At 68.7% G+C, this 112,540-nt stretch carries 107 protein-coding genes, 3 tRNA genes and 1 pseudogene (2 of these 111 only partly in view); 61 read left to right on the top strand and 50 right to left on the bottom strand.

From position 1 onward, the window contains the following. The 3 genes from murJ to trxA (WFJ97_RS10300) all read left to right on the top strand — a co-directional run. Nucleotides 1–1,334, top strand: the 3' portion of a protein-coding gene (gene murJ / locus WFJ97_RS10310) for a murein biosynthesis integral membrane protein MurJ (protein ID WP_336641414.1). Its footprint begins 283 nt before the window's first position; 1,334 of the gene's 1,617 nt are visible here — the last part of the coding sequence; the start codon falls outside the window, past its left edge; its stop codon occupies nucleotides 1,332–1,334. A gap of 93 nt (nucleotides 1,335–1,427) precedes the next feature. Beyond that, nucleotides 1,428–2,402: a thioredoxin-disulfide reductase gene (trxB, locus tag WFJ97_RS10305; protein WP_247633425.1), complete on the top strand. Its 975-nt coding sequence runs from the start codon at nucleotides 1,428–1,430 to the stop codon at nucleotides 2,400–2,402. 66 nt (nucleotides 2,403–2,468) lie between these two features. Beyond that, complete coding sequence (trxA, locus tag WFJ97_RS10300) at nucleotides 2,469–2,792, top strand: thioredoxin (RefSeq protein WP_247957253.1); 324 nt, start codon at nucleotides 2,469–2,471, stop codon at nucleotides 2,790–2,792. 193 nt (nucleotides 2,793–2,985) lie between these two features. Here the strand turns inward: trxA (WFJ97_RS10300) and WFJ97_RS10295 are convergent, their stop codons facing one another. The 12 genes from WFJ97_RS10295 to rpmH all read right to left on the bottom strand — a co-directional run bounded on the left by WFJ97_RS10295 (nucleotide 2,986) and on the right by rpmH (nucleotide 13,148). Further along, nucleotides 2,986–3,504 carry a GrpB family protein gene (locus WFJ97_RS10295; RefSeq protein ID WP_336641413.1) on the bottom strand — a complete coding sequence of 173 codons (519 nt, stop codon included), beginning with the start codon at nucleotides 3,502–3,504 and terminating at the stop codon, nucleotides 2,986–2,988. An 11-nt stretch (nucleotides 3,505–3,515) separates the two neighbouring features. Next, the gene (locus WFJ97_RS10290) at nucleotides 3,516–3,851 is read right to left on the bottom strand and encodes a tryptophan synthase subunit alpha (RefSeq protein WP_247633423.1); all 336 of its coding nucleotides are present in this window, start codon (nucleotides 3,849–3,851) and stop codon (nucleotides 3,516–3,518) included. A 10-nt stretch (nucleotides 3,852–3,861) separates the two neighbouring features. After that, on the bottom strand, nucleotides 3,862–5,310 hold the full coding sequence (locus tag WFJ97_RS10285) for a sugar porter family MFS transporter (RefSeq protein WP_336641412.1): 1,449 nt from the start codon (nucleotides 5,308–5,310) through the stop codon (nucleotides 3,862–3,864). 146 nt (nucleotides 5,311–5,456) lie between these two features. Then, nucleotides 5,457–6,434, bottom strand: a complete 978-nt coding sequence (locus WFJ97_RS10280) for a ParB/RepB/Spo0J family partition protein (RefSeq protein WP_336641411.1) — start codon at nucleotides 6,432–6,434, stop codon at nucleotides 5,457–5,459. Further along, nucleotides 6,434–7,357 (bottom strand): ParA family protein, encoded by a 924-nt coding sequence (locus tag WFJ97_RS10275; protein WP_442928408.1) that lies wholly within the window; start codon nucleotides 7,355–7,357, stop codon nucleotides 6,434–6,436. Before WFJ97_RS10275 ends, WFJ97_RS10280 begins: the two co-directional genes overlap by 1 nt. A gap of 2,162 nt (nucleotides 7,358–9,519) precedes the next feature. Next, nucleotides 9,520–9,918, bottom strand: coding sequence for a GNAT family N-acetyltransferase (locus WFJ97_RS10270; protein ID WP_336641409.1), 399 nt, complete (start codon nucleotides 9,916–9,918; stop codon nucleotides 9,520–9,522). Between the two features lie 174 nt (nucleotides 9,919–10,092). Beyond that, a complete protein-coding gene (rsmG, locus tag WFJ97_RS10265) occupies nucleotides 10,093–10,719 on the bottom strand; it encodes a 16S rRNA (guanine(527)-N(7))-methyltransferase RsmG (RefSeq protein WP_336641872.1) in 627 nt (208 codons plus the stop codon). A gap of 31 nt (nucleotides 10,720–10,750) precedes the next feature. Beyond that, the gene (locus tag WFJ97_RS10260; RefSeq protein ID WP_247624057.1) at nucleotides 10,751–11,242 is read right to left on the bottom strand and encodes a Jag family protein; all 492 of its coding nucleotides are present in this window, start codon (nucleotides 11,240–11,242) and stop codon (nucleotides 10,751–10,753) included. Next, the gene (yidC, locus tag WFJ97_RS10255) at nucleotides 11,242–12,306 is read right to left on the bottom strand and encodes a membrane protein insertase YidC (RefSeq protein WP_336641408.1); all 1,065 of its coding nucleotides are present in this window, start codon (nucleotides 12,304–12,306) and stop codon (nucleotides 11,242–11,244) included. The genes WFJ97_RS10260 and yidC overlap by 1 nt, the downstream gene beginning before the upstream one ends. Nucleotides 12,307–12,309: 3 nt before the next feature. After that, nucleotides 12,310–12,660: a membrane protein insertion efficiency factor YidD gene (gene yidD / locus WFJ97_RS10250; protein ID WP_247624055.1), complete on the bottom strand. Its 351-nt coding sequence runs from the start codon at nucleotides 12,658–12,660 to the stop codon at nucleotides 12,310–12,312. Then, nucleotides 12,657–13,004, bottom strand: a complete 348-nt coding sequence (gene rnpA / locus WFJ97_RS10245; RefSeq protein ID WP_247624054.1) for a ribonuclease P protein component — start codon at nucleotides 13,002–13,004, stop codon at nucleotides 12,657–12,659. The genes yidD and rnpA overlap by 4 nt, the downstream gene beginning before the upstream one ends. A 6-nt stretch (nucleotides 13,005–13,010) precedes the next feature. Next, entirely contained in the window at nucleotides 13,011–13,148 is a 138-nt protein-coding gene (gene rpmH / locus WFJ97_RS10240; RefSeq protein ID WP_013584598.1) for a 50S ribosomal protein L34, read from the bottom strand. Nucleotides 13,149–13,585: 437 nt separating this feature from the next. Between rpmH and dnaA the strand changes: the two are divergent. The 14 genes and pseudogenes from dnaA to WFJ97_RS10170 all read left to right on the top strand — a co-directional run. Beyond that, nucleotides 13,586–14,860 (top strand): annotated as a pseudogene (dnaA, locus tag WFJ97_RS10235) (chromosomal replication initiator protein DnaA); the annotation flags it as partial. A gap of 515 nt (nucleotides 14,861–15,375) precedes the next feature. Further along, complete coding sequence (gene dnaN, locus WFJ97_RS10230) at nucleotides 15,376–16,521, top strand: DNA polymerase III subunit beta (protein ID WP_247633416.1); 1,146 nt, start codon at nucleotides 15,376–15,378, stop codon at nucleotides 16,519–16,521. 160 nt (nucleotides 16,522–16,681) lie between these two features. Next, a complete protein-coding gene (locus WFJ97_RS10225; protein WP_336641407.1) occupies nucleotides 16,682–17,452 on the top strand; it encodes a cohesin domain-containing protein in 771 nt (256 codons plus the stop codon). A 50-nt stretch (nucleotides 17,453–17,502) separates the two neighbouring features. Then, nucleotides 17,503–19,311, top strand: coding sequence for an amidase family protein (locus WFJ97_RS10220; RefSeq protein ID WP_336641406.1), 1,809 nt, complete (start codon nucleotides 17,503–17,505; stop codon nucleotides 19,309–19,311). Nucleotides 19,312–19,401: 90 nt separating this feature from the next. After that, nucleotides 19,402–20,580, top strand: a complete 1,179-nt coding sequence (gene recF, locus WFJ97_RS10215) for a DNA replication/repair protein RecF (RefSeq protein WP_336641405.1) — start codon at nucleotides 19,402–19,404, stop codon at nucleotides 20,578–20,580. Then, nucleotides 20,577–21,104 (top strand): DUF721 domain-containing protein, encoded by a 528-nt coding sequence (locus WFJ97_RS10210; RefSeq protein WP_336641404.1) that lies wholly within the window; start codon nucleotides 20,577–20,579, stop codon nucleotides 21,102–21,104. Before recF ends, WFJ97_RS10210 begins: the two co-directional genes overlap by 4 nt. Before the next feature lie 118 nt (nucleotides 21,105–21,222). Next, complete coding sequence (gene gyrB / locus WFJ97_RS10205; protein WP_336641403.1) at nucleotides 21,223–23,307, top strand: DNA topoisomerase (ATP-hydrolyzing) subunit B; 2,085 nt, start codon at nucleotides 21,223–21,225, stop codon at nucleotides 23,305–23,307. Nucleotides 23,308–23,384: 77 nt separating this feature from the next. Next, nucleotides 23,385–25,943 carry a DNA gyrase subunit A gene (gene gyrA / locus WFJ97_RS10200; protein ID WP_247633410.1) on the top strand — a complete coding sequence of 853 codons (2,559 nt, stop codon included), beginning with the start codon at nucleotides 23,385–23,387 and terminating at the stop codon, nucleotides 25,941–25,943. Continuing rightward, entirely contained in the window at nucleotides 25,940–26,344 is a 405-nt protein-coding gene (locus tag WFJ97_RS10195) for a DUF3566 domain-containing protein (RefSeq protein WP_247624045.1), read from the top strand. Before gyrA ends, WFJ97_RS10195 begins: the two co-directional genes overlap by 4 nt. A 128-nt stretch (nucleotides 26,345–26,472) precedes the next feature. Then, nucleotides 26,473–27,741, top strand: coding sequence for a sensor histidine kinase (locus WFJ97_RS10190; protein WP_336641402.1), 1,269 nt, complete (start codon nucleotides 26,473–26,475; stop codon nucleotides 27,739–27,741). Continuing rightward, nucleotides 27,729–28,418: a LuxR C-terminal-related transcriptional regulator gene (locus WFJ97_RS10185; protein WP_247624043.1), complete on the top strand. Its 690-nt coding sequence runs from the start codon at nucleotides 27,729–27,731 to the stop codon at nucleotides 28,416–28,418. Before WFJ97_RS10190 ends, WFJ97_RS10185 begins: the two co-directional genes overlap by 13 nt. Beyond that, the gene (locus WFJ97_RS10180) at nucleotides 28,415–29,365 is read left to right on the top strand and encodes a hypothetical protein (protein ID WP_336641401.1); all 951 of its coding nucleotides are present in this window, start codon (nucleotides 28,415–28,417) and stop codon (nucleotides 29,363–29,365) included. The genes WFJ97_RS10185 and WFJ97_RS10180 overlap by 4 nt, the downstream gene beginning before the upstream one ends. Nucleotides 29,366–29,450: 85 nt before the next feature. Then, nucleotides 29,451–29,524, top strand: a tRNA-Ile gene (locus tag WFJ97_RS10175). Nucleotides 29,525–29,549: 25 nt separating this feature from the next. Continuing rightward, a tRNA-Ala gene (locus tag WFJ97_RS10170) sits at nucleotides 29,550–29,622 on the top strand. Nucleotides 29,623–29,721: 99 nt separating this feature from the next. On the opposite strand, the gene WFJ97_RS10165 is transcribed toward WFJ97_RS10170, so the two are convergent. After that, nucleotides 29,722–30,000 carry a hypothetical protein gene (locus WFJ97_RS10165; RefSeq protein WP_336641400.1) on the bottom strand — a complete coding sequence of 93 codons (279 nt, stop codon included), beginning with the start codon at nucleotides 29,998–30,000 and terminating at the stop codon, nucleotides 29,722–29,724. Nucleotides 30,001–30,289: 289 nt separating this feature from the next. Here WFJ97_RS10165 and yiaA point away from each other — a divergent pair, with 289 nt between their 5' ends. Further along, nucleotides 30,290–30,760 carry an inner membrane protein YiaA gene (gene yiaA / locus WFJ97_RS10160; protein WP_247633406.1) on the top strand — a complete coding sequence of 157 codons (471 nt, stop codon included), beginning with the start codon at nucleotides 30,290–30,292 and terminating at the stop codon, nucleotides 30,758–30,760. 82 nt (nucleotides 30,761–30,842) lie between these two features. Continuing rightward, on the top strand, nucleotides 30,843–31,376 hold the full coding sequence (locus WFJ97_RS10155) for a hypothetical protein (RefSeq protein WP_336641399.1): 534 nt from the start codon (nucleotides 30,843–30,845) through the stop codon (nucleotides 31,374–31,376). Between the two features lie 16 nt (nucleotides 31,377–31,392). Here the strand turns inward: WFJ97_RS10155 and WFJ97_RS10150 are convergent, their stop codons facing one another. Beyond that, on the bottom strand, nucleotides 31,393–31,890 hold the full coding sequence (locus WFJ97_RS10150; protein WP_247624040.1) for a DUF3253 domain-containing protein: 498 nt from the start codon (nucleotides 31,888–31,890) through the stop codon (nucleotides 31,393–31,395). Nucleotides 31,891–32,060: 170 nt separating this feature from the next. Here WFJ97_RS10150 and WFJ97_RS10145 point away from each other — a divergent pair, with 170 nt between their 5' ends. Next, nucleotides 32,061–32,330: a hypothetical protein gene (locus tag WFJ97_RS10145; RefSeq protein WP_336641398.1), complete on the top strand. Its 270-nt coding sequence runs from the start codon at nucleotides 32,061–32,063 to the stop codon at nucleotides 32,328–32,330. A 72-nt stretch (nucleotides 32,331–32,402) separates the two neighbouring features. On the opposite strand, the gene WFJ97_RS10140 is transcribed toward WFJ97_RS10145, so the two are convergent. After that, the gene (locus WFJ97_RS10140; protein ID WP_247624746.1) at nucleotides 32,403–33,227 is read right to left on the bottom strand and encodes a helix-turn-helix transcriptional regulator; all 825 of its coding nucleotides are present in this window, start codon (nucleotides 33,225–33,227) and stop codon (nucleotides 32,403–32,405) included. A gap of 82 nt (nucleotides 33,228–33,309) precedes the next feature. Between WFJ97_RS10140 and ilvD the strand changes: the two genes are divergently transcribed. Next, nucleotides 33,310–35,214 (top strand): dihydroxy-acid dehydratase, encoded by a 1,905-nt coding sequence (gene ilvD, locus WFJ97_RS10135; protein WP_336641397.1) that lies wholly within the window; start codon nucleotides 33,310–33,312, stop codon nucleotides 35,212–35,214. Between the two features lie 63 nt (nucleotides 35,215–35,277). On the opposite strand, the gene WFJ97_RS10130 is transcribed toward ilvD, so the two are convergent. After that, nucleotides 35,278–35,853 carry a helix-turn-helix domain-containing protein gene (locus WFJ97_RS10130; RefSeq protein ID WP_336641396.1) on the bottom strand — a complete coding sequence of 192 codons (576 nt, stop codon included), beginning with the start codon at nucleotides 35,851–35,853 and terminating at the stop codon, nucleotides 35,278–35,280. 120 nt (nucleotides 35,854–35,973) lie between these two features. Here WFJ97_RS10130 and WFJ97_RS10125 point away from each other — a divergent pair, with 120 nt between their 5' ends. Beyond that, nucleotides 35,974–36,900 carry an NAD-dependent epimerase/dehydratase family protein gene (locus WFJ97_RS10125; protein WP_336641395.1) on the top strand — a complete coding sequence of 309 codons (927 nt, stop codon included), beginning with the start codon at nucleotides 35,974–35,976 and terminating at the stop codon, nucleotides 36,898–36,900. 58 nt (nucleotides 36,901–36,958) lie between these two features. Here WFJ97_RS10125 and WFJ97_RS10120 read toward each other — a convergent pair whose 3' ends face one another. Continuing rightward, nucleotides 36,959–37,969, bottom strand: a complete 1,011-nt coding sequence (locus WFJ97_RS10120) for a LacI family DNA-binding transcriptional regulator (protein ID WP_336641394.1) — start codon at nucleotides 37,967–37,969, stop codon at nucleotides 36,959–36,961. Between the two features lie 191 nt (nucleotides 37,970–38,160). On the opposite strand from WFJ97_RS10120, the gene WFJ97_RS10115 reads away from it, so the two are divergent. Both WFJ97_RS10115 and WFJ97_RS10110 read left to right on the top strand, forming a co-directional pair. Next, nucleotides 38,161–44,205, top strand: a complete 6,045-nt coding sequence (locus tag WFJ97_RS10115) for a GH92 family glycosyl hydrolase (RefSeq protein ID WP_336641393.1) — start codon at nucleotides 38,161–38,163, stop codon at nucleotides 44,203–44,205. 230 nt (nucleotides 44,206–44,435) lie between these two features. Then, nucleotides 44,436–44,885, top strand: a complete 450-nt coding sequence (locus WFJ97_RS10110) for an NUDIX hydrolase (protein WP_336641392.1) — start codon at nucleotides 44,436–44,438, stop codon at nucleotides 44,883–44,885. Between the two features lie 37 nt (nucleotides 44,886–44,922). Here the strand turns inward: WFJ97_RS10110 and WFJ97_RS10105 are convergent, their stop codons facing one another. Both WFJ97_RS10105 and WFJ97_RS10100 read right to left on the bottom strand, forming a co-directional pair. Further along, a complete protein-coding gene (locus WFJ97_RS10105; RefSeq protein ID WP_336641391.1) occupies nucleotides 44,923–46,053 on the bottom strand; it encodes a M24 family metallopeptidase in 1,131 nt (376 codons plus the stop codon). Between the two features lie 27 nt (nucleotides 46,054–46,080). After that, nucleotides 46,081–46,542 carry a hypothetical protein gene (locus WFJ97_RS10100; protein ID WP_336641390.1) on the bottom strand — a complete coding sequence of 154 codons (462 nt, stop codon included), beginning with the start codon at nucleotides 46,540–46,542 and terminating at the stop codon, nucleotides 46,081–46,083. Between the two features lie 135 nt (nucleotides 46,543–46,677). On the opposite strand from WFJ97_RS10100, the gene WFJ97_RS10095 reads away from it, so the two are divergent. Then, nucleotides 46,678–47,100, top strand: a complete 423-nt coding sequence (locus WFJ97_RS10095; protein ID WP_247624032.1) for an NUDIX hydrolase — start codon at nucleotides 46,678–46,680, stop codon at nucleotides 47,098–47,100. A gap of 38 nt (nucleotides 47,101–47,138) precedes the next feature. Here the strand turns inward: WFJ97_RS10095 and WFJ97_RS10090 are convergent, their stop codons facing one another. Beyond that, nucleotides 47,139–47,567 (bottom strand): aminoacyl-tRNA deacylase, encoded by a 429-nt coding sequence (locus tag WFJ97_RS10090; protein WP_336641871.1) that lies wholly within the window; start codon nucleotides 47,565–47,567, stop codon nucleotides 47,139–47,141. 65 nt (nucleotides 47,568–47,632) lie between these two features. Then, entirely contained in the window at nucleotides 47,633–48,157 is a 525-nt protein-coding gene (locus WFJ97_RS10085) for a DNA helicase (protein ID WP_247624031.1), read from the bottom strand. A gap of 146 nt (nucleotides 48,158–48,303) precedes the next feature. Here WFJ97_RS10085 and WFJ97_RS10080 point away from each other — a divergent pair, with 146 nt between their 5' ends. Both WFJ97_RS10080 and WFJ97_RS10075 read left to right on the top strand, forming a co-directional pair. Then, entirely contained in the window at nucleotides 48,304–48,861 is a 558-nt protein-coding gene (locus tag WFJ97_RS10080; protein ID WP_247633396.1) for a peptidylprolyl isomerase, read from the top strand. Nucleotides 48,862–48,882: 21 nt separating this feature from the next. After that, complete coding sequence (locus WFJ97_RS10075; protein ID WP_336641389.1) at nucleotides 48,883–49,788, top strand: rhomboid family intramembrane serine protease; 906 nt, start codon at nucleotides 48,883–48,885, stop codon at nucleotides 49,786–49,788. 180 nt (nucleotides 49,789–49,968) lie between these two features. Here WFJ97_RS10075 and WFJ97_RS10070 read toward each other — a convergent pair whose 3' ends face one another. Further along, nucleotides 49,969–50,208 carry a cell division protein CrgA gene (locus WFJ97_RS10070; protein WP_247624028.1) on the bottom strand — a complete coding sequence of 80 codons (240 nt, stop codon included), beginning with the start codon at nucleotides 50,206–50,208 and terminating at the stop codon, nucleotides 49,969–49,971. 102 nt (nucleotides 50,209–50,310) lie between these two features. Here WFJ97_RS10070 and WFJ97_RS10065 point away from each other — a divergent pair, with 102 nt between their 5' ends. Genes WFJ97_RS10065 through WFJ97_RS10055 form a run of 3 tightly spaced genes read left to right on the top strand, consistent with a single transcriptional unit; the run spans nucleotide 50,311 to nucleotide 51,903 of the window. Further along, nucleotides 50,311–51,105, top strand: a complete 795-nt coding sequence (locus tag WFJ97_RS10065; RefSeq protein ID WP_336641388.1) for a class E sortase — start codon at nucleotides 50,311–50,313, stop codon at nucleotides 51,103–51,105. A 16-nt stretch (nucleotides 51,106–51,121) separates the two neighbouring features. Further along, nucleotides 51,122–51,277, top strand: a complete 156-nt coding sequence (locus WFJ97_RS10060; RefSeq protein WP_247633394.1) for a hypothetical protein — start codon at nucleotides 51,122–51,124, stop codon at nucleotides 51,275–51,277. Further along, nucleotides 51,274–51,903 (top strand): anthranilate synthase component II, encoded by a 630-nt coding sequence (locus WFJ97_RS10055; protein ID WP_247633393.1) that lies wholly within the window; start codon nucleotides 51,274–51,276, stop codon nucleotides 51,901–51,903. Before WFJ97_RS10060 ends, WFJ97_RS10055 begins: the two co-directional genes overlap by 4 nt. 22 nt (nucleotides 51,904–51,925) lie before the next feature. On the opposite strand, the gene pknB is transcribed toward WFJ97_RS10055, so the two are convergent. Genes pknB through WFJ97_RS10020 form a run of 7 tightly spaced genes read right to left on the bottom strand, consistent with a single transcriptional unit; the run spans nucleotide 51,926 to nucleotide 60,843 of the window. Next, the gene (gene pknB, locus WFJ97_RS10050; protein WP_308209919.1) at nucleotides 51,926–53,620 is read right to left on the bottom strand and encodes a Stk1 family PASTA domain-containing Ser/Thr kinase; all 1,695 of its coding nucleotides are present in this window, start codon (nucleotides 53,618–53,620) and stop codon (nucleotides 51,926–51,928) included. A 54-nt stretch (nucleotides 53,621–53,674) separates the two neighbouring features. Then, complete coding sequence (locus WFJ97_RS10045; RefSeq protein ID WP_336641387.1) at nucleotides 53,675–55,453, bottom strand: protein kinase domain-containing protein; 1,779 nt, start codon at nucleotides 55,451–55,453, stop codon at nucleotides 53,675–53,677. Continuing rightward, nucleotides 55,450–56,904: a penicillin-binding transpeptidase domain-containing protein gene (locus WFJ97_RS10040; RefSeq protein ID WP_247624023.1), complete on the bottom strand. Its 1,455-nt coding sequence runs from the start codon at nucleotides 56,902–56,904 to the stop codon at nucleotides 55,450–55,452. The genes WFJ97_RS10045 and WFJ97_RS10040 overlap by 4 nt, the downstream gene beginning before the upstream one ends. After that, nucleotides 56,901–58,286: an FtsW/RodA/SpoVE family cell cycle protein gene (locus WFJ97_RS10035; RefSeq protein WP_247624022.1), complete on the bottom strand. Its 1,386-nt coding sequence runs from the start codon at nucleotides 58,284–58,286 to the stop codon at nucleotides 56,901–56,903. The genes WFJ97_RS10040 and WFJ97_RS10035 overlap by 4 nt, the downstream gene beginning before the upstream one ends. Next, nucleotides 58,283–59,590: a PP2C family protein-serine/threonine phosphatase gene (locus WFJ97_RS10030; protein WP_247633389.1), complete on the bottom strand. Its 1,308-nt coding sequence runs from the start codon at nucleotides 59,588–59,590 to the stop codon at nucleotides 58,283–58,285. The genes WFJ97_RS10035 and WFJ97_RS10030 overlap by 4 nt, the downstream gene beginning before the upstream one ends. Nucleotides 59,591–59,597: 7 nt before the next feature. Next, complete coding sequence (locus WFJ97_RS10025) at nucleotides 59,598–60,134, bottom strand: FHA domain-containing protein FhaB/FipA (RefSeq protein ID WP_336641386.1); 537 nt, start codon at nucleotides 60,132–60,134, stop codon at nucleotides 59,598–59,600. Next, complete coding sequence (locus tag WFJ97_RS10020; protein ID WP_336641385.1) at nucleotides 60,127–60,843, bottom strand: DUF3662 and FHA domain-containing protein; 717 nt, start codon at nucleotides 60,841–60,843, stop codon at nucleotides 60,127–60,129. The genes WFJ97_RS10025 and WFJ97_RS10020 overlap by 8 nt, the downstream gene beginning before the upstream one ends. 178 nt (nucleotides 60,844–61,021) lie before the next feature. On the opposite strand from WFJ97_RS10020, the gene WFJ97_RS10015 reads away from it, so the two are divergent. Then, nucleotides 61,022–61,104 (top strand) — tRNA-Leu (locus WFJ97_RS10015). Nucleotides 61,105–61,231: 127 nt separating this feature from the next. On the opposite strand, the gene WFJ97_RS10010 is transcribed toward WFJ97_RS10015, so the two are convergent. After that, complete coding sequence (locus WFJ97_RS10010) at nucleotides 61,232–61,543, bottom strand: hypothetical protein (protein WP_336641384.1); 312 nt, start codon at nucleotides 61,541–61,543, stop codon at nucleotides 61,232–61,234. 554 nt (nucleotides 61,544–62,097) lie between these two features. Continuing rightward, nucleotides 62,098–62,583 carry a MarR family winged helix-turn-helix transcriptional regulator gene (locus WFJ97_RS10005; RefSeq protein WP_336641383.1) on the bottom strand — a complete coding sequence of 162 codons (486 nt, stop codon included), beginning with the start codon at nucleotides 62,581–62,583 and terminating at the stop codon, nucleotides 62,098–62,100. 85 nt (nucleotides 62,584–62,668) lie between these two features. On the opposite strand from WFJ97_RS10005, the gene WFJ97_RS10000 reads away from it, so the two are divergent. Further along, the gene (locus WFJ97_RS10000; RefSeq protein WP_336641382.1) at nucleotides 62,669–63,460 is read left to right on the top strand and encodes an SDR family NAD(P)-dependent oxidoreductase; all 792 of its coding nucleotides are present in this window, start codon (nucleotides 62,669–62,671) and stop codon (nucleotides 63,458–63,460) included. Nucleotides 63,461–63,501: 41 nt separating this feature from the next. On the opposite strand, the gene WFJ97_RS09995 is transcribed toward WFJ97_RS10000, so the two are convergent. After that, nucleotides 63,502–64,023 carry a hypothetical protein gene (locus WFJ97_RS09995; RefSeq protein ID WP_336641381.1) on the bottom strand — a complete coding sequence of 174 codons (522 nt, stop codon included), beginning with the start codon at nucleotides 64,021–64,023 and terminating at the stop codon, nucleotides 63,502–63,504. Nucleotides 64,024–64,103: 80 nt separating this feature from the next. On the opposite strand from WFJ97_RS09995, the gene WFJ97_RS09990 reads away from it, so the two are divergent. The 5 genes from WFJ97_RS09990 (at nucleotide 64,104) to WFJ97_RS09970 (ending at nucleotide 68,204) form a co-directional block, all read left to right on the top strand. Next, a complete protein-coding gene (locus WFJ97_RS09990; protein ID WP_336641380.1) occupies nucleotides 64,104–64,901 on the top strand; it encodes a siderophore-interacting protein in 798 nt (265 codons plus the stop codon). A 44-nt stretch (nucleotides 64,902–64,945) separates the two neighbouring features. Beyond that, entirely contained in the window at nucleotides 64,946–65,935 is a 990-nt protein-coding gene (locus WFJ97_RS09985) for an aldo/keto reductase (protein ID WP_336641379.1), read from the top strand. Between the two features lie 97 nt (nucleotides 65,936–66,032). After that, complete coding sequence (locus tag WFJ97_RS09980; protein WP_336641378.1) at nucleotides 66,033–66,680, top strand: hypothetical protein; 648 nt, start codon at nucleotides 66,033–66,035, stop codon at nucleotides 66,678–66,680. Then, nucleotides 66,677–67,471, top strand: a complete 795-nt coding sequence (locus WFJ97_RS09975; RefSeq protein ID WP_336641377.1) for a hypothetical protein — start codon at nucleotides 66,677–66,679, stop codon at nucleotides 67,469–67,471. The genes WFJ97_RS09980 and WFJ97_RS09975 overlap by 4 nt, the downstream gene beginning before the upstream one ends. Nucleotides 67,472–67,625: 154 nt before the next feature. Beyond that, nucleotides 67,626–68,204: a DUF4291 domain-containing protein gene (locus tag WFJ97_RS09970; RefSeq protein ID WP_336641376.1), complete on the top strand. Its 579-nt coding sequence runs from the start codon at nucleotides 67,626–67,628 to the stop codon at nucleotides 68,202–68,204. A 24-nt stretch (nucleotides 68,205–68,228) separates the two neighbouring features. On the opposite strand, the gene WFJ97_RS09965 is transcribed toward WFJ97_RS09970, so the two are convergent. The 4 genes from WFJ97_RS09965 to WFJ97_RS09950 form a co-directional block, all read right to left on the bottom strand. Next, nucleotides 68,229–69,848, bottom strand: coding sequence for a hypothetical protein (locus tag WFJ97_RS09965; RefSeq protein WP_336641375.1), 1,620 nt, complete (start codon nucleotides 69,846–69,848; stop codon nucleotides 68,229–68,231). Between the two features lie 38 nt (nucleotides 69,849–69,886). Beyond that, nucleotides 69,887–70,873, bottom strand: a complete 987-nt coding sequence (locus tag WFJ97_RS09960) for a hypothetical protein (protein WP_336641374.1) — start codon at nucleotides 70,871–70,873, stop codon at nucleotides 69,887–69,889. Continuing rightward, on the bottom strand, nucleotides 70,870–71,517 hold the full coding sequence (locus tag WFJ97_RS09955) for an RNA polymerase sigma factor (protein ID WP_336641373.1): 648 nt from the start codon (nucleotides 71,515–71,517) through the stop codon (nucleotides 70,870–70,872). Before WFJ97_RS09955 ends, WFJ97_RS09960 begins: the two co-directional genes overlap by 4 nt. Before the next feature lie 188 nt (nucleotides 71,518–71,705). Beyond that, nucleotides 71,706–71,918, bottom strand: a complete 213-nt coding sequence (locus WFJ97_RS09950) for a hypothetical protein (protein ID WP_247624006.1) — start codon at nucleotides 71,916–71,918, stop codon at nucleotides 71,706–71,708. 285 nt (nucleotides 71,919–72,203) lie between these two features. On the opposite strand from WFJ97_RS09950, the gene WFJ97_RS09945 reads away from it, so the two are divergent. Genes WFJ97_RS09945 through WFJ97_RS09930 form a run of 4 tightly spaced genes read left to right on the top strand, consistent with a single transcriptional unit; the run spans nucleotide 72,204 to nucleotide 75,955 of the window. After that, nucleotides 72,204–73,115 carry an ABC transporter ATP-binding protein gene (locus tag WFJ97_RS09945; RefSeq protein WP_247633376.1) on the top strand — a complete coding sequence of 304 codons (912 nt, stop codon included), beginning with the start codon at nucleotides 72,204–72,206 and terminating at the stop codon, nucleotides 73,113–73,115. Beyond that, on the top strand, nucleotides 73,112–73,930 hold the full coding sequence (locus WFJ97_RS09940; RefSeq protein ID WP_336641372.1) for an ABC transporter permease: 819 nt from the start codon (nucleotides 73,112–73,114) through the stop codon (nucleotides 73,928–73,930). The genes WFJ97_RS09945 and WFJ97_RS09940 overlap by 4 nt, the downstream gene beginning before the upstream one ends. Before the next feature lie 10 nt (nucleotides 73,931–73,940). Continuing rightward, nucleotides 73,941–75,218: a sensor histidine kinase gene (locus WFJ97_RS09935; RefSeq protein WP_336641371.1), complete on the top strand. Its 1,278-nt coding sequence runs from the start codon at nucleotides 73,941–73,943 to the stop codon at nucleotides 75,216–75,218. Next, nucleotides 75,215–75,955, top strand: coding sequence for a response regulator transcription factor (locus tag WFJ97_RS09930; protein WP_336641370.1), 741 nt, complete (start codon nucleotides 75,215–75,217; stop codon nucleotides 75,953–75,955). The genes WFJ97_RS09935 and WFJ97_RS09930 overlap by 4 nt, the downstream gene beginning before the upstream one ends. A 173-nt stretch (nucleotides 75,956–76,128) precedes the next feature. Here WFJ97_RS09930 and WFJ97_RS09925 read toward each other — a convergent pair whose 3' ends face one another. Beyond that, a complete protein-coding gene (locus tag WFJ97_RS09925) occupies nucleotides 76,129–77,562 on the bottom strand; it encodes an HNH endonuclease signature motif containing protein (protein WP_336641369.1) in 1,434 nt (477 codons plus the stop codon). 89 nt (nucleotides 77,563–77,651) lie between these two features. Here WFJ97_RS09925 and WFJ97_RS09920 point away from each other — a divergent pair, with 89 nt between their 5' ends. The 3 genes from WFJ97_RS09920 to trxA (WFJ97_RS09910) all read left to right on the top strand — a co-directional run bounded on the left by WFJ97_RS09920 (nucleotide 77,652) and on the right by trxA (WFJ97_RS09910) (nucleotide 79,605). Next, on the top strand, nucleotides 77,652–77,828 hold the full coding sequence (locus WFJ97_RS09920; protein ID WP_336641368.1) for a hypothetical protein: 177 nt from the start codon (nucleotides 77,652–77,654) through the stop codon (nucleotides 77,826–77,828). A 62-nt stretch (nucleotides 77,829–77,890) separates the two neighbouring features. Next, nucleotides 77,891–79,198 (top strand): Na+/H+ antiporter NhaA, encoded by a 1,308-nt coding sequence (nhaA, locus tag WFJ97_RS09915; protein WP_336641367.1) that lies wholly within the window; start codon nucleotides 77,891–77,893, stop codon nucleotides 79,196–79,198. Between the two features lie 35 nt (nucleotides 79,199–79,233). Next, a complete protein-coding gene (gene trxA / locus WFJ97_RS09910) occupies nucleotides 79,234–79,605 on the top strand; it encodes a thioredoxin (protein WP_336641366.1) in 372 nt (123 codons plus the stop codon). A 20-nt stretch (nucleotides 79,606–79,625) separates the two neighbouring features. On the opposite strand, the gene WFJ97_RS09905 is transcribed toward trxA (WFJ97_RS09910), so the two are convergent. Next, on the bottom strand, nucleotides 79,626–79,946 hold the full coding sequence (locus tag WFJ97_RS09905; RefSeq protein ID WP_247633369.1) for a DUF952 domain-containing protein: 321 nt from the start codon (nucleotides 79,944–79,946) through the stop codon (nucleotides 79,626–79,628). 51 nt (nucleotides 79,947–79,997) lie between these two features. On the opposite strand from WFJ97_RS09905, the gene WFJ97_RS09900 reads away from it, so the two are divergent. Next, the gene (locus WFJ97_RS09900) at nucleotides 79,998–80,558 is read left to right on the top strand and encodes a TetR/AcrR family transcriptional regulator (protein WP_336641365.1); all 561 of its coding nucleotides are present in this window, start codon (nucleotides 79,998–80,000) and stop codon (nucleotides 80,556–80,558) included. Between the two features lie 52 nt (nucleotides 80,559–80,610). Here the strand turns inward: WFJ97_RS09900 and WFJ97_RS09895 are convergent, their stop codons facing one another. After that, nucleotides 80,611–80,961, bottom strand: coding sequence for a nuclear transport factor 2 family protein (locus WFJ97_RS09895; RefSeq protein ID WP_336641364.1), 351 nt, complete (start codon nucleotides 80,959–80,961; stop codon nucleotides 80,611–80,613). Between the two features lie 174 nt (nucleotides 80,962–81,135). On the opposite strand from WFJ97_RS09895, the gene WFJ97_RS09890 reads away from it, so the two are divergent. The 6 genes from WFJ97_RS09890 (at nucleotide 81,136) to WFJ97_RS09865 (ending at nucleotide 93,950) form a co-directional block, all read left to right on the top strand. Continuing rightward, nucleotides 81,136–81,462, top strand: a complete 327-nt coding sequence (locus WFJ97_RS09890; RefSeq protein ID WP_336641363.1) for a hypothetical protein — start codon at nucleotides 81,136–81,138, stop codon at nucleotides 81,460–81,462. Nucleotides 81,463–81,561: 99 nt separating this feature from the next. Further along, complete coding sequence (locus WFJ97_RS09885) at nucleotides 81,562–81,687, top strand: hypothetical protein (protein WP_336641362.1); 126 nt, start codon at nucleotides 81,562–81,564, stop codon at nucleotides 81,685–81,687. Beyond that, the gene (locus WFJ97_RS09880; RefSeq protein WP_336641361.1) at nucleotides 81,688–82,899 is read left to right on the top strand and encodes a DUF7507 domain-containing protein; all 1,212 of its coding nucleotides are present in this window, start codon (nucleotides 81,688–81,690) and stop codon (nucleotides 82,897–82,899) included. A 163-nt stretch (nucleotides 82,900–83,062) separates the two neighbouring features. Further along, nucleotides 83,063–86,551 (top strand): SdrD B-like domain-containing protein, encoded by a 3,489-nt coding sequence (locus tag WFJ97_RS09875; RefSeq protein WP_336641360.1) that lies wholly within the window; start codon nucleotides 83,063–83,065, stop codon nucleotides 86,549–86,551. Between the two features lie 185 nt (nucleotides 86,552–86,736). Further along, nucleotides 86,737–92,277: a DUF7507 domain-containing protein gene (locus WFJ97_RS09870; protein ID WP_336641359.1), complete on the top strand. Its 5,541-nt coding sequence runs from the start codon at nucleotides 86,737–86,739 to the stop codon at nucleotides 92,275–92,277. A 95-nt stretch (nucleotides 92,278–92,372) separates the two neighbouring features. Continuing rightward, complete coding sequence (locus WFJ97_RS09865) at nucleotides 92,373–93,950, top strand: LuxR C-terminal-related transcriptional regulator (protein ID WP_336641358.1); 1,578 nt, start codon at nucleotides 92,373–92,375, stop codon at nucleotides 93,948–93,950. Here WFJ97_RS09865 and WFJ97_RS09860 read toward each other — a convergent pair. Beyond that, nucleotides 93,929–94,510 (bottom strand): hypothetical protein, encoded by a 582-nt coding sequence (locus WFJ97_RS09860; RefSeq protein WP_336641357.1) that lies wholly within the window; start codon nucleotides 94,508–94,510, stop codon nucleotides 93,929–93,931. The genes WFJ97_RS09865 and WFJ97_RS09860 overlap by 22 nt on opposite strands. A 110-nt stretch (nucleotides 94,511–94,620) precedes the next feature. Between WFJ97_RS09860 and WFJ97_RS09855 the strand changes: the two genes are divergently transcribed. From WFJ97_RS09855 to WFJ97_RS09845, 3 genes are all read left to right on the top strand, one after another. Next, nucleotides 94,621–96,174: a LuxR C-terminal-related transcriptional regulator gene (locus WFJ97_RS09855; protein ID WP_336641356.1), complete on the top strand. Its 1,554-nt coding sequence runs from the start codon at nucleotides 94,621–94,623 to the stop codon at nucleotides 96,172–96,174. A gap of 169 nt (nucleotides 96,175–96,343) precedes the next feature. Continuing rightward, on the top strand, nucleotides 96,344–96,580 hold the full coding sequence (locus WFJ97_RS09850) for a hypothetical protein (protein WP_247623973.1): 237 nt from the start codon (nucleotides 96,344–96,346) through the stop codon (nucleotides 96,578–96,580). Next, the gene (locus tag WFJ97_RS09845) at nucleotides 96,577–96,831 is read left to right on the top strand and encodes a hypothetical protein (protein ID WP_247623972.1); all 255 of its coding nucleotides are present in this window, start codon (nucleotides 96,577–96,579) and stop codon (nucleotides 96,829–96,831) included. Before WFJ97_RS09850 ends, WFJ97_RS09845 begins: the two co-directional genes overlap by 4 nt. Nucleotides 96,832–96,871: 40 nt before the next feature. On the opposite strand, the gene WFJ97_RS09840 is transcribed toward WFJ97_RS09845, so the two are convergent. Further along, nucleotides 96,872–98,056 carry an alcohol dehydrogenase catalytic domain-containing protein gene (locus tag WFJ97_RS09840; RefSeq protein ID WP_336641355.1) on the bottom strand — a complete coding sequence of 395 codons (1,185 nt, stop codon included), beginning with the start codon at nucleotides 98,054–98,056 and terminating at the stop codon, nucleotides 96,872–96,874. Between the two features lie 116 nt (nucleotides 98,057–98,172). Here WFJ97_RS09840 and WFJ97_RS09835 point away from each other — a divergent pair, with 116 nt between their 5' ends. Further along, nucleotides 98,173–99,060: a dihydrodipicolinate synthase family protein gene (locus WFJ97_RS09835; RefSeq protein ID WP_336641354.1), complete on the top strand. Its 888-nt coding sequence runs from the start codon at nucleotides 98,173–98,175 to the stop codon at nucleotides 99,058–99,060. A 346-nt stretch (nucleotides 99,061–99,406) separates the two neighbouring features. Here WFJ97_RS09835 and WFJ97_RS09830 read toward each other — a convergent pair whose 3' ends face one another. Beyond that, a complete protein-coding gene (locus WFJ97_RS09830) occupies nucleotides 99,407–99,769 on the bottom strand; it encodes a winged helix-turn-helix transcriptional regulator (protein ID WP_336641353.1) in 363 nt (120 codons plus the stop codon). Between the two features lie 70 nt (nucleotides 99,770–99,839). Here WFJ97_RS09830 and WFJ97_RS09825 point away from each other — a divergent pair, with 70 nt between their 5' ends. Then, entirely contained in the window at nucleotides 99,840–100,883 is a 1,044-nt protein-coding gene (locus tag WFJ97_RS09825) for a zinc-binding alcohol dehydrogenase family protein (protein WP_336641352.1), read from the top strand. 4 nt (nucleotides 100,884–100,887) lie between these two features. Here the strand turns inward: WFJ97_RS09825 and WFJ97_RS09820 are convergent, their stop codons facing one another. Continuing rightward, entirely contained in the window at nucleotides 100,888–101,580 is a 693-nt protein-coding gene (locus WFJ97_RS09820; protein WP_336641351.1) for an aspartate/glutamate racemase family protein, read from the bottom strand. Between the two features lie 158 nt (nucleotides 101,581–101,738). Beyond that, complete coding sequence (locus tag WFJ97_RS09815; RefSeq protein ID WP_247623965.1) at nucleotides 101,739–102,188, bottom strand: MarR family winged helix-turn-helix transcriptional regulator; 450 nt, start codon at nucleotides 102,186–102,188, stop codon at nucleotides 101,739–101,741. Nucleotides 102,189–102,302: 114 nt separating this feature from the next. On the opposite strand from WFJ97_RS09815, the gene WFJ97_RS09810 reads away from it, so the two are divergent. After that, nucleotides 102,303–103,493, top strand: coding sequence for an MFS transporter (locus tag WFJ97_RS09810; protein ID WP_336641350.1), 1,191 nt, complete (start codon nucleotides 102,303–102,305; stop codon nucleotides 103,491–103,493). 151 nt (nucleotides 103,494–103,644) lie between these two features. On the opposite strand, the gene WFJ97_RS09805 is transcribed toward WFJ97_RS09810, so the two are convergent. Continuing rightward, nucleotides 103,645–104,463, bottom strand: a complete 819-nt coding sequence (locus WFJ97_RS09805; protein ID WP_336641349.1) for a shikimate 5-dehydrogenase — start codon at nucleotides 104,461–104,463, stop codon at nucleotides 103,645–103,647. Nucleotides 104,464–105,109: 646 nt separating this feature from the next. Between WFJ97_RS09805 and WFJ97_RS09800 the strand changes: the two genes are divergently transcribed. After that, the gene (locus tag WFJ97_RS09800; protein WP_247623963.1) at nucleotides 105,110–105,316 is read left to right on the top strand and encodes a cold-shock protein; all 207 of its coding nucleotides are present in this window, start codon (nucleotides 105,110–105,112) and stop codon (nucleotides 105,314–105,316) included. Nucleotides 105,317–105,525: 209 nt separating this feature from the next. On the opposite strand, the gene WFJ97_RS09795 is transcribed toward WFJ97_RS09800, so the two are convergent. Further along, nucleotides 105,526–106,194: an HAD hydrolase-like protein gene (locus WFJ97_RS09795; RefSeq protein ID WP_247633349.1), complete on the bottom strand. Its 669-nt coding sequence runs from the start codon at nucleotides 106,192–106,194 to the stop codon at nucleotides 105,526–105,528. A gap of 168 nt (nucleotides 106,195–106,362) precedes the next feature. After that, nucleotides 106,363–107,058, bottom strand: a complete 696-nt coding sequence (gene nucS / locus WFJ97_RS09790; protein ID WP_247623961.1) for an endonuclease NucS — start codon at nucleotides 107,056–107,058, stop codon at nucleotides 106,363–106,365. Between the two features lie 289 nt (nucleotides 107,059–107,347). On the opposite strand from nucS, the gene WFJ97_RS09785 reads away from it, so the two are divergent. After that, a complete protein-coding gene (locus WFJ97_RS09785) occupies nucleotides 107,348–107,530 on the top strand; it encodes a hypothetical protein (protein ID WP_336641348.1) in 183 nt (60 codons plus the stop codon). A gap of 11 nt (nucleotides 107,531–107,541) precedes the next feature. Here WFJ97_RS09785 and WFJ97_RS09780 read toward each other — a convergent pair whose 3' ends face one another. After that, nucleotides 107,542–107,805, bottom strand: a complete 264-nt coding sequence (locus WFJ97_RS09780; protein WP_336641347.1) for a ribbon-helix-helix protein, CopG family — start codon at nucleotides 107,803–107,805, stop codon at nucleotides 107,542–107,544. Nucleotides 107,806–107,979: 174 nt separating this feature from the next. Continuing rightward, the gene (locus WFJ97_RS09775; protein WP_247957319.1) at nucleotides 107,980–109,206 is read right to left on the bottom strand and encodes an MFS transporter; all 1,227 of its coding nucleotides are present in this window, start codon (nucleotides 109,204–109,206) and stop codon (nucleotides 107,980–107,982) included. Between the two features lie 60 nt (nucleotides 109,207–109,266). Between WFJ97_RS09775 and WFJ97_RS09770 the strand changes: the two genes are divergently transcribed. Further along, nucleotides 109,267–110,331 (top strand): LacI family DNA-binding transcriptional regulator, encoded by a 1,065-nt coding sequence (locus WFJ97_RS09770; protein WP_336641346.1) that lies wholly within the window; start codon nucleotides 109,267–109,269, stop codon nucleotides 110,329–110,331. Nucleotides 110,332–110,425: 94 nt separating this feature from the next. Here WFJ97_RS09770 and WFJ97_RS09765 read toward each other — a convergent pair whose 3' ends face one another. Then, entirely contained in the window at nucleotides 110,426–111,919 is a 1,494-nt protein-coding gene (locus WFJ97_RS09765; RefSeq protein WP_336641870.1) for a hypothetical protein, read from the bottom strand. 422 nt (nucleotides 111,920–112,341) lie between these two features. Between WFJ97_RS09765 and WFJ97_RS09760 the strand changes: the two genes are divergently transcribed. Continuing rightward, nucleotides 112,342–112,540 carry the 5' portion of a hypothetical protein gene (locus tag WFJ97_RS09760; RefSeq protein ID WP_336641345.1) on the top strand. The gene runs 32 nt beyond the window's last position, so only the first 199 of its 231 coding nucleotides appear in the window; it begins with the start codon at nucleotides 112,342–112,344; the stop codon falls past the right edge of the window.

Genomic DNA, 112,540 nt, shown 5'->3' with positions numbered 1-112,540 from the left:
TGCTCGTGGTCGTGACCGCGATCGCGACCGCGGCCGCGCCCTGGCTCGTGCACCTCGTGGCCGGCAAGGCGAGCGATGATGCGCTGGCGCTGGCCACCGCTCTCGCCTACTGGTGCCTGCCGCAGATCCTGCTCTACGGCCTGTACGCGATGCTGGGCGAGGCGCTCAACGCGCGCAAGATCTTCGGTCCCTTCACGTGGGCCCCCGTCGTCAACAACATCGTCTCGATCGCCGGCTTCCTCGCGCTCGGCGCCCTCTTCGGCCCGGTCTCCACCCGGGCCGCCGACTGGACGCCCGAGATGATCACCGTGCTCGGCGGCACCGCCACGCTCGGCATCGCGCTGCAGGCCCTCGTGCTGCTCGTGTTCTGGCGCCGCACGGGACTCGCCCTCAAGCCCGACTTCCGCTGGCGCGGTGTCGGTCTCGGCAACGTCGGCCGGCTCGCCGGATGGACGTTCCTCATGGCGTTCGCGAGCCTCGCGGCCGGCATGTACCAGGGCTATCTCGTGAGCGAGGTGTCGGGCCTCGGGGCCTCGGCCACCGTGACCGCCAACGCCTGGCTCATCTTCATGCTCCCCTACTCGGTGATCGTGCTCTCGATCGGCACCCCGTACTTCACGCAGATCAGCGCGCACGCGGCGGCCGGACGAGACGACGAGGTGCGCGCGGACATCGCGCAGAGCATCCGCACCCTGCTGTTCTTCATCGTCGCCGCCACCGCCGCCGTCGCCGCGGCCGCGATCCCCGCGTCCCGCGTCTTCACCGACAACGCCGACGACGCCCAGGCGGCCGCCCTCGTGCTGATCGCCTACCTGTTCGGCCTCATCCCGCTCACGATCCTGTTCATCGTGCAGCGCACCTTCTACGCCTACGACGACACGCGCACGCCGTTCTGGTTCACGATCTTCCAGTGCGTGCTCATCGTCGGCACGGCCCTCGGGGCTCTCGGCCTGCGTGAGGCGGGCATCATCCCGCTCACCTCGCTCGCCGCCGCCGTCGCCCTCGGCCAGTCGATCGCCAGCATCGTGCAGACGATCGTCGCCACCTGGCTGCTGCACCGCAAGATCGGCGGCCTGCAGATCCGCTCCTGGATGGCCGCGATCGGCCGCTTCGCCCTCGCCGGCATCCCCGCGGGCTTCGCCGGATGGGGCGCCTTCGTGCTGCTGGGCGGTGTCGACGGCTGGATGATGGCCGACAAGTTCCAGGGCGCCCTCGGTACCGCGATCGTCGGACTCGTCGTCGTGGTCGTCTACTTCGGCATCCTCGCCCTGCTCCGCGCTCCCGAACTGAAGGCCGCCGGAGCCCTCGCCCGGCGCTTCCTGCCCGGTCGCTGAGCGTCTCCCGTCGCGGGAATGCCGCGCGGTTACCATGGGTTGAAGCTGTCGGACATCATTCGATGGCATTGCAGTTCTCACAGGGAGCATTTCATGCGTCAGGTCGTCATCATCGGCTCCGGCCCCGCCGGTTTCACCGCCGCCATCTACGCGGCGCGCGCGAACCTCGAGCCGCTGCTCATCGCGAGCTCGGTCGAGGTCGGCGGTGAGCTGATGAACACCACAGAGGTCGAGAACTACCCCGGCTTCCCCGATGGCATCCAGGGCCCCGAACTCATGGCCAAGTTCCAGGAGCAGGCCGAGAAGTTCGGCACCGAGGTCGTCTACGACGACGTCGCGTCGCTCGAGCTCGACGGACCGGTCAAGAAGGTCACCCTCGGCAGCGGCACGGTGCACGAGACCCAGACCCTCATCTACGCGACGGGCTCGGCGTACCGCAAGCTCGGCATCGAGGGCGAAGAGCGCCTCTCCGGCTACGGCGTCTCGTGGTGCGCCACCTGCGACGGCTTCTTCTTCCGCGAGAAGACGATCGCGGTCGTCGGTGGCGGCGACTCGGCGATGGAAGAGGCCACGTTCCTCACCCGCTTCGCCGACAAGGTCTACGTGATCCACCGCAAGGACACCCTCCGCGCGTCGAAGATCATGCAGGAGCGCGCCTTCGCGAACGAGAAGATCGAGTTCATCTGGAACAGCGAAGTCGCCGAGATCCTCGGTAAGGACTCGGTCGAGGGCGTGCAGCTGCGCTCCACCGAAGACGGCACGCTGCGCGACCTGCCCCTCGACGGTCTCTTCGTCGCGATCGGCAACGACCCGCGCACGCACCTCGTGCACGACAAGCTGAAGCTCACCGCCGAGGGCACGATCTGGGTCGACGGCCGTTCCTCGGTCACCTCGGTTCCCGGCGTCTTCGCCGCCGGCGACGTGATCGACCCCACGTACCGTCAGGCCATCACGGCCGCCGGTTCCGGAACGGTCGCCGCCCTCGACGCCGAGCACTTCCTCGCCGACCTCGAAGACGCCTCCGTCGAGTTCCCGGCCGCCGAAGCGGCCGAGATCATCACCGCCTGACCCGCGGGAACACTTTTCCCCGGTCGGCTGTTGTATCCGACGAACCTCGAACAAGGAGAAACTCTGATGAGTGCACAGGCTACGAGCCAGGCGACCTGGGAGCAGGACGTACTGCAGGCCGAAGGTCCCGTTCTCGTGGACTTCTGGGCCGAATGGTGCGGACCGTGTCGTATGGTCGCCCCGGTCCTGGACCAGATCCAGGCCGACAACCCCGACAAGATCACCATCCTCAAGCTCAACGTCGACGAGAACCCCGAGCTGGCGATGAAGTACCAGATCACGTCGATCCCGGCGATGAAGGTGTTCCAGGGCGGTGAGGTCAAGACGACCATCATCGGCGCGAAGCCGAAGCCGGCCCTCGAGAAGGACCTCGCGGCCTTCATCGGCTGAGTCTGAGAAGTTTCGGGCCGTCACTCTCTTCGGAGGGTGGCGGCCTTTCTCGTTCTTGCCGTTGTTCTACGGATGCTTTCGGTGACGGGCTCCGGGATGTTCCCCTCTCTCGCAGAACGGGCACCCTCCCGCTTCGCGGGCCCCTCCCGACAGAAGCTGGGTCCCTGGGCTTGTGCAAGGCCCCACCCCGCGGCTACTTGTCCGACACCTCGACCCGCGGCAATCCACGGGCTGTGCGCGCGCGATCCACGATCTCCTGGATCACCGGGGTCTTCGCGGCGCTGTAGCTCGAGGTGCCACGGGCAGCGGCGGCCACGGCGTCGCACTTCGCGTGCCGGTAGCGATCGGCATCGGCGGGGTGCTCGAGCAGCCAGTCCCGCAGGATCCTCTGGTTCACGGCATCCCAGTCCGCCGCGGTGAAGAAGTGCGCGATATGCGTACGCACGCCGTCCCTCTCACGGAGCATCACCGGGTGACTGCGCACCGCGCTCCCCCGCCGCCAGCCCGACATCTCGAGCGCACTCCGGTGCTTCTCGAAGTCCGCGGCATCCGCTACCCGCACCGCGAGGTCGATGATGGGCTTCGCGCGCATGCCGGGGATCGCGGTCGAGCCGATGTGCTCGATGACCCAGTCCGGGTCGCCGTGCGAACGCAGCTGAGCGGCGGCAGCTGCGAACTGCTCGGGCCACGAGGGGTCGTAGGCGACGAGCATCCGTGGCATCGTCAGGAGGCGTCCGCGACCGTCGGGTCCCACCGGCGGTAGCGCTGCTTGTCGTCGAGCAGGCCCCACACGGCCGGCGTCAGCTCGGGGTACTCGAGGGCGATCTGCCGCAGCACCCGGTAGTGCCGGGCTTCGTTCGGCCGCACCCCGTCGTTCGCGCTGATGTTGTCGGCGCGCAGCAGGTAGACGACGAGCTCGTCGATGCTGGGGAGCTCCTCCATGAACTCCCACGGGTCCTCCCCGCCCAGCAACCGCTCCTGCACGATCACGGCGAGTTCGTCGGATGCCTCGGCACGCAGTACTTCCAGGCTGGCGCGACGGGGGACGGACTCGCTCATGCCTTCCAGCCTACGCGCGTGTGCGACGCGGTCGGCGCTCGACCTTCACATCCTCGCTCATGTCCTCGAGCTCCTTGCCCTTGGTCTCGGCGACCTTGAAGTACACGAAGAAGAACGACAGCAGTGCGAAGAACGCGTAGAAACCGTAGGCGAACGGCAGGCCGATGTTGGCGAACGCGGGGAACGTCGTCGAGATGAAGAAGTTCGCCGCCCACTGCGCCGCCGCCGCGACCGCGAGGGCGCCCGCGCGGATCGAGTTCGGGAACATCTCGCCCAGCAGCACCCACACGAGCGGACCCCAGGTGGCACCGAAGAACACGACGAACGCGTTGGCGCAGATCAGCGCCACGGTCGACCAGGGCTCGGGCAGCGTGACGGCACCGGCGGAATCGAGGGTTCCGAACGAGAACGCGAGAGCCATGAGGCCGAGCGAGATCGTCATGCCCACCGATCCGACGAGCAGCATGATGCGGCGGCCGACCTTGTCGACGAGCAGGATCGCGACGATCGTCACCACGATGTTCGTGACGGAGGTGATCACTGTGATCAGCAGCGCCTCGGATTCACCGAAGCCGACCGACTGCCACAGCGTCGTCGAGTAGTAGAAGATGACGTTGATGCCGACGAACTGCTGGAAGACCGACAGCAGGATGCCGACCCAGACGATCGGCTTGAGGCCGAAGCGGTTGCCGCGCAGGTCGCGCAGGGATTCCTTCTTCTCCGTGTCGATCGTGCCGGTGATCTCGGAGATCTTGGCCTTCACATCGACCGTGCCCGTGACGGTCGTGAGCACCTCGGATGCCTTCTCGATGTCGCCCTTGCGCACGAGATAGCGCGGGGATTCGGGCAGTTTCAGCGCCATGATGCCGTAGACGATCGCCGGGATCGCCTCCGCGATGAACATCCATCGCCAGGCGTACAGACCCCAGAGCGACTCCGCAGCTCCGCCGGCGACCTCGGCGAGCAGGGCGTCGGACAACAGGGCGACGAAGATACCGCTCACGATCGCGAGCTGCTGCAGCGAGCCGAGTCGACCGCGCATGCTGGCGGGAGAGACCTCGGCGATGTACGCCGGCGCGATGACGGATGCCGCGCCGACACCGAGGCCACCGACGATGCGCCAGATGATCAGGTCGACGACGCTGAAGGCCAGACCGGAACCGATCGACGACACCAGGAAGAGGACCGCGGCCGCGACCATGATGGGGATGCGTCCGTATCGGTTCGCCAGCGGACCGGCGAACCACGCGCCGACCGCACAACCGATGAGGGCCGACGAGACGGCGAAGCCCTTGAGGCCGGCGCCGAGGTCGAAGCCCGACTGGTTGCCGGCGAGAGCATCCACCGCGCCGTTGATGACCGCTGTGTCGAATCCGAAGAGGAATCCGCCGAGGGCCGCGGCGATGCTGATCGCGATCACCTTCCCCTTGATGCCGGATCCGGATGCTGTCGCTGACATGTTGCCCTCCCATGGGTCGTCCTCAGCGAGTCTAGAACTCCGGAGAATCTCGCGGGGGTGCTTGACATCGAGGGCCGTCAACGAGAAAAGCGCCCGACTCCCCGAGATTCAGGGGGTCCGACGCGATTCTCTGCGGTGGCTCCGGCTCAGTTGCCGTAGCTCTCCTCGCCGAGCTCACTGAGGATGCGGTTGAGATCCTGGATCGAAGCGAAATCGATCGTGACCTGGCCTTTGCGCGATCCGAGGGAGATCTTGACCCGCGTATTGAGGCGATCCCCGAGCTTGCCGGCGACCTCGTCGAGGTAGGCGCGGCGCGCTCCCGGCGTCGCCTTCGTCGTCTTGGTGCCACTGCTCCACTGCGTCTTCGCGGCCTCCTCGGTCGCGCGCACCGAGAGGTCTTCGTTCACGACCTTGTCGGCGAGGCGCTGCATCGATTCGGGCGTCTCGAGGCTGAGGATCGCGCGGGCGTGGCCCGCGGTCAGCACGCCGGCCGCGACACGCTGCTGCACGGGCACCGGCAGCTTGAGCAGACGGATCGTGTTGCTGATCTGAGGACGGGAACGACCGATGCGCGTCGCGAGTTCCTCCTGCGTGATGCCGAAGTCCTCGAGCAGCTGCTGGTAGGCGGATGCCTCTTCCAGAGGGTTGAGCTCGGAACGGTGGAGGTTCTCGAGCAGCGCGTCGCGCAGCAGATCCTCATCGGCGGTCTCGCGCACGATCGCGGGGATGGCGGTGAGGCCGGCCTCCCGAGCGGCGCGCGTGCGCCGCTCCCCCATGATCAGCTCGTAGTCGCCCTCGGAGTTGGTGCGCACGACGACGGGCTGCAGCACGCCGAACTCCCGCACGCTGTGCACCAGCTCGGCGAGATCATCGGCGTCGAAGTGGGTGCGCGGCTGGCGCGGGTTGGCGACGATCTTGTTCGGGTCGACCTGCACGAGGTGGATTCCCGGCACGACGGTGAGGTCCGCAGCATCCGCGCCCTCAGCCGGTGCCTCGGTCGTGGTCGTCGACTCCGACGGACGGATGCTCGCGCCGGGGAAGAACACGTCGACCGGACGCTCCGTCTGATCGGCCGTGGGGATGAGTGCGCCGATTCCGCGGCCCAGACCAGTGCGCTTCGCCATCATTTCTCCTTGCTCTGCGCCACACGCGACGCGATTTCGACAGCGGCCTCACGGTACGCGATCGCGCCGGCGGACTGACCGTCGTAGGCGATCACCGTCTGGCCGAAACTCGGGGCTTCCGATACGCGCACCGACCGCGGGATCATCGTCTCGAGCACCTGCTCGGGGAAATGACCGCGCACCTCTTCAGCCACCTGCTGCGCCAGGCGGGTACGCCCGTCGTACATCGTCAACAGGATCGTCGAGAGGTGCAGACCCGGGTTCAGGTGCTTCTGGATCATCTGGATGCTGCCGAGCAGTTGGCTCAGACCCTCCAGCGCGTAGTACTCGCACTGAATGGGAATGAACACCTCGGATGCCGCGGTGAACGCGTTGATCGTGAGGAGACCGAGCGACGGCGGGCAGTCGATGATCACGAAGTCCATCGGCGTGCTCTTGAGGTACTCGTCGAGTGCTGTACGCAGTCGATGCTCGCGCGCCACCTGGGCAACGAGTTCGATCTCGGCGCCGGCGAGGTGAATCGTGCTCGGCGCGCAGAAGAGGTTCTCATCCTCGGGGCTCTGCTGAACGATCTCAGCGAGGGGCGTGCCCTCGATCAGGACGTCGTAGATGCTCGCGGTCTCCGCATTGTGCGGGACTCCGAGCGCCGTCGACGCATTTCCCTGCGGATCGAGGTCGATCACGAGGACCTTCGCGCCCAGCCCGGCGAGGGCCGAAGCCACGTTCACCGCGGTCGTGGTCTTACCGACCCCGCCCTTCTGGTTGGAGACCGTCATCACCCGCGTCTCTCCGGAGAACTCCACCTTCGTGGACTCCAGAGCACGACGTCGAGCTGACAGGTCGGCGAGCTCCCGCGCGAGCGGTGTATCCATCCCGAATGATTCACTCGGGGATGCCTTTTCGGACTGTTTCACGTGAAACATCCACTCCTTTCGGGGCCGCGTTCCACTCTAATCGCTTGGACCGACGTCAGAACGCCGAGGATGGGGTTCCTCGGGCTGTCGAGGGCTGTATCTCGGGTTCCCTGGGTGCTCTTCGGGGTGTGGGGGTGCAGTAGTCCCTGGGGGTCTGGAGGTGAAGCGCTCCCTTCGTTCGCAGAACGGGGACCCTCCCGCTTCGCGGGCCCCTCCCGATGCTCACTCCCGGGAGTACTTCACCTCCAAACGGCTCGTTTGCCTCAACCAAGGGTGGTTGGCGTCCGTATCCTTCTCAGCGTTTCACGTGAAACATGTCGGCTCCAGAGGGGAGCGTCGACAGCCATAGGTCTGGTCTCCGCGTTGCAGCCTGCGCGATGTGCCGGGCCTGCGTCTGTATGAGCACGAGACCTCACAACCGGAGCCGGCTGCGATCGACGTGACTTCTGCTAGGCGCGTGACGGACCTTGGCCGTACGGCTCGACTGCCCTCCTGTGGCCGTAGATGGATACTCACTGGAGGACGACCCCGCTGGTTCCTGACTGATCGGAGTCGCACAGGCCCAGTGTTCGCCGCCGCGGCTGCATACACGTTTCACGTGAAACACAGGGGGATGAGTGTCTAGCGGGCCCGGGGTGGGCGAAGCCCACGGTCCCTGAGCGAGCGAAGCGAGACGAAGGGCCGCCAGCGAGGAACAGTCAGCTACGCGCCCCCGCGCAGTACCTCCCTCGTCACGCTCCATCCCCCGTTCCCCTCTCCCCTCTCCCACTCCCCTCTCCCCTCTCCCCTCTCCCCTCCCCTCGCCACGCTCCCCGCTTCTCTCGCCACGTGCTCCGCAATCCTCGCCACGTTCCCCGCGCTCCTCCCCAGTCCCCGGCCGCCGGCTCGGCGATGAGGAATCGTATGTTTCACGTGAAACAAGTTCAGATGGGCCCAGGCTGCCGCGCTTCGAGCTTTTGATCATCACCCGTCGAATGGAACTGGGGTACTTCCCCAGCCGCCAGCGGTCGCCCGCAACGCGGCACTCCCCTCGTAGGAGAAACTCGGGGAACAGGAACGAAACGCGGCAAACCGGCACGAAACGAGGCATGGGGATGCGAAGCGAAGCAAAGCGGGATGATGCGAAGCGAAGCAAAGCGGGATGATGCGAAGCGGGACTGATCAAAGCAAGACGAAGCGAGGCCAAGCGAGGCGAAGTGAGGCGAAGTGAGGCGAAGCCGGACGAGGGGGACGCCGGGGGGACGCGGGGAACGCGGGGAAGGGCACGTCGGGAAGCGTTTTGTCGGCGGTACGGGGCGGGCGGATGGGGACGGGGCGGGGCGGAAGGCGCGAAGTGGCGCGGCGCAATGCGAGGGGAAGTAAGACGAAGGGCCGAAACGAGCGCCACCGGTCCCCGCACCTCCCCCCGTCCTGTGTTCGTCGCTATCCCGTCCGCAGCACCGCATGTTTCACGTGGAACATCGCCCCAGCTCCCCGAGAACGGCGCAACGCGCAACGACAGGTGATGTGGACTGCAGAGGTAACTGGGTGCTCCGGGACCTAACGTCGCGCGACCCGCGGGCCGGCGAACCCCCGCCATTACTGCGCGAGCGGACCACCTGAAACAAGAAGAAGCGAACGAAGTCACAAACGAAGGGAACACCACCGCTGCGCACCAGCTAGCTCGAACCCTCTGATCGGGCTCTCTGACCCAGATGTTTCACGTGAAACAAAGCCACCCGACACCATCAGCCCCTAGACGCACTCGCCCTCCGCGCGCTGCTGCACCAGATTGCGTGAGGTTGGTGCCGCTCCCTCACCTGAGCATCGGCACGAGCTCTCGAAGCAGCAACGCCTCAAGCTCTCCTCAACGAGCGGGAAGTACTCAAGAGCCGCAACCCAACCGACCAACCCTGCCACTCCCAACGTCTTCGCAGTGGAGACGACGATCTTCATCGAGAACGATGTTTCACGTGAAACACAAATGTCCAGAGGCCGTCAGCGCCCGGTTCCTACCGCTCGCACAGGCCTACAAGCCACTGTGTGGAGGTGGCGTGCTCCCGGGAGTGAGCATCGGGAGGGGCCCGCGAAGCGGGAGGGTCCCCGCTCTGCGAACGAAGGGAGTACGCCGCCTCCACACCTACAAGAAACGCACGAAAGCAGTCACCGACGTTTCACGTGAAACAGCAGAACTACGAAGACCCCACTCCCCCACGAACCATGAAGACGTCCACGGCATCCTCATTCTCGAGCCTGAATCCATGACGCTCGTAGAGGCGCCGAGCGGCACTCCCCTGCAGCACATTCAGGCGCAAAGGGAGCCCGGTGTCATGCTTCTCGAGAAGGTGAGTGAGCACCGCAGTCCCCACACCCTTGCCCTGCACGTTCGGGTCCAGATAGAAGTGCTCGATCCATACGGCATCCGGCTCGTCGCGAACGGCAACGGATCCCACGTCGCGCCCATCGAGGACGATGACCCAGGTGCTCTCCGGCACGAAAGCCCTCAGGAAGCGTTCACGCACCCAGGTCGGGTCGTACCTGTCGAGTCGCTCGAGATCTGGACGCATCACCACGGCGCGCAGCTCGGCCATCCACGCCGCATCGGTCGATGTGCTCGTACGCAACGCCCAGCCCATGTCGATACCCTCCCGACCGCGAACACTCTGATCTAAACCGAATCCGCGCGACGTTTCACGTGAAACATCGTCGACCTTGGGCCAGAGCCTCCCTCAGCGATGCTGATGTTTCACGTGAAACATCGCCGCTCAGGCGCGTACGAAGGCCCGGATCACGCGGGTGATCTCCGGGAGAACGCCCTCACCGAGCACCTCCACTCGCACGTCGCTGAGCTTGTACTTCTTGATCTGCTTCTGCGCGGCGTCGATCTCGTTCGCCGCGTTCATCCCCTTGAGGAGAGTCACCTCTCCCCCATCGCGCACGAGCGGGGCAGTGAGAGGGAGCAGTGTGCGCAGAGCGCTGACGGCACGCGCGGTGACCACGTCGAAGGCGCCGGGTCGGCCCACATCCTCGGCGCGAGCGCGTAGGATCTCCACGTTCTCGAGGCCGAGCTCATCGACCTGCTCGGTCAACCACGTCACGCGTCGTTCCATGGGCTCGATGAGGGTCCAGTGCACATCCGGTCGGGCGATCGCCAGCACCAGACCCGGAAGTCCCGCTCCAGAGCCGATGTCGGCGACACGGCCGTGGAAGAGAGGTGCGGCGATCGCGCTGTTCAGAATGTGACGCGTCCACAGTCGCGGCAGTTCCAACGGGCCGATCAGACCACGCTGTTCTCCCTCTCGGGCGAGGGCGTCGGTGAAGGCACGTGCGGCGTCAATCCGATCACCGAAGAGCGTGGCCGCAACGGCCGGTTCCGCCTCGAGCCCACTCATGCCGAGTACATCCGACATCGATCGTTCGATGTCAGCGACGGCGCAGAACCGTGTGACGGTCCGCGCCCTCGCCGTACGACTCGGAAACGAGTCCACGTTCCGCCGCGATGTCGTGCACGAGCTTCCGCTCGTAGCTCGACATCGAGGGCAGCGACGCCTGAGACGCACCCTCGTCGAGCTTCGCTGCAGCGGCATCCACCAGCGTCTCGAGCTGACGACGACGCGTGTCGCGCGAACCGCCGATGTCGAGGATCAGGCGGGAGAACGATCCGGTCTTGCTCTGCACGGCGAGGCGCGTGAGCTCCTGCAGCGCCTGAACCGTATCGGGAGCCGACAGGAGGGTGAGGCCGTCGCCCTCCGCCTCGACCGAGACGTACGCACGTCCCTGACGAACATCGAGATTCAGGTCGCCGTCGATGTCGGCGATGTCGAGCAGCTCTTCGAGGTAGTCCGCGGCGATGTCGCCCTCGTTCTCGAGCTCGGCCACCGTGGGCTCGACGTTCTCGGTCACGCTCTCGCTCATCAGGAGCCCTTCTTCTTCGCGCGCTTCTTGCCCACCGGCTGCTGACGCTTCGGGGCTTCGGCCTTGGCCTTCTCCGCCTCGTCGAACAGACGCTTCTGCTCGGCCTCGTAAGCGGCCATCGGAACGACCTTGCCCGAGGAGTCGATCGCCTTGCCCTTGCGAGCGAGGCGCTCCTCGCGGGCCTTGGCTGCTTCGGATCCGGGGGTCGGCATCTCGCGGATGACGAGGAACTGCTGCCCCATCGTCCACAGGTTCGAGATGAACCAGTACACGACGACGCCGAGCGGGAAGAAGATACCCGAGAAGATGAAGCCCAGCGGCAGAACGTAGAGCATGATCTTCTGCATCTGGTACGCCTGGCCGGTCTTGGCCTCGGGCGACAGGTTCTTCGAGATGATCTGCAGCTGGGTGAAGAACTGCGAACCGATCATGAGCACGACGAGCGTGACCAGGATGATGATCGCCGTGGTGTTACCGGCGTCGACCGCGTTGCCCAGCGTCTCGTGCAGCGAGGCGACACCGAAGAGCTTCGCGTCGTAGAACTGCTCGGTGAGCTCGGCGTTGAGCAGGCCCACACCGCCGATGCCGGCCGCGTGGTGCTTGGTGACATCGCTGAGCACGCTGAAGAGCGAGAAGAAGACCGGCATCTGCACGAGGAGCGGGAGACAGCTCGACATCGGCGTCGTGCCGTGCTTCTTGTACAGGGCCATCGTCTCGCGACTCATGGCCTCACGGCTGAGCTGGTCGCGCTTGCCCTTGTACTTCTCCTGGACTTTCCGCAGTTCAGGAGCGATTTCCATCATCTTTCGCTGGCTCTTGATCTGCTTCACGAAGAGCGGGATCAGAGCAGCACGCACCACGATGACGAGACCGACGATCGACAGGACCCAGGTGATGCCCGACGCTGCTGGCAGGCCGACGGCGGTCAACAGCCAGTGCCAGGCGACGAGCACCAGCTCGACCAGCCACTTGAGCGGCCAGAGGATGGTTCCGATCAGATCGAAACCTCCGGAGGAGGGGGCCGGCGACGGTGAGACGCTGGCGAACAGAAGGTCGAGACCCACCGGTCAGTCCTTTCGAGCGGGAACGACGAAACCATGGGCGGTCAGGTCGTGGCGGAAGTGTTCGTGCGGTTTCACGTCGTCGACGCCCCCGCGGGTCCAGGGATTGCAACGGAGGATGCGCCATGCCGAGAGCAGTGTTCCCCGCACGGCACCGTGCTGTTGCACCGCACCTACAGCGTAAGCCGAACAGGACGGGTAGTACGCACAGACATCTCCGTACATCGGGGAGATCACCTTGCGGTACCCGGTGAGGAACCCGAGCACGAGATTGCGCGGGATCAACGGGATGCTGCGCATCAGGTCACCCGTGTGCAGGTGTCCCGTCCCGATGGAGGATGCCGGCAGCGCGGTCATCGCGCGTCCGTCGGTGCGAGTCGGGAGAAGCAGCGCTCGACATCGGCCTGGAGCTCGGCGTAGGTCGCGGTCGCGGACGACGGAAGGGCACGGATGACGACATCCGTGCCCTGGGGTACGCGCGACAGCGCTTCGGCGCACACAGCTTTCAGTCGACGCCGGACGGTGTTTCGAACCACCGCCCCGCCGACCTGCTTGCTGATGATGAAGCCGAAACGCGCGGCCCTGCTCTCATCCGTCGTCATCATCGAGGTGATGACGCGCGCCCCGCCACAGCGTGAACCGCGACGAACGACCAACCGGTAGTCGCTCCCGCGGGTCAGCCGATAGGCGCGGGCGAGCACAGCGGATTACGCGGAGAGCTCGGTGCGGCCCTTCGCACGACGCGCGGCGAGGATGCCACGACCCGCACGGGTACGCATACGGGCGCGGAAGCCGTGCTTCTTGGCGCGACGACGGTTGTTGGGCTGGAAGGTGCGCTTGCTCATAAGATCACTCCGGGAATGCTGCCACCGGATTCACTGCGACCGGAGACAATTTTGGGAACTGCCGAAAAGGCATAAGTCAACCGACTAAGGGTACGTCGCGGCGGCGCACAGAGCAAATCTGCGCGCTTCGCCGCGGTGGATCGGTGAGTACCGCACAGCCATTATCCACAACCTCGAACGCCGGGCGTGACACAACACGCGCGTTGATTTTTCAGGGCAGGTTGCCGTTCCCGGCTGCGATGACTACCGTTGGCATCCGTAGTTATCCACAGGGGCGACCCGCGTCTCGCAGCCCCTCACCGATCCCCGCCCGGAGCGTCATGTCCTCACCTGCCCAGCCCGACGTCCCGATCTGGACCACGGTGCAGGAGTTGCTGGTCGATGACGATCGGGTCACGCCGCAGCTGCAGGGCTTCCTGAGTCTCGCCGTCCCGGCAGGGGTCATGTCGGCCACCCTCTACCTCGAGGTGCCCAACGACCTCACCGCCGCACAGATCAACAAGCGTCTGCGGCTGCCGATCATGGAGGCCCTCACCCACATCGGTGAAGAGGTCACCTCCTTCCGCGTCGTGGTGAACCACGAGCTCGCCGAGCAGCCCACCGCCCCCATCGCCGTCGCCGACTTCGGGCGACAGGAGAACGTTCGCGTCGAGTCGCCGATGGAGCAGCCCACTCCGCTGCGCCACGAGTCACGCCTCAACCCCAAGTACACGTTCGACAACTTCGTCATCGGTCAGTCCAACCGTTTCGCGCACGCGGCGGCGGTCGCCGTGGCCGAGGCGCCGGCCAAGGCGTACAACCCGCTCTTCATCTACGGCGACTCGGGGCTGGGCAAGACCCACCTCCTCCACGCGATCGGCGACTACGCACAATCCCTCTATGCGGGGGTCAAGGTGCGCTACGTCTCGAGCGAGGAGTTCACGAACGACTTCATCAACTCGATCGCGAACAACCGCGGCGCCGCGTTCCAGGCGCGCTACCGCGAGGTCGACATCCTCCTCATCGACGACATCCAGTTCCTGCAGGGTCGCGCCGAGACGCAGGAAGCGTTCTTCCACACCTTCAACACCCTCCACGACCACAACAAGCAGGTCGTGATCACGAGCGATGTCGCGCCGAAGCACCTCACCGGCTTCGAGGACCGCATGCGCAGCCGCTTCGAGTGGGGTCTGATCACCGACGTGCAGGCGCCCGACCTCGAGACGCGTATCGCCATCCTGCGCAAGAAGGCGCAGAGCGAGGCCCTCCACATCCCCGACGAGGTGCTCGAGTACATCGCGACCGTGGTGTCGTCGAACATCCGGGAACTCGAGGGCGCACTCATCCGCGTCTCGGCCTTCGCGAGCCTGAACCGCTCGGCGCTCGACATCTCCCTCGCCCAGACCGTGCTGCGAGACATCGTCGACACGGCGGAGGACAACATCATCTCGCCGACCGACATCATCACGGCGACCGCTCAGTACTTCAAGCTCACGGTCGACGACCTGTACGGATCGAGCCGCTCGCAGCAGATCGCGACGGCGCGTCAGATCGCCATGTACCTCTGCCGGGAGCGCACGAGTCTCTCGCTGCCGAAGATCGGTCAACTGTTCGGCAACCGCGATCACACCACGGTGATGTACGCGTACAAGAAGATCAGCGACCTCATGAAGGAGCGTCGCTCCATCTACAACCAGGTGACCGAGATCACCACGCAGCTCGGTCGACGCTGACCGCTCGCACCGCAATCAGCGCCTCGACAAGGGCGACACGGCATCCGTTCGCGGGTCGTGTCCCCCTTTTTTCGGACTTGACGACGATCTGCGGTATCCGATAAATGCCTCTATGCACATGTGGATAACTTGTGGATGGTTGTGAATCACATCGGGATGAATGGGGTCCGAAGACCCAAACCTGTGGATAACTTCGGGGGACGGATCGGACGGTCGGATGCCTCGAACCCGCGGTTTCCTCAGGGATTCCACAACTGACAAGCGTGTAGTTCCCTACTCGCGACTACTATCCACCGAGTTATCCACAGTATCCACAGCTGTTAACACCGTTAAGGAGTTAACCCGGTTAAGGCGCGATCCGATCACCAGACGGTGGGGAGAACCACCCCGAACGACAGATTCCCGTCGGCGTAGGGATCCGAAGGAGTGTGGGGCTAGCATGGGAAGCCCTGCGGTGGGCCCACCTCGCAGCAGTACCGACGACACCGTCCTAGATCGACGACAAGGGAGCACCCGTGAGGTTTCAGGTCAACCGCGATGTCTTCAGCGAGGCAGTGTCGTTCGTCGTCAAGCTGCTGCCGCAGCGCAACCCGCAGCCGATCCTCGCCGGAGTGCTGATCGAGGCGGACGGTTCAGGTCTGACCCTCTCGGCCTTCGACTACGAGGCATCCGCCCGCACCACGATCGAGGCCACCGTCGACACCCCCGGCACGATCCTCGTGCACGGCCGTCTGCTCTCCGACATCGCCAGCCGTCTGCCGAACGCTCCGATCGAGATCGCGGTCGAGGAAGACGGCGGCATCACGGTCACCTGCGGATCCGCCCGATTCACCCTTGCGGCCATGCCCGTCGAGGAGTACCCGTCGATCCCCGAGGTCGCCGGCTCCTCCGGTGTCGTCCCGGCCGACGACTTCGGTACCGCGATCGCCCAGGTCGGCTTCGCCGCTTCGCGTGACGACGTCACCCCGGTCCTCACGGGTGTGCAGCTCGAGGTATCGGGCCAGAGTCTGAGTCTCGTCGCGACCGACCGCTACCGCGTATCGCTCCGAGACGTGCCGTGGGACGGCGAATCCGCTGCGGATCAGACCGCACTCGTCCCCGCCCGCACGCTCGTCGAGGTCGGGAAGACCTTCGGCCACGCCGGAACCATCCAGATCGCGTTCTCGGGTGCCGGCGATCGCGAGATCATCGCGTTCACCGCGGGCAACAAGACCGTGACCTCGTTGCTGATCAAGGGCAACTTCCCGCCCGTGCGCCGCCTGTTCCCCGAGCAGACCGACCACTACGCGGTCGTCAACACCGCCGACCTCATCGAGGCCGTGCGTCGTGTCGCCCTCGTGCTCGATCGCGCGGCTCCGCTGCGGTTCACGTTCTCGAGCGACAGCGTGACGATGGATGCCTCGGGCAGCGAGCACGCTCGCGCCTCCGAGTCGGTCGACGCGATCCTCTCCGGTGGCGAAGAGGTCGTGCTCGGCCTCAACCCGCAGTACCTGATCGAGGCGCTCGGTGCCGTGAAGAGCGAGTTCGTGCGCGTCACGTTCACCTCGAGCGACAACGCCAACAAGCTCAGCCCGGTGCTGATCACGAGCCAGACCTCGGTCGACCAGGCGGGTCTCGACTCGTTCAAGTACCTCCTGCAGCCGAACCTCCTGCTGCGCTGAGCCCCCTGCGCTGAGTCCCGGATCCGGCCGTTACGCGCCGGAAACCGCAGCGCTCAGAGTGCGAAACACCCGACTGCGAGAGTCAGCCGTACCCCCTGAGCACGGCTGCTCCGCGTAGTCGTGCAGCCGAGCTCGTCTCTCCAGACGAAAGACGCTCCGCATGCCCGAGATCCCCCCTGCCCGATTCCGCCGGTTGCGAGCGCTCGCATCCGGCGTCGCATTCACGGCCGCGACGCTGCTCGCGTTCGGTGCGGCATCACCCGCCTCGGCCGTGGTGGTGCCCGACTCCTACGAAACCGCCACTCTCACCGCCGCTCCGACGTCGGTGTCCGTCGGTGACACGATCACCGTCAGCGCGGTGTTCACCGGCCTGGTCGACGCCTACGCGTACGAGCTCGACATCGCCTACGACCCCGACCTGCTCGCGTTCGTCGCCGACAGCGAGATCCTCCCGACCGGCGGCTTCGGATCGGCGACCGACTCGGGCAGTGAGATCGCGGTCGCCGCCACCCGGCTCGGCACCTCCCCCGGTCTGACCGGCACGCAGACCCTGGTCACACTCACCTTCACCGCACTCGAGGCGGGTGACGCCTCGCTCGACATCGCCAACGGACGCATCGTCGACTCGAGCACCGCATCGTCGACGGTCGATTCCGATGCGCCGGGCACGTCGACGACGGTGGAGATCACCGCCGATGAGGACACCGAGCCGGGCCCCGGTGACGGAGGCTCCGATGGTGGCTCCGATGGCGGCGATCCCGACACCGGATCGGGTTCGGGTTCCGGTTCCGGTTCCGGATCGGGCACGACGACGGACGGCTCGCTCGCCGTCACGGGTGCGGATGCCGCACCCTGGCTGATCCTCGGTGCAGGAGCCATCGCCGCGATCGCGGCGGGCACCGTCATCGCCGTTCGACGGAGGACCCGATGACCGCGCACGACACCCGAGCAGAGAAGCCGAGAACCAGGAGAGACACCACTGTGAAGAAGACCACACTGCGGATCGTCGCCGCCGTCTCGGTCGTGGGTTCCACGATCGTCGCGGCTGGGATGGCGAGCGGAGCAGCGACGGCGGCACCGGCCACCGTCAGCCTCCCGCCGTACTACAGCGAGCTCGACGTGACCGGTGACGAGATGGTGACGGCCGCGGATCTGTCCATCGCCGCCGAATCCCTCGGTCTCACGGCGTCGTCGCCGGACTGGTCCCGAGTGGCCGTCCTCGATACCGATGCCGACGGCGAGCTCACGATCCTCGATCTCGCCGATCTCTCGCAGCGGATCATCTACGACGACGGTCCCTTCGAGCTCGTCGAAGCATCCGTGATCGACATGCAGGCCGCGATGAATGCGGGAGTCGCGACCTCCCAGAGCATCACGCAGGAATACCTCGACCGGATCGCCGCGTACGACCGCACGGTCGTGCCCGGCGGAAGCCGTCCGCTCAACTCGATCATCACGGTGAACCAGAAGGCCCTCGCCGATGCGGCTGCGGCCGACGAGATCCGAGCATCCGACGGCATGACGAGCATGCTGCTGGGCGTGCCGATCGCGCTGAAGGACAACTACGACACGGTCGACATGGTCACCACCGGTGGATGCGCCTGCTGGAACGAGAACCAGACCGCGACCGACGCGTCGATGGTCAGCGGACTCCGCAGCGACGGCGCCGTGATCCTCGCGAAGGCCAGCCTCGACGAGTTCGCCTACGGATTCGTCTCGGAGTTCTCCTCGTTCCAGGAGCCGGGAGCGACGTCACTCGTGGCGAGCCCGTACGACACCACCCGGACGGCCGGCGGATCCAGCGGTGGCACGGGAGCCGCGATCTCCGCGAACCTCGCGGGCATCGGCTTCGGCACCGACACGGGTGGGTCGATCCGAGTCCCGTCGTCGTACAACCAGCTCGTGGGTGTCCGCCCCACGGTGGGTCTGGCCAGCCGCGACGGCATCATCCCGCTGGCCCTCTCGCAGGACACCGGTGGGCCGATGGCTCGTTCCGTCATCGATGCCGCCGTCGCTCTCGACGCGGTGGTGGGAGTCGATGACGCCGATCCCGTCACCGCACGACAGGAGGGCCTCGTGCCCGAGTCGTACACCTCGTTCCTCGACGCGGATGCGCTCCAGGGCGCGCGGATCGGCTACGTCCCGTCGATGGTGGGAACCAACGCCGGCACCGTGCGACTCTTCTCCGAGGCGACCGCAGCGCTGACCGCGCAGGGCGCGACCGTGGTGCCGATCACTCCTCCGTCCGGGTTCTCCGCCGTCCTGAACGAGGGCTCCGGGTCGACGAACGAGTTCCTCCACGATCTCGATGAGTACATCGCCACGCATCTCGGCCCCGATGTCGAGGCGCGCACTCTCACGGACATCCTCGCGACGAACAGCTTCGTCACCTCCCGGCGGTCGATCTACGTGGCGCGCAATGCGGTCACGGACGCGACCTACGAGGGCTGGGCGGGCGAGACCGGTACGCACACCGTGCAGCTCGCGGCCGGCAAGACGCTCGTGACGCAGATGATGGAGGATCTCGACCTCGACGCGATCGTCTATCCGAGCACGAACGCCTACGGGACCCAGGGGACCAACATGCGGCTGAGCCCGAACACCGGGATGCCGTCGGTCACCGTGCCGATGGGGCAGACGATCGCGGGTGAGACGCTGCCCGGCAGCGGCGTGAACCTCGAGTTCCTCGGACGCGACTTCGACGAGGGAACCCTCCTCGGTCTGGCGTACGCGTTCGAGCAGGCGACGGATGCCCGCACGGCGCCGTCGCTCTACGGCCCGCTGCCGTGATCCACGACCGGCGACTGCTCGAACAGCTCGGGCAGTCGCCGGTCCGGCTCCGCCGGGGAAGATGTCGGACCCCGAAGGTAGGCTGACTCCGTGATCGTGGAGCATCTGAGTCTGGTGGATTTCCGCAATTACGCGACCGCCGAACTCGCTCTGCACCGCGGACCGAACGTCCTGGTCGGCCGGAACGGGCAGGGAAAGACGAATCTCGCCGAAGCCGTGGTCTTCCTCGCCACCCTGGGCTCGCACCGGGTCTCGTCCGACGCCCCCATGGTGCGCGACGGACAGGAGTTCGCGATCATCCGTGCGCGACTCTCGCACGGCGAGCGCAAGGTGCTCGCCGAGGTCCAGGTGAATCGACAGGGCTCGAACAAGGCGCGCATCAACGGCTCCCCGTCGAAGACCAACGAGCTGCCGCGTTACGCGCACGTCGTGCTCTTCGCCCCGGAGGATCTTCAGATCGTGCGTGGCGACCCGTCGTCGCGCCGCCGTTTCGTCGACCAGCTGCTCATCCAGCGCACGCCTCGCCTCGCCGCCGTGCTCGCGGACTACGACCGTGTGCTCAAGCAGCGCAACGCGCTGCTGAAGTCGGCCCGGGCCCGCGGCATCCGGGGTGAGGGACTGAGCACTCTCGACGTCTGGGACGACAAGCTGGTCGCGCTCGGCTCCGAGATCATCGTCACGCGCCAGCGCCTGGCCAACGACCTGCAGCAACCGGTCGCCGATGCGTACGCCGCGATCGCGGGTGCCGATCATCGACCCCAGCTCGAGTGGGCGCTGTCGATCCGCGGCGGGGATCCCGAAGAAGACGAAGACGATGCCGCCACCGCGTCCGAGGATGCCGTGACGCCGGCGGCCGTCGCCGAGCAGTTCCGCGCGTCGCTCGCGTCGAAGCGCTCGAACGAGCTCGATCGCGGTCTCACGCTGACGGGTCCGCATCGAGACGATCTGGTGCTGCGCGTCCGCTCGCTCCCGGTGAAGGGCTACGCCTCGCACGGCGAATCCTGGTCCGTCGCGCTCGCGCTGCGTCTCGCCTCGGCCGAGCTGCTGCGCAGCGAATCCCCGGCCGGCGACCCGGTGCTGATCCTCGACGACGTCTTCGCCGAGCTCGATGCCGACCGTCGTCAGCGGCTCGCTGCGCTCACCGCGGGCTACGAGCAGGTGGTGGTGACCGCGGCCGTGGAGGAGGATATCCCCGAGGTGCTGCATGCGCACGTCGTGCGGATCACCGCGGGAACCATCAGCGACGAGCGGTCGGGGGGCGACGAATGAACGACATCGTGAATCCGGCATCCCTCCCGGCTTCCGAGGCCTCCGCTCCCGAAGCGCCCGAGACGGTGGCGACCTATCTGCGTCTGCGGGGACTCAAGCCCAGCGCCAAGAACTGGCGCAAGAAGAAGCGCGTCTCGATCGACGACGAGAACGCCCCGTTCGCTCCCGGCCGCGACCCCGGTGCCCTCGGTGCCGTGCTCGACAAGCTCAGCCGCGACTCCGGTTGGCAGATCACCCTCGCCCGGGAAGACCTCGTGCGGCAATGGGCCGATCTCGCTGGCGCCGACACCGCGAAGCACTCGGAACCGGTCTCGCTGGAGCGCGGGCTGCTGACGGTGAAGTGCGATTCCACGGCGTGGGCGAAGAACCTGCAGTACATGCGGGCGACCATCCTCACCGAGATCGGACGACGGTATCCGGATGCCGGCGTCGAGAACCTCCGCTTCATCGGACCGGACGTCCCCTCCTGGAAATGGGGTCCCAGAGTCGTTCCAGGGCGGGGCCCGCGCGATACCTACGGGTAGGGCACCATGCAAGGGGGTAAAACCTCTCAGAGGCCCACACGCGGCCGTTGAGCGATATTTCGAGAGAAAACCCGGCTAGACTGGGAGTTCGCAATATCGATGTGGAGAATGTCTTCTGATGACGCCTGAATCCCCCGCCGACGAGTCCGAATCGACCACCGGGGGAACCCCCGACCCTTCGACGAGTGCGACCGGAGGAACATCGAACGCACCCGCGGGCGATCTCCCCGAATACGGGGCCGACTCGATCCAGATCCTCGAGGGCCTCGAGGCCGTGCGCAAGCGCCCCGGCATGTACATCGGGTCCACCGGTCCGCGCGGTCTGCACCACCTGGTCTACGAGATCGTCGACAACTCGGTCGATGAGGCGCTGGCCGGCTACGCCGACACGATCCTGGTCACCCTCCTCGCCGACGGCGGCGTGCGCGTGGTCGACAACGGCCGCGGCATCCCCGTGGATCCGCACTCCTCCGACCCGACCAAGTCGACCGTCGAGGTGGTGCTCACGATCCTGCACGCCGGTGGCAAGTTCGGCGGCGGCGCCTACGCCGTCTCGGGCGGTCTGCACGGTGTCGGCTCCTCGGTCGTGAACGCGCTGTCGACGCGCTTCGAGGTCGAGGTCAAGCAGAAGGGCTTCGTCTGGCGGCACAGCTTCGCCGACGGCGGCGCCCCGCAGCAGCAGCTCGAGAAGGGCGAGGCGACCGACGAGACCGGAACCGCGATCACCTTCTGGGCCGACGGATCGATCTTCACCGAGACGACCGAGTACGACTACGACACCCTGCGCACGCGCTTCCAGCAGATGGCGTTCCTCAACAAGGGACTCCGCATCGAGCTGAGCGACGAGCGTCCGTCCTCGACCTACGAGATCGAGGAGAACGGGCAGACGATCGAGAAGCAGCCCGGCGACGTCTTCTTCTACGAGCGCGGACTCGTCGACTACGTCGAGTACCTCAACAAGGTGCGTCACGCCGAGGTCGTCACCGAGGAGATCATCGCGTTCGAGTCCGAGGACACCGAGCGCAAGATCTCGCTCGAGGTCGCGATGCAGTGGACCACCTCGTACACCGAGAACGTCTTCACCTATGCGAACACCATCAACACGCACGAGGGTGGAACGCACGAAGAGGGCTTCCGCGCCGCACTGACCACCCTGGTCAACAAGTACGCGCGCGCGAACAACCTGCTCAAGGAGAAGGACGACAACCTCTCGGGCGACGACGTGCGCGAGGGGCTCACCGCCGTCATCTCGATCAAGCTCGGCGAGCCGCAGTTCGAGGGACAGACCAAGACCAAGCTCGGCAACACCGAGGCGAAGGCGTTCGTGCAGAAGGTCGTCGGCGATCAGCTCGGCGACTGGTTCGAGCGCAACCCGAGCCAGGCGAAGAACGTCATCCGCAAGGCGATCGATGCGGCGACCGCGCGCCTGGCGGCTCGAAAGGCGCGTGAGACCGCGCGTCGCAAGAGCGTCTTCGAGTCGGCCGCGATGCCCGACAAGCTCAAGGACTGCACGAGCAAGGACCCATCGATCAGCGAGATCTTCCTCGTCGAGGGTGACTCGGCAGGCGGTTCCGCGGTGCAGGGTCGCGACCCGCACACGCAGGCGATCCTGGCGCTCCGCGGCAAGATCCTGAACGTCGAGCGCGCGCGCCTCGACAAGGCCCTCGGCAACAAAGAGGTCCAGGCGATGATCCAGGCCTTCGGCACGGGCATCGGCGAGGACTTCGACATCGAGAAGGCCCGCTATCACAAGATCGTCCTGATGGCGGATGCCGACGTCGATGGCCAGCACATCACGACGCTGCTGCTCACCCTGCTGTTCCGCTACATGCGCGGACTCATCGAGGCCGGCTTCGTGTACCTCGCGATGCCGCCGCTGTACCGCCTGAAGTGGTCGAATTCGCCGCACGAGTACGTGTTCAGCGATGACGAGCGCGATGCGCTGCTCAAGTACGGCCTCGACAACGGCAAGCGCATCCCGAAGGATGCGGGCATCCAGCGCTACAAGGGTCTCGGCGAGATGAACGCCAAGGAGCTGTGGGAGACCACGATGGATCACTCCACCCGCACCCTCCGTCAGGTGACGATCGAGGATGCCGCGGCCGCCGATGAGATCTTCAGCGTGCTGATGGGTGAGGACGTCGAATCGCGCCGTACCTTCATCCAGCGCAACGCCAAGGACGTCCGCTTCCTCGACATCTGACGCCACCCTGGGTCCCCGAGCTTGTCGAAGGGTCCCGGATGCTTCGACAAGACTGAACGACCGGAATCGAAAACCACATGACTGACGAAGAACGCCCCGTCCCCGAGCACGACCACGGCCGGATCGACCAGGTCGACCTGCAGTCGGAGATGCAGCGCAGCTACCTCGACTACGCGATGGCCGTGATCGTCGGCCGCGCGCTGCCGGATGTGCGCGACGGCCTCAAGCCGGTGCACCGCCGCGTGATCTACGGCATGTACGACGGCGGATTCCGCCCCGACAAGTCGTTCTCGAAGTGCGCCCGTGTCGTCGGCGAGGTCATGGGTCAGTACCACCCGCACGGTGACTCGGCGATCTACGACGCCCTCGTCCGTCTCGTGCAGCCGTGGTCGCTGCGGTACCCGCTGGCACTCGGCCAGGGCAACTTCGGGTCGCCCGGCAACATGGGAGCCGCCGCCCCGCGATACACCGAGACCAAGATGGCCCCGCTCGCGCTCGAGATGGTGCGCGACATCGAAGAGGACACGGTCGACTTCACCGACAACTACGACGGTCAGACCCAGGAACCGACGGTCCTCCCGGCCCGGTTCCCGAACCTCCTCGTCAACGGCTCGGTCGGTATCGCGGTCGGTATGGCGACGAACATCCCGCCGCACAACCTGCGCGAGGTGTCGGAGGCCGCGCTCTGGGCCCTCGACAACCCCGACATCACCCGCGAAGAACTGCTCGACGGCCTGATCCAGCGCGTTCCCGGCCCGGACTTCCCGACCGGCGCGCAGATCCTCGGCACCAAGGGCATCCACGAGGCGTACCGCACCGGCCGCGGATCGATCACGATGCGCGCCGTCGTCAACGTCGAGGAGATCCAGGGTCGTACGTGCCTGGTCATCACCGAGCTGCCGTACCAGGTGAACCCCGACAACGTCGCGGTCAAGATCGGCGACCTCGCCCGCGACGGCAAGATCACGGGCATCGCCGACATCCGCGACGAGTCCTCCGACCGCACGGGTCAGCGACTGGTCGTCGTGCTCAAGCGCGATGCCGTCGCCAAGGTCGTGCTCAACAACCTGTACAAGCACACGCAGCTGCAGGAGAACTTCGGCGCGAACATGCTCGCGATCGTCGACGGCGTGCCCCGCACCCTCGCGATCGACGGCTTCATCAGCCACTGGATCGCGCACCAGATCGAAGTGATCGTGCGTCGCACGCAGTTCCGCCTCAACGAGGCCGAGAAGCGGATGCACATCCTGCGCGGATATCTGAAGGCGCTCGACGCTCTCGACGAGGTCATCGCGCTCATCCGCCGGTCGCAGACCACGCAGGAGGCGAACGAGGGACTCCAGAAGCTCCTCGACATCGATGAGATCCAGGCCGAGGCGATCCTGCAGATGCAGCTCCGTCGTCTCGCCGCGCTCGAGCGTCAGAAGATCATCGATCAGGCGAACGAGCTCGAAGCGCTCATCACGGACTACAAGGCGATCCTCGCCGACGAGGGCCGTCAGCGCACGATCATCCGCGAAGAGCTCACCGGCATCGTCGACAAGTTCGGTGACGAGCGCCGCACGCACATTCTGCACGGCTACGACGGCGACGTCTCGATGGAAGACCTCATCGCCGAGGAGGAGATGGTCGTCACCGTCACGCGCGACGGCTACATCAAGCGCACGCGCAGCGACAACTACCGCTCCCAGCACCGCGGCGGCAAGGGCATCAAGGGCGCCCAGTTGCGAGCGGATGACATCGTCGAGCACTTCTTCGTCACGACGACGCACCACTGGCTGCTGTTCTTCACCGACAAGGGTCGCGTCTACCGCGCCAAGACCTACGAGGTTCCCGAGGCCGGCCGCGATGCGAAGGGCACGCACGTCGCGAACCTGCTGGCGATGCAGCCCGACGAGAGCATCGCTCAGATCCTCGACATCCGCGACTACGCGGTCGCCGAGTACCTGGTGCTCGCCACGCACAACGGTCTCGTCAAGAAGACCCGCCTCGAGGCATACGACACCAACCGTCAGGGCGGCGTCATCGCGATCCGCCTGAACGACGACGATGCACTGGTCGGCGCTCTGCTGGTCGATGCCGAGGACGACATCCTCCTCATCAGCCGCAAGGGCATGTCGGTGCGCTTCCAGGCCACCGATGAGGCGCTGCGTCCGATGGGTCGAGCGACCGCGGGTGTGAAGGGCATGAAGTTCCGCGAGGGCGACAGTCTGCTCTCGGCATCCGTCGCCGCCCCCGGCCGATTCGTGTTCGTCGTCACCGACGGCGGGTACGCGAAGCGCACGGCGGTCGAGGAATACCGCGTCCAGGGACGCGGCGGATTCGGCATCAAGGTGGCCAAGCTGCACGACGATCGGGGCACTCTCGCGGGTGGTCTGATCGTCTCCGCAGACGACGAGGTCCTTGTGGTTCTGTCCAGCGGCAAGGTGGTACGCTCTGCCGTGGCCGAGGTGCCCGCCAAGGGCCGAGACACCATGGGAGTGGTGTTCGCCCGGACGACGGAAGCCGACCGGATCCTCGCGATCGCCCGCAACGGCGAACGTGGCCTCTCCGACGAAGACGACACGGATGAGGCGGATGCCGCAGCAGACGTCACCGAGACGACAGAGACCCCCGAGGAGAGCACGGACGCATGAGCACGGTAGCCGACAAGCTCGCGAAGAAATCCACCCGTAAGACCGGTGGCAAGCAGGTTCGCCTGCGCCTGGTCTACGTCGACTTCTGGTCGGCCGTGAAGCTCTCCTTCCTCGGAGCTGTGGCCCTCGCGGTCGTCACGATGGTGTCGTTCTTCCTGATCTACCTCGTGCTGCAGGCGACGAACGTGCTGACCACGGCCGATTCGTTCCTCGCGGGCATCACCGACAACGCGTTCAAGCTCACCGAGGTCGTCGGACTTCCGCAGGTGATGGCCTTCGCTGCCGTCGTGGCGATCCTCAACCTCATCGTCTTCACGGTGCTCGGCGCCGTGATCGCGGGTATCTACAACCTCGCGGTGAAGGTCACCGGCGGCCTGCTCGTCGGCTTCATGTCGAACTGACCGATTTTCATGAAGGGGCGGATGCTGCGGCATCCGCCCCTTCGTCGTTCGCGGGGTAGGGAAAACCCGAACCCAGGTGTCCGGGTTCCTCGGTGTCGGCGCGATCTGCGCGCCCGTACCTTGGAATCATGACGACACAGACTGCGACCCCGCCGCAGGCGACGGCCGTGAAGCCGCCGCTGAGGATCCCGCTCACCATCCTGCATCTCGCGGGAGTGGGCGTCATCGGCGGCATCATCAACGCGACCCTCATCGGGATACTCGGAACCGGCCTCGGACTGCTCTTCGCCTTCGGCATCGGGCTGGTCTTCCTCGTCGGCCTGGTCTACGCGCTCTTCGGCGTCGGTTGGTTCGAGGTCGCCCGGGTGAGCGCGCTCTACCGCACACCGATCGCGCCGCTGCGTCTGCGGCCGCGCGAACGGCCCGGCTTCGGCGGGTGGCTTCGTGCTCTCGGCCGCCAGACGATCGACGGACGCATGTGGCGCGCGCTCGCGAACTTCGCGATCGCCGTGTTGCTGGGCTTCATCGTGCTGCGTCTCGCCGCCGCGTTCGCGTGGTCGGTCGTGATCTCCTTCGCGCCCCTCACCTCCGCGGAATCGGTGGTCGGCCCGTTCGGCGGTGGCGCACTGCTCGTCGCCTGGGCACCGCTCGTCGGCATCCTCGGGATCGCCGCGTCGGTCGCCGGCATGATCGGTCTCGCCCTTCTCCACCGCACACTGTCGCTCGCGATCGTGGTGCGCAGCCGTGAGGCCGAACTCACCGAGCAGGTGCGCACGACCACCGCGCAGCGTGAGGGAGCCGTGCGGGCCGCCGACGTCGAACGCACCCGCATCGAACGAGACCTGCACGACGGCGTCCAGCCGCGACTCGTCTCGGTCGGCATGACGCTCGGGCTCGCTCAGCAGAAGATCGAGACCGATCCCGATGCGGCGAAGGAACTGATCGCCGAGGCGCACACGTCCACGAAGGCCGCCATCACCGAACTCCGACAGCTCGCCCGCGGCATCCACGCCTCGGTGCTCGACGACCGGGGACTCGACGCGGCCCTGTCGGCACTCGCCGGTCGCTCGCACATCCCGGTCTCGCTCGACGTCCGCATGGACGGACGATGCAGTCGTGAGGCGGAGGCGGCCGTGTACTTCTCGATCGCCGAGTCGCTGACCAACGCCGCGAAGCACTCGCGGGCCAGCGAAGCGCGAGTGACGGTGCGGATCCGCGAGGGCAACACGCTCTGGGCCCGCGTCGAGGACAACGGCATGGGCGGCGCGCAGGTGCAGCCCGGTGGCGGACTCGACGGGATCGCCAACCGCGTGCTCGCTGCGGGAGGGACCTTCCGCCTCGAGAGCCCGCAGGGCGGCCCGACCAGCCTGGAGGTGAACGTGCCATGCGCATCCTGATCTGCGAGGACTCGGTCCTGCTGCGCGAAGGTCTCGTGCGTCTGCTCGAGGACGCCGGCCACGAGGTCGTCGCGGCACTCCCCGACACCTCGGGACTCACCGAGGCGGTCGCGACGACGGATCCGGAACTCTGCATCCTCGACGTGCGCCTGCCCCCGACGTTCACCGACGAGGGCATCCGTGCGGCGCTCGGACTGCGGTCGACGCATCCGTCGCTCGCCCTCCTCGTGCTCTCGCAGTACGTCGAGGAGCGCTACGCCTCCGATCTGATCGCCGCGCAGGGCGGCCCGCTGGGCTACCTGCTCAAGGACCGGGTCGCCGATGTCGCCGAGTTCCTCCAGTCGGTGCAGCGCATCGCCGAGGGCGCGACCGTGCTCGACCCCGAGGTGGTGGCGCAGCTGCTCACGCGGCGCAATCGCGACGATCGGATGCTGCGGCTCACCGAGCGCGAACGCACCGTGCTGGCGCTGATCGCGGAGGGCAAGTCGAACCAGGCGATCGCCGGACTCCTCTTCGTCTCGGAGGCGAGCGTCGAGAAGCACATCACCTCCATCTTCCAGAAACTCGGGTTCGAGCAGGACGAGTCGGGAAACCGCCGCGTGCTCGCCGCCCTCGCCCACATCGAGAACACCGGCGGTCCCATCCCGCCGGCCACCCAGAACGGAGCGGCGCGATGAGCACCGACCAGAACGACCACCAGGGCGGACACACCCCGCTCACTCCCCCGCCGGCGTCCGAGCCGCCCCAGCCGACGGCATCCGTTCCGCCCACGCCTCCGCCGACCGCGTCCGGCGGGCCGGCCGGTACCGGTGCACGATCGGGCGGGGTGACCGCGATCGCGATCGTCACCGCGGTGGTCGGTGGAATCGCCCTCGTCGGTACGGCGGGGACGGCGGCGATCGGCGCGATGAGCAACGTCAGTGTCGCGAGCAACGCAGGTGGTGACACCGTGCAGGGCATCGACGTCGACGGCATCGACTCGCTCAGCGTCGACGCCGATGCCAGCAGCATGCGTGTGGAGTTCGGCGACGTCGATCAGGCGGAACTCTCCATCTCGAACCGCCGTGGCCCGGACTGGACCATCGAGCGCGACGGTGACGAACTGGTGGTGCGCAGTCCCGACAACCGCTGGGACTGGTGGTTCGGCGACTGGGGCCGTGAGGGCGAGGTCGCCGTGCTGACCCTGCCGGAGACTCTTCGCACCGACGCGATCGACGCCGACCTGACGCTCGACGCCGGAAGCCTCGACGTCGTCGGTGACTTCGGTGCTCTCGACATCGACGTGAGCGCGGGGGCGCTCGATGTCGAAGGGTCGGCGACCGCTCTGGCGGTCGACATGAGCGCGGGCCGTGCCGACATCGTCCTCGCCGACGTCGACGACGCATCGCTGAGCGTCTCGGCCGGAGAACTCAATGTCGAACTGACCGGAACCGCCCCGACGCGGACGACGGTCGAGGTGAGCGCGGGCTCGGTCGACCTCACGGTGCCGGATGTCGCGTACGACATCACCCAGAGCGTCGACGCCGGGTCCCTCGATGCTCGGGTCGAGCAGTCCGCGAGCGCCCGACGCAGCATCGAGGTCTCGCTCTCGGCCGGTGGCGTGACGATCCGTCCGGGCCGCTGATCGCCCATGAGCGCGGGGACTCGCCCGGGTCCCCGCGCTCGATTGGGAGTTTCGGCGAATCTCCGGTAAAGTTTCGGAGGTTGACGGGCCCATAGCTCAGGTGGTTAGAGCGCTTCACTGATAATGAAGAGGTCCCAGGTTCAAGTCCTGGTGGGCCCACACATCAACTCAAGAAATACCCCTCGGGGCCTTAGCTCAGTTGGTAGAGCGCCTGCTTTGCAAGCAGGATGTCAGGAGTTCGAATCTCCTAGGCTCCACACTGTGTTGAGACAGTTCGAGAAGGCCCCGCCGAGTGCGGGGCCTTCTCGTTTCCACAGGTGTTAACAACTCTGTTAAGAACTTTGAGGTCGTGCGGGTCACGCTCCTCGAGCGCGACTCTGACCGACGATGCTCTGCAGGTAGGTCACACGCTGGAAGGTATCGGCGCGCTGCGCGGCATTCCAGACGGGAACGTTCTCGGTGTACGACTGCCCGCCCGGACCCCAGAGCGTCACGTTCACGTATCCACTCACTCGTGGTTCACGAGCGAAAAGGAAGAGCAAGCTCAGGAGGAAGAACCAGATGAACAGGATCACCATGATGATCGCCCACGCCGGGGTGTGCGTGGTCGTCGCGGTCTGATCCTGCGTGGTCACGTTCACCGTCGATATCGGCCATGTGCCCGCCGGTGTCACGACCCAGTCCGGGGTGGCATGCACGTTGCCGATGGAAACGAGGTACGGAGACACCGGAAGTCCAGTGCCGCCTACGGGTTGCATCGTCATACCTGAACCGTATCGGCAGATTTCGTAGGATTCTCTGGCACACCGATATTCCATGTGGATAACCTCTGATCAGGGATTTCCACATGGAAGACTTCGGGTGCCGACCGTGCAGAGCGGGCGGCTCGTCCGCGTATCGGGCGATCACCGGAGGGGGATTCTCATGGAACAGCAGAAGCAACCGGCGCCCGCGCGCCCGACCGCCGCGTTTGTCGGGGCATCGTGGGTCGCACTCGGAATCGGCGCCTCGCTCTTCTTCATCGGGCTCTACAACGCACACATGCTGCTCTCGGAGAAGGGCTTCTACTTCGCCGTCTTCCTTCTCGGTGTCTTCGCCGCCGTCTCGGTGCAGAAGGCGGTGCGCGACCGCGCCGAAGACATCCCCGTCACGGGCGTCTACCTCGGCGTCTCGTGGAGCATGCTTCTCGCCTCGCTGATCCTCATGACCGCGGGACTCTGGAACGCCGATCTGCTGCTCTCGGAGAAGGGCTTCTACGGGATCGGCTTCGCGATGAGTCTCTTCGCCGTCGTCGCGGTGCAGAAGAACGTGCGCGACCTGGCCGCCGCTCGCGACGGCGACCCCGCTCCGGCGCGCCCGCGGCCGCCGCTGTTCCCGCCTCCGCCCGCACCCTGAGCGTCGGCCCGAACCTCCGTACCTCCTCCGAGTGCGGGTGATCGACTCGATCCCGTGGGTCGGCCTCCGTAGCGTGGGACGTATGGACATCAGACGAGGACTCACCATCGGTGCGGTGCTGACGGTCGGCATCGCCCTCACCGGGTGCACGGGTGCGCCGACGGATACCGAGACGCCTGCGCCATCGGCATCCGCTTCGTCCGCTCCGACCCCGACGCCCACTCCGACCGCGGATGCCGACACCGACGCGGCCCTGCTGCCGATTCCCGTCGACGACATCAAGGACTGGGCGGACACCGCCATCACCTGGGCCGACGACGCCCAGGGCACCGGTACGTTCTCGGGGTGGCTGAGTGAGCACACCTCCGCGCACCACCTGACGAGCTTCTCGTCGGTGCCCGCCGGCACGTACCAGGGGCAGATCGCCTGCCGCGGCGACGGCACCATCACCCTCCAGGCGGGCGAGCTCGACAGCGACCCGAGCACCGACCCGGTCGAGTGCACGAACGCCACCATCGCCTTCGACCTCACCACCACCGGCACCGGGATGAGCGTGACGCTCGATCTCGACGGAGCTCCCACCATCTACGCCGTCGCCCTCCAGCGGGTCGAGTGACCGTCACGCGCACTTCTCAGCGGATGGCGCTGATCCGCACCGGTCCGCGTACGTGATCGATGCGCACGGGCTCGCCCTTCTGCGTGACGACGACGTCGCCCTGAGCGGCGAGGGCTCCGGCGATCCGGCGCACGTCGTCCATCGAATCCCGCCACGTGTCGCCTCCCACGGTGCGGGCGACGTCGCTCGGGCAGATCGACGAACCCTCCCGTCGGCGCGTGAGAGTGCGGATGGCGGCGGCGATCCTCTCGTCGAATCCGCTGCCGGTTCGCTGCTCCCACCATGGGTGTCCGCGCTCTCCGAGAGCGACCTTCGCGTCCTGGACGCGCCCCCGAGCATCCGTCTCCCCGTCCTTGACGGCGCGGCGCGCGGCCATCAGTTCGTCGACCAGCTCCTGCCGGAACGAGTCGGGGATCGACGGATCCGTCGCCCGCCAACGCCGTCCGTCGATCACGAAGTGGTGGCCGTCCGGCGTGCGCTCGGGCTCGGTGCGGTGGTCGGTGGAGGTGGACATGGAGTCACTCTGCGCGCGGTTCCCCCGGAGATGAAGGGACTTGACGCGCGGGTGCGAAGGCGTGCACAGCGCCTGAGGGGTCAAGACACGCCGTCATCGTCCGCTCGGGCACGGCGTGTCCTGACCCCTCGCGAGGACGACACGCAGGTACCGCGACTAGCCTGGCGCGCATGACCGAGAACAGCGACCTGACCGACGCGAGCACCTTCGACCTGGCCGAGCTCTCGATCGGATTCCTCGCCCCGCCCGAGGTCTTCGACGAATTGCACCGGCGCGTGCAGGAGATGCTCGAGACGGATTTCGAGAACGTGGTGTGGGAGATGCACATCCGCGAGAACCTCACCGACGACCCCGACCACCGCGAGAACTATGCCGGCCTCTACGAGCAGGTCGAGATCGAGGAGAAGCACGGCTTGCTGGGCAAGCCCGTCGACTCCTGATCGTGAGGGGTCAAGACACGCCCCGAGCGTGCGGCTCGGCACGGCGTGTCTTGACTCCTCACCGATAGGAACTCAGTCCCTCCGGCGGAAGAACCTCGCGCGGGCGGCGGCATCCGCCGGGGTGTAGACGACCAGCTGGATGTCGGTCTGGTCGGACGGCCGCAGCTGGTGGTGCTCGAACACGAGCCTGCCCAGTGACGGATGCCGGAACACGCGTTCGCGCGATTCGAACCCCCGCACGTCGTGGCTCTCCCAGCGTTCGCGGAACTCCGGGCTCGCCTCCATCAGGCGACCGACGAGGTCGCGATAGCGCGGATCACCGAGTCGCGGCCCCGCCTCGGCGCGGAACTCGGCGAGGAAGCGGCGGCTGGTGTCGTCCCAGTCGTCGAGCAGGTCGCGCACGGCGGGGTCGGTGAAGATCAGCCAGAGCAGGTTGCGCTTCTCGGGCGGGGTGGTGGCGACGTTCGGATAGAGCGCCTCGTAAGCGGCGTTCCACCCGGCGACGCCCCAGTCGGGCGCGAGCGCGTAGGCCGGGTGCTCCTCCAGCGCATCGAGGAAGCGCTGCACGTGGGCCGGTGCGGTCTCGACAGCCTCACCCGTGCCGGGTCGTGCGGGTGCGAACCCGGCCAGGCGCAGCGCGTAGTCGTGCTCGGCCACGGTCAGGTGCAGCGCCGTGGCGACGGCATCCAGCACCTGCCGCGAGGGATTGATGTCACGCCCCTGCTCGAGCCAGGTGTACCAGGTGACGCTGACGCCCGAGAGGTACGAGATCTCCTCACGGCGCAGACCGATCGTGCGGCCGCGCCCCGCGGGCGGCAGGCCGTAGGCGCCGCGGTCGAGCTGCTCGCGTCGGGCACGGAGGAACGCGCCCAGTTCTCTGCGCTGCTCCTCGTCCACGGCCACAGAACAAACCTAGTGCTCTCACTACTAGTGTCAGCGCCGTCTTCCGGCATCCGCCGTGTCCCACGAAAGTGGAACCATGCCCACCCCTCTTCGTTCCCGCACCGTCACGCACGGCCGCAACGCCGCCGGAGCCCGCGCCCTCTTCCGCGCCGCCGGCGTCAACGCCGCCGACTTCGGCAAGCCGATGATCGCTGTGGCGAACAGCTTCACCGAGTTCGTGCCCGGCCACACGCACCTGCAGCCGGTCGGACGCATCGTCTCCGACGCGATCTCGGCGGCGGGCGGCATCCCCCGCGAGTTCAACACGATCGCCGTCGACGATGGCATCGCCATGGGTCACGGCGGCATGCTCTACTCGCTGCCCTCGCGCGACCTGATCGCCGACTCGGTCGAGTACATGGTCAACGCGCACCAGGCCGACGCGCTCGTGTGCATCTCGAACTGCGACAAGATCACCCCCGGCATGCTCATGGCCGCGCTGCGCCTGAACATCCCCACGGTGTTCGTGTCGGGCGGTCCGATGGAGGCCGGTCGCGCGACGCTGGTCGACGGATCGGTGCGCACCCTCGACCTGGTCGACGCGATCTCCGAGGCGGCGAACGACACGGTGTCGGATGCCGACATCCAGCGCATCGAGGAGAACGCCTGCCCGACCTGCGGATCGTGCTCGGGCATGTTCACCGCCAATTCGATGAACTGCCTCGTCGAGGCGCTGGGCCTCGCCCTGCCGGGCAACGGTTCTGTTCTCGCCACCCACACCGCTCGTCGCGCGCTGTACGAGAAGGCCGGCGAGGTCGCGGTGCAGATCACCCGTCGCTTCTACGACGAGGACGACCGTTCGGTGCTGCCGCGCGAGGTCGCGAGCTTCGCCGCGTTCGAGAACGCGATGGCGCTCGACATCGCGATGGGCGGATCGACGAACACGATCCTGCACCTGCTCGCCGCCGCCCACGAGGCCGGGATCGACTTCGGCCTCGACGAGATCGATGCGATCTCGCGTCGCGTGCCCTGCCTCGCCAAGATCGCCCCGAACCCGGCCTACGGCCGCATGTACTACATGGAGGACGTGCACCGTGCGGGCGGCATCCCCGCCGTGCTCGGCGAGTTGCGTCGTGGCGGTCTGCTGAAGGAGGACGTGAGCACCATCCACTCGGAGTCGTTCGCGGCCTGGCTCGACGACTGGGACATCCGTGGCGGAAAGGCGACCGACGTCGCGAAGGATCTGTGGTTCGCGGCTCCCGGTGGCGTGCGCTCGTCGAGCGCGTTCTCGCAGTCGGAGCGCTGGGCGGCTCTCGACGAGGACGGCGAGAACGGATGCATCCGCGATGTCGACCACGCCTACTCGGTCGACGGCGGTCTGGCCGTGCTGCGGGGCAATCTGGCCGTCGACGGCGCCGTGGTGAAGACCGCGGGCGTCGACCCGTCGATCCTGGTCTTCTCGGGCCCGGCGGTGGTGTGCGAGTCGCAGGAGGAGGCGGTCGCGAAGATCCTCGGCAAGAAGATCCAGCCGGGCGACGTGGTCGTCATCCGCTACGAGGGTCCCAAGGGCGGCCCGGGCATGCAGGAGATGCTGCACCCGACGTCGTTCCTCAAGGGCCGCGGACTGGGCAAGGTGTGCGCCCTGATCACCGATGGCCGCTTCTCGGGCGGCACCTCGGGTCTGTCGATCGGGCATGTCTCGCCCGAGGCGGCATCCGGCGGCGTCATCGCGCTCGTCGAGGACGGCGACATCATCTCGATCGACATCCCCACCCGCGGCATGACCCTCGAGGTCAGCGAGGCCGAGCTCGAGCAGCGCCGCGCGCGCCTGTTGGACGCCGGTGGCTACCGCCCCGTCGACCGTCAGCGCCCCGTCTCCCGGGCGCTGCGCGCTTACGCGGCCATGGCGACCTCGGCCGACCGAGGCGCGGTGCGCGACGTCGAGGCGGTCGAGAACGCCCTGCGCGAGCAGGAGATCCGGCGGGCGTCCGCGCTCGTCTGAACCGACGCTGAGGGGTCAGAACACGCCGCGACCCGACCCAGGCCTGCGGCGTGTCGTGACCCCTCACGGGTGGGAGAAGAGGTCCCGAGCCATCGGCCGCTCGCCCTCCGGGCCGAAGAGGTGCAGGATCTCGACCGACAGCCCGTCGGCCGGTCCGAACCAGTGCGGCGTCGCGGCGTCGAACTCGACGATCTCGCCCGGCTGCACCTCGTGCTCCTCGGTTCCGAGGATCAGTCGCAGCGTGCCTGCGAGCACGTAGATCCAGGCATGCCCGCGATGCGTCACGAGCGCGGGATCGCGCGGGCCGAGCACGTGCTTGAACGCCTGCACGCGCCCCGGATGTTGCGTCAGCGGTACGGCCACTCCCCCGGCGATCAGGCGCTGGGGTTCGAGGTGCACGCGCGGGTCACCGGTCTCGGGTGCGCCGATCAGCCGATCGAGCGACACCTCGTAGGCGCGCGCGAGCGGGATCAGCAGATCGAGGGTCGGATGCCGGTGGCCGGTCTCGAGCCGGGACAGCACGCTGATCGAGAGGCCGGAGAGCTCGGCCAGTGACGTGAGGGTGAGCCCACGCGCCCGGCGCAGCGAGCGCAGGCGCGGACCGATCGCGGCGAGAACGTCAGCGGTATCGGCATCCATCCGGCCATCTTTGCAGAAGTCGCAAACCACCTGGATCCGGTAGCCACGCGCGAACGACCATGGGACTCCCGACGATCGAAGGAGCCCCATGTCCGCCATCCCCGCCCGCCCGAGCATCCGATGAGGGCTCTGATCCTCGGTGCTCGTGGTGCCGTCGGCACCGTCGTTCGCCGCGACCTCGAGCGTGACGGACACCGCGTCACCGCCGCCAGTCGTGCCGAATCCGACGGCGCCCGTATCGATCTGCGGGGCGACCTCGCCCCGCTCGTGGCACTCGCCGCCGATCACGACGTGGTGGTCAACGCCTCGGGTATCGAGCGCTCAGACCTCGCATCCGCGACCGGCGCGACGCCGCTCGTCGACATCTCCGCCACCGGCTCCTACCTCGAGGCGCTGCGGCGGACGGCATCCGGACCGGTCGTTCTCGGGGCCGGACTCGTACCCGGTCTCAGCACGGTGCTCGCGGCATCGCTCGGCACTCGCGCGGGCGACGATCTCGACGTGCTCGTGATGCTCGGCAGCGGCGAGCATCACGGACCCGCCGCGGTCGCGTGGACGGCCGGACTCGTCGGCACCGACCTGCATCGTCCGCCCGAGGGCGGTGCCGTGCGCAACTTCCGTGAGAGCGTCCGCGCGTTCGGTCCGGATGGCCGGGATCGTCGCTACCTGCGTGCCGACTTCCCCGATCACGTGCTGCTCGGCGGGCCGGAGGCCCCGAGCATCCGCTCCTACCTGACCCTCGGGTCGGCCATGATGACCGGCGCACTCGACCTGGTCGGGCGGATGCCGTCGCTCCGGGGCGCCCTCACGGCGGCGCCTCATGTGGGAACGGATGCCTGGCACGTCGTCGCGCGCAACCGTCGCACGGGCGAGCGCAACGAGGCGTCGGGCCACGGGCAGTCGGACGCGACCGGGCGCCTCACCGCCCTCGCCGCCGTCCGTGTCGTGGAGGCGCAGCCGGCCGGCGCAGTCACCATGGCGGATCTCGTGCCGATGGCCGATGCGCTCGCCGCGGCAACGCACGCCACCGCCCCTGTTCACCTGTGAAGGGTCACGACACGCCGCTCGCGACTGCACGCCTGCGGCGTGTCGTGACCCCTCACGATCACTGTGAGCGGGTCGACGTCCGTTCGATCAGGCGCATCGGCACCACCACGCTCTCGGGTTCGCGGGTGCGGTCGCCGAGGCGGGCGAGCGCCAGGCGCGCGGCCGACCGTCCGAGCTCTTCGACGTCGCCGGTCACGACGCTGATGCCGAGCACCGTCGCCCACTCCGGGTCGTCGAAGCCGATCACGGCGGGCGGGGCACCCGTCGTCGCGATCTCCTCCATGACGCCGAGCAGCACGCGGTTGTTGCCGGCGACGATCGCGGTCGGAGGTTCGTCGAGGGCGAGCAGTTCGCGCACGCACTCGCGCGACGATGCGACGTCGTGCGCGTCGGTGCGCAGAAGCTCGCGCCAGGCGACCGGCGACCCGTCGAGCACGTCACCCATGCCGGCGAGACGGGCCCGGTAGGTGGGTAGCCAGGCGTAGTCGCCGATGAACGCGATGCGCCGGTGTCCGCGATCGATCAGATGCTGGGCGACGAGGCGCCCGCCCTCGCGGTTGTCGAACACGACGGAGTCGGCGGCGAGATTCTCGGCCGGGCGGTCGACGAAGACGACCGGGATGCCGCGGGCCTGCAGCGTCGCGTAGTCGGCGTGGTCGGTCATCGCCGAGACCGTGATGACCGCCTTGGTCTGCCGGTCGGCGAGGTCGTGCGCGACGCGCTTCTCCTGCTCGGCGGACTCGCGGGAGTTCGCCACCGACAGGTGCATACCGCGCGGGCGGATCTCGTCTTCGACGGCCTGGGCGAGAGCCGAGTAGAACGGATTGGTGAAGTCTCCGGTGATGAGTCCGAGCGAATCCGCGAGACGGCCGCTGGCGAGGAGGCTCGCGGCGGCGTTGCGCTGGTAATCGAGCTCGGCGGCTGCGGCGAGCACGCTCGTGAGGGTCTTCTCGCTGACGTACGACTCGCCTCCGAGTGCACGCGATGCCGTCTTCAGGCTCACGCCGGCGCGGGCGGCGACCTGCGCGAGCGTGGGGCGGGGTGCGGCCCCGTCTTCGTGTGGTGTCATCTGTTCCTCTACCGCCTCGAGCGATCTGCTCATTATGACGGGTCATCCGATGGGGGATGCATCTTCCGCCCACGGCATCCGCTGTGTTAGTGTCTCGATCTATGACAGCGATGTCATAAACGTCGCGCAGCCCGCCCCCCGGTATCTGCGTCAGGCGAACGACACACCGCAGTGGAGTTTGAGGAGCAACCATGACTGTTCCCCGTAAGAGGAACGCACGACCCGCAGGTCGCATCTGGGCGGCCGCCGGCGCCGCCGTGACGGTGACCCTGGCCATGCTGACGCCGCTCCCCGCGGCGGCTGCAGCAGGAGGGACGTTCTCGTCGTCCTTCGAATCGACGGATGCCGTGCCCGCACTCGCGGGCACCGGTGAAGCCGTCAACGTCACCGGCAACCGATTCGCCCCCGGCAGCATGCTGCCCGCGATCGCGCCGAACGGCGTCACGGCCTCGGCGCAGAACGCGCCGAACGAAGCCGCCGTGTTCGCCGCCGACGCCAACGCCTCGACCAAGTGGCTCGCCTTCGTCAACAAGGGGTGGCTGCAGTACCAGCTCACCGCCGCGCAGCCGCTGCAGAAGTACACGCTCACCTCGGGTGGCGATGCGCAGGAGCGCGACCCGAAGAACTTCCGCGTGCTGGGCTCGAACAACGGCACCGACTGGACCCCGGTCGACGAGCGGACCGGGGAGATGTTCACCGCCCGCGGTCAGACCCGCACGTTCGAACTGGCTGCGCCGAGCGCGCCGTTCCTCTACTACCGTCTCGACATCACCGAGAACCGCACGCCCACCACGAACCTCATCCAGCTCGCCGACTTCGAGCCCATCGCGGTGAGCGACGGCGCCCCGACCGCGAGCGACCTGCGTGTCGTCGTCGGGAACGGCCCCACGGCGTCCGACACCGCCAAGACCGGCGTCGGCTTCACCGGCACCAAGGCGCTGCAGTACTCCGGGCGCCACCTCGACGCCGGCGCCGCATCGTCGACCACGACCCTCTACGAGAACGTCGATGTGACCGTCGACGGCGACAGCCAGCTGTCGTACCTCGTCTTCCCCGTGCTCGACGGTGAGCAGACCTACGCGGCCACCTTCGTGGCCGTCGATCTCGCCTTCGACGACGGCACCACCCTCGCCGCGACCCCCGGCGTGACCGACTCGTACGGCTACCCCGTCACCGCCACCGAGCAGGGCCGCTCGAACAGGCTCTGGCCCAACCAGTGGAACAAGGTCACCGTCGACCTCGGAGCCTTCGAGGGTCGCACCGTCGAAGACATCCGCTTCACCTACTCCCACCCGGGCGCGGACGTGAAGAACATCGAGGCGCCGACCGCGGCCACCGCGTTCACCGGCTGGCTCGACGACGTCGAGATCGACGCCGCGACCCCGCTCGATGACTCCGACGGACTCGTGTCGTACGTCGACACCCGCCGCGGCACGAACTCGACCGGCGGCTTCTCCCGCGGCAACAACCTGCCCGCGACGGCATGGCCCAACGGCTTCAACTTCATCACCCCGATGACGAACGCCGACAACACCGGAACGATCTACCAGTACCAGCGCGCCAACAATGCGCAGAACAAGCCCGGACTCAACGGCATCGGCTTCTCGCACCAGCCGAGCATCTGGATGGGCGACCGCAACCAGCTCGCCGTGCTCCCCGCCGCGAACGCCAACCCGACCTCTAACCTGAACGACCGCAAGCTCACGTTCACGCACGAGAACGAGATCGCGCGGCCCGACATCTACGACGTCACCTTCGACAACGGCATCCGCACCGAGGTGACCGCCACCGACCACGGTGCGATCTACCGCTTCGAGTTCGCCGGCGACGCGAGCTCGATCCTCATCGATCAGCTCGTGAACTCGTCGAAGCTCTCGATCTCGGGCGACACGGTCAGCGGCTGGGTCGACGGCGGCTCCGGCTGGCCCGGACGCACCCGCATGTTCGTCTACGGCACCTTCGACCGCGCACCCGCGACGGCCGGCCCGACGACCGTCGGCGACCGCAACGGCACCGCCCGCTTCGCCTCGTTCGACACGACCGGTGACCGCTCGGTCGAGCTGCGCATCTCGTCGTCGTTCATCTCGCAGGACCAGGCGAAGAAGAACCACGACTTCGAACTGAAGGACGTCTCGTTCGACGACGCCCACGCCGCGGCGAAGGATGCCTGGAACGAGCGCCTCTCGGTCGTCGACGAGGTGCAGGGTGCGACCGACACCCAGCTCATCACGCTCTACTCGAGCCTGTACCGGCTCAACCTGTACCCGAACTCGCAGTTCGAGAACACGGGCACCGAGGCCGACCCGGTCTACAAGTACGCGAGCCCCGTGGCCGGCACGACCGGCTCGGCGAGCGACACCCAGACCAACGCCAAGATCGTCGACGGCAAGATCTACGTCAACAACGGCTTCTGGGACACGTACCGCACCGCCTGGCCGCTGTACTCGATGCTCTACCCCGACGTGACCGAAGAGCTCGTCGACGGCTTCGTGCAGCAGTACCGCGACAGCGGATGGATCGCGCGCTGGTCCTCTCCCGGGTACGCCGACCTGATGACCGGCACGAGCTCCGACGTCGCGTTCGCCGAGGCGTACCTCGCGGGCGCCCTCTCGACCGACACGGCACTCGAGGCCTATGACGCCGCGGTCAAGAACGCGACCGTGCTGCCGGCATCCAACGCCGTCGGCCGCAAGGGACTCGGGCAGTCGATCTTCCTCGGCTACACCGAGGCCACCACCCACGAGAGCGCGTCGTGGGGTCTCGAGGGCTACATCAACGACTTCGGTATCGCCGAGATGGCGAAGGCCCTGTCGGAGGACCCGAACACCCCCGCCGACCGCGTCGCTCAGCTGAAGGAGGAGGCGACGTACTTCGAGGCGCGCGCCGAGCACTACGGCGAGATGTTCAACCCGGAAGCGGGCACGTTCACCTCGCGCAACGCCGACGGCTCGTGGACCTCGGGCGCCGACTTCGACAAGAAGGCGTGGGGCGGTGCCTTCACCGAGGCGAGCGCCTGGACCTTCGGCTTCCACGCGCCGCACGACGTCGACGGCCTGGCCGCGCTCTACGGCGGACGCCAGGGCCTGGTCGACGTGATGCACGACTTCCTCACCGTGCGCGAGAAGGCCGACTACTCCGGCATCCACGAGGCGCGCGAGGCGCGTGACGTGCGACTGGGCATGCTCGGCATGTCGAACCAGATCGCGCACCACATCCCCTACGTGCTCGCCGAGGCGGGCGACCCCTCGGGTGCGCAGGAGCTGATCCGCGACATCCAGGACCGCCTCTTCATCGGCGACGACATCGGCCAGGGCTACCCGGGCGATGAGGACAACGGCGAGTTCTCGGCCTGGTACGTCTTCTCGGCGCTCGGGTTCTACCCGCTCGAGGTGGGCTCCGGGGATTACACGATCGGTACGCCGCTGTTCGACAGCGCGACGCTGAACATCGGCGGCAAGACGCTCGTCATCAACGCCCCCGGCGCGTCCGCGGGCAAGGACTACGTGGCGGGCGCCAGCATCAACGGCACCCCGATCACCGAGACCACCTTTGACGGCGACCTCGTCCGCGCGGGCGGAACGCTCGACTTCACGATGAGCGACACGCCCTCGGCATGGGGTGCGAAGGACCTCGGTGAGGAGCTCGACGTGCCCGCGACCCTGGTCGACGCGACGAAGGCCGGACGCGGCGTGCTGACGGCCACCGACGGAACCCCCGTCGGGTCGCTCGTCGACGACAACATGAGCTCCAACGTGGCGTTCACGGGCGACACCGCCGAACTCGTCTGGACGTCTCAGTCCGGTCCGGTCTCGATCGGCCAGTACACGCTCACGAGTGCGAACAGGGCGAACGCGCCGTCGAGCTGGACGCTCGAGGGCTCGGTCGACGGCACCACCTGGACCGAGATCGACAGCCGCACGGCGCAGTCCTTCACCTGGGATACGCAGACGCGACCGTTCACGACCGCGAACCAGGACGGCTTCACGAGCGTGAAGCTGACGCTGAAGACGGATGCCGCGACGCTCGCGCTCTCGGAGGTCGAACTGTTCGCCTCGGCATCCGCCGCCGACGGTCTCGCCATCTCGGCCGGGTCGCCGCAGCGGGTCGCGGTCGACACCGAGTTCACGGGAACCCTCGCCACGATCGTCGGGACCGAGACGGATGCCTCCGGCTACACCGTCACGGTCGACTACGGCGACGGTGTCGCGGTGACCGACGTGACGCTGACGCGCGACGACCTGGGTGGCTGGAAGGTGAGCGCACCGCACACCTTCACGAAGCCGGGCACGTACTCGGCAGCGATCACGGTGCGGGACTCGGCCGGAGCGGTGGCGCAGACCACGGCGACGGTGACCGCGTTCCGAGACGAGACGCTGGTGGGCGCCTTCAACAACGTCTGCATCGGTGACCTGGGCGTCACGGCCGCGAACTGCGACTCGCAGGGCCACGGGTACTTCCGCGACAAGATCAACGCCGACGGCTTCGTGCAGGGTCAGACCCTGACCGTCCCGAACACGACGCTGACCTACGACCTGCCGGCGATCCCGGCCGGCCAGCCCGACAACATCACGGGCGAGGGTCAGACGGTCAAGGTGTCGCTCGGCACCGGTGCCACGCAGATCGCGTTCATCGGAACCGCCACCGAGAGCAACCGCGACTCGGTCGCGACGCTGCACTTCACCGACGGCACGACGCAGCAGGTGACGATCAGCCTGGGCGACTGGGTCGGCGCATCCGGCAACCCCTACAAGGGCAACACGGTGCTGACGATCTCGGAGGGCCGCCTCTCGGGCACGGGTCCCGAGGGTTCGGTGAAGAACACCGCCATCTACGCCACCGCCGGCATCCCGCTGGCGGTCGATGGAGACGGTGCGCCGAAGGTCGTCGAGTCGCTCACGATGCCGAAGGAGGCGGGTTCGCTCAACGACGGACGCGTGCACATCTTCGCTCTCGCCTCGGACGGCGACCGCACGGCAGCAGCTCCCCTGAGCGTCACGGCCGGAACGGTCGACGGTCAGATCGCGGGCGAGGAGTTCGACGCGACGCTCGCGACGATCGCCGGTGGTCAGGGCGAGACGTCGGCACTCGTCAACTGGGGTGACGGAACTCCTGTCGCCGAAGTGACGATCGCCGACGGCGCGGTCACGGGAACGCACACCTACGCCACCGCCGGCACCTACACGGTGACGGTCACGGCCGACGACGGCGTGCGGTCGGCGGATGCGCAGCTCGAGATCGGGGTCGTCGACCCCGAGCCCGAGTACGCCCCCGAGATCCAGGTGCCCGAGGGCACGGTCGCCCCGGGAGACCGGGTGACCATCACGGGTTCGGGCTTCGCCGCCGGAGAGAACGTGTCGGTGCGCATCGACTCGGAGACCCCGGTGGTCGTGAAGGCCGATGGGAACGGTGCGATCAGTGCCGAGATCACGGTTCCGGTGGATGCCATCGACGGCGCGCACCCGGTGGTGGCGCTCGGCGACGTCTCGAAGGTCGAGGCTCGTGGAGCGGTCCAGGTGGCCGTCGACCCGACGGCCCCGCGCAACACGTCGGTCTCGCTGTCGGCCGGATCGGACGACCCGGTCGCGGGCGAGTCGATCCCGCTGATCGCGACGGTGAAGCCCGCGGGCGCCGCCGGCAAGGTCGACTTCTTCGAGGGCGACGAGATCGTCGGCTCGGCGGAGGTCACCGGTGGCACGGCCGCGGCCGACGTCACCATCGCGACCTCGGGTGCGCACACCTACATCGCCCGGTTCGTGCCGTCCGACGACACGGCGTTCCGCGCCTCGGAGTCGGCGCCGCTCACGATCGACGTGCGCGACACCCCGGTGCTCGAGGCCGAGCTCGTGATCGGAGCGTCGACCGTGCAGCAGGGTGGCACGGTGCAGGTGACCGGTCGCGGGTTCGCGTCGGGCGAGGTCGTGTCGCTGACGCTGCACTCCGAGCCGATCCACCTGACGGATGCCGTCGCCGACGAGTCCGGAGCGTTCCGACTCCAGGTGACGATCCCGACGAACGCGGAGGTCGGCGCCCACACGCTGATCGCCGTCGGAGCAGATTCCGGTCTGACCGCGGAAGGCGCTCTCACGATCACTGCCGCACCGGTCGGTGGCGGTGGCGGCGGCGACGGGCTCGCCGGAACCGGCGGAACCGTCCCGATCGCCGCGATCGCGGTGCTGCTGCTCCTGCTCGCCGCCGGTGGCGTGCTGGTGCTGCGCCGACGCCGCGTGGAGTCCTGACCCCCGCTCCACTCCCCACAGAAGCCGCCCTCCCCGCCCCCGGGGGAGGGCGGCTTCGCCTTTCTCGTGGCGGGCCCTTCGACAGGCTCAGGGACCCAGTTCCTGCGGTGAGGGGTCGAGACACGCCGTGCCGCGGCATCCGCTCGCGGCGTGTTGTGACCCCTCACGGGTGCTGGGTCGCTGAGCCTGTCGAAGCGTCCCACCACGTGACCGCCCGATACGCTCACGGGATGGATGCCGAGCACGAGATCGTCGTCCACGTGACGTCGGATGCCCCGTGGCTCCCGCCGGGTGGCCGGGCCGAAGTCGTGCGGCGGGACAGTCCGCCGAGCCCGATGTCGATGGTGAGGCTGCTCCTGCGCCGCGGTGACGAGGTGTTCTGCATCCCCCGGGCGGAGACGGGAAAGCTCGACCTCCCGACGGGACTGACGGCTGCGAACGATCTCGACGGATCGGTCGCGATCCGCGCGCTCGCCGCGGAGGTGGCGGGTCTCGGTGCCGATCTCGCGTTCGTCGGTGCCGTGCGCAACGTCGTCGAGCGTCCGGTGGACGACTACCCCTGGCCGACTCCGCGCGCCCACTTCGGCGTGTGGGCGTCTCCGGATGCCCCGATCATCGACGGCATCTGGGTCGATCTCGCGACGCTGACCGAACGCCACTGGCACCCGCTCGCCAGTTGATTTCTCCCGTCCCAGCGCCCCCACCCCGCGCGAGCGCTCAGACCGAGCGCAGGGAGTGCTCGGAGGTGTTGAGGCGCTCGCAGCCGTCGGCGGTGAGCACGACGATGTCCTCGATGCGCGCGCCCCACTCCCCCGAGAAGTAGATGCCCGGCTCGATGCTGAAGGCCATGCCCTCTCGCAGCACCAGGTCGTTTCCGGGCGCGATGTAGGGCTCCTCGTGCACGGAGACGCCGATGCCGTGACCCGTGCGGTGCAGGAAGGCCTCGCCCAGGCCGGCATCCGCGAGCACCTGTCGGGCGGCGGCGTCGACCTCGGATGCCGTGACCCCGGGCCGTGCGGCATCCACTGCCGCCTGCTGCGCCCGCACGAGTACGGCGATGCGCTCGGCCGCCTCCGGATCGGGGGTGCCGACCGCATAGGTGCGCGTGCTGTCGGAGTTGTAGCCGCTGGGCACCGCTCCCCCGATGTCGACGACCACGATGTCGCCCTCTTCGATCACGCGATCCGACACCTCGTGATGCGGGTCGGCGCCGTTCGGCCCCGACCCCACGATCACGAACTCGACGGTCTCGTGGCCCTCGGCGACGATGGCCCGGGCGATGTCGGCGGCGACCTCGCGTTCGGTGCGACCGGCGCGCAGCCACTCGGGCACGCGGCGGTGCACGGCGTCGATCGCGTCGCCCGCCCGACGCAGCTCGGCGACCTCGGCGGCATCCTTGATCATGCGACCCTCCCGCAGCACGGGCGTCGCGAGCTCGAGACGCACGCCCAGTCGCTCGCCGATCGGGATCACGTGCAGGGCGGGCAGGGCATCCGACACCCCGACCCGCGCCACCGATCCGACGGCCACCGAGCCGACGGCGGCCGCGACCAGGTCGTACGGGTTCTCGCCGTCGACCCAGTCCGACACGGCGAGGCCGAGCGTGCCGACCGCCGTGCTGCGCACCTTCGCGAGTTCCATGCGGGGCACGACCACGGTCGGCGCGACACCGGGCCCGATCACGAGAGCGGTCAATCGCTCGATCGTGTCTCCCTCGACCCCCACCAGGTACTGCAGGTCGGGCCCGGGGCCGACGACCACGGCGTCGAGCCCCGCCTCGGCGGCGAGAGCGGATGCCCGCTCGAGACGGGCGGAGTATACGGAGGAGGAGAAGGGCGGAGTGCTCACCCGGCCCACGCTACTCCGCTGCGGGCCTCAACTGATGGCGAGACGGATGCGCTCGGTGAGCAGCGTGCGGTTCGCCGGGGTGAGTTCGAGCAGTGCATAGGCGGTCGGCCACATCGTGCCCTCGTCGAGGTTCGAGATGGGCTCGAAGCCGAACGTGCCGTAACGCACCTTGAACTTGCTCGCGGGCTGGAAGAAGCACAGCACCTTGCCGTCCTTCCCCCACCCGGGCATGCCGTAATACGTGCGGGGCATGAGGTCGGGCGCGACCTCCATGACGAGTTCGTGCAGCGCGGTGGCGAGCTTCTTGTCGTTCTCGTCGGGCAGCTTGGCGATCGCCTCCTGCAGGTCGGCCTCCCCTGCCGCGCGCTGCTCCTCGGGCGTCTTCTTCGCGCGGGAGCGCTTCGCCTTGGCCTCCTGGGCGGCGGCCTGCATGGCTTCGCGTTCTTCGGCGGTGAAGTTCTTCGTGTCGGTCTTCTTGTCGTCGGCCATGACGACTCCTCTCATCGGTGCGTGATCTCAGCGTAAGGATGCCGGGGGCCGCGTGGCTTCTCGATTCGTGATCGATCGTCCGCGGCATCCGTCATACGCGGAGATCCCCCGGTGAGCGCCGGTTAGTGTGGGGGAATGGACCTGCGTGTGGCGGCATACGCGGTCGTCACGGACGACGACGACCGCCTACTCCTCGCGCGCTGGATCGAGGGTCGCCGCGTCGCGTGGACGATGCCCGGTGGAGGTCTCGAGGCCGGGGAGTCTCCCGAAGACGCCGTGCGCCGCGAGCTCCGCGAGGAGACCGGGTACACCGTGAAGGTCGGCGAGCTGCTCGGCATCCACTCCCGGGTCATCCCCGCGAGCCAGCGCGTGCACAAGGCCGATCAGCCTCTGCACACCCTCCGCATCGTCTACCGCGCGACCGTGACGGGCGGCAAGTTGCGCTACGAGACCGACGGGTCGACCGACATGGCGGGGTGGTTCACGCGCTCGGCGGTCGCGGAGCTGCAGCGGGTCAAGCTCGTCGACATCTCGCTGCGCATGGCCGGGATCTTCTGACCGCGAGCCGCCTCACCGGGCGACGAGCGAGCGGATGCTCACGCCCGCGGTTCCTCGGGAACCGAGATGTCGGCGACGGTGGCGCCGTAGGCGGCGATGAGGTCGTCGGCCTCGACGAACAGGCTGTATCCGTGCGCTCCCGCGCCCATGGCGATGCGCTGTCCGACGATCGACTCGTCGGCGAAGACGGGCCAGTCGGTCGTGCTGCCGATCGGCACGATGGTGCCCCGCTCGTAACCGGTCGCGGCGAGTGCCAGGTCGGCCTCAGGGAGCCGTAGCTTGTTCACGCCCACGACGGCGCGCAGTTTGGGCCACGAGATCGAGCGTCCACCCGGGATCAGGGCGAACAGATAGGTGTCGTCGGCGCGCTTGACCACGAGGGTCTTCACGATGCCGGACGGGTCGAGCCCCAGGAGCTCGGCTGCCTCGAAGAGGCTCCGCGCCTCCGGCCGCTCGCGGATCTCGATGTCGAGACCGCGAGCGGCGGCGGCGTCGGTGACCCGCGCGTGCGGGTCGGTGGAGTGTTCGGCGCTCACGCGTCGGGCGCGGAGAGCGGGTCGTCGGCGACCCAGAGCTCGTCGTCCGCACGCAGAGCGGTCCATGCGGCGTAGAGCACCGCGGCGGCTGCGGCGGCGCCGAGGATCAGCGCGACGATCGAGCCGAGGCCCGAGCTCTGCTGCTGCTTCTTCTGGTGGGCCTTCTGCGCCTTCTTGATCTTCTTCGAGACCGGGGCGACGATGCCGTGACGCTTGTTGTTGGCGACGTCCCAGGCGCTGAGTGCCGTGCCCACGACGCCTCCGACGATCGGCACGACCTTGTCGTCGACGACGTGCTTGCCGATCTTCACGCCGCGGTCGACCACGGGGGCGACGCGACGGTTGTAGGCGTCCTGCACGACCGGCACGACCTGCTCCCGGTAGGAGTGTCCGAGCTGGTGGCTGGCCTCTCGGGCGACGCCGGCAGCGTGCCCGACGAGCTCCTGCTGCGCCTCCCAGAGCTGGTTCGCGTCCTTCTGAAGACGACGCAGTTGCTTCTTCCGCTTGCGGCTGAGGCTCACGATGCTCTCCTGTCGATGTGGAGTACGGGTTCCCCATCCTGCCAGACAAGTCTGTACGGGGGGAGGGAATCGCCCACCCCTTGACTTATCCCGAGATGTGCAGGAGAACCCGGCGAACACACCGGAAGCTCTGCGAGAATGGTCGTATGCCTCACGCTTCCCATGTCGCAACCCTGCACACCAACCACGGTGACATCGTCATCAACCTCTTCGGCGACCAGGCCCCGAAGACGGTCAAGAACTTCGTCGGCCTCGCCGACGGCACCCAGGAGTGGACGCACCCCGCGACCGGTAAGCCGGGCGAGGGTCCCCTCTACAAGGACGTCATCTTCCACCGCATCATCCCGAACTTCATGATCCAGGGCGGCGACCCGCTCGGTCAGGGCGTCGGCGGTCCCGGCTACAACTTCAACGACGAGATCAACGCCGAGCTCAACTTCGACCAGCCGTACATCCTCGCGATGGCGAACGCCGGCCTGCGCCGCAACGCCATCACGGGCGAGGTCGAGGGCACGAACGGCTCGCAGTTCTTCATCACCACCGACCCGACCCCGTGGCTCAAGGGCAAGCACACGATCTTCGGCGAGGTCGCCGATGACGCCTCGAAGGCCGTCGTCGACAAGATCGGCTCGGTTCCCACCGCTGCCGGCGACCGCCCGATCGAGCCCGTCGTGCTCCAGTCGATCGACATCGTCGCGGCCTGACGACAGCGATCGCCGATCCGGATGACGACGCCTGAGTTCGCGAGCAATCGCGACAACTTCTGTTACCGGCATCCGGATCGGCAGAGCTTCGTGCTCTGCCAGCGCTGCCTGCGCACGATCTGCGGCGAATGCCAGACGCCCGCCGCGGTCGGGGTGATCTGCCCCGAGTGCATGAAGGCCGAGCGCAAGAACCGCACCCCCGCGCAGAAGCGCGCCGAGCGCCGCTGGGGTGGTGGTTCGACGGCCGCCGTCATGGGGATCACCCGCAGCGGACGGCCTCTGGTCACGTACGCCCTCCTGGCGGTGACCTCGTTGATCGGTCTCATCCAGCTCATTCCCGGGGTGGGCGAGGCGCTCACGCAGCAGATGGTGTTCGCGGCCGCGTACCTCTACCCCGATCTGTCCGGAGCGCCTTTCCAGCCCTGGCGCCTGCTCACGGCGGTGTTCGCCCACGGCGGGTTCATCCATCTCGCCCTCAACATGCTCGCGCTGTGGTTGATCGGCCAGAGCCTCGAGCCCATGCTCGGCCGGGTGCGCTTCCTCGCGCTCTACCTGATCAGTGGTCTCGGTGGCTCGGTGATGGTCGCCCTTCTCGACCCGAGTCAGCCGACGGTCGGAGCATCCGGTGCGATTTTCGGCATGATGGCGGCTCTGCTCATCATCGGCCGCCACATCGGAGCCAATGTCACCGGACTCCTGGTGATCCTGGGCATCAACTTCGTCTATGGGCTCTTCTTCGGCGGCGGGCGCATCTCGTGGCAGGCACATCTCGGCGGACTCGTCGTGGGCGCCCTCGTGGCCTACATCATCGTCAAGACGAAGCGGCGAGAGCAGCGGATCTGGCAGATCGTCGCTCTGGCGGCGCTGACGGTCGTGCTGCTCGTCGTGGTCTTCGTCGTTCCACCGCTGATCATTCTGGCCCGATGAGGGGTTGTTAACAACTCTGTTAACACCTGTGAATAACACCCGTGTAATTCTCCCCAGGTGTGGATAGACCTGTGGATAACTCTGTGGGCGGCTTGTGAGTTCCTGGGGATACAGCCCCGCTCGGAACGACGAAGGCCCCTCGCCGGAGCGAGGGGCCTTCGGAAGTCGTGGACGCTGAGGTCAGCGCCAGCGCGTGGTCATGAGGAAACCGATCAGCGCGATGCCCAGGCCGATGCCGAGGTTCCAGTTGCCGAGACCCGGGATCGGGAACTGCTGGCCCGAGATGTAGAACACGAGGATCCACGCGAGGCCCAGCAGCATGAAGCCGATCATCACCGGCTTGAACCACACGGCGTTGGGAGCGGCGTCGCCTTCGGCGCGCTCGACAGCGGGTTCTTCGGTCTTTCGGTCTCGTGCCATTCCAGCATTGTACCGAAATCGAGTGATGATCCCGAGCGCGGATGCCCAGGCGCTCCTCGACGATCGCGGCGCTCCCACAGCGCGACGGGATAAGATCACGCCATGACTGCATCCGTCGTGCCTGGGGGGCGACGCGCGCGACGGTCCCGTCGACGTTCGCGCGCCACGTTCGCGAGCGTTCTCGGGGAGCTCCTGCTCACCGCCGGCGTACTCGTCCTGCTGTTCGTCGCGTGGCAGATGTGGATCGGCGACATCATCATCGCCGCCCAGAAGAACGAAGAGGGCGCGGCCGTCTCGGCCCAGTGGGCCGCAGGTCCCGCGCCCGAGCTCCCGCCACTCGTCGAGGGCGATGACGGGTCGACGTACTACGAGCCGGTGATCCCCGCCGCACCGGCCGACACCGAGCAGCTCGGTCAGATGCACATCCCGCGCTTCGGTGCCGACTACAACTACGGCATCTACGGCGGCACGACGCGTGCCCGCACGCTCGACAACCTCGGCATCGGCGTCTACACCAACTCGAAGATGCCGGGCGAGGTCGGCAACTTCGCGATGGCCGGGCACCGCACGACCTGGGGCAAGCCGTTCAACCAGCTCGACAAGCTCCAGATCGGCGACGCGATCGTCGTCGAGACGAAGGACGGTTGGTTCACCTACCGCTTCCGCACCCTCGAGTACGTCAAGCCGACGCAGACCGACGTGCTCGCCGACGTGCCGCAGATGCCCGAGGTCGCGACCGGTGAGCGCTACATCACCCTCACCGCGTGCTCTCCCCTGTACTCGCTGGCCGAGCGCATCGTCGCCTACGGAGTGTTCGAGAGCTTCCAGCCCCGTGCCGAGGGTCCGCCCCCGGCACTGACCGACCCGCCGCCGCCCCCGGCCGCACCGTCCATCTAGAGGCACGAGGAGAAACATGTACGCCGCAATCTGGCGCCTGCTGCCCGGCCCCTGGTGGATCCGCCTGCTCATCGTGCTCGTCGTCGTCGCCGCGATCCTCTACGGGCTGTTCTGGTACGTCTTCCCGTGGATCAGCCCCATCATCAACCCCGGCGAGGTCGACCTCGAATGACCCGGGTGCTCGTGGTCGACAACCACGACAGCTTCGTGCACACCCTGGTCGGCTACCTCCACGAGCTCGGCGCCGAGACCTCGATGATCGAGGCGGACGCCGTCGACGCCGCCGAACTCGACGCGCTCCTTCCGGAGTTCGACGCCCTGCTCCTCTCCCCCGGCCCCGGCACCCCGGCGGACGCCGGCGTGTCGGTGGATGCCGTACGACTCGCGGCCGAACGACGGATGCCGCTGCTCGGCGTCTGCCTCGGGCACCAGGCGATCGGCGAGGCCTTCGGCGCCCCGGTGACCGCTGCGCCCGAGCTCATGCACGGCATGGTGTCGGCGGTCGTGCACGACGGGTCGGCGCTGTTCGACGGCATCCGCTCCCCCTTCGACGTCGGGCGGTATCACTCGCTCGGGGTCGCGGCATCCGATCTGCCCGAGGCGCTGCGCGTGACCGCGCACACGGCGTCGGGCACGGTCATGGGCATCGCGCACCGCGACCTGCCGATCGTCGGCGTGCAGTTCCACCCCGAGAGCGTGCTCACCGAGAGCGGCTATCGCCTGCTGGCGAACTGGCTCGCCCTCGCCGGCGACACTGATGCCGTGGCGCGGTCGGCGGGCCTCCACCCCCTGGTGTGACTCCCGGGGCCAGCCGGCGGAGTCAGCCGGCGGGGGCGGTCGAGCAGAAGCGCAGCTCGACCGTCGAGCCGACCGGCACGTCACCGGGCGCTGCCGACATCGAGATCACCGTGTTCGGCGCGACACCCGCGGCGCACTCCCCCTGGTCGATCGGACTCGCGATGAGCTTGAGACCCTCGAGCTCGGCCGTCGCGGCGTCGATCGTGAAGCCGCTGAGGTTGCGCAGTGTGACCTTGCCGCTCGCGACGACGAGGTTGACCACGGTTCCGGGCGCGACCTCGGCGTCGGCGGGCTGGCTCGACTCGATGACCGTGTCGCCCGCGATCTCGGGTTCGTTCCTCTGGATGACCGTGCCGAGTTCGAGTCCGGCATCCGTCAGCGCCTGGCGTGCGGCATCGAGCGCCATTCCCTCGATGGCCGGGACGGTGACCGTCTCCTGACCCGTCGAGACGTAGATGGTGACCAGGTCGCCCTTCGCGACGGCGACACCGGCCTGCGGATCGGTGCGCGTGACGTTGCCCTCGGCGATGTCGGAGCTCGTCTCGAGCACCAGTTTCGCCTCGAGATCGAGTTCGGCGAGATCGGCCTGGGCGCGGTCGGAGGCGACGTCGACCAGGTCGGGCACCACGCGAGCGGTCTGCGGCACCTCGGGGGGACGCATCGTGACCACCCAGAACAACACCGAGGCGATGAGCACGGCGAGCAGGGCCACACCGGCCCAGATCCACGCCACCGGTGGGCCGGACTGCGTGCGCGCCATCGTCGTGTCGGTGCTGAGCTGGCGCAGCGATCGAGCCGTCTCCTGCGCCTGGCGCGGGTTGGCACCGTAGAGCTCGCTCGTCAGTGCGCCCAGTTGCTTGCGCGTCGGAGCCTCGCCCGCGACCGCGGCGTCGAGAGCCGAGCGGAAGTGCGCGGCATCCGGATACCGCTGGTACGGGTCCTTGGCGAGAGCGCGCAGCACGATCGGATCGAGGGCACCCGGGGAGTCCTCGTTGAGCTCGGTCGGCGGCACCGGGGTCTCGCTGACGTGCTGGTAGGCGACCGCCACGGGCGATTCGCCGCGGAAGGGCTGACGACCGGTGAGCAGCTCGTAGAGCACCACGCCGGTGGAGTAGAGGTCGGCGCGGGCGTCGACGGGCTCGCCCTTGGCCTGCTCGGGTGAGAAATACGCGGCCGTGCCGATGATCTGCGTGGTTTCGGCGACCGTCGACGAGGAGTCCGAGACGGCACGGGCGATGCCGAAGTCCATCACCTTGACCTTGCCGTCGGGCGTGACCATGACGTTGCCCGGCTTGATGTCGCGGTGCACGACGCCGGCACGGTGCGAGTAGTTCAGCGCCTCGAGGATGCCGTCGACGTAGCGGATCGTGTCGTCGAGCGGCACGGGGCCGGCCGCGATGATGTCCTTGAGTAGCGTCCCCTTGACGAGTTCCATCACGATGTAGGGCGGATCGTCGGACGAAGCGTCCGCCGCAGAATCGCCCGCGTCGAAGACGCGCACGATCGAGGGGTGCGACATGCGCGACGCCGCCTGCGCCTCGAGCCGGAACCGGGTGCGGAACGCGGTGTCGCGCGCCAGGTCGGGATCGAGGATCTTGATCGCGACCTCGCGCCCGAGGGTCAGGTCGTACCCGCGGTAGACCTTCGCCATGCCGCCGTGCCCGATGAGCTCGTCGACGCGGTACCTACCCGCGAGAACGCGTGGCTCTGTGGACACGGATGACCCCCCTGGGACAACTGGACGTGATGTGTGGTGGAGTAAAGGCTACCCTCAGTTGCCTGAGTTCCCGCCGTTCCCACTGTCTCCTCCGTCGTCGCCGTTGCCCGGATCGACGGCCGCTCCCTGGATGGCGGTCGACTGTCCCTGGGGAGAATTTCCGGACTCGCGATCACCGCAGAAGGCCTTGTAGGTGCCGGTCACGACCTGCCCTGCGGTGCCGGTGTTGATCGAGATTCCCGCCGTGGTCTCGTTCGGTCCGAAGCTCTTCGTGGTCACGGCCGGCTGGCCGGGACCCGCGAACGAGGCGTTCGTGATTGTCACCTCGTAGGAGGAAAGGGTTCCGGTGCCGTTCGGGCAGGAGAACGCCGTCCAGTTGATCGTCGCAGAGCCGCCCTCGAGGAACGTCCCCGAGAACGTCGGCGCGTTGGTCGGTGCTCCGACCGCGGCCTGGTCGGCGTAGAGGTAGAGCGTGATGTCACTGCCCACGTCCACCGAGCCACGGGGCTCCACGCGCTCGACAGCGCCGACGAGGTCGGCGGACGGGGCGACGGTCGTTCCGGTCACGCAGTTGGGGACGAGGCCCGCACCGCGCGCGGCGGCGAGAGCCGCGTCGCACGACATACCCGGCAACTGCAGGGCATCGACATCGACCGGCTCCGGGGCGGGCGTCTCCGTCTCTGTCGGAGTGGGCTTCGGGGTGGGGGTGCGCGAGGTCGACGTGCTCGGCGTCGGGTCGGCGTCGCTGTCGCCCTGGTTCATGAGCGCGAAGACGGTTCCGCCGAGCACGATCACCAGCAGGGCGATCAGAGCGACCAGCGGCCACGTCCACGGGCTGCGCTTCTTCTTCTTGGCGTCGGTCGCCTCGTCGTCGCCGGCTCCGGTGGGGAGCTGCGCCGTGGTCGGCAGCACGCGGGTCGCCCCGTCGTCTCCGCTCGCGGTGAGGATGCGCGTCGCGTCGTCGGCGACGCCGCCCGTCGCGATGGCGGGCACGGCGATCGCCGCGGAGTTCAGGTCGCCGCGGCGCAGCGCCTGAGCGGCGCGCGCGACGGTGGCCGACGACGACGGACGGTCGCTCGGCTTCTTCGCGATCATCGCCATGACGAGGTTCTGCACGGGGATCGGCACGGTCGGCGGCAGCGGCGGCGGCTGCTCGTTGATCTGCGCCATCGCGATCGCCACCTGCGACTCGCCCGTGAAGGGGCGCTTCCCGGCAAGGCATTCGTAGGCGACGATGCCGAGCGAGTAGGTGTCGGTCGCGGGGGAGGCCGGGTGACCCGAGGCCTGCTCGGGCGACAGGTACTGCACGGTTCCCATGACCTGACCGGTGGCCGTGAGCGGCACCTGGTCGGCGATGCGCGCGATACCGAAGTCGGTGATCTTGACGCGGCCGTCGGGCGTGATCAGCAGGTTTCCCGGCTTGATGTCGCGGTGGACGAGACCCGCCGCGTGCGCGGCCTGCAGAGCGGATGCCGTCTGGGCGACGATGTCGAGAGTCTTGTCGGCGCTCAGCGCGCCGTCGCGCTCGAGCACGGTCGACAGCGCCTCGCCGGGCACGAGCTCCATGACGAGATAGGCGCTGCCGTTCTCCTCGCCGTAGTCGAACACGCTCGCGATGCCCTCATGGTTGACGAGTGCGGCGTGACGGGCCTCGGCGCGGAAGCGCTCGAGGAACCCGGGGTCGCCCATGTACTCGTCCTTGAGGATCTTGATCGCGACGGTACGTCCGATGACGTGATCCGTCGCCTCCCAGACCTCACCCATGCCACCGATCGCGATACGCGACTGCAGCTCGTAACGACCACCGAACGACACACCCTGCGTCGGTCTCATCTGCCCAGCACCGCCTCTATGACCTTCTTCGCAATCGGAGCGGCGATCGTGTCGCCGGATCCGGATTGACCCTGTCCTCCGCCGTCTTCGACGACGACTGCCACCGCCACAGCGGGGTCGTCCGCCGGCGCGAAGCCGGTGAACCACAACGTGTGCGGCTTGTTTCCGTTCTCAGCGGTGCCGGTCTTACCGGCCACGTCGATCCCGTCTATTCTTGCACCCTGCGCAGCACCCGTTGAGACGCTCGCGACCATGGCATCCGTCACCTCGTCGGCGATGTCGGGCTCGAGCGCACGTCCGAACTCGGTGTCGTCGTAGGAACGCACGACCGAGAGGTCGTTGCCGATCACCTGATCGACCATCCGCGGGTTCATCACCAGGCCGTCGTTCGCGATTCCGGCCGAGATCATCGCGACCTGCAACGGCGTCGCCGTGACCTGTCCCTGTCCGAATCCGGAGAGGGCCGTCTGCGCGTCGTCGAGCGCGCGCGGGTAGCTCGAGGCGGTCGAGACGAGCGGCGTCTCGAAGCTCTGGTTGTAGCCGAACTTCTCCGCCATCTCGCGGATCGCGTCGTCTCCGAGCTTCACCGCGAGCTCGGCCATGGGGATGTTGCAGCTCAGGCGGATCGCCTCGGCGATCGTGACGGTCTCACCGCCGCCGCAGGTGCCTCCCCATGCGTTCGAGACGCGGTTGCTCGACCCGGGAAGCGTGTACGACGCGGGGTTCGGAAGCGTGGAGTCGGGCGTGAAGTCGCCGCTCGCGTAGGCCGCGGCCGCAACGACGAGTTTGAACGTCGAGCCCGGCGGGTTGAGGTCGCCGGCGATCGCGCGGTTGGAGAGCGGCTTGAGCGGATCCTGCACCAGCTGGTCGTACGTCGCGTTCGCGGCATCCGCATCGTGCGTGGCGAGCAGGTTCGTGTCGAAACCGGGCGTCGAGACCATCGCCAGGATGCGGCCCGTGCTGGGTTCGATCGCGACGACCGCGCCCTGGAGCCCGCCGAGCGCATCGTAGGCGGCCTTCTGGGCCGCGGCGTCGAGGGAAAGCTCGACGCTGAAGCCGGTCTGCGGCTGCCCGGAGAGGATGCGCTCGATCTCGGAGAAGAATGCGCTCGATCCGGTTCCCGAGAGATCGGCGTTCATCGCCTGCTCGATGCCGGTGCGGGAATCGAGGGCGGCGTTGAAGTATCCGGTGACGGGCGCCCACATGCCGGCGTCGGCATACACGCGCTGGAACTGATAGCGATCGTCGGACGGCACGGAGGTGGCGACGTTCGTACCGTCGATGATGATCGAGCCGCGCTGGATCTCATAGCTGTCGAGGCGCGTGCGCTGGTTGTTGTCGTTCTGGGCCAGCGCATCGGCGTCGACGACCTGGATCCAGCTGGTGGCGGCGAACAGCGCGATGAACATGAAGAGCATCACGATGCTCAGGCGACGTAACTCACGGGTCATCCGATCACCACCCTCGGTTGGCGGCGCACGCCGTCGGAGATGCGCAGCAGCAGTGCCACGATGAGCCAGTTGGCGACGAGCGACGAACCGCCCGCGGCGAGGAACGGCGTGGTCAGACCCGTCAGCGGGATGAGGCGGGTGACACCGCCGACCATGATGAAGACCTGGAGGGCGATCGTGAACGAGAACCCGATCGCGAGCAGCTTGCCGAAGTCGTCCTGACCGGCGAGACCGATGCGCACCCCGCGACTGACGAACACCATGTACAGGCAGAGGATCGCGAACAGGCCGATCAGGCCGATCTCCTCACCGAGGCTGGTGATGATGTAGTCGCTGTGGGCCAGGGGAGTGACCCAGGGGCGGCCCTGGCCCCAACCGGTACCGAGCATCCCGCCGTGCGCGAGACCGAAGAGCCCCTGCATGGGCTGGTAGCCGGCACGCTCGGGGTCGACCTGGTTCGGGTCGAACAGGAACAGCCAGTTGATGAAGCGCCCGCGCACGTAGCTGAGGATCTGGGTCGCGAGCGCGACACCCGCCGCCACGAGCCCGAGGCCGATGACGACCCAGCTGGTCTTGCCGGTGGCGACGTACAGCATCGCCACGAACATGCCGAAGATCAGGGTTCCGGTACCGAGGTCGCGCTGCAGCACGATGATGCCGAGCGAGATCAGCCACACCACCAGCACCGGACCCAGCTCGCGCATGCGCGGCCAGGTCATGCCGAGGAAGCGCGTGCCGACCGAGGTGAGGCTCTCACGCGTGCGCACGAGGTAGCCCGCGAAGAAGATCGCGAGGCAGATCTTCGCGATCTCACCCGGCTGGAAGGCGAACGCCCCGCCGAGCGACACCCACACGGCCGCATTCGCGTCGGGGATGCGCAGGCCGGGCACGAACGGCAGCAGCAGGAACACGATGCCCGCGAAGCCGAAGATGTACGTGTAGCGGAAGAGGACGCGGTAGTTGCGCAGCAGGATCACCGCGGCGATCGCGCCCGCCAACGAGATGCCGGTCCAGGCGAGCTGCTTCGTCGAATAGGCATCCCACCCGGTGAACGACTTGGCGATGTCGATCCGGTAGATCATCGCGATGCCGAGCCCCGTGAGCAGGGTCGCGATCGGGACGACGAAGGGATCGGCATCCGACGCGACGACCCGCAGCACGATGTGCAGGGCGAACGCGAGCACGGCCAGGCCGCCGCCGATCGCGAGGATGACGGGGTCGACGGTGCCGAGGGCGCCGAGCTGCACGAGAGTGAGCGCGGAGCCCGCGATCAGCACGGCGAACAGGAGCAGCCAGAACTCGCGGTTGCGCTGCTTCTGCGGGGTGCGGATGCGCTTGAGCGCCTTGAGGACCGCGGTGTCGGCGGAGACGTCGGTGCTCATCCGTCACCTCCGTCCTCGGCCGGAGTCTCGGAAGGCGTCGGCGTCGGTGTGGGGAGCGGGGTCGGCAGCGCGTTGGCATCGGCACCCGCCCGCAGACGATCGACGATGGCCATGGCATCCGACAGCGAGCGGGCCGTGATCGTGCGCTCGACCGACGCGCGCTGGTACTCCGGCAGGTTCGCGAGCAGGATGTCGGTGTCTTCGACGGGCGTCGACAGGGTGATCGGGCCGATGTTCTGCTGCACGCCTTGGAAGATCACCACGCTGTCGTCGTCGGCGCCGATGAAGTAGCGGGTCTGCGTCCAGCTGTAGGCCGCGAACGCGGCGAAGCCGAGCATCGCGAGCACCAGGAGCATCGCGGCGATCCAGCCGACCCGGCGACGGGTCGCGCGCCGACGATCCTCTTCGATGAGCTCTTCGAGGTACTCGGCGGCCGGCTCGAAGTGGGTGGGATCGTTGGCCGCCTGGCGCACCGGGTGCAGCCAGTTGCCGCGCGGGGCGCGCACGGGCGGCACGATGATGCCCGAGGGGTTCGAGGCCGCGCCGACGATCGTGGGCGTTCCGGAGGAGAGCGGATGCTGTCCGCCGACGTCGACGATCACGATCGTGACGTTGTCGGGGGCGCCGCCGTCGAGGGCCTGCTTGAGGAGGTTGTCGGCCGTGCGCCCCGGCGCGAGGCCCAGGCGCATCGCCTTGAGGATGCGGTTCTCGTCGACGACCCCCGAGAGGCCGTCGGAGCAGAGCAGCCAGCGATCGCCCGGCTGCGTCGGCATGACGAACATGTCGAGCTCGGGGTCGGAGTCCATGTCGCTGAGCACGCGCATGAGCACCGAGCGACGCGGGTGGTAGCGCGCCTCCTCGGGCGTGATGCGGCCCGAGTCGACGAGCCGCTGCACGAAGGTGTGGTCGGCCGTGATCTGCGTCAGGGCGTCGTCGCGGTACAGGTAGATGCGCGAGTCGCCGATGTGGCCGATGACCGCGTACTCGTCGACCATGATGATAGCGCTGACCGTGGTGCCCAGGCCCGCGAGCTCGGGGCGGTCCTTCGCGGCACGGATGAGATCGCCCGCCGCGGTCGTCGCCGCCGCCTGCAGCGATGCCTGCGCGTCGTCGGTCGAGGCGTACGCCTGATCGAGCGGTTCGAGGCGCTGGATCGCGAGGCTCGATGCGACGTCACCGCCGGCGTGACCGCCCATGCCGTCGGCGACGACGAACAGGTTGGCTCCGGAGTACCCGGAGTCCTGGTTGTTGGAGCGGATCTTGCCCGTATGGGAGATCGCGGCGCTCGAGCCCTCGAAGACCATGCCGGCGTCAGGCTCGCAGCTCGAAGGTCGTGGCGCCCACCTTGATGGGGGTGCCGAGCGACAGCGAGACGGGGGAGTTGCCGACGCGCTGGCCCGCGACGAACGTGCCGTTGGTGGAGTCGAGGTCCTGCACCGCCCACGAGTCGCCGCGCAGGATCAGGCGGGCGTGGTGGCTGGACGTGTAGTCGTCTCGGATCACGAGGGCGGACTCGCTCGAGCGGCCGATCGTGAGGGTGTCGTTGCCGAGGGGGAGTTCGAGCCCCGCCTTCGGGCCCGAGGTGATGACGAGACGCTGGGCGGTCGCGACGGTCGCCGGACCCGTGGAGGGCTTGGCGGAGGCGGGCTTCGCCGAGGCCGGCTTCGCGACGGGGGCGGCCGGAGCCGCGGAGCCGGATGCCGGGGCACCCGCAGCGGCCTCGGCGGGGAGCTTGCGCACCTTCACGCCGAAGAGATCGGCGCGCAGCGAGTAGACCACGCCGAACACGAAGAACCACAGCAGCACCAGGAAACCGATGCGCAGGAGCAGGAGGACCAGTTCACTCATGGATGCCTCCGAACGCACGGGTGGCGTCGCTGACACGCGCAGGTACCGTCTGCGGCACCACGCGGAAGACGAGATCGGTGCGACCGATCGTGATCGTGGTGTCGGAGGGGAGGGCCGCTTCGCGCAGCTTCTGCCCGTTCACCTTGGTGCCGTTGGTGGAGCCGAGGTCGCGCATCATGGCGCGCTCGCCGTCCCAGAGGATCTCGGCGTGCTTACGGCTCGATCCGGCATCCGCGATGGTGATGTCGGCATCCGTGCCGCGTCCGATGACGGTGCGCGCGCGGGTGATGCGGTGCCGGCGACCGTCGACGTCGACCACCGCCTCCCAGCTCACACGGCCCTCGACCGTTCCGGAGCTGACGCGCACCGTACCCGTCGACACCTTCTCGTCGGGTTCGAGCACGATCGAGAGCGGGCCGCCGAAGCTGTAGCCCTGCGACTTCGAGTGCTTCGTGAGCAGGGCGTACAGCTCGTCGGTCAGAGCGCCGCCGAGTCCGCGCATCCGCTCGGCGTCGTCGGCGCTGAGGCGCACGACGTAGTTGTTGGGCGCGATGATGCGGTCGCGGCTGACGACCGCCGCCTTCGTATCGGCCTCGCGCCGCAGCGCCGAAGCGATCTCCACCGGCTGGATGCCGCTGCGGAAGGTCTTCGCGAACGCGCCGTTCACGGCGCGCTCGAGACCCTTCTCAAAGCTGTCAAGTAGTCCCACTGGGCTCCTCTGGCATGCCAACTGGTAGGGACATCGTAGCCAGGTGTGCTGAGGATCCGCCCCGCGACGGGCTCGGAGTCGCGGATTTCCGGGGTTTTCCGGGGTGCGGGGGGAGTTTCTCGTGGGGTCGCGACGCGTGATAGCCTTACGAGGTTGAGTTCTTCGGAGCGAGACACTCGCGCGAGTGGCGGAATGGTAGACGCGCTGGCTTCAGGTGCCAGTGTCCTTGCGGGCGTGGGGGTTCGAGTCCCCCCTCGCGCACAGCGAGTTGAAAGGCCCGGTTCCTGTGGAACCGGGCCTTTTCTTTGCAGCCAGTGCTTCGTCGGGTACGACTTCCTCCCTCGAAGACCGTTGGACAGGAGGCGCGAGACGTCCTCGGCAGCGCGCCCTAGCGTGCGCTCAGCGTGAACGCCAGGACCGTTCCCAGAACGGTGCCGATCAGCAATGCGACTCCTGCCCATCCCACGATCACGGCGCGTTCTTGGGGGTGCCGAGAGGCGTGGAAGCCTGCTCCGATCCCGCCCACGAGTGCCGTGCCCATGGTGACGAACGCCACCGCAGCCTGCATGCCGTAGTCAGGAGGGAGCGGTGCGGGGTCGATGAGGGGAATCGCGAACCGGAAGGTTGCCACCAGCGCGAGGAAGAGCAGCGAGACGACCGTCATCGCCGCGATCAGAAGCCATCCCGTTGCGGAGCGCATCTGCCCATCATGTCCTGCATGGCCATAGGGACCGGGTACGCGTTGCCGAACCGACGCTGCCCTGAAGGCTCACCTGGCCATCGGCTCGAGGCGAGCTCTAACCTGAAGAGATGGATGCACGCCGCCGACTGTCCGCACTCGCAGCCGCTGGCGCACTGCTGGCGATACTGACGGGGTGTGCGCCATCGGCGATTGAAGCCGTACTTTCCAGCGGCCAGCCAGCAGAGCCTCCTGCAGGCATGACTGCCGACCAGCTCGAGATGGTTGCCCCGGACACGATCCGGTCCCTCGGGGAGAGCAGTGGCGGTGCTCGATTCTTCATCGCTGCGGGCGCCGACCCCTCCACCCCGATCTGTCTATACGCCTACCGAGGCGACTTCCAGAACACGATGGCATGCGGGGCCTTGCCGCTCCGGATGGGAGCGGGAGCCGTGAGTGCGGAAATCAGTGCATCGGGGAGCGGTACCGACCGTGGAGAGCGTGTCGGAGAATTCCTGCGAGTCTTCGAGTAGGGGGTCGCTCCTCACGGCGACACGTGAGAGTTCCGCGTCTTTCTAAGCCGGACTCCACACACCCCCGGGGCCGATTCCCTCCGCCACCTTTCGACTGATGACGCCCAGCTGCCGCGCCTGGGCATCCGTGAGGGTGTCGAACACGAGGCTGCGGATGAGCGCGTGGTGGGCGGGAGTCGACTCGGCGACCACCTGCGCGCCGGCGTCGGTGAGGATGCCGAGGGTGAAGCGTCCGTCGCTCGGGTCGATCTCGCGACGCACCCACCCCTTCGTCTCGAGTCGGGAGACCGCGCGCGACAGGCGCGACAGCGTGCAGCTCGCGTAGGCGGCGAGCACGCTGAGACGCAGGGTGCGCTCGGGGGCGCTGTGCAGGGCGAAGAGGATGCCGTGCTCGAAGTGCGTGAGCCCGCTGTCGCGCTGCAGCTGCGCGTCGAGGGCGGTGGGCAGGCGCTCGAGCAGGGTGGCGAGCGCGGCCCAGATCGCGAGCTCGTCGGAGCTCAGGCCGTGGTCGGAGTTCGTCTTCGGCATTGCCTCAGGGTATCCCGAATTGACTTGCTTGGACAAGTGAAAGCCTGTACCTTGACTTGCTCAAGCAAGTGAAAGGACATCGCACATGGATCTACGACTCGCAGGCAAGAGGGCATTCGTCAGCGGCTCGACCCAGGGGATCGGCTACGCCATCGCCGCAGCGCTCGCCGCGGAGGGCGTGCAGGTGACGCTTAACGGTCGCGACGCCGAGCGCCTCGACAGCGCCGTCGCGCGGCTCGGGGCGGAGCATCCGGAATCCCACCCGAACGGTCTCGTCGCCGACTTCGCGAAGCCCGACGAGGTCGCGCGCCTTCTCGCCGATCTCGGCGACGTCGACATCCTCGTCAACAACGTCGGACTGTTCGGCCTCGCCGACTTCTCGGCGACCTCCGACCACGAGTGGTCGCGCTACCTCGACGTGAACCTCATGAGCGCCGTGCGCCTGTCGCGGCAGGTTCTCGACGGCATGCTCGATCGCGGGTGGGGGCGCATCGTCTCGATCAGCAGCGAGTCCGGCGTGAACGTTCCCGCCGACATGGTGCACTACGGCGTGACCAAGGCGGCGATGATCGCCCTCACCAACGGCCTCGCCAAGCTCACCCGCGGCACCGAGGTCACCGTGAACACGGTGCTCGGCGGACCCACGTACTCCGACGGGGTGGCCGCGACCGTGGCGGCGGTGGCCGAAGCGCAGTCGCTGCCCGCCGACGCCATGAAGCAGGCGATCATCGGCCAGAACGCCACGACGCTGCTCGAGCGATTCCTCGAGCCGACCGAGATCGCGAGCCTCGTCACGTACCTCGCGAGCCCCGTGGCCTCGGCGACCAATGGTGCCGCCCTCCGCGCCGACGGAGGCGTGCTCACCGCGATGCTGTGAGCCGCGAACGGATCAGCGCGAACGGATCAGCCGCGAACGGATCAGACGGCACACTCCTCGGATCTCTCGGTGATGATCCAACCGGTCACCTCGCGCGTCATGACGACAGTGCCGCAATCGCCGGAAGCGAGGTAGGTCACGAAGAGGGTGGCGTCGTTCTCGGTCTGCTCCTGGATCGTCACATCGACCTCGCTGCTCTGCGCGGTCGCGCGATACAGCTCGGCGGTGGCGGTGATCATCTCGGCGCAGGTGCTCACCGCGAACGCACCGCTGCCGTTGAGTTCGGCGATCATGCGCGCGGCGAGTTCGGGGGAGAGGCCGGCGCACGCCGCTTCGGCGTCGGGGGCGCGCGAGGCTTCGAGCCAGGCGAGGAAGCTCTCGACCGGGCCGAGGTCGCCGGCCGGCGACGCGCTCGGGAGAGGTGAGGCCGTGATCGGTGTCTCGGCGGCCGGGGCATCCGACGGGGCTGCGGGCGAGGGCGTGGCCGCGCATGCGCTCAGCACGACGGCTGCGGCCAGGAGGACCGCGCCCGCCATCACACCGCGTCGGGGCCGGAAGATCACCCGCTCATCATGTCAGGGCGCCCTCACCCCTCGCATCCCGGGCAGACTGGAGGGAACGTTCGACACCCCGGGAGATGCAGATGACCGACCAGCCTCGTAAGCCACCCGCACAAGCAGTTCTCACCGTGCAGGAGGTCGAGCAGGTCAGTCCCGATCTGATCCGCATCACGGCCGGCGGCGACGGCTACGCGGACTTCACCGACAACGTCTACACCGACAAGTACGTGAAGATCCTCTTCGCCGACCCCCGTCACGGCCTCGTGCCGCCGTACGATCTGGCGCAGCTGCGCGAGGAGAGCCCCGAGAAGCTCCCGACGCGGCGCACCTACACGGTCCGTTCGGCCGACCCCGAGGCGCGCCTGATCGTGATCGACTTCGTCGTGCACGGTGACGAGGGCGTCGCGGGTCCGTGGGCCCGCCGGGCGCAGCCGGGCGACACCCTCGTCGTGAGCGGTGCCGGGGGCGGGTATCGACCCGAGCCGTCGACGCCCTGGCATCTTCTCGTCGGCGACCACACGGCGCTGCCGGCGATCTCCTCGGCGGTCGAAGCGATGGAATCGGATGCCGTCGGCCACGTGATCCTGACGGTCGCCGACCCGTCGGACCGGGTGCTGCCCGCGGCGCCCTCCGGCGTGAGCGTGCGCTGGACCGCCACCGACGAAGAACTGCTCACCGCCCTCGCCGACCTGCCCTGGGCCGACGGCACCCCCGGGGTCTTCGCCCACGGGGAGCGCGGCACGATCAAGGAGGTGCGCGCACTGCTGAAGCAGCGCGAGGTGCCCCGCGAGTCGCTCTCGATCTCGGCGTACTGGGCGCGCGGTCGCGCTGAGGACCAGTTCCAGGCCGAGAAGCGCGAGCCGATCGGGCAGATCGAGTAGTCGCCGTCCGGCATCCGTCGAACATCCACGAGAAGGAAGAACTCATGATCGAGCCCGGTGACCACGTACGACTCGGACGATCGGGGCTGCGCATCTCGCCCGTCGTGCTCGGATGCATGAGCTTCGGCGCCCCGGATCGCGGCGCGCACGGCTGGTCGCTCGATGAGGAGTCGAGCCGACCCCTCATCCGGCAGGCCCTCGAAGCGGGGATCACGACGTTCGACACCGCTGACGTCTACTCCGACGGCACGAGCGAGGAGTTCGTCGGCCGTGCGCTCGCCGACTTCGCCCGCCGCGACGAGATCGTGCTCGCCACCAAGGTGCACGGGCGCATGGGACCCGGCGCGAACCAGGCCGGCCTCAGCCGCGGGCACATCCTTTCGGGCATCGACGCGAGCCTGCGGCGCCTCGGCACCGGCTACGTCGACCTGTACCAGATCCACCGGTGGGACCCCGAGGTGCCGATCGAGGAGACGATGGAGGCGCTGCACGACATCGTGCGCTCGGGCAAGGCGCGGTACATCGGCGCCTCGTCGATGTGGGCGTGGCAGTTCGCGAAGGCGCAGCATGTCGCCGTGAAGAACGGGTGGACCCCGTTCGTCTCGATGCAGGACCAGTACAACCTGCTGCAGCGTGAGGAGGAACGGGAGATGCATCCGTTCTGTCTCGACTCCGGCGTCGGGGTGCTGCCGTGGTCGCCGCTCGCGCGGGGCCGCCTGACCCGCGACTGGGACGAGACGACGAATCGCACGGGGAAGGATGCCTTCGGCGCGACGCTCTACCACCGCGAAGAGGAGTCCAACCGGGCGATCGTCGAGGCCGTCGCCCGTGTGGCATCCGATCGGGGCGTCTCCCGCGCGCAGATCGCCCTCGCCTGGGTCGCGCAGCAGTCGGCGGTCACCGCGCCCATCGTCGGCGCCACCCGTGCGGCCCACATCGACGACGCGGTCGCGGCCGTCGGCATCCGTCTCGAACCCGCCGAGATCGACGCGCTCGAAGGCGCCTACACGCCCCGCGAGGCCGAGGGGTTCTGAGAGGCGCCGCAGGGTTCTGCGGGGAGCCGCAGGTCGAGCGCGTCGGTACGCTCGGGAGAGAGCTGCGAGCACACATGACCAAGGACGGTGATGGGCGATGAGCCGACCGGAGACCCCGCCGATCGCCGTCGAGAGTGCACCGGTGCGGTGGTCGCGCTGGTGGGTGTCCTCGGGAGCGCTGTTCCTGCTGACGGCCCTGCTCGCCGCGTATCGCAGTCTGCCCGGCACGCTCGACGGGGGCGTGCTCAGCGCACTGAGCGTGGCGACGTCGGCGGGGTTCGGTCTCGCGTTGATCACCGCGGCGATCGCCGGGGTGAGGCATCCGTCGGTCGGGTTGCGCAGGAGCGCGATCGTCGCCCTGGGCCTTCTGGCCGTCTGGATCGTCGCCGGCCCGCCCCTGCTGCTCGCCGTGTTCGGCGTGTCCTCCTCGGCGCCCGTGTTCATCGACGCGATCGTCAAGATCGCGCTGAGCGGCGTGGTCGTCGCGGGCTTCACTCGCAGCACCCTGCCCGACCCGTGGCGGTACACCCCGGCGGCAGTGCTCGCCGCGGTCGTGCTCGCCTCGCTCATGGAGTTCTTCCTGCTCTCGGGAGCGGTGACCGACATGAACGCGATCGTGCTCGTCGCCAACGTCCTCCTGCTCACCCGGATCGTCGCGACCGGTGTGCTCGGCGCGGTGGCCCTGCGGGCCGCCCGATCGCGAGCGGACTCGGTCGTCGTGCTCGGAGGACGGGCCGACGCATGAGCGATGACGAGCTGCGGGCCCTGCATGCGCGGGCCTACGGGCGGGATGCCGACATCGACGGCGACCCCGCAGCGATCGCCCGGCTGCGCGCGCTCGAGGCGCAGGCGGCGCCGGCGGCGCTGGTCGTGACGGTGCCGGTTCGTGAGGTTCCCGTCGTTTCGGTCGCCCCCGCGCCGCCGGTCGAGGAGGCGGCGACGGATGCTGCGCCCGATGAGTTCGGCCGCAGCGGCGAACTCCCTCGCACCGGTGAGCCGCCGGCGATCGACGCCGAGAACGCGGAGCCCGAGCATCCGTCGCCCTCCCGCCTGCGCACCCTCTTCACGCCGCGGCCGTCGGCACCCTGGCTGTGGCTGGGCGCGGCGTGCATCGCGCTCGCCGCGTTCGGATCCGCGGTCGTCGTTTCTGCCTTGCGGTCGGCCGACCCGCGTTTGGTGGCCGAGATCGCGGTCGACCCGGATGCCTCGTGGCCCGAGTCGTTCGGCGCGAAGGGGCCCGACGCGGCGCTGTTCGAGGAGTTCGCCGGTCTGACGATCGCCCGCGGCGTGGAGTGGCTGTCGTTCGATGAATCGGACGCGATGTGCATCGTCGCGATCGACACGGAGGAGCTCCTCGGAGACTCCGGAGGCTTCCAGATCGCGGCGTGGGGGTGCGACGCCGGGTCGTTCCCGCCGGTGATCCGGATCGAGGTCACCTCCGCTCAGCCCCAGGCGCTGCGCGACCGCTTCGGCGACGGCACCGGCCTCGAACTGATCATGCGCGGCGACCGCATCGAGGTCTTCGCCGATCGGTGAGGAGACGGGTTTCTCGGGCGGCACCCTTCGACAGGCTCAGGGACCCAGGCTCCTCGCGTCGTCGGGCACGGCATCCGCGTCACATTTCGGGCACTGACTCGTCTTCCTTCCTGGGGAGCACGCGTTCAGCGTGCCGTGGAGGGGAGCAGGGCCGATGGCTCAGTCGTCGCGCATGTACGGCATCCGCGCCGATCACGACACCGACAGCATCGTGATGTACCAGGCGTACTCCGACGCGATCGCCGATGCGGCGCTCGCGAACGGCCGCTTCGTCACCCCCTTCTCGTTCACGCGGATGACGTGGATCAAGCCGTCGTTCCTCTGGCTCGTGCACCGCAGCAACTGGGCGCGCAAGCCGGGCCAGCAACGCATCCTCGCGGTGCGCCTCAGCAGGGAGGGGTGGGAGACCGCCCTCTCACGATCGGTGCTGACGACCTCGCATCCGGATGCCGTCGCCGACGCGGCCGTGCACGTGCAGTGGGACCCCGAGCGCTCCATCCGCGGTGCGGCACTCGACCACTACAGCATCCAGGTCGGCGTGGGTCGCGGGGTCATCCGCACGCTCGCCGACGAGTGGACGCTCGGGATCGACGACCTCACGCCGACCGTCCGCAAGATCGCCACGCTCGTGCAGAGCGGTCAGGCTGATCGCGCGCGTCGTCTGCTGCCCGCGGAGCGCGCCTACCCGCTGCCGCCGGCGCTGACGCGGCGGATCACACCCTCGGACCGCTGATCCGTCGGGCCGGACACCCGCCGCTCAGAGCGTTCTGAACTCGATCGATCGGGTGCGGCTGCGCATGCGGCGGATCGTGAAGATACGGTTCTCGCGCACCCAGCGCCCCGGACCCTCGGCCGGTCCCAGTGCCTCCGTCAGGTACTGCTCCACCGACGCCAAGCGCGCGTCGTCATCGTCCGGCCGGGTGCCCGGGGCGCGCGTGCCCGGTGCCATGAAGAACGTTGCGCGCGGGCCGGGCGACGCGTCGAGGTACACACGCACCGCCGAGGGGAAGAAGCGCGGTGGTGAATCGGCGGCCCTGTCGAGCGGGGAGCGATCGTCGAGGTAGCGGTGGCGGGCTGCCCAGGCGGTGGCCTCCGCGCCCTGGAGCCAGTCGGCCGCGGCGTCGCGCAGCTCGATCGCCGAGTATTCCGGCGACAGACGCAGGCCGAGACTGCGGTTCGTGGCGGTGACCGCGGCGGTGAGGTGCCCGAGGTTCCAGTGCTTGTCGGTGCCGGACGGCTTGCCGACTCGCTTCGTGATCGCGGCGCGCAGACGCCGCTCGAAGCCGGCATCCGGCTCGGCGGTGAAGACGAGATGGACGTACGGATGCAGCGACGAGAGCTCCGGTCGCACGTCGTCGGCGGCCAGGCCGTTCGCCTCGAAAGCCGCGAGGATCGCATCGGCGTCGCGCGATTCCCGTCGCCAGAGGTCGTCGATCAGAGCAGGGATCGCGGTCAGCAGGTGGTCGGGGGAGTACTCCGGCGCCTTCGGTCGGGCGGACTCCGGCGCGGTCGCCGGGGCTGCGTCGCTCGCCGCCGGGGCCGCCGCCGGGGCCGTGGCCGCCGGGCCTGACGCGCCCGCCGGGCCTGACGTGCCCGCCGGGCCTGCCGTGGCGACCGTGGCGAACGCGGCATTGACGTAGGGGCGTCGACTCGTCGGGGCGCCGGGTCGAAGGGTGAACTCGCGGGCGCCGCGCGCCCATCGCCCCTCTTCCGTGGCGGGGCCGAGCGCCTCCGTGACGTAGCTCTCGATGTCGGCGAGACGACCCGCATCATCGGCCGCACGGGAGCCGGGCGCACGCGTGGTGGCCGGGAGGAGAAGCGTGACGCGCGGGCTCTCCTCGTCGTCGAGGTCGAGGTGCGAGCGGGGCACGAAGTGCTCACGCGAGGCGTCGGCCGCCTGCTCCGACGGCGACCGGCCATCGATGAAGCGGTGGCGGATCGCCCAGTCCTCGGCATCCGTTCCCTCGAGCCATTCGACCGCCGCCGCACGCATCTCGGTCACCGCGTACACGGCGAACAGGCGCACCTCCACGCGCGTCGCCGAGGCGATCAGTCCGGCACGGAAGCGGCCGATGTTCCAGGCTCGGTCGTCGCCCGATGCCTTGCCCAGGCGCTTCGTGACGGCAGCCCTCAGCTTGCGTTCGAGCGTCGCCTCTCCCGCCTCCGCCAGTCGGAACCGGAAGGGTGCCGCCGGCCGTACCGCGGCGACACGGGCGTCGTCATCGACGGTCAGGCCCACCGCGGAGACGGCGGCGAGAAGGTCATCGGGCCGCCGTGAGTCCCGACGCCAGACCTCTTCGAGGAAGTCGGGCAGCGCCGTCATCAGGAACTCGGCGGAGTAGAGAGGGGCCTCGTCGATCGCTCGCGTTTCGCTCATAACCCCACCAGGCTAACGGCGTGCCGTGCGGCGCGCCGTTAGCCCTCGTCCCAGAGCGTGTAGCCGGTCACGCCCGCGGGGATGAAGTCGAGGGGTTCGGTGAGCTCGTCCTCTGTGCCGACGATGCGCCCGGTCTCGCGTGAGACGAGCACGGTGAGCCGGTAGAGCGGGTTGGACGGTTCGGCGACCTCGAGGCCCACCACGTCGCGCCCGAGTCGATCGGTCGTGCGGCCGAGCACGGTCACCCCGCCGGCATCGACGAGCATGTCGAGGAGGGTCGCGTGCTGCGCGTCGGTGAGCGTCCACTGCGACATCAACGAGACGATGGCCGCCCCGAGTTCTCCCGACGTCGGCGCCGGATCGTCGCTCAGATAGGGGGCGAGCGCGGCCTTCAGCTCGTCGGGACTCGACCCGTCGAGTGCGGCCGTGGCGGGCGGGATGTTGAACTGCTCGGGCGTCATCGTGACGCGGTCGATCAGCTCCCCCGGCTCGTACGGACTCTCGCCGAGGCCGGCGGGTCGCTCGCCGTCCTCCCAGTAGGGCTCGCCGGCGACGATCGTCGTGACGCCGCCCTCGTCGAGCGTCCAGTCGATCGTGACGTCCTGCGGGATCACCTCGATGTTCTTCTCCGACATGTCGATGCTCCAGCCCCAGGTCACGAGCTCCACATGCGGTGCCTGCACCGGTCCGTCGCCGTCAGCGAGCGCCGCGTGCGCATCGGCGAGCACCGCGCCGAGCGGCTCGGCATCCGTATAGATGAGGGGCGGCGGGGTGAGGGCGACCGCCCGCTGGTCGGGAGCGAGCACGTTCACGGCGATCAGTGCGACGATCGCGCAGGCGGCGACGGCGGTGGTCAGACCGGCCGCCCAGATCCCGCGCCGGTGCGGCGCTCGCCGCGGGGCGACGTCGCCGCGGATGATCCGCTCCCGCAGGGCGATGTCCTGGGCGCGCAGCGCGGTCTCGCGGGCGGGAGAGGGGTGCGCGAGCGCGAAGAGCTCGTCGAGCCGGTCGTCGGTGAGGGTCATGCGTCCGCCTCCTTCGCCTCGAGCTGCCGGCGCAGTTTGGCGCGTGCGCGGGTGAGCGTCGTCCAGACCGCGGCCGCGCTGCACCGGAGCACCTGCGCCACCTCCCCGGCGCTGAGCTCGTCCCAGTACGTGAGCACGACGACCTGGCGTTCGCGGGCGCTCAGTGTGATGATCGCCTCGCGCAGGGCGAGGGCTTCGAGCGGATGCAGTGCGTCGGAGGTCTCCTGCAGGCCACGAGTGAGTGCGTCGATCGCCCGGCGCTTCGAACGATCGCGCCGGGCGGCGTCGCGCAGCTTGTTGTCGGCCGTGCGGATCAGCCAGGTGATCCCCATCGGATTCTCGGGTTGGAGCTTCTTCCACGCCACGACGAAGACGTCAGCGGCGATCTCCTCGACCTCGCTCCGGTCGTCGAGGAAGCACGAGAGGTGACGGCGCACCCGGGGCAGGTGCTCGTCGAACAGGATGCGGAAGGCGACGGCCTTGCTCCGCGGTGCCGGGGCGCCCGGTGCGCCCGTCGCTCCTGTCGCACCCGTCGCTCTCGTCGTTCCCGTGCGAGTGGCGTGAGCGCGTTCGCGCGCGATCCGGCCGTCGACCTCGGCGAGCACGACCCGCAGGCGCGCGCGAGGGTCCGATCGCAGACGCATCGCCACCCCGCTCCGTCTCTTCCCTGCTCCCTCACGGTACCGGGAGGGAGCACTCGTGCGCCCCGTGTCAGCCCCTCGACGGGGCGCACGAGCCGGCCCCCCGACTCTCAGTATCGATCGGGGGCGCGGAGCGGCGGCATCCGCTCTTTGGCTCGAACGGTCGATTCCTTACACACTTCTCTTCGGGGTCATGCGCGGCGATCGATCGCCGTGAGCACGACGTTGCCGATCGTCGCGACGACGACGATCGCGAGGCCGAGGAAGAAGACGGCGACGAGCAGGGTCGGCACCGGTTCGGCGTCGATCAGCGGATGCCGGAGGGTCCACAGCCGCAGCACCACGGCGGTCGCCACCGCCGCGAGACCCAGCACCAGCAGCATCACCCACACGAGTCGTTGCACGGTCTCCCCCTCCGCGAGCGACGCTACAGCGCGGGTCGTGTGCTCTCGCGCCCCTCTCTTTGCACGTACGACGGATTCCTGACAGGCGCGGCGGGAGCGGGCCGTCGAGACACCACGTCGAGCGCGAGACATCACGCGTGCCGTGGTGTCTCGCGGAGAATGTGGTGTCTCGCTGCGACCTGCGCGGCGTCTCGGGGCATCCTCCGCAGGTCGTACGCCGGTCATCCGCAAGACGGTACCTGCGGCGGATGCGCTGGGGTCTCCGCCGCTCGTAGCGTGGAGCACATGATCACAGCAGAAGGCCTCACGAAGAGGTTCGGAGACAAGACGGCCGTCGATGACGTGTCGTTCACGATCAAGCCCGGAGCCGTCACCGGCTTCCTCGGGCCCAACGGTGCGGGCAAGTCGACCACGATGCGGATGATCGTCGGGCTCGACCGCCCCACGTCGGGCCGCACGACCGTCGGCGGCCGCGAGTACCGCAAGCTCGGGGCGCCGCTCACCGAGGTGGGCGTGCTGCTCGACGCGAAGGCCGTGCACACCGGCCGCACCGCCCGCAACCACCTGCGCGCGATGGCGGCGACCCACGGCATCCCCGCGTCGCGCGTCGATGAGGTCATCGACCTCGCCGGCATCGGATCGGTCGCCCGCAAGCGCGCCGGCAAGTTCTCGCTCGGCATGGGGCAGCGCCTCGGCATCGCGTCGGCGCTGCTCGGCGACCCGCACACGCTCATCCTCGACGAGCCGGTCAACGGTCTCGACCCCGAGGGCGTGCGCTGGGTGCGTCAGTTCGTACGGCACGCGGCATCCGAGGGGCGCACCGTGCTGCTCTCGAGCCACCTGATGAGCGAGATGGCGCAGACCGCCGACCACGTCATCGTGATGGGGCGCGGCAAGGTACTGGCGGATGCTCCGCTCGAAGACCTCGTGCGGGCCTGGACCACGAACCGCGTGCGCGTGCGCACCCCGCACGGTGCGGCACTCGCGCAGCTGGTGGCGGGGCCCGACGTCGAGATCGTGAGCACCGCTCCCGATCTGTTCGACATCACGGGCCTGCCCGCCTCGCGCATCGGCGACCTCGCCGCCGAGCGGGGCGTCGCCCTGCACGAACTCACCCCGACCACCGGATCGCTGGAGGACGCGTACCTCGCGCTCACCGGCGAGGCCGTCGAGTACCGGACGAAGGAGATCGCATGACCGCCCCGGCCCTCACCCCGCCCCGCGCCGCCGTGCCGCACCAGGTCGACACCCGCTACCGCCTGACCTTCGTGCGCGCGCTGCGCGGCGAGTGGATCAAGCTCACCACGGTGCGTTCCACCTGGTGGTCGATCGCGATCGCCGCGGCCCTCACCATCGGCATCGCGGTGCTCTTCGCCTCGGCCGTCGACATGCCCGGCTTCGAGCCGATCCAGGCGGTCGTCTCGCCGATCCAGTTCACGATGCTGCTCGCCGGCATCCTCGGTGCCATCGCGGTCACCGGCGAGTACTCGACGGGCATGATCCGTTCGACGCTCACCGCCAACCCGGGTCGCGGCTCGGTGCTGGCCGCCAAGTCGGTCGTACTCGCGGTGTTCCTCTTCGTGTCGTCGCTGATCATCTTCGGCATCACGGCGGTTGCCGTGTCGGCCGTCGTGGCCGGTCGCGACCAGGGCATCGACTGGTCGGACTTCGACCTGTCGTTCGGGCCGATCCTCACGGCGTCGCTCTCGATGGCCGTGTTCGCGCTGATCGGTGTCGCCTTCGGGTTCATCCTGCGCTCGGGCGCCGGAGCGATCGCAGCGACCGTCGGTCTGCTGTTCGTGCTGCCGATCGTGGCGAGCATGTTCTCGATCGCCGGCGAGGCCTGGAAGTGGGTGTCGGATGCCGGGATGTACCTGCCCTCCTCGGCGGCGCAGAGCCTCATCCTCTCGGGCGGACCGCTCGAGACGCCCGTCGCGTACCTGACGCTCGGCGCCTGGGTCCTCGCGACGCTGCTCACCGCGTGGGGCGTGCTGCGCACTCGCGACGCGTAGAGTCTGGCGAGTGATCACGACGCGCAGCCGCAGCGCCTCGGACCGAGCCCCGGCTCGGGCCTCGGCCCGGGTCTCGGCCCGGGACGACGAGGAGCTGCGGCTGCCGCGTCCGCCCGGGGTGTTCCGGCGCTTCTGGGCGCGGCACCCCGTCGTGGGCGATGCGGTCATCGCGCTGCTCTGCCTGTTCCTCACGCTGACGCCGGCGAGCAGCGTGCGCACCGGCATCCCGGACCCCGCGGCCATCGTGCTCTCGATCATCGCGCTGGCCGGGGTGCTGGCCGCGTGCGTGGCCCTGTTCTGGCGGCGTCGGCATCCGCTCGTGCCGTTCGTGCTGTCGTTCGCGCTGCAAGCGCTGTTCGTGGTCGGCATCCTGCCGGGCGGCACTCCGCTCATCCTGGTCACCGCCTACGCGCTCGCCGTGTACGGCTCGTCCCGCGCGGCGTGGATCGGATTCGGGGTGGCACTGGGGGCGCTCGTCGTCTGGGGAGGCGCCTTCGTGCTCGGCGGCGGGCTGGGGTTCGCCGACGCCGCGAACGCCGTGATCGGTGCGGTCATCTTCGGTCTGATCGGCACCCTCATCGGCGTCAACGTGGGCGGGCGCAAGCGCTATCTCGACGCGATCATCGACCGATCGCGGCAGCTGCTCGTCGAGCGCGATCAGCAGGCGCAGCTCGCCGCCGCCGCCGAGCGGGCGCGCATCGCCCGCGAGATGCACGACATCGTCTCGCACTCGCTCACCGTGATCGTCGCGCTGTCGGAGGGGGCGGCGGCGACGGCCGATCGCGAGCAGGCCCGCACCGCATCGACCGCGACGGCTCAGACCGCCCGCACGGCTCTCACCGAGATGCGGGCGATGCTCGGGGTGCTCCGCGACGACACGAGTCCTCTTCCGCTGGCGCCCCTCACCGCCCCGTCGCCCGAAGACACGGTGGCAGCGGCGCAGCGCGCGGGGTACCCGATCAGCCTGACCGCATCGGGAACACCCGTGACGTTGTCCGCACCCATCGACCATGCGCTGTCGCGGATCGTGCAGGAGGGTGTGACGAACGCCATGCGTCACGCTCCGACCGCGACCGCGACCAGCGTGCGCGTCGAGCACCGGGCCGATGCCGTGATCGTCGAGATCGTGAACGACGGGGCGACAGAGCCGGGCGATTCCCCCGGCTTCGGGCTGCGCGGCCTCGACGAGCGCGTCGCGCACGTGCGGGGCACGATCGCGCACGGCCCGGTCGACGGAGGACGATGGATGCTGCGGGCCGAACTCCCACTCATACAGGAGGACGCATGACCGAGAAGATCAGGGTGCTGCTGGTCGACGATCAGCAGCTCATCCGTCTCGGATTCCGGATGGTTCTCGAAGCCGAGAACGATATCGAGGTGGTCGGCGAGGCCGGCGACGGTGAAGTCGCGATCGCCCAGGCCGCGGCGCTGCAGCCCGACCTCGTGCTCATGGACATCCGGATGCCCGGGCTCGACGGCATCGCCGCGACCGAGCAGATCGTGCACCGGCATCCGCAGACCCGCGTTCTCGTGCTGACGACCTTCGACCTCGACGAATACGCCTTCGGGGCGATCCGCGCGGGGGCGAGCGGATTCCTGCTCAAGGACGTGCAGCGGCACGAGTTGCTCTCGGCGCTGCGCGCGGTGCATCGCGGCGACGCGGCCCTGTCGCCGCGGATCACCCGGATGCTGCTGCAGCACGTGACCCCGACACTGGGTGTCTCGGGTGTCTCGGCTACCTCGGCTGTGTCGCCCGCCTCGCCTACCACCGTGGCGGGGGTGGAGGTTGCCGCCGACCGGGGAGATGCGGCCGCCTCTCTTCTCGAGTCGCTCACCGACCGCGAGCGCGACGTCTTCCTCGCTCTCGCCCGGGGTCTCAGCAATGCCGAGATCGGCGACAGCCTCTTCGTGACGGAGTCGACGGTCAAGACGCACGTCGGCCGCGTGCTCGCCAAGCTCGGTGCTCGCGACCGCATCCACGCCGTGATCCTGGCGCACCGTGCGGGGCTCGTCGTCGGCGACTGACCGAGAGTCGCGGCGGATCAGCCCCGCGTGACGTCGATGAGGCGCGTGATGCGCTCGAGGTCGATGATGCGCGTGGGGGCGAGGGACGCGCGCAGCACGCGCCATACGGGGAGCACGCGTCAGGCAGAGAGCACGCGTCAGACGAACTTCCCGCGTCAGGCAGAGAGCACGCGTCAGACGAACATCACCCGACGCGAAGCGCGGTCGGCATGGATGCGGCCGAGGGGGCTGGTCCACTCGATGGTGCCGTCGGGTCTGGAGCGAGCGGTCCAACGGTGGTCGGAGTCGATGTCGGGATGTTTGAGCTGGTGGTGACTCCTGCAGAAGTGGGCGAGGTTGTCGATCGCCGTTCTGCCGCCCTGGGCATGGTCGTGGTTGTGGTCGATCTCGCAGCGGTGGACGGGCATGCGGCAGCCGGGGAAGCGGCAGTGCTGATCTCGCGCGCGGAGGTGCCGGCGCATGCCCTCGGTGGGAGTGTAGGTGTCGGTTTCGGCGACCATGCCGCTGGCGCCGAGGAAGAGACGGCTCCAGCCGTTGTTGCGGCCGGCAAGGGCGCGGGCGATGTCGGGGTCGAGGGGGCCGTGGCCGTCGAGTTCGGCAGGGTGGTCGTCGAGGCCGGCGAGGGTGGTCGCGGCGATCGTCACCTGGATGCGGGCCTGCACCCCGTCGAGGTCGTTGCCGAGTGCGGGGCTGGGAGAGGCTGCGAGCAGCAGGTCGCTGAACAGGTCGGCCCGGACCTGATCGATGGTCCGCTCGTCGTCAGGAACGGTAGCGCCAGGAACGATGATGCTCTCGGGTATCGCGGCTGATACGAGCGGGTCGGTGGTGAAAGTGGAGTCCTCGCCGAAGATGACACCGGCGAGCGGGTCGTCGGGGGCGATGTGTTCGGGCAGGATCACGTCTTCCGGGTCTTCGCCGTCGAGGAACGTCGGTGCGGGTGCGTCATCGCGGGCCCGGATCACCTCTCGTGCCATGCGCGTGATGCGGTCCTGGATCGCCACGGCGAGCGTCTCGGGCAATACCGCGGTGAGCAGGGCGAGTCCGTCGTCGAGCGACCGCACGGTCACACTGCGTTCGGAGGCTGCTCGTCGGTGCCGTTCGAGGAGCGTCTCACCGGCGAGGGCCGCGGCGACCTGCCGGGCGTGCGCGCGGGTGCGGGCGGGCGAGTCGGCTTCGGCGACCACGAGTACCGCGGTCTCGTAGAGGCCCAGCACCGCGGCATCCGCCCGACCGTTGCGCACCGCCTCGCGCACCACGGACGCTGCTCTCACCATTTCGCGCACGTGCGCGGCGGTCACCCGCCCCGCGGTGAACGCCACCTCGACCGCCGGCATGCTCTGCAGAGCCAGCGCGTCGGAGAACGCGAACTCCACCGCACCCCGCGACAGGTGTCCCGCCGCGGAGTACTCCGCGATCATCGACCGGTAGATCGCATCGCGGTGATACGGATGCTCCGCGACCTCCGCATCGTGCTCGCCGATCCGCTCGCCCAGCAACGCCGTCGCCTGCGCTTCGAGCTCGGCGATCCGCCGCCGCACCTCCACCCACGCGTCGAGCAGACGACCGCGTTCGACCCTGTCGAGGGGAGCCGCGGCGTCTGATGTCATGCTCCGAGATTAGTACATATGTTCGAATCAAGCAAGCATCCGAGCCAGGAGATCGGGTCTCGTTCAGCCCCGACCAGTACCCTGGCTGCATGCCCTCTCTCATCGCCGCAGGTTCGACGCGCGCTCCGCGCCGCCTGGCGTCGGCGACCCCCATGGGGGAGTGGATGCGTGTCGTGATGCACCCCGGCACCAATGGGTGGACCAGCGTCTGGGGAACCATGTCGCACGGCGAGATCGCCGGCTGCCCGCCGCCTCGTCGACCCTAGGCCGCGCCTCACCGGGGCGGCCGAACGTTTCGTCGACCACTCCCACTTCTCGAGGTACCCCTGTGTCTTCTTCCCGTCTTCGTCTTGCCCCGCACGAGCTGTGGCGAGGCATCCGTTCCACCGCCCGCAGCGACGTCTTCGGTGGCGCGCTGCTCCTCGCCGCCACCGTCGCCGCGGTCGTCCTCGCCAACTCTCCGGCCGCACCCTGGTACGAGGCCGTTCGCGACTTCACCTTCGGCATCCCCGCGCTGCATCTCGAACTGAGCGTCGGTTCCTGGGCGGCCGATGGACTCCTGGCCATCTTCTTCTTCGTCGTCGGACTCGAGCTGAAGGAGGAGTGCGTCGCGGGTCGGTTGCGCGATCCTCGGCGAGCGGCGCTCCCGATCGCGGCGGCGATCGGCGGTGTCGTCGTTCCGGCCCTGTTCTTCCTGATCGTCAACGCGTCGAGCGGTGCGGAGGTGTTGCGCGGCTGGGCCATTCCCACGGCGACCGACATCGCCTTCGCGGTCGCGGTCATCGCCGTAGTCGGCCGATTCCTGCCGCCGGCACTGCGCGTCTTCCTCCTCACTCTTGCCATCGTCGACGACCTGATCGCGATCACGATCATCGCGACCTTCTACACCGAGTCGATCAGTCTGCCGCTGCTCGTGCTCGCGCTCCTCCCGCTCGCCGGTTTCGCCTTCGCGGTGCAGCGGGGCGTGCGCGCGTGGTGGATCCTGCTGCCGCTGGCGATCGCGGTCTGGGTCTGCGTGCATGCGGCCGGTGTGCACGCCACCGTCGCCGGGGTGCTGCTCGGATTCGTCGTTCCCGTGCTGCCGACCGAGCGGGCGCGCGTCGCCGTCGGTGAGGATGACGACGGCACGCGGTACGACGGCTTCGCGGCGCATTTCGCCGACCGCTGGGGAGTCGTCGCGACGCTCTTCGCCGTGCCGGTCTTCGCCTTCTTCGCGGCGGGTGTGAGCATCGGCGGGATCGACGGACTCCTCTCGGCGCTGCGCGACCCGATCACGATCGGCATCATGATGGGCCTCGTCGTGGGCAAGCCGATCGGCATCCTCGTCACGACGTTCCTGCTGAGTCGCATCCCTGCGCTCCGCCTCGAGGCGTCGTTGCGGTGGCCCGATCTGGTGGGCATGTCGTTCCTGGCGGGCATCGGGTTCACGGTCTCGCTGCTCGTCGGCGAGCTCGCCTACGGCTCGTCGTCGGTCGCCGACGAGCACGTCAAGATCGGCGTGCTCATCGGGTCGTTCCTGGCCGCAGTCATCGGTGGCGCGGTGCTGGCCGTGCGCAACTCCCGAGCGCGCGCGGCGCTGGATCCCGCGGGACGACAGCCGGATGCCGACGGCCCGCAGCCGCCCCGGCATCCGTAGGCTGGTCGGAAGCCACTCGACGATAAGGACACCCCATGGCAACGACAGCGCTCAGCAGTGCGGATTTCGCACAGACGGTCGAGAAGGACGGCATCGTGCTCGTGGACTTCTGGGCGGAATGGTGTGGCCCCTGCCGGATGTTCGGCCCGATCTTCGAGGGGGCGTCGGAGCAGCACCCAGACATCACCTTCGCGAAGGTCGATACCGAGGCGAACCAGGACCTCTCGCGCGCTGCGGGCATCGTCTCGATCCCGACGCTGATGGCTTTCCGCGACAACATCCTGGTCTTCTCGCAGCCCGGCGCCCTGCCCGCCCCGGCTCTCGAGAACCTCATCGGCCAGGTGCGCGCCCTCGACATGGACGCCGTTCGCGCTCAGATCGCCGAGGCGGAGGCGGCGGCCGAGTAGTCGCCCGCGAGGGGCATCCCTCACCGCACGATCGGACTCTCGGCGGCGATCACCTCGCTCGACATCGGCAACTCGCCCAGGATGCGAGGCGCACCGTCGACCCATTCGACCCGCACGCCCTGTGCCTCGAGCGCCTCGATGTCGATCTCGATGTCGAGGAGCGGAAGGCGGAGATCGCCGAACCGTCGCTCGACGACCTCGCTCACTCGATCGGCCGTGGTCGCGTGGATGAATCCCACGTCGTCGAGATGCATCCCGCGCGTCGAGACGACGTACTCGCCGAATCCGCGACTCATCTCCCAGTCGTCCTGGATGGCGATGTGATGGATGTGATTGCCCAACGCTCCTCCTTAATGAAACGCAACCGTTGCATTAAACGGTAGGCTACTCCTATGACAGGAAAGCGCGGACGCCCCTCGGCCGCCGAGAGGCTCGAACGTCACGAGCGGATCGTCGAGCTCGTCGTCTCGCTCCTCGCGTCCGAGGGGTACGACGCCGTGACCTTCGACCGCATCGCCGCCGACGCGCACGTCGCCAAGCGCACTCTCTACAGCGAGTACGGTGACCGGCTCGGACTGATGCGCGCCGCGGTGCGCCGACAGCACGCCTATGCCGATGCGGCATGGCGATCCGTAGGCGGGGTGCGCGAAGCATCCGTCGCCGTGGTGAGCCACCTCCTGGCCGACGATGCGATCGCCGTTCATCGCGCGCTGATCGGGGCGGCAGGAGCCGATGCGACGCTCGCCGCGGAGTTCTACGACGAGGGGCCGGGTCGGGCGCAGCGATTCCTCGGCGAGTATCTGCCGGTGGATGCCGTCGTCCCCGCCGACCTCCTCTTCTCCGCGCTGCTCGGCGAACCGCACCGCCGGCGCCTGCTCGGGCTCGATGCGGCTCCGTCGGCCGCGACGGTCACCGCGCACGTCGACCGCACGCTCGCCGTACTCGGCCTGTGACGACGGGCGCTCGGGGCGTCCCTCCATCACACCCCGCGAATGCGACCCGCGATCACCCGCCGACGCGGCCGATCGACCCGCCGAAGTACACCTCGACGGCGCGCACGCGGCCGTCGCGCACCTCGAGCGACTCGACGTTGCGCCACAGTATGCCGTCAACGGCATACTCGTAGCGGTGCAGCACGAGACCGTCGATCGGGATGATCTGGAGGGTCTGCGCCGGTGAGCTGAAGTGACCCGCGGTCGGGAAGCAGCGCTCCAGCCAGGTCGCCTTGTCGATGTGGTCGTCCTGCGGGCTGGTGAACACGAAGTCGTCGGCCATGATCCGCTCGGCCGCCGCGCGATCCTGCTCGCGGAATGCCCGCATGAACTCCTGAACGACCCCGACGACGCTGCTCGACATGTCGCGAGCGTAAGCCGCGACGGATGCCGTCGCAAGCGGATGCCCCTCCCCGGCCGCGTCACGAGGTCGGCTAGAATATCGCTGCCTCTCCACTCCTCGGGCGGAGTCGAGGTGATGGGGGATGTACGCCCGGTATCCGTTCGGCTTTACCCGAAGCCACGAAGGAGAACCCCGGTGGGGAACACTCGCGTTCGCGCGCGCCTTTCGCGCACCCTTTCGATCCTTACCCTGGCGGCTGCGCTCGCCGCAGGACCGGTCCTCGTCGCGCCCGCCGAACCCGCCGCCGCGGCATCCGGGTTCTCGCAGGTCGGCGCCGATCGAGCCCTGACGGGCGAGACACCGTCGCCGCACACGGAGGTGAGCGACAGCACCGGGCTGACACCCGCAAACCTCGCCATCGCCGGCCTGAGCGGCGCCCTGCTGCTCGCCGTCATCGGCGGGCTGGTTCTCGACGTGCGTCGCCGCCGCCCGTCGCGGCGGAATCGGATGCCGGGGGTGTGAGCGCATCGATAGAGTGTGCGCGGAGATGACCGCGTCAGCGATGAGGGGATTGACGGACTGACGGTTTCGACGCGCACGATCCGTGGTGCACGGGGGCGGGTGCTCGCAGCCCTCGGCGGGGTGTTCGCGCTCGCCCTGGCGGTGGGCGCGACGGCGGTGCCGGCGCAGGCGGCGGAGGCTCCGCTCGCGGTCACGCCGGGGGCCTGCGTGCCCGCCGACGTCTAGGTGAACAGCGGCGAAGACCCGCTCACCCTGCAGCGCTACGGGGCGGATGCCGCGACCGGTGCTCTCGCGCTCGAGTCGAGCGTCGCGCTCGACCGCTCGTTCGGCGACATCGCCTGGAACGCCGATGAGACCGTGCTCTACGGGGTGGACTGGACCGACCCGCAGCACCTCTTTACGATCGATGCCGCCACGGGCGTCTCGACGGATGCCGGCGAGATCCTGTTCGACGACGGCAGCGCCCCCTTCGAGGACAACTGGCTCAACTCGCTCTCCGCGACCGCCGACGGCCGGCTCCTCGCCGCCGGGTACCTGTACACGAGCATCTGGTTCCTCGATCCGGAGACCGCGCGGCTGACCGATGCACCGGTGAGCTTCCCGATGCTGGCCGACGGCGAGACGTACCTCGCCTCGGGCGGCGACTTCCTCACCCTCGACTCCGGGCTGATCCTCGGTCTCGCCCACGACGGCGCCGACCGCGGGTTCCTCATGCTGTTCGACTTCGCCGCCGGTACCAGCACGGTCGTCGGCCAGGTGCCGCTGTCGTTCGGTGCGGCGCTCTCGGGCGGACGCGTGTACCTCGCGGCATCGACCGGCGAGATCCTCGTGCTCGACGGCATCCCGACCACGGCATCCGAAGCGCCGCTGGCGACGTCCGTCGTCGCGACCACCGGTCTCCCCCTGTACGGAGCGACCTCGCGCCAGGACTCGGGGGCGTGCCCCGTCGCGGCGCTGACGTTCGTGAAGGACCTCGCCGGCAACGATGATGCCGACGGCTCGGGAACGGTGACCGTCGGCGACACGCTGACGGCGACCAACACGGGCGAAACCGCTCTCACCACCGTCACGGTCGACGACCCGCTCACGGGGCAGAGCACCTCGTGCGAGCGGGTGGAGGTCGGGGCGGCCTGCGTCCTCGCGGCGACGCACCGGGTGACGGACGCCGACCTCGTCGCCGGCCAGGTCCTGAACACGGGGCGGGCGAGCTCGGCCGAGACGGATGCCGTCGAGGATGCCGTCACCACGCCGGTCGTGGCCGCACCGGCCCCGCAACCCAGCACCGGCGGCGGCGGTGCTGCTGCGGCTCCCGCTCTCGCCGAGTCCGGCGGCGCCACCGGACTGCCCGCCATCATCGCGGCGATGGGTCTGCTTCTCTGGGGGGCGGTTCTCGTGATCCGTGAACTTCACCCCCGGTTCACCCACCGCGCTCCGTAATCGGAGCCCTTCTTCTCCGTCTCTCCAGTGCAGGGGTCCTCGGACCCGTGCGTGAACGCCCGGTTCCCGAGACCGCGGCGTTCGACGAGTACCGGAATCGGTACCGACGCAGGGGTGCGTCCCCCCAATTGACGCGCCTCACGATGTTCTGGAGTAGTAATCGATGTCTGAGCACATCGCGCGCCGATCGCGCGCGCGCACATTCACCCACTGGCTGGCGGGCATCCTCGTCGCCCTGATGGCCGTCGCCGGCCTCACCACCCCGGCGTTAGCCGCGGGGGGCGCGGTCACCGTCTTCCCCGTCGAGTCCGGAAGCGGACACAACGGCATGCCCGTGCTGACGGAGGGCGGAACCTACGCCTTCCAGCTCGGCTACGGCAGCATGGACGACGGCGCCGTCGTCGCGATCGGCCTGCCGTTGGGGATCACGATCCCCGATGCGGCTCTCGCCGTTCCCGACGGCAATACCGCCGTTCGCTCCCTCGCGGTCAACGCCGCCGGCGAGCTCGTCGTGACGTTCAACGATCCGTTCCCGGCCGATGTGAACCAGGGCGTTCTCGATCTCTCGTTCACCGTCGACGAGGTGCAGCGGTCCGAGGTCCGCGACCTGGTCTGGAACGTCGACGGCACCCCCACGACCCAGAAGGTGATCATCACCGAACCCGGCGAGTCGCCGCAGTCGACGGGCACATCGTCGAACAAGTCGGTCGGCGGCGTGAACATTCCGCACACGGTCGTCGACGGTCGCGTCGTGATCGACCCGAGCGCGCTCGACATCGCCCTGCCGTACACGGTCACCGTGTCGAGCAGGGAGGCGCGCGACATCACGGTGACCGACACTCTCGGCGCCCACCTCGCCTTCGTCGAGGGGTCGCTCGCCGGCACCAAGGTCGTACGCGATGCGAACGACCTGAACCCGGTCGCCACCGACCTCACCGATCTGCCCGCGATCTCGGGCACGAGCTTCGCCCACACCTTCCGTGCCGAGGCGAACTCGATCTACACCTTCACCTATCGGGCGACCATCGCCGACGCCGAGGCCCTGCAGGCCGTGCGCGCCGACCTGCAGCGCGCGTACGACGCCGTCGACAAGATCAACGGCGGTTCCTACTCCGTCACCGTCACCAACCAGGTCGACGTGAACGGCACGAAGCACAGCGCCGGCACCGCCATCCGCGGTTCGGTCAAGGGCCAGGACCGGCCGGGAACGGGCGCCGCCTTCGGCAAGACCGTCGACCCGACCGCCGTACAGCTGCAGAAGCAGCTCGCCGCCGGCGCGACCCTCGAGACGGCGATCGACGCGACCTACACGCTGCGCGCCGACCTGCGCGTCTTCGCCGACTTCGCCGACGGCCCGTTCGCGCTGACGCGCAACGTCGTCATCCGTGACACACTGCCGGCTCAGACGTCGTGGAAGACGGATGCCGCCGGCTTCCTCACCGCGATCGATCAGGACGGCACCGCCGTCGCACTCCGCCCCGCCACGGGCATCACGAGCGACGTCGAGAAGACGATCGCCGCCGACGAGTACCGGGGCACCTACGTCGTCGACGGCAAGAACCTCTTCGTGAACATCGGCAAGGACGTCACCAGGGAGTACCGCCTCGCGGCCGCCGCCACGATCACCGCTCTGCCGCAGCAGGCGAGCAGCGACAACCACTACGCGACCCAGTACCGCGTGTCGAACGATGCGTACTTCGTGTACGACGACGGTAAGTACGAGTCGAAGTCGGCCTCGACGACGATCACCGTTCCGAAGGACACCTCGGGCGGCGTCGACGACCCGGGCCGGTTCTCGAAGACCGCCCCGGGCGGAACCGTCTCGGTCACCGGCGGCACGTCGACGACGATCCCGTACACGTTCCGCATCGGTGAGAACGTCGGAGACGCCGCGACCTCGCGCATCGTCGACGAGGTCGATCACTCGATCTTCGACGTGACCGCGGCGACGCTCCCCGCGATCAAGGAGTCGATCACCGGCGCCTACGACTACAACTACCCGCTCGACGCCGACACGTTCGACGTGACGATCGCCGAGGACGGCACGCTGGTCATCGCCCCGAACGACGCGTTCCCCAAGGACGCCGCGTGGGGAGCCGCTGCCGCGCCGTTCACCAAGAGCTGGACGATCACGGTCGACCTGCCCACGCAGGTGCTGCAGGGGAAGCAGACCATCGAGGTCGACAACTCGGCACGCTACGAGGGGGAGGGTCAGGAGATCGTCTACACCTCGACCTCGCGCACGACGGCGACCAGCTTCGGCAACGAGATGGAGGTGCGCAAGCGCGTCTACGACGCCGCGAACGACGCCTTCACCGGAAGCCTGCGGGTCGAGACGGATGCCGAGGGCGCCCTGACGCAGACCGACTTCATCTACCGCGTCGAGCTCATGCCGCACGGCACATTCACCCACATGGTCGAGGACGTCGTCGACGTGCTGCCCGCGGGCGTGGAGTTCCTGGGATGGGTCGCACCGGGTGACGTGACCTCGGGCACGACGACCGGCGGTGCCACCTACACGGTGCCGGGCACGAACATCACGGCTGCGTACGACGCGTCGACCGACACGGTCACGCTCGAGCGCGGACGCCTCGTGAGCGGTGAGACGCTGGCCCTGTTCTTCAAGGTGCGCGTCGTCGACTACCAGGCGAACGTCGGCATCACCAACATGATCGGCGCCGTCGGCGCCACGATCACGCCGACGAACGACTACCCGCTGAACCTGCTCAAGCGCGACAGCACGGATGCCGCGAAGCTGATCACCGACGCGGGCGCCCGCTTCTCGGTGCTGGCCGACGACCAGCAGACGGTCGTGCTGAGCGACCTGCGCGTGGTCGACGGCAAGATCGTCACGGCCGAGGGCACGACGCCGACCGTGAAGAGCGCCGGAACGTTCTGGCTGCGCGAGGACGTCGCGCCCGCCGGGTACCAGCTGGCGACCGAGCTCACCCGCATCGCCGTCGCGGCGAACGGGGTCTCGGACGACGTGGTGCTCTACAACACCCCGGGCACGACGCCCGAGCCCGAGAAGACGTACGCGATCGGCGACGTCACGTGGATCGACGCGAACAAGGACGGCCGACAGGACGACGACGAGCAGGTTCTGCCCGGCGTGACCGTCGAGCTCATCCAGGACGGCGAGGTCATTGCGACCACGACGACCGACGAGCGCGGCCGCTACCTGTTCGACGAACTGCCGGCCGGGGAGTATCGCGTGAAGTTCACCCTGACCGCGGACCAGAAGAAGACGTACGTCTTCACGCAGGCGGATGCCGGGGCGGACGACACCGTGGACTCGGATGCGGACACCACGACCGGCATGACGCAGACGATCGTGCTCGGGCCGGACAACGTCCACCTCTCGCGCGATTACGAATGGAACGACGTGCGGGCCACCGAGGGCGTCGACCCGACCTGGGATGCCGGCGTGATCGTGCGCGAAGCGCCGACCGAACCGACGCCGGGCACCCCGGGTGCAGGCGCCGAGGAGCCGGGAGAGGGCCCGGTCGACCCGGCGCGGCCGGGCACCCCGGGCGTCAACGCGCTCGCCACGACGGGCGGCGACCTGCCGCTCGCGCTCGCCGGAATCGCGCTGCTGCTGATCTCGGGAGGTGCCGTCACGTTCGCCGTACGCCGACGCCGCGCGGTCTGACCCGCGGAAACATCGAGTCCGGCGCGGGACACCACGAGAGACGTGGTGCCCCGCGCCGGGGTGGGTGAAGCGAGGGTGAAGTTTCGCCTTCGCGGCGGTTGGGCAACCCTTCAGACGACAGCATGCAGATGAGGCTCTGCCCTCGCGACCTCTGCGTCGCCCTGCGGTTTCTGAAGGGGAGTTCAATGACCGGTCCATCTCGCGCGCCCTCGCGCCTGCGCACCGCAGCCGTCGCCATGCTGGCGACGCTCGCCACCGTCACGATGATGCTGGTGGCCGCGCCCGCGGCGTACGCGGCGGGACCCGCCGTGCTCTCGATCGAGATCACGCCGGTGAATCCCACCACCGGCGAGGCGGTGACGGCGACCGGGTACGGACAGCAGAACAACCGCCTCGGATACCGCATCGCGTACTCCTGCTCGGTCGCCGAGTGCACCGACACCGTGGTCACGCTGCCCGCGGTCGCCCTCGACCCGACCTACGGCACCTTCCGGATCCACACGTACGAGACGTGGACCCCGCCCGCCGGTGGGGGTGCGACCATCACCAATAGCCCGACGGCAGGCGTGACCGTGCGCCTCGGCAACGTCGCGGCGGGCACCTCGTCGACGTTCCTCGTGCAGTATGTGCGTGCCATCGACACCAGTGCGCCCGGTATCGCACCGCCGGCATACTTCCCCGACGGCTACCAGATCAACACCTCGGCGACGATCACGTCGCCGAACGCGGTGGCTCCGGCGACGGCGACAGCTGCACCCGTGACGTGGCAGATCGCACTTCCCGCCCCCTCGGTCGTGAAATCGGGCCCTGCGACGGTGCGCCCCGACACCGACATGACGTACTCCGTCGCGATGTCGGACGGATGCATCACCAACCGCAGCGGCAACCGCTGGACGGCGGCCGGTAATTTCCTGTGCGCCGAGAGCTACACCGTCGTCGACCGGCTTCCCGCCCAGGCGCAGTTCGTGAGCGCCGGCGACGGTGGCATCTACGACGCGGCGAACCACACCGTGACCTGGACCAAGGCCGGTGCGACGGCGGCCGGTGGATTCGGCGTCGCCTCATTCGGCGGGTGGACGCAAGGATACGGCTACAACCCGCGCACGGTGACGGTGCGCTATCCCGCTAGCGCGTTCCCCGAAGCTGCCGGGGGAGCCGATTTCGTCGCTCCTGTCACCAACAACGTCGACGCCAGCGTCACGTATCTCGATGACGCGTCGACCGTGAAGACCGCGACGACATCATTCGAACACAATGTCGTCCGCGTAGCGCCTTTCGGTCGCGCCGACAGCACCAAGTCTCCGACGGCCGATCAGGTCGCCTCGGGCCAGCGATTCATAAATGTGCCGCCGGACACGACCGGGCTCGTCTGCCCTGCGTCCGGTCGGGACGACTGGAACCGCCTGTGCACCCCGGGCCAGGCGCTCGCACCGTTCGCCACCCGCACCGACCAGCTCTGGACGGTCGACACCTACAACCGCGGAAACGTACCCGGTGTGGCAACGGTCGTCGAGGACGATCTCGACGCCTCGACTCTCCGGGTCTACCGGATCGACACGAACACCGCGGCCACCATCGCGTACACACTGAGCAACGGCACCACGGGGACGGCGACCGGTACCAGCTACGCGGCTCCAGCAGGTCAACGCATCGTCGCGGCGACCGTGAAGTCAGGACAGCTCGCTGGCCCCAACCTGCTCCCCTCCGGCACCGCCGGCACCCTGTTCCGCGTCACGTATCGCTTCGAGGTTCCCGTCGGCGCGCCGCTGGGCACATGGCCGAACACCGCCGCAACGACGATGACATACGAGGGAAATCCCGAGATCGCGCCGATTCAGAATCAGGCGAGCGGTACCGCGACGTTCCGTGACTGGCCGAAGGTCGCCGCCGCGGCACCCGCTTTCAGCGCGGGATTCGTCGGCACACCGGTGGTCGAGGGCGGCGGACAGGTCGTTCCCGGGGGCAAGGTGACCTACCGCGTCAACGGTGCCACTGCCAATATTCCGGCCGACCGCACGGTTTCGCCGCAGTACGTCTTCATCGCACCGACCGGGTGGACCATCACTCCGAACTCGGCGAGCTTCGCCGCGGGAACCGTGCCGCCGGGAGTGAGCTTCACCTCCAAGAACGTGACGATCGCGGGCGTGACGCGTCAGGCGGTCATCGCCTCGTGGCCGACCGGGGCGACGTTCGGCGCCAACGCGACCTGGCCGACGATGAGCGTCTCGGCGAGCCCGACCTCGGCGGTCGCCGCCGGAACGAGCAGTGTCGCGAACGTCTGGACAGGAGACTCGCGCAACGCGTTCGCTCCGGACACCACCACATGGGGCGGAAAGGTCGTCGACACGACGGACGTCGACGGAGACGGCAACGTCACGGAGGCGTTCGCCTCGAACTCCATCAGCGTCTCGGTGAGCGGCGTGGCACGTCTCGACGTCGTGAAGGAGATCTGCGTCGTGACCGACGACGACTGCGTGTGGGTGTCGAACCCCGACGTGGTGGTCGGCGTCGATCCCGACGCGAGCGACATCACCTACCGCGTCACGCTCGTGAACTCGGGAAACACCGTGCTCTCGGACATCGTCGGCTACGACATCCTGCCGCATGTCGGCGACGGCCGCGGCAGCACGTTCGCCGAAACGCTGAACACCGTCACCTTCCGATCCTTCAACATGGCGCTGAGCTACTCGGCGTCGCAGAATCCGTGCCGCACCGAGGTGCTCCCCACGAACCCCGGATGCACCACCGGGTGGACGGCCGGCGCGTTCGGTGCCTCCGCGATCCGCGCGCAAGTGAGCGGCAATCTCGCACCGGGAGAATCGTCGTCGTTCGAGTTCACGGCCAACGTCGTGCCGGGCGCCCCCGCCGATGCGATCGCCTGCAATTCGGTCGCCATCGACAGCGCCAGCACCCTGCCGACCGAACCGCGCCCGGTGTGCGCGACCACGCAGGAGGCCGACCTCGCGGTCTCGGTGCCCGATCGCCTGCCGCTGCAGGCCGGACGCCCCGGCACGGTTCCCTTCGTGGTGACGAACCTCGGCGGGTCGGAGGCTGCGCCGGCGACCGTCGAGATCGCCGTTCCTGCCGGCATCCGCATCACCAGCCTGACCCCCGAGGGGTGGGTCTGCGATGCCGATGATGTCGCCGCCGACGGCTCGGTGCTCGGACCCGTGACGTTGACGTGCGATCCGGTGACGGCGGAGGGCGCATCGCGCATGCTGGCGCTCGACGAACCGAACGCGCTCGACCTGCCCGCCGTCATTCCCGATGACCAGCTGGTCGGTGACGACACGTGCTTCGGGGCCGAGGTCTCCGGCCTGATGTCCGACCCCGTCGACGCGAACAACACCACCGAGGCGTGCTTCGTCGTCGCGCAGGGAGACGCCCTCGTCGGCATCACCAAGACCGACGGCATCGACACCGTCGCGATGGGCGAGGAGTTCACGTACACGCTCGACGTCGCCAACCTGCTCACGGGCGAGGCGATCGCGGATGCGGTCGTGACCGACACCCTGCCCGACACCCTCGCGTTCGTCTCGGCCAGCGCGGGTGGCGTGGTGACCGATCAGGGCGAGGCGGATGCCGACGGCCTGCGCCCGGGAGGAACGGTGACCTGGAGCATCGCGTCCCTGGCGCCGTCGGGCCGGCTCGGCGACGGCGATGCCGCGACGGGGGCGGCGGGCTCGACCCAGCAGGTCACCGTCACGGTGCGCGTCGTGCAGGCCGCGGAGACGCAGGACGAGATCGTCAACGGCGTCCGGGTCGAGGCGGGCGATCCGGCTCTCCCGGGTGTCATCCTGGCTGCCGACGACTCCGACACCGACGACCTGATCCGATCGGCCGCGCTGACGCTCGTGAAGTCGGCATCGCCGACCATCGTCGACGGCGTCGGGGACGAGGTCGCCTACTCCTTCGAGGTCACCAACTCCGGTGACGTCACCGTCACCGACGTGCAGATCGACGAGACCGCCTTCTCGGGAACGGGTGCGGCTCCGGTCGTCACGTGTCCGGCGGAGGCGGGCGAGCTCGCCCCGGGCGACGTCGTCACCTGCTCCGCTGCGTACGAGGTCACGCAGGCCGACCTCGATGCCGGAGCGATCACCAACACGGCCATCGCCTCGGCGTCGGCTCCCGCCGGCGTCGACGGCCCCGAGTCCGAGCCGTCGAGCGCGACCGTCGACGTGACCGCGGCGCCCGCTCTCTCCCTGGTGAAGTCGGTGGCATCCGATCCGATCCAGGCGGCGGGTGACGAGGTGTCGTACGTCTTCACCGTCACGAACGACGGCAACGTCACACTCGAGGGCATCGAGATCGAGGAGACGGCGTTCACCGGATCGGGTGAGGACGTCGTCGCGAACTGCGCCGACGGCTCCCTCGCGCCGGGCGACTCCGTCGACTGCACCGCGACGTACGCGGTGACCCAGGCCGACGTGAACACCGGACGCATCGACAACACGGCGGTGGCCCACGCCACCACCCCGGCGGATGACGTCGTGTCGAGCGACCCGTCGTCGGCCCCCGTGATCATCGACGCGGCTCCGGGCCTCATGATCGTCAAGTCCGCGACCCCGACCGACCTCGCGGTCGACGAAGAGGTCACGTACTCGTTCGTCGTCACCAACACCGGCAACGTCACGCTCCAGAGCGTCGCGGTCGTCGAGGGCGAGTTCACCGGATCGGGCGACCTCTCGGCCGTCGACTGCGGCGATGCCTCGCGCACCCTCGATCCCGACGACCAGTTGATCTGCGAGGCGACGTACGTCATCACGCAGGACGACGTGGATGCCGGTTCGCTGTCGAACACTGCGACCGCGACGGGCACCGGTCCGGGCGGGCCGATCGCGTCCGACCCCTCGCGCGAGGATCTCTCGTTCGAGCGCGTGCCCGGCCTGGCGATCCTCAAGACGGCCGACGTCGAGGGCATCGAGGAGGCGGGGCAGGAGATCGAGTACCGCTTCCGGGTGACGAACACCGGCAACGTGACGGTCTCGGGCATCGAGGTCGAGGAGGGGGCGTTCTCCGGAACGGGCGAGCTCTCCGAGATCGGCTGCGAGACCGGGAGCCTCCTGCCCGGTCAGTACGTGGACTGCGTCGCTGCGTACGAGGTCACGCAGGACGACGTGGATGCCGGCGGCATCACCAACACGGCGTCCGCGACGGCGAGCGTGCTCGGCGATGCGACGGTCGACGCCGATCCGTCGACCAGTGAACTGCCGTTCATCGGCGTGCTCTCCCTCTCTCTCGAGAAGGTCGGTACCCCGATCGACACCGACGGTGACGACAGGATGACGGTGAACGACCGCATCCGCTGGACCTTCACCGTCACGAATCCGAGCGCGGCGACGCTCTCGGGTCTCGAGGTGTCGGACCCGATGGCGGGTGCGGTCGAGTGCGAGGCCGACGTGCTCGCTCCCGGAGAGACGGTGGCGTGCGCGGCGGTCGAGGAGTATCAGGTCACGGCCGCGCAGGCCGCGGCAGGGGAGGTCGTCAACGTGGCGACGGCCAGCGCGACGGGTGTGGGTGACGCCCGGGCGGATGCCGAAGCGACGGCCAGCGTGACGATCGTCGAGGTCGCTCCCGCTGCTCCCTCGCCGGCGGGTCCGTCGGGCCCGCTGGCCACGACCGGCGGCGACCCCCGGGCGTGGACTCTCCTCGCCCTTCTGGTGATGCTCGCCGGCGCGGGACTGGTCGTGGTCTCGCGGCGGCAAGGGGCGCGGCGGGGTTAGCGTCGCGCCCGCGTACGGAGCGGCGGCCGACGACCCGAAGGTCGGTCGCCGCTCGGTATATTGCATAGGAGAAAAGAGAGCGATTCCCTCCCCCCATGAGCAGTGATCCCCTGGGTGACGTGCGCCTCCGACCGTCCCCTGACCAGGTCGAGCACGGCCTGCGCCGCGCGCTCGATGAGGAGGACTGGTCGTCGGCCGTGCAACTGCTCGGCACACACTGGTCTCTGCTCCTGGACGAGCATCGGGAGCTCCTCGACCTGGCCCTGAAGGCCGTGCCGCTCGGTGCGTTCGAGCAGGATGCCCGCGCCGCGGCCGTGCGCGACATCCGCCTGCACTCCTCGGCGGACGCCGTCGACCGGATGCTGGGCGCTGCCACTCTCCCCGACGCCGACGACACCGCGAAGCTGGAGTCCCTCGCGCGTTCGGAGCGAGCGCTCAGCCTGCTCAGCGTCGCCTCGTCGCGCATGATCGCGCTCCGCGTGCGAGGCAGGATGTCACGCGCGATCCAGCTCGCCCGGCTGGTGGAGATGTTCGGGCGCATCGCCGCGGTGCATCAGCCCGCACTCGTGCACGATCGTCTGCCGGCGGCGCTGCTGCAGGCGGGGATCACGCGCGGACTCGCCGACGACCTCCCCGGCGCCACCGTCGGGCTGCGCGATGCCTACGAACGCGCTCATCAGTCCCGCGTCGCCTACGTCGAAAGGGATGCCGCCGGGAAGTCGGCCCTCTTCCATGCGCTGGAGGGCGACATCGAACAGGCGCGCTCCTGGCTGGAGCGTCACGACGATGCACCGACCGCCGACGGCTGGTATCGCTCCCGGATCGCGCTCACCGCGGATGTCGCGCGGAGCCTCGTCGCGATCGAGGGTCTCCGGTTGTCCGAGGCCCAGGCCGCCGTGCGCCTGCTCGATCAGCCCGTCAACGCCGAGCAGGGCTGGGGTCCGACCGTCTCTTACGCTCGGCTGCGCTACGCGCTGGCGTGGGGGGACCGGCTCAGCGCGCTGGATTCACTGCGCTCGGATCGCGTCAGATACGCGGAGTGGCTGGGCGAAGGGACGACGATGGGCCCCCTGCTGGCCCAGGGGGAGGTCGATCTTCTGCTCTCCCTGGGGCAGACGCGTCAGGCGCGCCTCGTCATCGACGCTCAGGACGACCACCCCGTGAACCGTGTGGCGCGCGCGCAGCTCGCCCTCGTCGAGGGAGACGTCGTCGGGGCGGCGCGTCGTGCGGCGGCGACGCTGGGGGAGAGGCAGACGATCCGCGCGCGGGTGAAGGCCCTGACGGTGCACGCCGTCGCGACCGACCGCCGTCCTGGGGGGATGAGTGCGGCCGAGAGCTATTCGGACCTCAGAGCGGCGATCGGCGAGCGCGGGTTGCTGTTCGCCGCGCTGAGCGTGCCGGCCGATGTGCGAGGGCCGCTCGATGCGCTCCTGCCACCGGGTCACGGCGCGCGCCAGGTGCTTCCGGATCCGACGGATCGGGTGCGCCTGACGCCGCAGCAACAGCATGTGCTCCTCGGGCTCGAGCGGGGCCTCACCGTGCGTGAGATCGCGCTCGAATCGCACCTGTCGACCAACACCGTGAAGTCGCACGCACGGGCGCTCTACCGCCGTCTCGAGTCGACGACGCGCGATGAGGTGATCGGGCGGGCCTACGAGCTGGGGCTGTTGTGAGGTGCCTCCGTACGGTTTCGTCCGACGCCCGCGCGATGCAGGGCGGAGGCGAGGGCGCCGGAGAGCTCCGACGCCACCATCTCGCCGGCGATACGCCCGAGGAATGATCCCAGCAGGATCGCCGGGGAGAGGTGCTCGGGCGAGAACACGACGACGGAGACCCCGAAGAGACCCGTTCCGGCGCACACCGCCGCCAGGAGATACCGTCGGCGTACCCGCGCGCCCGTGCCTCGCGTGCGCCAGACGACGAGGTCGATGACCGCTCCGGCCAGCACCAGTGGGACGATCACGATCACTCCCGCGGTGTTCGCGACCGCGATGAAGACGGCTGCGATCGCACTGGTGAGCACGGCCGTGCCCGGCACATCGGTCAGCCGCCGGGCCAGGAACGGCAGGAGGCTGTGCACTCCGGCCACCAGTGCGTACAGCGGCGGGGCGAGCGGGGCGAGCGCGGTGAGCAGGGGGGCGGTCGCGAGGTGGATCAGCAGGTGCACCGCGGCCAGCGCTCCGCAGATCAAGAGCACGCGAGTCGTCGGGCGACGATGAGTCGGGGAAGCCATCACCCTCACCGTATCGGGGTATCCCGGGTCGCCACGTCGCAATATATTAGAAGGCGAACCGATGCCATGCGGGATGCCGGAGGGGCTCTCGCATCAGGGAGGTGAGGTTCGTGGAGTGGTCTCAGAGTGGGCGCGACGCGCTCCTCGGTGACTTGCGCTCCGTCCTCGATCACGGGCAGTGGGACGACATCGCGATCCTGCTCGACGACTACTTCTTCGCCCTGTCGTTCGCTGCACCGGAAGCGGTCTTCGAGGTGTGGGAACGGGCTCCTCGCGAGTGGCTGCAGGAGCATCCGCGGTACCTGATGGCGCGGGAACTGACCCGCAAGGCCTGGCGGTCGTCGGCGCTGACCGACCACCGCACCGAACGGGTCTTCGCCGACTGGGTCGCATCGCAGGAGAATCCGATGACCCGCGACGTGCTCGGAGTGAAGACGGCCGAGATCCGTCGCCTCCTCGTCTTCGGGCGCGTCGACGACGCGCTCGCGTCGGTCGCCGAGGTTCAGGAGCTGATCCGCAAGACGCACGATCACGACGGGTTCGACGACGTGCTGGGCAGCGTGCTCATGCGCGTGGGCCTGACGTTCGTGGCCGGCGGCGAGCTGGAGCGCGCGGTCGAAGCGTTCTCCGAGGGGTGGCGCTGGTCGCGCAGCACCCTCCCGCATCCGATCGCCCCGTATCTCGCCGGGCACTGCGCGCTCGCGCACGCGCTCGCCGGAGACTTCGCGCACGCCGACGAGTGGCTCGCTCGCAGCGTGGAGGATGCCTCCGGCGATCCGCGCACGATGGCGTTCCACCTGCAGAAGGCGGCGGCGCTCAGCCGCACGCTCATCGCGGTCGCCCGCCTCGACCGCGCCGCGGCGGAGGCCTCGTTGGCCGAGCACGCCGACGGCATCGACGACGGCGACCTGTGGTGGGTGGATGCGCACGTGCGCGCGCGCATCGACCTGTACTGGGGCGACGGAACGCGGAGCGCGCGGCTCATCGAGCGTGCACTCGCGGCCTATCCCTCCGCGACCGCGCCCGCGTCGCTTCCCGGGATGCTGCTGCGGGCCGACCTCTCCGACATCCTCCAGCACCGGGGTGACCTCGATCGTGCGGGGGGCGTGCTCGAGCCCGTCGAGATCGTCGACGCGCACGCCTCGGCCGTCACGGCCCAGGCGCGCCTGCTGATGCACCGGAAGCGAGCGGGTGACGCACTCTCCCTGCTCGACAAGGCATCCGCTCGTCGCCGTACGCCCGCGGTGGTGCCGGCGCGCTGGCTCGTGATCCGCGCCAACGCCGCGCATCTGCTGGAGCGGCCGAGCGTGGTCGAGGTCGTGCGGCTGGCCGCCGACCGCATCGCGTCCACCGGTGCCCATGACGCGGTGCACGAGGCGATGCCCGAGGTGCGCGCCGCGATCGACGAGCGGATGCCGTCGGCCGAAGCTATGGTCGCGGAGGCCGCCGCCGACGACGCCGCCGTCGCGCTACCCGAGGGTGCGATCGCGCTCACCCGGCGGGAGCGCCAGATGCTGGAGCTGATGCGCACGCACGCGTCGGTGCGCGACCTCGCGGGAGCACTGTTCATCTCGGCGAACACCGCGAAGAGCCACCTGCGAAACCTCTACCGCAAGCTGGGCGCGACCGGGCGCGAAGACGCCTTGCGCCGGGCCGGGTACTGACTCGGGGGCGACCGCGCACGGCTGCACATCAGTTCCACTGAATATACGTTCAGTGGATCGACTGAGCGCGGCGTCTACGTGCCGAACGGAGGCCTGTCAACGGGCATCCGTTCCCGGCTCGTCGCGGGCACGCTGGAATCCTCACGACCGACGACGAGAGGAGCACGACATGTCGAATCCCGAGGGTCTCATCAACTCCTTCGGCGCCGAGGAATCGGCGATCCGCCCCGAGGAGGAGGACTTGATCGCGGAGGAGCACGCCGAATCCGACGACGAGGTGTCTGCGGAGGAGCGGATCGCCGGCCAGGACGCGATCGGCGGCGGCGTCAACACCGATCCCGACCTCGGACTCGCGAGCTCGCCGTCGGACATCTCGGCCGCCGACCTTTCCGACGGCAACTCATGAGCGGGTCGGACTCGAGCGCCGACATGCCGACCGGAGCCGAGGCCGAGGAGCGCATCGCGGAGCTGCTGGAGCAAAGACAAAGCGACGGAGTCGGGGTGGACGACGTACCCGCGGGTGGCGGCGGTGCCGACTCCGGCGCGGCCGGCGCAGTGGGGGTCGACGACGACACGGATGCCGCGGCATCCGCCGACGCCGATTCTTACGACTCCGCGCATAACGACGAGCCGGGGGTCGGCAACCGCCGCCCGTGACGCCGCCCGTGACCTCGCGGGCGGCCGGGAGGGCACGGCCTCAGGCCGCTGACGGGTGCAGTACGACCTTGATGCAGCCGTCCTCCTTCTTCTGGAACGTGCTGTACAGCCCGGGCGCATCCTCGAGTGGAGCGTGATGGGTCGTCAGGTCCATCACCCCGAGCGGATCGGCGGCGTCCTCCACCAGCGGCATGATGTCGTCGATCCAGCGCTTGACGTTGCACTGCCCCATGCGCAGGCTGATCTGCTTGTCGAACAGCGTCTTCATGGGCATGATGTCGGCGTCTCCCGCGTAGACACCGCTGAGCGAGACCGTTCCCCCGCGACGCACCGCGTCGATCGATGCGTACACGGCGGCGAGGCGATCGATGCCTGCCTTGTCGAGCAGCTGGCGCGCGGCGGCGTCGGGGAGCAGCCCCACCGCCTTTTGCACGAACTCCACTCCGGCGTTGCCGTGCGCCTCGAGACCGACGGCATCCACCACTCCGTCCGCGCCGCGGCCCTCGGTGAGGTCGCGCAGCTCTTCGACGATCGTGTCGGTGAGATCGAAGGTGTCGATGCCGTGACGCTCGGCCATCGCGCGGCGTTCCGGAACGGGATCGACGGCGAGCACCCGGTAGCCGCGGTGCCGACCGATGCGAGCGACGAACTGACCGACGGGGCCGAGCCCCATCACCGCGAGCGTGCCGCCCTCGGGCACCTCGGCGTACTCCACGCCCTGCCATGCGGTGGGGAGGATGTCGCTGAGGAAGAGGTAGCGCTCGTCGGGGAGGTCGGTGCCGATCGGGATGTGGTTGTAATCGGCCAGGGGCACCCTCAGGTACTCCGCCTGTCCGCCCGGAACCTGGCCGTAGAGCTTGGTGTAGCCGAAGAGCGCCGCCCCGCTGCCGTACTCGCGCACCTGCGTGGTCTCGCACTGCGACTGGAACCCGTGCGTGCACATGAAGCACTCGCCGCAGGAGATGTTGAACGGGATGACCACCCGGTCGCCGACCTTGAGCTTCGTCACGCCCGCGCCGACCTCGACGACGACCCCCATCGGCTCGTGGCCGAGCACGTCGCCGCGGTCGATGAACGGTCCGAGCAGCTCGTACAGGTGGAGGTCGGACCCGCAGATCGCCGAGGACGTGATGCGGATGACGGCATCCGTCGGTTCCTGGATGACGGGGTCGGGCACCTCCTCGACCGTCACGTTGCGGGTGCCCTGCCAGGTGAGTGCCTTCATCGTGTGCTCCGATCCGTGGGTGTCGTCCCACCGTCGTCGCGGTCGACGGCGCCGGCATACCCGGTTGACAGGCCCCGGTGAGGATGCTTCGAGGGTGCGCGCAATACGCTGGTCGGGTGCTCACCGGTCTCAGTGCTTTTCCGCTCACCCCGATCAGCGACGACCGGGTCGATCTCGCCGCCTACGGCGGACTGATCGACCGTCTTGCCGATGCGGGGGTCGATTCCATCGGCGCGCTCGGCTCGACAGGGTCGTACGCCTATCTCGACCGGCAGGAGCGTCGGGCCGTGGCCGTCGCCAGCGTCGAACACTCCCGGGGGATCCCGGTGGTGGTCGGAGTGGGCGCGACGCGCACCTCCCACGTGCAGGCGCTCGCCGATGACGCGCAGGATGCCGGGGCGTCCGCCGTGCTCCTCGCCCCGGTGAGCTATCAGCCCCTCACCGACGACGACGTCTTCGGGCTGTACGCCGACGTGACCGCGGGCCTCTCGGTGCCGCTCGTCGTCTACGACAACCCCGGCACGACGCGGTTCACGTTCTCGCTCGACCTGTACGCGCGGATCGCGGAGCTCCCGCAGGTCGCGGCGATCAAGATCCCACCGGTCGGAGGGGTCGACGCGTCTCGGGCCCGTGTCGCCGAGATCCGCGCAGTCGTGCCGGAGCACGTGCGCATCGGCATCTCGGGCGACGGGGTCGCGGCGGCCGGCCTGCTCGGCGGGTGCGACACGTGGTTCACCGCGGTCGGGGGCACGCTGCCGCAGTCGATGCTCGCGATCGCGCGCCCCGCGCTCGCCGGAGAAGAGGTGGCGCTGACGGCATCCGCCCGCCTGCAACCGCTCTGGGACCTCTTCGCCGTGCACGGAAGCGCGCGTGTCACCGCGACGATCGCCGAGCATCTCGGCCTGGTCGCCGCGCCTTCGCTGCCCCGGCCCCTGCGCGGACTCGACGGCGTGGATCGCGCGCGAGTGGTCGCCGTGGTGGAGGAGCTGGGGCTGCGCGACTGAGCCGCGTGCGGCGGGCGACGACGAGCGTCGTTCCTCCGGCGGCGAGCAGGATGCCGAGGGCCAGAGCGCCGAGCGCGAGCTGTCCGCCGGTCGTGGCGAGTCCGTCGGGATCGGCGGCACCGCCACCGGTGCCCGGAGTCGTGCCCTCCCCCGTGCCGGGGTCGGTGCCTTCACCCGTCCCGGGGTCGGTACCCGGATCCGTCCCCGGGCGAACGGGTGCTGGTTTCGGGGCCCGCCGGGTGAACGGTTACCTATAGGATCTTCGAATCACCCTGGTCGTGGGGGAATCCCGGAGGCGCTGCACAATTCACCGAGAGTTCGGATTGCGGGCGCGGTGTGCGCGGCCTCAGACCGCGGGAAAGCGTTCGATGTTCGACTCGACCCAGTCGCGGAGTCCGCGCAGAGGACGGGCGGCATCGATGCCGAGCTCGGTCAGTGAGTACTCGACCCGCACCGGCACCTCGGCGAAGACCTCGCGCGTGAGCAGGCCCCGGTCCTCGAGGCGGCGGAGCGTGGCGATGAGGACCTTCGGGCTGATGCCCATGAGCCGCTTCTTGAGTTCGCCGAACCGCAGTGCGCCGTCTTCGAGGGCTCCGATCGCGAGCGCGCTCCACTTGTCGGCGAGCAGGTCCAGAACGCCGCGGCACGGGCATTGGGCGTCGTAGACGTCATGCGGGGTGCCGAGCGCGCAGGTGTCGAGCGTGGTCATCCCGCAATGGTAACCGAAAGATACTAGAGACCCTTGCGGGTAACTGGGGTGGACTGGATATGGTCGAGCCATGGCAGAACAGACGTCCCCGACGACACCCGCAGAGCTCCCCGCGACCATGCTCGCGATCGACGCGCCCGGCGGTGCAGCATCCGATCCGGGTTCGATGGTCGACGTGGAGATCCCCACTCCCGTTCCCCACGGACACGACCTGCTCGTCGCGGTCGACGCCGTCTCGGTCAATCCGGTCGACGTCAAGAATCGCGGCCGGGCGAAGAAGGGGGATGCCCCGCGTGTGCTCGGCTTCGACGCCGTCGGTCGCGTCGTCGCCGTCGGCGAGGATGCTCGTCGCTTCGCCGTGGGTGACCGCGTCTTCTACGCCGGTCAGGTCGACCGTGCGGGATCGGACGCGCAGTTCCAGCTCGTGAACGAGAACATCGTCGGCGCAGCACCGGAGTCGCTGACGGATGCCGAGGCCGCCGCCGTGCCGCTCACGGCGATCACCGCCTGGGAGGCGCTGTTCGATCGGCTCCGCCTCGACGCCGACAGCGAGGGCACCCTGCTCGTGATCGGTGCCGCGGGCGGGGTCGGGTCGCTGATCATCCAGTTCGCCCGGGCGCTGACGCGACTCACGGTGATCGCCGTGGCCTCCCGCCCGGAGTCGGAGGAATGGGTGACGCGGATGGGCGCCGATCACGTCGTCGGACGTGACTTCGCAGACGCCGTCCGCGAGATCGCACCGGGTGGCGTCGACTACGTCTTCACCTCGTTCACCCCGGGCAACATCGACGCCATCGCCGCAGTCATCCGCCCCCGCGGAGAAGTCGTGTCGATCGACGAGACCGGTGGCAGCATCGATGCCCTCAAGGGCAAGAGCGTCACATGGCACTGGGAGCTCATGTTCACCCGGCCCATCCACGAGCCCGACGACGACTACCAGCACGAACTGCTCACGCGCGTCGCCGGTCTCCTCGACGCCGGGGAGGTGAGCACGACGCTCACGACCACTCTCTCGCCGCTCGACGCGGCGACCCTTCGCGAGGCGCATGCGCTCGTCGAGACCTCGCGCACGATCGGGAAGGTCGTCGTGACCGGTCCGTGGGGCGCGGAGTAAGCGGCTACTCGGGCAGCGCCGCCGCGATCGCGGCATCCACGTGCAGCGAGGTCGTCGGGAACACGGGCACCGGCACGTCGCCGGCCGACAGCAGCAGCTCGATCTCGGTGCAGCCGAGGACGATGCCCTCCGCGCCGCGCGCGATCAGCCGGTCGACGACCTCGACGTACGCCCGTCGCGACTCGTCGCGCACGACGCCGTGCACCAGTTCGTCGTAGATCACGGCGTGCACGGTGCGGCGGTCGTCGGCATCCGGAACGAGGGTGCGGATGCCATGCGCCGCGAGCTTCTCGGCGTAGAACGGCTTCTCCATCGTGAAGGCGGTGCCGAGCAGGCCGACGGTGGCGAGCCCCGCGCCCGACACCGCGGCGCCGGCGGCGTCGGCGATGTGCAGGAAGGGGATGCCGACGGCATCCGTGATCCGGTCGGCGACGAGGTGCATGGTGTTGGTCGCGAGTACGAGGATCTCGGCACCTGCGGCCTCGAGCGCGCGGGCGCGATCGGCGAGGAGAGCGCCCGCGGAATCCCAGTCGTCCTGCGCCTGCAGCGCCTCGATCTCGGCGAAGTCGAGCGAGTCGAGCAGGATGCGGGCCGAGTGGTAGCCGCCGAGTCGTGCGGCGACCCGCTCGTTCGCGAGCCGGTACCACTCGAGGGAGGACTCCCAGCTCATGCCGCCGAGAACGCCGATCGTCTTCATCCGATCAGGCTATCCGCGGTGTGGGACCCTTCGACAGGCTCAGGGACCCAGCCTCTGCAACGGGTCGCTGCGTCTGAAACTGGGCCGCTGAGCCCGCAACCGGGCCGCTGTGCACGCAACTGGGTCGCTGAGCCCGTCGAAGCGCCCCGCCGCGAGACTCACGCCAGCGCGGAACTCCCCTGCAGGGCGTGCACGACGGGGGCGAGCTCGGGCTGATCCATGGCGTCGCCGAGCGTGCGCTCGAGGGTCTCGTCGTGGATCGGGTGCGCCTGGTCGTACAGCGCACGCCCGGCGGCGGTGAGCTCGGTGTAGATGCCGCGGCGGTCGTCGGCGCAGAGGATGCGGGTCAGCAGCCCGCGATCTTCCAGGCGGGTGACGAGGCGGGTGGTGGCGCTGGGGCTGAGGGCGGTCGCGCGCGCGAGCTGCTGCATCCGCATGTGCCAGCCGTCCTGACGGCTGAGCGCGTCGAGCACGGTGTACTCGACGACCGACAGGCCGACGGATGCTCCGAGTGCGCGTTCGAGTTCGGCCTCGATGATCCCGTGCAGCGCGGCGAGCGTGCGCCAGCCTCGTGCGCGGATCTCGACGGCGTCGTCCGAGATGCCCATGGTGACCTCCGAAAGTCGTTGCTTGCGCCAACTACTTGCGCGTGCAATCATTGTGTTCCGGACGCAATATCCCGCGTCTGCAACTACCTTATCAGAGCACCACGGAGCACCACCATGCCACTCGGACTCATCGCACTCGCCCTCGGCGCCTTCGGGATCGGACTCACCGAGTTCGTGATCATGGGCCTACTGCCCGAGGTCGCCGCCGACTTCGCCGTGAGCGAGGCCACCGCCGGCTGGCTCATCTCCGGCTACGCGCTGAGCGTCGCGGTCGGAGCGCTCGTCGTCACCGCCGCCACGGTGCGGCTGCCGCGCAAGGCCGTGCTCGTCGGGCTGCTCGTGCTGTTCATCGCCGGCAACGCCCTCACCGCGATGGCTCCCGACTACGCCGGCGCCATGATCGGACGCATCGTCGCTGCGCTGTGCCACGGAGCCTTCTTCGGCATCGGCTCGGTCGTCGCCTCCGAGCTCGTCGCCCCCGACAAGAAGGCCGGTGCGATCTCGATCATGTTCACCGGCCTCACCGCGGCGAACGTGCTGGGCGTGCCGTTCGGAACCTTCATCGGCCAGCAGTTCGGCTGGCGTGCGACGTTCTGGGTGATCACCGTCATCGGTGTCATCGCCCTGATCGGCATCGCCGCGGTGGTGAAGGCCCCGCGCTCCGCCGACGCGGTCGTGAGCCTGCGGAGCGAGCTCTCGGCGTTCCGGTCCGGCCAGGTGTGGCTGTCGCTCGTCGTCACGGTGCTCGCCTTCGGCGGCATGTTCGGCGCCTTCACCTACGTCGCCTACACGCTCACCGGAGTCTCGGGCTTCGACACCGCGGCCGTGCCGTGGCTGCTCGTGCTCTTCGGCGTCGGCCTCGTGGCCGGTAACGCGATCGGCGGACGCCTCGCCGACCGCTCGATCGACCGCACGCTGCTGATCTTCATCGCGGCGCTCGTCGTGGTGCTCGTCGCGTTCGCCTTGCTCGCCTGGTCGCAGCCGGCGACGATGGTGATCCTCGTCGCGATGGGCGGCTTCGGCTTCGGCACCGTTCCCGCGCTGCAGAGCCGCATCATGCAGTTCGCGGGTGGTGCGCCGACGCTCGCCTCGGGCGCGAACATCGGCGCGTTCAACGTCGGCAACGCGCTCGGCGCCTGGGCTGGAGGTGTGGGGATCGCCGCCGGGCTCGGCTACACCTCCCCCATCTGGATCGGCGCGGCGATCACGGCATCCGCCCTGGTGATCATGGTGTTCGCGGCGCGGGCGGCGTCTGCGGCGCGGCGCGCGCACCGCGCGGAGTCGGTCGAGCTCGTCTCGGTCTGAGGATCTCGGGGTGGGGCCCTTCGACAAGCTCAGGGACCCAGTTTGTGGGGCCCTTCGACAAGCTCGGGGACCCGGTTTGTGGGGCCCTTCGACAAGCTCAGGGACCCGGTTGCTGGGTCGCTGAGCCTGTTGAAGCGCCCCGCTCGGGCGACTACTGCGCGCGCATAAACTCCTCGGCCTGGCGCACCTGCTCGGTCGACGGGCGGATGCCCGTGTACAGCACGAACTGCTCGAGCGCCTGCCGCGTCGCGACCTCGGCGCCGCTGATGACCGTCTTCCCGGCCGCGCGCCCCGCGCGCACGAGCGGCGTCTCGGCGGGCAGCGCCACGACGTCGAAGACGACGGACGCCGCGGCCACCGCCTCCTCCGAGAACGACAGCGTGTGCTCGTCGGGCCCGCCGGCCATGCCGATCGGGGTGATGTTCACGATGATGTCGGCGGTGCTGTCCCCGGCATCCGCTTGCCAGGCGAAGCCGTACAGGTCGGCGAGGGCGCGCCCCGCCTGCTCGTTGCGCGCGACGATGGTCACGTTCGCGAATCCGGCGTCGCGGAAGGCGGCGGCTGTGGCCTTGGCCATGCCGCCCGATCCCTTCAGCAGCACCGAGGCTGCGGCATCCAAGCCGTTCTCCTCGATGAGCTGGGCGATGGCCGAGTAGTCGGTGTTGTACGCGGTGAGCACGCCGTCGTCGTTCACGATCGTGTTGACCGAGTCGATCGCCGACGCCGACTCGTCCATGCGGTCGACGAGCGCGATGACGTCTTCCTTATAGGGCATCGAGATCGCGCACCCGCGGATGCCGAGGCCGCGCACGCCCGCGATCGCCTGAGCGAGATCGGTCGGCGCGAAGGCTTTGTAGATCCAGTTGAGGTCGAGGGCCTCGTAGAGGAAGTTGTGGAAGCGCGTGCCGTTGTTGCTCGGTCGAGCAGACAGCGAGATGCACAGCGTCATGTCCTTGTTCAGCATGGTCACCCGCTCAGGCTACTCAGCTTCGAGCGCCTCGCGGATTCGGGAGAGGCGGAACGCCGGAGGTGCCCCCGTGCTGTCCGCCCCGCCTCTTCCCGAAACCTGCGATCCTTGCGGATCAGTCTCCCCACCCTTGCCGCTTCCGCCACGGCCCCCGTCGTAGCGTGTTCGTGCTTCCTCCCCTATGGTGAAGATGCATGCACATGGGGATCGATCGTCTCCGTCTTTCCCCAGAAGACGGGAAGCCTTCCCCAGAGGCAAGACGATCCGTGCATGCGATTGGGCCCTCTCGAGTAGGTCAGTCCCCAATGGGCTACTCGAGGGGGCCGCTATCGACATGATTGCACTTTTTCTGAGATTTGTCCCCCAAATGGGGGACACGGATCCAAAAAAAGAGGTACAGTGGAATCTGACGCACCCTCCGGTCGTCTTCGGCCCTCATCGCTCCCCCCGCGGTGAGGGCCACACCATTTTCCGAGCGAGGGTCCGTCCTCGGGGGCGTCGGCGCACGACGCCCCCGTTACCGTGCCGCTCGTGCAACATTTGGATTACCTTCTGATTGCGGCTATTGCCCTCGGGGTCTCCTCCACTAGCGTTAGCGATGTCGGTGCATCCCTGCGTCGGCTATTTTTTCCAGCAGAACAGGCAGTACATGAGCACCCAGGGCACGGTCAAGTGGTTCAACTCGGAGAAGGGCTTCGGCTTCATCTCCCCCGACGACGGAGGCGCTGACGTCTTCGCGCACTACTCCGCAATCGATTCCTCCGGCTACCGGTCTCTCGAAGAGAACCAGCGAGTCGAGTTCGACGTGGCGCAGGGCCCCAAGGGCCTGCAGGCAGAGAACATCCGCCCCCTCTGAGCGGGCAGGAGCATCGCTCCCCGACCGGATCCGTCGCCATCGGTGACATCCGGCGGGGAGCTTTGTGCTTTTCGGGGTGATTCCGGGGCGTGCGAGCGCGCCGGTCGGCGTGCACTAACTCAGGAAGAACAGGCGATTTCCGCCGGATCCGGCCCGAATCGCGCCCGATCGGCCGAGTCTTCCTGAGTTGGGTACGCGACCGATCGGCGTCAGGCCGACAGCAGCAGTGCGCGCAGCTCGTCGACGGATGCTGCGCGGAACGCCGCGTCGTCACCCTCGTGGGCGTCGCTGAAGCCCCACTCGACGAAGATCACCGGAACGCCGTTGGCATTGCCGCCCTCGACGTCGTGGTGACGATCGCCGATGAGCACCGGGCGCGACACGTCGGCGCCGCGCTCTTCGAGGCGGCGCAGTGCCTCGGCCACGATGTCGGTCTTCGAGGCGAGGGTCGACTCGTCGGGGGTCGCTCCGACCGTCGTGACGAAGTCGGCGCGCAGGTCGAAGTGGTCGATCAGGGCGTCGACCTGGTTCTCGGGCTTCGAGCTCGCGGTCGCCTGCGGGATGCCGGCGGCGTGCACGTCGTGGATCAGATCGGTCACCCCGGGGTAGGTGGTGACGTCGGTCGTGTAGCCGTCGGCCTTGCCGAGCGTGCGGTAGAACGAGACGGCCTCGGCGGACTGCTCGGGCGTCATGCCCGCCTGGTCCTGGAACGACTGGAACATGGGCGGCCCGATCCAGTGCACGAGCTGCTCGCGCGTCGGCGCCGGGTGCCCGAAGTGGGTGAGGGCGACGTTCAGGCGGCGCAGAATGCCGACCGAGGCGTCGACGATCGTGCCATCGACATCCCACAGCACGCAGGAGTAAGGGGAGGAGGCCATGCCCTCCAGCCTATGGGGCGCGGGCCGCGTGATCGCGCACGGTGCACGGACGTGCAGGTGCTCCTCGGTCAACGAAAACGGAGATCGTTCGCGTGAGGCCCGGCGCGTCGGCATCCGACACTCCGCGCGTCGGCGCGATCGTCTCCGTTTTCGCGCGCAAAGACGCGGTCAGAACAGGCGGGGGATGCCCGACTCGATGCCCTTCATGTCGTCGTAGTCGAGAACGAGGCAGCGGATGCCGCGGTCCTCGGCGAGCACGCGGGCCTGCGGCTTGATCTCCTGCGCGGCGAACACGCCCTGCACGGGGGAGAGGTGCGGGTCGCGGCCGAGGAGTTCGAGGTAGCGGGTGAGCTGCTCGACGCCGTCGATGTCGCCGCGGCGCTTGATCTCGACCGCGATGGCGGCGCCGTCGGCATCCCGCACCAGCAGGTCGACCGGACCGATCGCCGTCGGATACTCGCGGCGCACGAGCGTCGCGCCCTCGGAGATGCGCTCGACCTGCTCGGCGAGGAGGCGCTGCAGGTCGGCCTCGACGCCGTCCTTCTGCAGGCCGGGGTCGATGCCGAGCTCGTGCGAGGTGTCGTGGATGACCTCGTAGATCTGCACGCGCAGCGCATCGCCGGTCTTCTTGTGGCTGACCCGCCACACCTCGACGACGCCGGCGCTCGCTTCTTCCTCGCCGGGCTCCTCGGTGGTGAGGGTGCACGGCGGGCTCATCCAGTTCAGCGGCTTGTAGCTGCCGCCGTCGGAGTGCACGAGCAGACTCCCGTCTCCCTTGTGCACGAGCAGACGCGTGGCAAGCGGAAGATGGGCATTGAGCCGACCGGTGTAGTCGACCGAGCAGCGGGCGATGACGAGACGCACCCGACGAGCCTACTTCGTCGCGCGCGGGTTCTCGCGCGACGGGTTCGTGAGTCTGCGGAGGGCTGGGGTGGGTGCTCACCGTCGTCGAAACCCACCACCCCCGCCGAGACCCATCGCGCGCGACGTCGGGACCGGTGGGTCTCGACGCGGGTGGTGGGTCTCGGCGCACAGTCGACGGGATCGTCTTGCGGGCTGAGCGTCGGAGGGCGCGCTGCGGAGGAGACCTCGTGCAGTGCGGTCGGGTCGGTCAATTGAGCAGGCGGATGTACTGAGGGCGAGCCTTCATCGCGTGGATGAGTTCCTCCGTGCCGTCGTCTCAGACGAGGACGATCAACTCCAGAAGCCGACCGTTCGAGTCGAATCCGAGGCGCAACTGGCGGCCGGGGTTCTCGTCATCGAGAGGAATGCGGAGTACTGCCCAGGCTGCGGCTTCGATCGCGTCGTCTTCGGAAACGCCATGCTTGAGCGCTGAGGCTCGAACGATCATGCAGCGTGCGACCAAGCGGCAAGCGCCGCACGGATCGCTTCTGAACGATTGAGGTGCTCCTTCTCGGCGCGTCGCATGAGGGCCTCGAGCTCGGCCGCTGTCAGCCGTACGGGAACGACCTCGGATGCCGCGGCTCCACGCGCAGGTCGCCCGCCCATCCGCCGCTTCAAGTCCTCGACGTCGTAGCCGGCCTCGGCTTCCTCGACCCAGCGGTCGACCTCTGCCTCGGCTACCTCGCGGCCCTGCATCTTCCTCGCCATGTCGACAATCGTAATACGAAACCTTGCCGGTGTGAAGGGTGGCCGAAGCGTAAGGCGTCGGAGGGCGCGCTGGGGAGGAGATCTCGCGCTGTGCAGGATCGGTTCCGGCATCCGCTGCTGCCTGGTGAGAGATCTCCTCCGTTACGGCGGGCGGATGCCGCGCAGCCGACGCGCCTACTTCGTCGCAGACACCTTCTCGTCGGCGCGGAGCGGGCGGGCGGCGCCGGAGAACAGACCGGACGCCACGATCAGGGCGACGAGGATGAACAGCGTGTTGAGCAGGCCGATGTGCTCGCTGATGAAGCCGAGCACGGGAGGGCCGCCGAGGAAGGCGACGTAGCCGATGGTCGCTGCGGCGCTGACGCGGGCTGCGGCCTTGGCGGGGTCGTCGGCCGCGGCCGACATGCCGATCGGGAAGCCGAGCGAGGCCCCGATGCCCCAGAGTGCCGCGCCGACCAGCACCAGGGGCAGGTTCGGGGCGAGGATGAACAGCAGCACCCCGCTCGCCGCCGACACCGCGAGCACGCGCAGCACCGCCACCCGGCCGAAGCGGTCGACGAGGGGTCCGCCGAACAGGCGCACCACGGTCATCCCGACCGAGAAGACGGCGAGGGCGATGGCACCCGTGCCCGTCGTGAAGCCGTGGCCCTGCTCGGTGCCCAGCGCGATCCAGTCGTTCGCGCCGCCCTCGGCGAAGGCCATGCCCAGCATGACGACGCCGAGGAGGTAGGTGCGCGGCTCGCGCCACGCCTCGAGCGAGGTGTGCAGGCGCTCGCGCCAGGCGGGCTTCTCGGCGGGTTCGGGATCGAGCGCGGCCTCGCGCACGGGAACCTGCAGGAAGGTGGCGACGGCGACGAGGGCGAGCAGTATGCCCATGATGCCCGCGTGGGTCGCGACGGTGAGCTGCAGCCAGGCAGCCAGGGCGCCGATTCCCGCGCCGATCACGGTGCCGAAGCTGAAGAACGCGTGGAAGACCGGCAGCACGGTCTTGCCCATCTGCTGCTCGATCGCCGTGGCCTCGACGTTCATCATGACGTCGAGGCATCCGTTGCCGAATCCGAAGAGCACCATGCCGGCGAGCACGAGCGGCACCGAGCCGAACACGGTGGACCCGAAGCCGACGAGAGCGATGCCCGCCGAGAACATCAGCATCATCGTGAGCATGCCGACGCGCGCGCCGGTGCGGGCCATGACGGCGGGGCTCGTCGAGATGCCGATGATCGAGGCGATGCCCATGCCGAGCAGGATGAGTCCGACCTGCGCGTTGTCGAGGTCGAGATCGGCCTTGATGCTGGGGACGCGTGACGCCCACGTGGCGATCGACAGACCGCTGGCCATGAAGATCGCGAAGATCGCGGCACGCCAGCGGACGAACTGCGAGCGGGTGAGGACGGCATCCATGGGCGTCATCCTATCGAATCGATTCGACGCGCGGAAAGGCGGGCGGGCTATTCTCGAAGCATGAGCAGTCAGGAGCCGCCTCGGCGCGCGACCATCGCCGACGTCGCCCGTGAGGCAGGAGTCGCGACGTCGACGGCATCCGTCGTCTTCAGCGGCAAGGCCAAGGTCGCCGACGCCACCCGCGAGCGCGTGCTCGCCGCCGCCGCCGACCTCGGCTACGCGGGCCCCGACCCGCGGGCCGCATCGCTGCGACTCGGACGCAGCGGCATCGTCGCCGTCGTCTTCGAGGGGCACCTGCGCAACGCCTTCCTCGACCCCGTCACCACCGCCATGATGGACGGTCTCGCCGACGGGCTCGCCGAGCTCAGCGCCGGCATCCTGCTCATGCGCGACGAGCCGGGCGAAGACGGCCCCGGCCTCGCCAGCGCACCGGTCGACGCCTACGTGCTGATCGGCTGGTCGGGTCGCACGCGCGAGTCCGTCGAGGTGGTGCGCGGTCGCGGCCTACCGGTGGTCGTGATCGAGGGCGACCCGGGCGACGGCACGATCCCCCGCATCGCGCTCGACAACGCGGATGCCTCGGCCGAGGTCGCCCAGCACGTCTACGACCTCGGGCATCGCGACGTCGCCCTCATCACCCTCACGCTCGGCCACGACCGCGAACGCGGACCCATCACGCCCGAGCGCCTCGCCGCCGCGACCGTCGGGGTGACCGTCGACCGGCTCGAGGGCATGCGTCGCGTCTTCCCCGACGCTCCGGCGATCTCGGCATCCGGCAGCTTCATCGACGAGGGCATCGTCATCGGACGGATGCTGCTCGCCGACGCCGCGACCCGGCCCACCGCCGTGCTCGCGCAGAGCGACCTGCTCGCGGTGGGTGTGATCCGCGCCGCGGAGGAACTCGGCCTGCGGGTGCCGGAAGACGTCTCTGTCGCCGGGTTCGACGGCATCGCGATCGACGGGCTCGGTGGGCAGTCGCTCACGACGACCGTGCAGCCGGCCGTCGAGAAGGGGCGCGCCGCGGGCGAGCAGGTCGCGCGGATGCTCGGCGGAGAGGCCGGGGAGACGCAGAACCTGACGTGCGTGTTCCGGCCGGGAACGACGACCGGGGTTCCGGCGCGCTGAGGGGCTTCTCGGGGTGGGGCCCTTCGACAGGCTCAGGGACCCAGTAGCGGAAACTGGGTTGCTGAGCCTGTCGAAGCACCCACCACGCAGCACGTCAACTGCGCTGCGGCCCCAGGGGCAGTTCCGTCTCGCCGAAGTCGAGGATCCGGTAGCGGCCGCAGTCGATGATCTCGTCGGGAATCGCCTGGATCGGCAGTTCCCACGCGGCCGTCTGGGCATCCTCGACGAGGAATGACACGGTTTCGGCGTCGAAGTCCGTGCGGTTCACGAGCCACGCGTAGCCGTTGAGCTGGTGGTCGACCTGCACGAGCTGCGACGGGTCGTCGAGGTGGAGCTTGGGCAGACGAACGGTCCAGAACTGCCCGGCGCCGGTGCGGGCGGATGCCTCGACCCAGTCGGTCACGCACGCGGCATCCGCATCGGGCGCGTTCGCGGCGTCGCTCAGACGGGGGATACTGAGGCCACCGCCGACCAGCAGGATCACCGACGCGACCGCCGCCGCCTGTCGCCGGAGTCGTGCCGGCATCCGCAGCGTGCTCGGCATCGCTACGAGCGCGAGCACCGGGGCGAACGCGAGCGGTTGCAGGTAGCGCGCGGCGTGCGTGCCGAGCGCGATCGCGCCGACGGCGACCAGCAGTGGCACGACCCAGGCGGCCACGGCGACGAATCGCGAGCCGGGGTCGTCGACCCGCACGGTCTGCGCGATGGCCAGCGCGATCAGGGCGAGGACGAGGAGGAGCGCGACGACCCCGAGCGGCGTCGAGAGACGCGCCGCGAGCAGGTCGCAGTAGTACCCGATCGACCCGCGCCAGAGGTCGGGCTGGGCGTATCCGGCACCGGTGTTCGCGATCCATGCCGAAAACGGAATACGCGCGGCGAACCCGAATGCCGTGCCGCCGATGAGTGCAGCGAGAATGCTCAGCATCCGTCGTCTCGTTACTGCGCGCAGGGAGCCTGCGATCGCGATCGCACTGAGCGGTACGGTCGCCCAGGCCGCGAATAGTGGGTTCGATAGCGTCGAGACGAGGGCTACGGCGCCGAGCGCGAGTGACATCGGCACGAGGCGGGCGCTGTCGAGCATCCGTCGGGCGATGCCGATCACGAGCACGACCCCGACGACCGCCGCCGAGTAGTACGTGGTCGTGAGCTGCAGCGAGGCGAGTTCGAGGGCGTCGCGCGAGGCGGAGGTCTCGGTCATCGCGAGCGCGCCGAACGCGGCGAGGGCGACCAGCGACCAGGCGACCGGTGCCCGTCCTTCTCGCCGTCGCCCGGCGACGAGCCGCAGCGCGCCGTAGAGGGTGAGCAGGTTCACGACCGCGCTCACGGCGAAGAGTCCGTTCGTGTCCAGCGGCAGCGCCACGTCGAGACCGGTGAAGACCGCCGTCTCGGGCAGGAACAGCACGCTCGACATCGCCCAGTCGAGCGGATCGCCGGCGAGCAGAGAACGCGAGAGCATCGCCACGATGAGCGAGTCGCCGTCGCGGAACAGCAGGTCGGCTCGGGCGGAGGAGGCGACGGATGCCGCGACGATGACGGAGACGGCGGCAGCCAGCACCCAGCCCCCGAGCTCTCGCACCCACGTCCGCATCACGGGCTTACTCTGCCACGTCCCGCTTTCGGATCGCTCACCTTGCCGCTTTCGCTGGCAGGAAAGTGAAGCGCGAGGGTTTCGAAAGCATCTCGTGGCCGCCTCGACAGGCTCAGCGCACCGGCTGTGCGCGGCCCAATCGTTCCGCGAACAATCGGCATTCATCTTGCCCGGAGCGAGCCGTAGCAATTCCCGTGGTTCCGCTAGCATGCGGGAATGGCAATCAAGGGCACCGCTTACGCTGCCTTTCGAGCGAAGGCGTTCGAGGACATCTTCGATAGGTTGGCATCGGAGGGGCGTCGGAGCTAAATCAAAACGGTGGGCCGGCGCTAGGAGTGACTTCGTCGGCGGGCGTAGAGATCGGCGGCGGTGGCGGATGCGCCGGCGGAGCTAAGTGGAGCTGGTAGGTCAGGGAGAGTGGAATGGACCCAGATTTCATTATTGGTGGCGTCATGGTCGTCGTTGGTGTCATAGCTATTTTTGCGCGCCGGGTCTTTGTGCGAGTCATTTATAAAGGACTTCGCTTCTTCTATGGACAGCCAACGGCGGACGACTCGATCCGCGGGCGACCGCACGCCCGAATTCTTTTCGTTGCAATTTTCATGATCATTATGGGCCTTT

The organism is Microbacterium sp. USHLN272, from assembly GCF_037149655.1.
GTDB lineage: Bacteria > Actinomycetota > Actinomycetes > Actinomycetales > Microbacteriaceae > Microbacterium > Microbacterium galbinum.
This window is presented reverse-complemented; position numbering and strand designations above follow the sequence as displayed.

Coding starts and splice junctions, on each gene's coding strand:
- WFJ97_RS10270 (WP_336641409.1), bottom strand. CDS start 9,918: ATGGCCGAGCTGCGCGCCGTGGTGATGCGTCCAGATCTCGAGCGACTC.
- WFJ97_RS10290 (WP_247633423.1), bottom strand. CDS start 3,851: ATGAGCGAGTCCGTCCCCCGTCGCGCCAGCCTGGAAGTACTGCGTGCC.
- WFJ97_RS10030 (WP_247633389.1), bottom strand. CDS start 59,590: ATGGTCTTCGAGGGCTCGAGCGCCGCGATCTCCCATACGGGCAAGATC.
- WFJ97_RS10025 (WP_336641386.1), bottom strand. CDS start 60,134: ATGAGTGAACTGGTCCTCCTGCTCCTGCGCATCGGTTTCCTGGTGCTG.
- rpmH (WP_013584598.1), bottom strand. CDS start 13,148: ATGAGCAAGCGCACCTTCCAGCCCAACAACCGTCGTCGCGCCAAGAAG.
- WFJ97_RS10115 (WP_336641393.1), top strand. CDS start 38,161: ATGACTGTTCCCCGTAAGAGGAACGCACGACCCGCAGGTCGCATCTGG.
- WFJ97_RS09945 (WP_247633376.1), top strand. CDS start 72,204: ATGATCACAGCAGAAGGCCTCACGAAGAGGTTCGGAGACAAGACGGCC.
- WFJ97_RS10045 (WP_336641387.1), bottom strand. CDS start 55,453: ATGAGACCGACGCAGGGTGTGTCGTTCGGTGGTCGTTACGAGCTGCAG.
- WFJ97_RS10060 (WP_247633394.1), top strand. CDS start 51,122: ATGTACGCCGCAATCTGGCGCCTGCTGCCCGGCCCCTGGTGGATCCGC.
- WFJ97_RS10155 (WP_336641399.1), top strand. CDS start 30,843: ATGGACATCAGACGAGGACTCACCATCGGTGCGGTGCTGACGGTCGGC.
- WFJ97_RS09930 (WP_336641370.1), top strand. CDS start 75,215: ATGACCGAGAAGATCAGGGTGCTGCTGGTCGACGATCAGCAGCTCATC.
- WFJ97_RS10225 (WP_336641407.1), top strand. CDS start 16,682: ATGCCCGAGATCCCCCCTGCCCGATTCCGCCGGTTGCGAGCGCTCGCA.
- rsmG (WP_336641872.1), bottom strand. CDS start 10,719: ATGAGTGGGCTCGAGGCGGAACCGGCCGTTGCGGCCACGCTCTTCGGT.
- WFJ97_RS10070 (WP_247624028.1), bottom strand. CDS start 50,208: ATGGCACGAGACCGAAAGACCGAAGAACCCGCTGTCGAGCGCGCCGAA.
- WFJ97_RS10280 (WP_336641411.1), bottom strand. CDS start 6,434: ATGGCGAAGCGCACTGGTCTGGGCCGCGGAATCGGCGCACTCATCCCC.
- WFJ97_RS10040 (WP_247624023.1), bottom strand. CDS start 56,904: ATGACCCGTGAGTTACGTCGCCTGAGCATCGTGATGCTCTTCATGTTC.
- WFJ97_RS10185 (WP_247624043.1), top strand. CDS start 27,729: ATGCGCATCCTGATCTGCGAGGACTCGGTCCTGCTGCGCGAAGGTCTC.
- WFJ97_RS10195 (WP_247624045.1), top strand. CDS start 25,940: ATGAGCACGGTAGCCGACAAGCTCGCGAAGAAATCCACCCGTAAGACC.
- WFJ97_RS09925 (WP_336641369.1), bottom strand. CDS start 77,562: ATGACATCAGACGCCGCGGCTCCCCTCGACAGGGTCGAACGCGGTCGT.
- WFJ97_RS10035 (WP_247624022.1), bottom strand. CDS start 58,286: ATGAGCACCGACGTCTCCGCCGACACCGCGGTCCTCAAGGCGCTCAAG.
- WFJ97_RS10080 (WP_247633396.1), top strand. CDS start 48,304: ATGCCTCACGCTTCCCATGTCGCAACCCTGCACACCAACCACGGTGAC.
- WFJ97_RS09770 (WP_336641346.1), top strand. CDS start 109,267: ATGAGCAGTCAGGAGCCGCCTCGGCGCGCGACCATCGCCGACGTCGCC.
- WFJ97_RS10100 (WP_336641390.1), bottom strand. CDS start 46,542: ATGGCCGACGACAAGAAGACCGACACGAAGAACTTCACCGCCGAAGAA.
- yidD (WP_247624055.1), bottom strand. CDS start 12,660: ATGACCGCGCTGCCGGCATCCTCCATCGGGACGGGACACCTGCACACG.
- WFJ97_RS09765 (WP_336641870.1), bottom strand. CDS start 111,919: ATGCGGACGTGGGTGCGAGAGCTCGGGGGCTGGGTGCTGGCTGCCGCC.
- WFJ97_RS09990 (WP_336641380.1), top strand. CDS start 64,104: ATGACCGACCAGCCTCGTAAGCCACCCGCACAAGCAGTTCTCACCGTG.
- WFJ97_RS10110 (WP_336641392.1), top strand. CDS start 44,436: ATGGATGCCGAGCACGAGATCGTCGTCCACGTGACGTCGGATGCCCCG.
- WFJ97_RS10150 (WP_247624040.1), bottom strand. CDS start 31,890: ATGTCCACCTCCACCGACCACCGCACCGAGCCCGAGCGCACGCCGGAC.
- WFJ97_RS10260 (WP_247624057.1), bottom strand. CDS start 11,242: ATGAGCGAGAGCGTGACCGAGAACGTCGAGCCCACGGTGGCCGAGCTC.
- WFJ97_RS10145 (WP_336641398.1), top strand. CDS start 32,061: ATGACCGAGAACAGCGACCTGACCGACGCGAGCACCTTCGACCTGGCC.
- WFJ97_RS09830 (WP_336641353.1), bottom strand. CDS start 99,769: ATGACCACGCTCGACACCTGCGCGCTCGGCACCCCGCATGACGTCTAC.
- WFJ97_RS10065 (WP_336641388.1), top strand. CDS start 50,311: ATGACTGCATCCGTCGTGCCTGGGGGGCGACGCGCGCGACGGTCCCGT.
- yiaA (WP_247633406.1), top strand. CDS start 30,290: ATGGAACAGCAGAAGCAACCGGCGCCCGCGCGCCCGACCGCCGCGTTT.
- WFJ97_RS09800 (WP_247623963.1), top strand. CDS start 105,110: ATGAGCACCCAGGGCACGGTCAAGTGGTTCAACTCGGAGAAGGGCTTC.
- WFJ97_RS10010 (WP_336641384.1), bottom strand. CDS start 61,543: ATGCGCTCCGCAACGGGATGGCTTCTGATCGCGGCGATGACGGTCGTC.
- WFJ97_RS09980 (WP_336641378.1), top strand. CDS start 66,033: ATGAGCCGACCGGAGACCCCGCCGATCGCCGTCGAGAGTGCACCGGTG.
- WFJ97_RS09845 (WP_247623972.1), top strand. CDS start 96,577: ATGAGCGGGTCGGACTCGAGCGCCGACATGCCGACCGGAGCCGAGGCC.
- WFJ97_RS10210 (WP_336641404.1), top strand. CDS start 20,577: ATGAACGACATCGTGAATCCGGCATCCCTCCCGGCTTCCGAGGCCTCC.
- WFJ97_RS09895 (WP_336641364.1), bottom strand. CDS start 80,961: ATGTCGAGCAGCGTCGTCGGGGTCGTTCAGGAGTTCATGCGGGCATTC.
- WFJ97_RS09820 (WP_336641351.1), bottom strand. CDS start 101,580: ATGAAGACGATCGGCGTTCTCGGCGGCATGAGCTGGGAGTCCTCCCTC.
- WFJ97_RS10055 (WP_247633393.1), top strand. CDS start 51,274: ATGACCCGGGTGCTCGTGGTCGACAACCACGACAGCTTCGTGCACACC.
- WFJ97_RS09920 (WP_336641368.1), top strand. CDS start 77,652: ATGCCCTCTCTCATCGCCGCAGGTTCGACGCGCGCTCCGCGCCGCCTG.
- WFJ97_RS10075 (WP_336641389.1), top strand. CDS start 48,883: ATGACGACGCCTGAGTTCGCGAGCAATCGCGACAACTTCTGTTACCGG.
- WFJ97_RS09825 (WP_336641352.1), top strand. CDS start 99,840: ATGGCAGAACAGACGTCCCCGACGACACCCGCAGAGCTCCCCGCGACC.
- WFJ97_RS10285 (WP_336641412.1), bottom strand. CDS start 5,310: ATGTCAGCGACAGCATCCGGATCCGGCATCAAGGGGAAGGTGATCGCG.
- WFJ97_RS09815 (WP_247623965.1), bottom strand. CDS start 102,188: ATGGGCATCTCGGACGACGCCGTCGAGATCCGCGCACGAGGCTGGCGC.
- WFJ97_RS09840 (WP_336641355.1), bottom strand. CDS start 98,056: ATGAAGGCACTCACCTGGCAGGGCACCCGCAACGTGACGGTCGAGGAG.
- WFJ97_RS09900 (WP_336641365.1), top strand. CDS start 79,998: ATGACAGGAAAGCGCGGACGCCCCTCGGCCGCCGAGAGGCTCGAACGT.
- WFJ97_RS09965 (WP_336641375.1), bottom strand. CDS start 69,848: ATGAGCGAAACGCGAGCGATCGACGAGGCCCCTCTCTACTCCGCCGAG.
- WFJ97_RS09850 (WP_247623973.1), top strand. CDS start 96,344: ATGTCGAATCCCGAGGGTCTCATCAACTCCTTCGGCGCCGAGGAATCG.
- WFJ97_RS09940 (WP_336641372.1), top strand. CDS start 73,112: ATGACCGCCCCGGCCCTCACCCCGCCCCGCGCCGCCGTGCCGCACCAG.
- WFJ97_RS10125 (WP_336641395.1), top strand. CDS start 35,974: ATGAGGGCTCTGATCCTCGGTGCTCGTGGTGCCGTCGGCACCGTCGTT.
- WFJ97_RS09775 (WP_247957319.1), bottom strand. CDS start 109,206: ATGGATGCCGTCCTCACCCGCTCGCAGTTCGTCCGCTGGCGTGCCGCG.
- gyrA (WP_247633410.1), top strand. CDS start 23,385: ATGACTGACGAAGAACGCCCCGTCCCCGAGCACGACCACGGCCGGATC.
- WFJ97_RS10120 (WP_336641394.1), bottom strand. CDS start 37,969: ATGACACCACACGAAGACGGGGCCGCACCCCGCCCCACGCTCGCGCAG.
- WFJ97_RS10000 (WP_336641382.1), top strand. CDS start 62,669: ATGGATCTACGACTCGCAGGCAAGAGGGCATTCGTCAGCGGCTCGACC.
- WFJ97_RS09865 (WP_336641358.1), top strand. CDS start 92,373: ATGAGCAGTGATCCCCTGGGTGACGTGCGCCTCCGACCGTCCCCTGAC.
- WFJ97_RS10005 (WP_336641383.1), bottom strand. CDS start 62,583: ATGCCGAAGACGAACTCCGACCACGGCCTGAGCTCCGACGAGCTCGCG.
- WFJ97_RS09955 (WP_336641373.1), bottom strand. CDS start 71,517: ATGCGTCTGCGATCGGACCCTCGCGCGCGCCTGCGGGTCGTGCTCGCC.
- WFJ97_RS09960 (WP_336641374.1), bottom strand. CDS start 70,873: ATGACCCTCACCGACGACCGGCTCGACGAGCTCTTCGCGCTCGCGCAC.
- trxB (WP_247633425.1), top strand. CDS start 1,428: ATGCGTCAGGTCGTCATCATCGGCTCCGGCCCCGCCGGTTTCACCGCC.
- WFJ97_RS10180 (WP_336641401.1), top strand. CDS start 28,415: ATGAGCACCGACCAGAACGACCACCAGGGCGGACACACCCCGCTCACT.
- trxA (WP_336641366.1), top strand. CDS start 79,234: ATGGCAACGACAGCGCTCAGCAGTGCGGATTTCGCACAGACGGTCGAG.
- gyrB (WP_336641403.1), top strand. CDS start 21,223: ATGACGCCTGAATCCCCCGCCGACGAGTCCGAATCGACCACCGGGGGA.
- WFJ97_RS09870 (WP_336641359.1), top strand. CDS start 86,737: ATGACCGGTCCATCTCGCGCGCCCTCGCGCCTGCGCACCGCAGCCGTC.
- WFJ97_RS10130 (WP_336641396.1), bottom strand. CDS start 35,853: ATGGATGCCGATACCGCTGACGTTCTCGCCGCGATCGGTCCGCGCCTG.
- WFJ97_RS09875 (WP_336641360.1), top strand. CDS start 83,063: ATGTCTGAGCACATCGCGCGCCGATCGCGCGCGCGCACATTCACCCAC.
- WFJ97_RS09795 (WP_247633349.1), bottom strand. CDS start 106,194: ATGGCCTCCTCCCCTTACTCCTGCGTGCTGTGGGATGTCGATGGCACG.
- WFJ97_RS10095 (WP_247624032.1), top strand. CDS start 46,678: ATGGACCTGCGTGTGGCGGCATACGCGGTCGTCACGGACGACGACGAC.
- WFJ97_RS09975 (WP_336641377.1), top strand. CDS start 66,677: ATGAGCGATGACGAGCTGCGGGCCCTGCATGCGCGGGCCTACGGGCGG.
- trxA (WP_247957253.1), top strand. CDS start 2,469: ATGAGTGCACAGGCTACGAGCCAGGCGACCTGGGAGCAGGACGTACTG.
- WFJ97_RS10190 (WP_336641402.1), top strand. CDS start 26,473: ATGACGACACAGACTGCGACCCCGCCGCAGGCGACGGCCGTGAAGCCG.
- WFJ97_RS10295 (WP_336641413.1), bottom strand. CDS start 3,504: ATGCTCGTCGCCTACGACCCCTCGTGGCCCGAGCAGTTCGCAGCTGCC.
- ilvD (WP_336641397.1), top strand. CDS start 33,310: ATGCCCACCCCTCTTCGTTCCCGCACCGTCACGCACGGCCGCAACGCC.
- WFJ97_RS09780 (WP_336641347.1), bottom strand. CDS start 107,805: ATGGCGAGGAAGATGCAGGGCCGCGAGGTAGCCGAGGCAGAGGTCGAC.
- WFJ97_RS09860 (WP_336641357.1), bottom strand. CDS start 94,510: ATGGCTTCCCCGACTCATCGTCGCCCGACGACTCGCGTGCTCTTGATC.
- WFJ97_RS09970 (WP_336641376.1), top strand. CDS start 67,626: ATGGCTCAGTCGTCGCGCATGTACGGCATCCGCGCCGATCACGACACC.
- WFJ97_RS09985 (WP_336641379.1), top strand. CDS start 64,946: ATGATCGAGCCCGGTGACCACGTACGACTCGGACGATCGGGGCTGCGC.
- WFJ97_RS10275 (WP_442928408.1), bottom strand. CDS start 7,357: ATGTTTCACGTGAAACAGTCCGAAAAGGCATCCCCGAGTGAATCATTC.
- WFJ97_RS09810 (WP_336641350.1), top strand. CDS start 102,303: ATGCCACTCGGACTCATCGCACTCGCCCTCGGCGCCTTCGGGATCGGA.